Annotated in this window: 107 protein-coding genes and 3 pseudogenes (1 of these 110 only partly in view); 57 read left to right on the top strand and 53 right to left on the bottom strand. The window is 59.8% G+C overall.

Annotated features, from left to right (window positions below; translation table 11 throughout):
* Window positions 1-40: 40 nt before the first annotated feature.
* On the top strand, window positions 41-1,159 hold the full coding sequence (locus AC1MEW_RS16775) for a cytochrome P450 (RefSeq protein WP_480427124.1): 1,119 nt from the start codon (window positions 41-43) through the stop codon (window positions 1,157-1,159).
* Window positions 1,160-1,163: 4 nt separating this feature from the next.
* On the opposite strand, the gene dmeF is transcribed toward AC1MEW_RS16775, so the two are convergent.
* The 3 genes from dmeF to AC1MEW_RS16760 all read right to left on the bottom strand — a co-directional run bounded on the left by dmeF (window position 1,164) and on the right by AC1MEW_RS16760 (window position 2,822).
* Entirely contained in the window at window positions 1,164-2,093 is a 930-nt protein-coding gene (dmeF, locus tag AC1MEW_RS16770; RefSeq protein ID WP_322268844.1) for a CDF family Co(II)/Ni(II) efflux transporter DmeF, read from the bottom strand.
* 13 nt (window positions 2,094-2,106) lie between these two features.
* The gene (locus tag AC1MEW_RS16765; protein ID WP_201257098.1) at window positions 2,107-2,382 is read right to left on the bottom strand and encodes a metal/formaldehyde-sensitive transcriptional repressor; all 276 of its coding nucleotides are present in this window, start codon (window positions 2,380-2,382) and stop codon (window positions 2,107-2,109) included.
* A gap of 101 nt (window positions 2,383-2,483) precedes the next feature.
* The gene (locus AC1MEW_RS16760) at window positions 2,484-2,822 is read right to left on the bottom strand and encodes an FKBP-type peptidyl-prolyl cis-trans isomerase (protein WP_169368969.1); all 339 of its coding nucleotides are present in this window, start codon (window positions 2,820-2,822) and stop codon (window positions 2,484-2,486) included.
* A gap of 173 nt (window positions 2,823-2,995) precedes the next feature.
* Here AC1MEW_RS16760 and AC1MEW_RS16755 point away from each other — a divergent pair, with 173 nt between their 5' ends.
* Window positions 2,996-4,069, top strand: coding sequence for a diguanylate cyclase domain-containing protein (locus AC1MEW_RS16755; protein ID WP_480427122.1), 1,074 nt, complete (start codon window positions 2,996-2,998; stop codon window positions 4,067-4,069).
* A 34-nt stretch (window positions 4,070-4,103) separates the two neighbouring features.
* Here AC1MEW_RS16755 and AC1MEW_RS16750 read toward each other — a convergent pair whose 3' ends face one another.
* Window positions 4,104-4,409: an RcnB family protein gene (locus AC1MEW_RS16750; protein ID WP_201257100.1), complete on the bottom strand. Its 306-nt coding sequence runs from the start codon at window positions 4,407-4,409 to the stop codon at window positions 4,104-4,106.
* 148 nt (window positions 4,410-4,557) lie between these two features.
* Between AC1MEW_RS16750 and AC1MEW_RS16745 the strand changes: the two genes are divergently transcribed.
* The 3 genes from AC1MEW_RS16745 to AC1MEW_RS16735 all read left to right on the top strand — a co-directional run bounded on the left by AC1MEW_RS16745 (window position 4,558) and on the right by AC1MEW_RS16735 (window position 7,542).
* A complete protein-coding gene (locus AC1MEW_RS16745; protein ID WP_201257096.1) occupies window positions 4,558-5,163 on the top strand; it encodes a DJ-1/PfpI family protein in 606 nt (201 codons plus the stop codon).
* Window positions 5,164-5,451: 288 nt separating this feature from the next.
* Window positions 5,452-6,744, top strand: coding sequence for an MFS transporter (tcuC, locus tag AC1MEW_RS16740; protein WP_201204472.1), 1,293 nt, complete (start codon window positions 5,452-5,454; stop codon window positions 6,742-6,744).
* Window positions 6,745-6,771: 27 nt separating this feature from the next.
* Window positions 6,772-7,542: a substrate-binding domain-containing protein gene (locus tag AC1MEW_RS16735; RefSeq protein ID WP_322268849.1), complete on the top strand. Its 771-nt coding sequence runs from the start codon at window positions 6,772-6,774 to the stop codon at window positions 7,540-7,542.
* On the opposite strand, the gene AC1MEW_RS16730 is transcribed toward AC1MEW_RS16735, so the two are convergent.
* Window positions 7,532-8,446: a LysR family transcriptional regulator gene (locus AC1MEW_RS16730; RefSeq protein WP_201257095.1), complete on the bottom strand. Its 915-nt coding sequence runs from the start codon at window positions 8,444-8,446 to the stop codon at window positions 7,532-7,534. The genes AC1MEW_RS16735 and AC1MEW_RS16730 overlap by 11 nt on opposite strands.
* Window positions 8,447-8,738: 292 nt before the next feature.
* On the opposite strand from AC1MEW_RS16730, the gene AC1MEW_RS16725 reads away from it, so the two are divergent.
* Window positions 8,739-10,553, top strand: a complete 1,815-nt coding sequence (locus tag AC1MEW_RS16725; RefSeq protein WP_201257072.1) for a monovalent cation:proton antiporter-2 (CPA2) family protein — start codon at window positions 8,739-8,741, stop codon at window positions 10,551-10,553.
* 138 nt (window positions 10,554-10,691) lie between these two features.
* Here the strand turns inward: AC1MEW_RS16725 and hcnC are convergent, their stop codons facing one another.
* The 6 genes from hcnC to AC1MEW_RS16695 form a co-directional block, all read right to left on the bottom strand.
* Entirely contained in the window at window positions 10,692-11,951 is a 1,260-nt protein-coding gene (gene hcnC, locus AC1MEW_RS16720; protein ID WP_480427117.1) for a cyanide-forming glycine dehydrogenase subunit HcnC, read from the bottom strand.
* Window positions 11,944-13,353 carry a cyanide-forming glycine dehydrogenase subunit HcnB gene (gene hcnB, locus AC1MEW_RS16715; RefSeq protein ID WP_480427115.1) on the bottom strand — a complete coding sequence of 470 codons (1,410 nt, stop codon included), beginning with the start codon at window positions 13,351-13,353 and terminating at the stop codon, window positions 11,944-11,946. Before hcnB ends, hcnC begins: the two co-directional genes overlap by 8 nt.
* Window positions 13,350-13,664 (bottom strand): (2Fe-2S)-binding protein, encoded by a 315-nt coding sequence (locus AC1MEW_RS16710; RefSeq protein WP_480427113.1) that lies wholly within the window; start codon window positions 13,662-13,664, stop codon window positions 13,350-13,352. The genes hcnB and AC1MEW_RS16710 overlap by 4 nt, the downstream gene beginning before the upstream one ends.
* Before the next feature lie 244 nt (window positions 13,665-13,908).
* A complete protein-coding gene (locus tag AC1MEW_RS16705; protein ID WP_201257076.1) occupies window positions 13,909-14,448 on the bottom strand; it encodes a hypothetical protein in 540 nt (179 codons plus the stop codon).
* 298 nt (window positions 14,449-14,746) lie between these two features.
* Window positions 14,747-15,688: a hypothetical protein gene (locus AC1MEW_RS16700; protein WP_480427111.1), complete on the bottom strand. Its 942-nt coding sequence runs from the start codon at window positions 15,686-15,688 to the stop codon at window positions 14,747-14,749.
* Window positions 15,689-15,898: 210 nt separating this feature from the next.
* Window positions 15,899-16,234 (bottom strand): YdcA family protein, encoded by a 336-nt coding sequence (locus AC1MEW_RS16695; RefSeq protein WP_201257077.1) that lies wholly within the window; start codon window positions 16,232-16,234, stop codon window positions 15,899-15,901.
* Window positions 16,235-16,402: 168 nt separating this feature from the next.
* On the opposite strand from AC1MEW_RS16695, the gene AC1MEW_RS16690 reads away from it, so the two are divergent.
* Both AC1MEW_RS16690 and AC1MEW_RS16685 read left to right on the top strand, forming a co-directional pair.
* On the top strand, window positions 16,403-17,086 hold the full coding sequence (locus tag AC1MEW_RS16690; RefSeq protein ID WP_201204485.1) for a response regulator transcription factor: 684 nt from the start codon (window positions 16,403-16,405) through the stop codon (window positions 17,084-17,086).
* A complete protein-coding gene (locus AC1MEW_RS16685) occupies window positions 17,064-18,458 on the top strand; it encodes a sensor histidine kinase (RefSeq protein ID WP_201257078.1) in 1,395 nt (464 codons plus the stop codon). The genes AC1MEW_RS16690 and AC1MEW_RS16685 overlap by 23 nt, the downstream gene beginning before the upstream one ends.
* Window positions 18,459-18,586: 128 nt before the next feature.
* Here the strand turns inward: AC1MEW_RS16685 and AC1MEW_RS16680 are convergent, their stop codons facing one another.
* Window positions 18,587-18,997: an SRPBCC family protein gene (locus AC1MEW_RS16680; protein ID WP_322268858.1), complete on the bottom strand. Its 411-nt coding sequence runs from the start codon at window positions 18,995-18,997 to the stop codon at window positions 18,587-18,589.
* Between the two features lie 27 nt (window positions 18,998-19,024).
* Window positions 19,025-19,090: pseudogene (locus AC1MEW_RS16675) on the bottom strand (short-chain dehydrogenase/reductase SDR); the annotation flags it as partial.
* Here AC1MEW_RS16675 and AC1MEW_RS16670 point away from each other — a divergent pair.
* The 6 genes and pseudogenes from AC1MEW_RS16670 to AC1MEW_RS16645 form a co-directional block, all read left to right on the top strand.
* Window positions 19,091-19,201: pseudogene (locus tag AC1MEW_RS16670) on the top strand (LysR family transcriptional regulator); the annotation flags it as partial.
* A gap of 472 nt (window positions 19,202-19,673) precedes the next feature.
* A complete protein-coding gene (locus AC1MEW_RS16665; RefSeq protein WP_480427107.1) occupies window positions 19,674-19,970 on the top strand; it encodes a hypothetical protein in 297 nt (98 codons plus the stop codon).
* A gap of 272 nt (window positions 19,971-20,242) precedes the next feature.
* Window positions 20,243-22,963 carry a magnesium-translocating P-type ATPase gene (mgtA, locus tag AC1MEW_RS16660; RefSeq protein ID WP_480427105.1) on the top strand — a complete coding sequence of 907 codons (2,721 nt, stop codon included), beginning with the start codon at window positions 20,243-20,245 and terminating at the stop codon, window positions 22,961-22,963.
* Window positions 22,964-23,151: 188 nt separating this feature from the next.
* Window positions 23,152-24,801: a Na/Pi cotransporter family protein gene (locus tag AC1MEW_RS16655; RefSeq protein ID WP_480427103.1), complete on the top strand. Its 1,650-nt coding sequence runs from the start codon at window positions 23,152-23,154 to the stop codon at window positions 24,799-24,801.
* Window positions 24,789-25,142 (top strand): DUF2493 domain-containing protein, encoded by a 354-nt coding sequence (locus AC1MEW_RS16650; RefSeq protein ID WP_201255607.1) that lies wholly within the window; start codon window positions 24,789-24,791, stop codon window positions 25,140-25,142. The genes AC1MEW_RS16655 and AC1MEW_RS16650 overlap by 13 nt, the downstream gene beginning before the upstream one ends.
* Before the next feature lie 37 nt (window positions 25,143-25,179).
* The gene (locus tag AC1MEW_RS16645; RefSeq protein ID WP_322268861.1) at window positions 25,180-25,950 is read left to right on the top strand and encodes a hypothetical protein; all 771 of its coding nucleotides are present in this window, start codon (window positions 25,180-25,182) and stop codon (window positions 25,948-25,950) included.
* Between the two features lie 12 nt (window positions 25,951-25,962).
* Here the strand turns inward: AC1MEW_RS16645 and AC1MEW_RS16640 are convergent, their stop codons facing one another.
* Both AC1MEW_RS16640 and AC1MEW_RS16635 read right to left on the bottom strand, forming a co-directional pair.
* Window positions 25,963-26,877 carry a pyridoxal-phosphate dependent enzyme gene (locus AC1MEW_RS16640; protein ID WP_480427100.1) on the bottom strand — a complete coding sequence of 305 codons (915 nt, stop codon included), beginning with the start codon at window positions 26,875-26,877 and terminating at the stop codon, window positions 25,963-25,965.
* A gap of 110 nt (window positions 26,878-26,987) precedes the next feature.
* Entirely contained in the window at window positions 26,988-27,779 is a 792-nt protein-coding gene (locus AC1MEW_RS16635) for an SDR family NAD(P)-dependent oxidoreductase (RefSeq protein WP_201255604.1), read from the bottom strand.
* Between the two features lie 125 nt (window positions 27,780-27,904).
* Here AC1MEW_RS16635 and AC1MEW_RS16630 point away from each other — a divergent pair, with 125 nt between their 5' ends.
* Window positions 27,905-28,843 carry a GlxA family transcriptional regulator gene (locus tag AC1MEW_RS16630; RefSeq protein WP_201255603.1) on the top strand — a complete coding sequence of 313 codons (939 nt, stop codon included), beginning with the start codon at window positions 27,905-27,907 and terminating at the stop codon, window positions 28,841-28,843.
* 267 nt (window positions 28,844-29,110) lie between these two features.
* A complete protein-coding gene (locus AC1MEW_RS16625; RefSeq protein WP_201255602.1) occupies window positions 29,111-29,770 on the top strand; it encodes a methyltransferase family protein in 660 nt (219 codons plus the stop codon).
* 119 nt (window positions 29,771-29,889) lie between these two features.
* Here AC1MEW_RS16625 and AC1MEW_RS16620 read toward each other — a convergent pair whose 3' ends face one another.
* From AC1MEW_RS16620 to AC1MEW_RS16590, 7 genes are all read right to left on the bottom strand, one after another.
* Window positions 29,890-30,558: an HAD-IA family hydrolase gene (locus AC1MEW_RS16620; protein ID WP_480427096.1), complete on the bottom strand. Its 669-nt coding sequence runs from the start codon at window positions 30,556-30,558 to the stop codon at window positions 29,890-29,892.
* Window positions 30,559-30,621: 63 nt separating this feature from the next.
* Window positions 30,622-31,029: a response regulator gene (locus AC1MEW_RS16615; protein ID WP_201255601.1), complete on the bottom strand. Its 408-nt coding sequence runs from the start codon at window positions 31,027-31,029 to the stop codon at window positions 30,622-30,624.
* 113 nt (window positions 31,030-31,142) lie between these two features.
* The gene (locus AC1MEW_RS16610) at window positions 31,143-32,750 is read right to left on the bottom strand and encodes a GMC family oxidoreductase (RefSeq protein WP_201255600.1); all 1,608 of its coding nucleotides are present in this window, start codon (window positions 32,748-32,750) and stop codon (window positions 31,143-31,145) included.
* 68 nt (window positions 32,751-32,818) lie between these two features.
* Complete coding sequence (locus AC1MEW_RS16605; protein ID WP_201255599.1) at window positions 32,819-34,036, bottom strand: mandelate racemase/muconate lactonizing enzyme family protein; 1,218 nt, start codon at window positions 34,034-34,036, stop codon at window positions 32,819-32,821.
* 1 nt (window position 34,037) lies between these two features.
* A complete protein-coding gene (locus tag AC1MEW_RS16600) occupies window positions 34,038-35,357 on the bottom strand; it encodes an MFS transporter (protein ID WP_480427093.1) in 1,320 nt (439 codons plus the stop codon).
* 84 nt (window positions 35,358-35,441) lie between these two features.
* On the bottom strand, window positions 35,442-36,866 hold the full coding sequence (gene aldA, locus AC1MEW_RS16595; RefSeq protein WP_480427091.1) for an aldehyde dehydrogenase: 1,425 nt from the start codon (window positions 36,864-36,866) through the stop codon (window positions 35,442-35,444).
* A gap of 234 nt (window positions 36,867-37,100) precedes the next feature.
* On the bottom strand, window positions 37,101-38,033 hold the full coding sequence (locus tag AC1MEW_RS16590) for a LysR substrate-binding domain-containing protein (RefSeq protein ID WP_201255596.1): 933 nt from the start codon (window positions 38,031-38,033) through the stop codon (window positions 37,101-37,103).
* A 445-nt stretch (window positions 38,034-38,478) separates the two neighbouring features.
* Between AC1MEW_RS16590 and AC1MEW_RS16585 the strand changes: the two genes are divergently transcribed.
* Window positions 38,479-39,714 (top strand): MFS transporter, encoded by a 1,236-nt coding sequence (locus AC1MEW_RS16585; protein WP_480427089.1) that lies wholly within the window; start codon window positions 38,479-38,481, stop codon window positions 39,712-39,714.
* Here the strand turns inward: AC1MEW_RS16585 and AC1MEW_RS16580 are convergent.
* Window positions 39,652-40,566, bottom strand: coding sequence for a LysR substrate-binding domain-containing protein (locus AC1MEW_RS16580; protein WP_480427087.1), 915 nt, complete (start codon window positions 40,564-40,566; stop codon window positions 39,652-39,654). The two genes, AC1MEW_RS16585 and AC1MEW_RS16580, sit on opposite strands and share 63 nt — an antisense overlap.
* Window positions 40,567-40,682: 116 nt before the next feature.
* Here AC1MEW_RS16580 and AC1MEW_RS16575 point away from each other — a divergent pair, with 116 nt between their 5' ends.
* The 8 genes from AC1MEW_RS16575 to AC1MEW_RS16540 all read left to right on the top strand — a co-directional run bounded on the left by AC1MEW_RS16575 (window position 40,683) and on the right by AC1MEW_RS16540 (window position 50,829).
* Complete coding sequence (locus AC1MEW_RS16575; RefSeq protein ID WP_201255593.1) at window positions 40,683-41,564, top strand: HalD/BesD family halogenase; 882 nt, start codon at window positions 40,683-40,685, stop codon at window positions 41,562-41,564.
* A gap of 61 nt (window positions 41,565-41,625) precedes the next feature.
* Window positions 41,626-42,855 (top strand): M24 family metallopeptidase, encoded by a 1,230-nt coding sequence (locus AC1MEW_RS16570; protein WP_201255592.1) that lies wholly within the window; start codon window positions 41,626-41,628, stop codon window positions 42,853-42,855.
* A gap of 460 nt (window positions 42,856-43,315) precedes the next feature.
* Window positions 43,316-44,950: an ABC transporter substrate-binding protein gene (locus AC1MEW_RS16565; protein ID WP_322268868.1), complete on the top strand. Its 1,635-nt coding sequence runs from the start codon at window positions 43,316-43,318 to the stop codon at window positions 44,948-44,950.
* Between the two features lie 75 nt (window positions 44,951-45,025).
* A complete protein-coding gene (locus AC1MEW_RS16560) occupies window positions 45,026-45,979 on the top strand; it encodes an ABC transporter permease (protein ID WP_201255590.1) in 954 nt (317 codons plus the stop codon).
* Complete coding sequence (locus tag AC1MEW_RS16555; protein ID WP_201255589.1) at window positions 45,976-46,812, top strand: ABC transporter permease; 837 nt, start codon at window positions 45,976-45,978, stop codon at window positions 46,810-46,812. Before AC1MEW_RS16560 ends, AC1MEW_RS16555 begins: the two co-directional genes overlap by 4 nt.
* A 2-nt stretch (window positions 46,813-46,814) precedes the next feature.
* Window positions 46,815-48,473 (top strand): dipeptide ABC transporter ATP-binding protein, encoded by a 1,659-nt coding sequence (locus AC1MEW_RS16550; protein WP_480427083.1) that lies wholly within the window; start codon window positions 46,815-46,817, stop codon window positions 48,471-48,473.
* Window positions 48,474-48,559: 86 nt separating this feature from the next.
* Window positions 48,560-49,741 (top strand): hypothetical protein, encoded by a 1,182-nt coding sequence (locus AC1MEW_RS16545; RefSeq protein WP_416350749.1) that lies wholly within the window; start codon window positions 48,560-48,562, stop codon window positions 49,739-49,741.
* A gap of 212 nt (window positions 49,742-49,953) precedes the next feature.
* A complete protein-coding gene (locus tag AC1MEW_RS16540; RefSeq protein ID WP_201255586.1) occupies window positions 49,954-50,829 on the top strand; it encodes a LysR substrate-binding domain-containing protein in 876 nt (291 codons plus the stop codon).
* A 124-nt stretch (window positions 50,830-50,953) separates the two neighbouring features.
* On the opposite strand, the gene AC1MEW_RS16535 is transcribed toward AC1MEW_RS16540, so the two are convergent.
* From AC1MEW_RS16535 to AC1MEW_RS16505, 7 genes are all read right to left on the bottom strand, one after another.
* On the bottom strand, window positions 50,954-52,318 hold the full coding sequence (locus AC1MEW_RS16535) for an MFS transporter (RefSeq protein ID WP_480427081.1): 1,365 nt from the start codon (window positions 52,316-52,318) through the stop codon (window positions 50,954-50,956).
* Between the two features lie 241 nt (window positions 52,319-52,559).
* A complete protein-coding gene (locus tag AC1MEW_RS16530; RefSeq protein WP_480427079.1) occupies window positions 52,560-53,993 on the bottom strand; it encodes an NAD-dependent succinate-semialdehyde dehydrogenase in 1,434 nt (477 codons plus the stop codon).
* Entirely contained in the window at window positions 53,990-55,024 is a 1,035-nt protein-coding gene (locus AC1MEW_RS16525; RefSeq protein WP_201255583.1) for an aldo/keto reductase, read from the bottom strand. The genes AC1MEW_RS16530 and AC1MEW_RS16525 overlap by 4 nt, the downstream gene beginning before the upstream one ends.
* A 10-nt stretch (window positions 55,025-55,034) precedes the next feature.
* Entirely contained in the window at window positions 55,035-55,547 is a 513-nt protein-coding gene (fae, locus tag AC1MEW_RS16520) for a formaldehyde-activating enzyme (protein ID WP_054615233.1), read from the bottom strand.
* 375 nt (window positions 55,548-55,922) lie between these two features.
* Window positions 55,923-56,234: a pentapeptide MXKDX repeat protein gene (locus AC1MEW_RS16515; RefSeq protein WP_480427076.1), complete on the bottom strand. Its 312-nt coding sequence runs from the start codon at window positions 56,232-56,234 to the stop codon at window positions 55,923-55,925.
* A 75-nt stretch (window positions 56,235-56,309) separates the two neighbouring features.
* Window positions 56,310-57,089, bottom strand: coding sequence for a molybdopterin-dependent oxidoreductase (locus AC1MEW_RS16510; protein ID WP_201255581.1), 780 nt, complete (start codon window positions 57,087-57,089; stop codon window positions 56,310-56,312).
* Window positions 57,086-57,703, bottom strand: a complete 618-nt coding sequence (locus AC1MEW_RS16505; protein ID WP_201255580.1) for a cytochrome b/b6 domain-containing protein — start codon at window positions 57,701-57,703, stop codon at window positions 57,086-57,088. The genes AC1MEW_RS16510 and AC1MEW_RS16505 overlap by 4 nt, the downstream gene beginning before the upstream one ends.
* A gap of 158 nt (window positions 57,704-57,861) precedes the next feature.
* Between AC1MEW_RS16505 and AC1MEW_RS16500 the strand changes: the two genes are divergently transcribed.
* Complete coding sequence (locus AC1MEW_RS16500; protein WP_201255579.1) at window positions 57,862-58,803, top strand: class I SAM-dependent methyltransferase; 942 nt, start codon at window positions 57,862-57,864, stop codon at window positions 58,801-58,803.
* Between the two features lie 188 nt (window positions 58,804-58,991).
* Here the strand turns inward: AC1MEW_RS16500 and AC1MEW_RS16495 are convergent, their stop codons facing one another.
* Window positions 58,992-59,759 (bottom strand): helix-turn-helix transcriptional regulator, encoded by a 768-nt coding sequence (locus AC1MEW_RS16495; RefSeq protein ID WP_480427073.1) that lies wholly within the window; start codon window positions 59,757-59,759, stop codon window positions 58,992-58,994.
* A 111-nt stretch (window positions 59,760-59,870) separates the two neighbouring features.
* On the opposite strand from AC1MEW_RS16495, the gene AC1MEW_RS16490 reads away from it, so the two are divergent.
* Window positions 59,871-60,974, top strand: coding sequence for a polyamine ABC transporter substrate-binding protein (locus AC1MEW_RS16490; protein WP_201255577.1), 1,104 nt, complete (start codon window positions 59,871-59,873; stop codon window positions 60,972-60,974).
* A 44-nt stretch (window positions 60,975-61,018) separates the two neighbouring features.
* Window positions 61,019-62,134, top strand: a complete 1,116-nt coding sequence (locus AC1MEW_RS16485) for a DmpA family aminopeptidase (protein WP_480427071.1) — start codon at window positions 61,019-61,021, stop codon at window positions 62,132-62,134.
* 120 nt (window positions 62,135-62,254) lie between these two features.
* Here the strand turns inward: AC1MEW_RS16485 and AC1MEW_RS16480 are convergent, their stop codons facing one another.
* Window positions 62,255-62,866, bottom strand: a complete 612-nt coding sequence (locus AC1MEW_RS16480) for an NAD(P)H-dependent oxidoreductase (RefSeq protein ID WP_480427068.1) — start codon at window positions 62,864-62,866, stop codon at window positions 62,255-62,257.
* An 86-nt stretch (window positions 62,867-62,952) separates the two neighbouring features.
* Here AC1MEW_RS16480 and AC1MEW_RS16475 point away from each other — a divergent pair, with 86 nt between their 5' ends.
* A complete protein-coding gene (locus AC1MEW_RS16475) occupies window positions 62,953-63,579 on the top strand; it encodes a TetR/AcrR family transcriptional regulator (RefSeq protein ID WP_201255574.1) in 627 nt (208 codons plus the stop codon).
* 155 nt (window positions 63,580-63,734) lie between these two features.
* On the opposite strand, the gene AC1MEW_RS16470 is transcribed toward AC1MEW_RS16475, so the two are convergent.
* Entirely contained in the window at window positions 63,735-64,457 is a 723-nt protein-coding gene (locus AC1MEW_RS16470; RefSeq protein WP_480427065.1) for a GNAT family N-acetyltransferase, read from the bottom strand.
* A gap of 176 nt (window positions 64,458-64,633) precedes the next feature.
* On the opposite strand from AC1MEW_RS16470, the gene AC1MEW_RS16465 reads away from it, so the two are divergent.
* The 3 genes from AC1MEW_RS16465 (at window position 64,634) to AC1MEW_RS16455 (ending at window position 68,035) form a co-directional block, all read left to right on the top strand.
* Window positions 64,634-65,740, top strand: coding sequence for an alkene reductase (locus AC1MEW_RS16465; RefSeq protein ID WP_480427063.1), 1,107 nt, complete (start codon window positions 64,634-64,636; stop codon window positions 65,738-65,740).
* 192 nt (window positions 65,741-65,932) lie between these two features.
* Window positions 65,933-66,820: a LysR family transcriptional regulator gene (locus AC1MEW_RS16460; RefSeq protein ID WP_322270913.1), complete on the top strand. Its 888-nt coding sequence runs from the start codon at window positions 65,933-65,935 to the stop codon at window positions 66,818-66,820.
* Window positions 66,821-66,940: 120 nt separating this feature from the next.
* Complete coding sequence (locus AC1MEW_RS16455) at window positions 66,941-68,035, top strand: Gfo/Idh/MocA family protein (RefSeq protein ID WP_480427061.1); 1,095 nt, start codon at window positions 66,941-66,943, stop codon at window positions 68,033-68,035.
* 193 nt (window positions 68,036-68,228) lie between these two features.
* Here AC1MEW_RS16455 and AC1MEW_RS16450 read toward each other — a convergent pair whose 3' ends face one another.
* Together AC1MEW_RS16450 and AC1MEW_RS16445 are read right to left on the bottom strand one after the other, a co-directional pair.
* Window positions 68,229-69,500 (bottom strand): YbiU family protein, encoded by a 1,272-nt coding sequence (locus tag AC1MEW_RS16450; RefSeq protein ID WP_480427059.1) that lies wholly within the window; start codon window positions 69,498-69,500, stop codon window positions 68,229-68,231.
* A 154-nt stretch (window positions 69,501-69,654) separates the two neighbouring features.
* A complete protein-coding gene (locus tag AC1MEW_RS16445; RefSeq protein WP_480427057.1) occupies window positions 69,655-70,527 on the bottom strand; it encodes a helix-turn-helix domain-containing protein in 873 nt (290 codons plus the stop codon).
* 357 nt (window positions 70,528-70,884) lie between these two features.
* On the opposite strand from AC1MEW_RS16445, the gene AC1MEW_RS16440 reads away from it, so the two are divergent.
* A complete protein-coding gene (locus AC1MEW_RS16440; RefSeq protein ID WP_201255570.1) occupies window positions 70,885-71,622 on the top strand; it encodes a hypothetical protein in 738 nt (245 codons plus the stop codon).
* 45 nt (window positions 71,623-71,667) lie between these two features.
* Here AC1MEW_RS16440 and AC1MEW_RS16435 read toward each other — a convergent pair whose 3' ends face one another.
* The 4 genes from AC1MEW_RS16435 to AC1MEW_RS16420 form a co-directional block, all read right to left on the bottom strand.
* The gene (locus tag AC1MEW_RS16435; protein WP_201255569.1) at window positions 71,668-72,468 is read right to left on the bottom strand and encodes a hypothetical protein; all 801 of its coding nucleotides are present in this window, start codon (window positions 72,466-72,468) and stop codon (window positions 71,668-71,670) included.
* A gap of 326 nt (window positions 72,469-72,794) precedes the next feature.
* The gene (locus AC1MEW_RS16430; protein WP_322268877.1) at window positions 72,795-73,364 is read right to left on the bottom strand and encodes a YceI family protein; all 570 of its coding nucleotides are present in this window, start codon (window positions 73,362-73,364) and stop codon (window positions 72,795-72,797) included.
* A gap of 68 nt (window positions 73,365-73,432) precedes the next feature.
* Window positions 73,433-74,791, bottom strand: a complete 1,359-nt coding sequence (locus AC1MEW_RS16425; protein WP_201255567.1) for a sensor histidine kinase — start codon at window positions 74,789-74,791, stop codon at window positions 73,433-73,435.
* A complete protein-coding gene (locus AC1MEW_RS16420; RefSeq protein ID WP_480427052.1) occupies window positions 74,788-75,447 on the bottom strand; it encodes a response regulator transcription factor in 660 nt (219 codons plus the stop codon). The genes AC1MEW_RS16425 and AC1MEW_RS16420 overlap by 4 nt, the downstream gene beginning before the upstream one ends.
* Window positions 75,448-75,578: 131 nt before the next feature.
* Here AC1MEW_RS16420 and AC1MEW_RS16415 point away from each other — a divergent pair, with 131 nt between their 5' ends.
* The 5 genes from AC1MEW_RS16415 (at window position 75,579) to AC1MEW_RS16395 (ending at window position 80,347) form a co-directional block, all read left to right on the top strand.
* Window positions 75,579-75,902: a PepSY domain-containing protein gene (locus AC1MEW_RS16415; RefSeq protein ID WP_480427050.1), complete on the top strand. Its 324-nt coding sequence runs from the start codon at window positions 75,579-75,581 to the stop codon at window positions 75,900-75,902.
* Between the two features lie 74 nt (window positions 75,903-75,976).
* Window positions 75,977-76,447: a DUF2271 domain-containing protein gene (locus tag AC1MEW_RS16410; protein ID WP_201255564.1), complete on the top strand. Its 471-nt coding sequence runs from the start codon at window positions 75,977-75,979 to the stop codon at window positions 76,445-76,447.
* A gap of 25 nt (window positions 76,448-76,472) precedes the next feature.
* Complete coding sequence (locus AC1MEW_RS16405) at window positions 76,473-78,653, top strand: PepSY domain-containing protein (RefSeq protein ID WP_480427047.1); 2,181 nt, start codon at window positions 76,473-76,475, stop codon at window positions 78,651-78,653.
* Entirely contained in the window at window positions 78,643-79,614 is a 972-nt protein-coding gene (locus AC1MEW_RS16400) for an FAD:protein FMN transferase (protein WP_480427266.1), read from the top strand. The genes AC1MEW_RS16405 and AC1MEW_RS16400 overlap by 11 nt, the downstream gene beginning before the upstream one ends.
* 31 nt (window positions 79,615-79,645) lie before the next feature.
* Window positions 79,646-80,347: a VIT1/CCC1 transporter family protein gene (locus AC1MEW_RS16395; protein WP_322268880.1), complete on the top strand. Its 702-nt coding sequence runs from the start codon at window positions 79,646-79,648 to the stop codon at window positions 80,345-80,347.
* Between the two features lie 210 nt (window positions 80,348-80,557).
* Here the strand turns inward: AC1MEW_RS16395 and AC1MEW_RS16390 are convergent, their stop codons facing one another.
* The 3 genes from AC1MEW_RS16390 to AC1MEW_RS16380 form a co-directional block, all read right to left on the bottom strand.
* Window positions 80,558-81,205, bottom strand: a complete 648-nt coding sequence (locus AC1MEW_RS16390) for a c-type cytochrome (RefSeq protein WP_480427044.1) — start codon at window positions 81,203-81,205, stop codon at window positions 80,558-80,560.
* A gap of 25 nt (window positions 81,206-81,230) precedes the next feature.
* Window positions 81,231-82,628: a cytochrome C gene (locus AC1MEW_RS16385; protein ID WP_201255560.1), complete on the bottom strand. Its 1,398-nt coding sequence runs from the start codon at window positions 82,626-82,628 to the stop codon at window positions 81,231-81,233.
* A 291-nt stretch (window positions 82,629-82,919) separates the two neighbouring features.
* Entirely contained in the window at window positions 82,920-83,831 is a 912-nt protein-coding gene (locus tag AC1MEW_RS16380; RefSeq protein WP_201255559.1) for a universal stress protein, read from the bottom strand.
* A 322-nt stretch (window positions 83,832-84,153) separates the two neighbouring features.
* Between AC1MEW_RS16380 and AC1MEW_RS16375 the strand changes: the two genes are divergently transcribed.
* The 3 genes from AC1MEW_RS16375 to AC1MEW_RS16365 all read left to right on the top strand — a co-directional run bounded on the left by AC1MEW_RS16375 (window position 84,154) and on the right by AC1MEW_RS16365 (window position 86,129).
* Window positions 84,154-84,579, top strand: coding sequence for a potassium channel family protein (locus AC1MEW_RS16375; protein WP_201255558.1), 426 nt, complete (start codon window positions 84,154-84,156; stop codon window positions 84,577-84,579).
* A gap of 105 nt (window positions 84,580-84,684) precedes the next feature.
* Window positions 84,685-85,428, top strand: a complete 744-nt coding sequence (gene fnr, locus AC1MEW_RS16370) for a fumarate/nitrate reduction transcriptional regulator Fnr (protein ID WP_201255557.1) — start codon at window positions 84,685-84,687, stop codon at window positions 85,426-85,428.
* A 137-nt stretch (window positions 85,429-85,565) separates the two neighbouring features.
* Entirely contained in the window at window positions 85,566-86,129 is a 564-nt protein-coding gene (locus tag AC1MEW_RS16365; protein ID WP_480427041.1) for an N-acetyltransferase family protein, read from the top strand.
* 57 nt (window positions 86,130-86,186) lie between these two features.
* On the opposite strand, the gene AC1MEW_RS16360 is transcribed toward AC1MEW_RS16365, so the two are convergent.
* Complete coding sequence (locus tag AC1MEW_RS16360; RefSeq protein ID WP_480427039.1) at window positions 86,187-87,110, bottom strand: universal stress protein; 924 nt, start codon at window positions 87,108-87,110, stop codon at window positions 86,187-86,189.
* A gap of 209 nt (window positions 87,111-87,319) precedes the next feature.
* Here AC1MEW_RS16360 and AC1MEW_RS16355 point away from each other — a divergent pair, with 209 nt between their 5' ends.
* Window positions 87,320-88,222 (top strand): diguanylate cyclase domain-containing protein, encoded by a 903-nt coding sequence (locus AC1MEW_RS16355; protein WP_480427037.1) that lies wholly within the window; start codon window positions 87,320-87,322, stop codon window positions 88,220-88,222.
* A 258-nt stretch (window positions 88,223-88,480) separates the two neighbouring features.
* Window positions 88,481-89,407 carry a universal stress protein gene (locus AC1MEW_RS16350; RefSeq protein ID WP_201255553.1) on the top strand — a complete coding sequence of 309 codons (927 nt, stop codon included), beginning with the start codon at window positions 88,481-88,483 and terminating at the stop codon, window positions 89,405-89,407.
* Between the two features lie 93 nt (window positions 89,408-89,500).
* On the opposite strand, the gene AC1MEW_RS16345 is transcribed toward AC1MEW_RS16350, so the two are convergent.
* Complete coding sequence (locus AC1MEW_RS16345; protein WP_480427263.1) at window positions 89,501-89,905, bottom strand: acyl-CoA thioesterase; 405 nt, start codon at window positions 89,903-89,905, stop codon at window positions 89,501-89,503.
* A 43-nt stretch (window positions 89,906-89,948) separates the two neighbouring features.
* Here AC1MEW_RS16345 and AC1MEW_RS16340 point away from each other — a divergent pair, with 43 nt between their 5' ends.
* Window positions 89,949-90,596 (top strand): VOC family protein, encoded by a 648-nt coding sequence (locus AC1MEW_RS16340; protein ID WP_480427034.1) that lies wholly within the window; start codon window positions 89,949-89,951, stop codon window positions 90,594-90,596.
* Window positions 90,597-90,616: 20 nt separating this feature from the next.
* On the opposite strand, the gene AC1MEW_RS16335 is transcribed toward AC1MEW_RS16340, so the two are convergent.
* Window positions 90,617-91,975 (bottom strand): MATE family efflux transporter, encoded by a 1,359-nt coding sequence (locus tag AC1MEW_RS16335; RefSeq protein ID WP_480427032.1) that lies wholly within the window; start codon window positions 91,973-91,975, stop codon window positions 90,617-90,619.
* A gap of 236 nt (window positions 91,976-92,211) precedes the next feature.
* The gene (locus tag AC1MEW_RS16330; RefSeq protein ID WP_480427030.1) at window positions 92,212-92,841 is read right to left on the bottom strand and encodes a LysE family translocator; all 630 of its coding nucleotides are present in this window, start codon (window positions 92,839-92,841) and stop codon (window positions 92,212-92,214) included.
* Window positions 92,842-93,244: 403 nt separating this feature from the next.
* Between AC1MEW_RS16330 and AC1MEW_RS16325 the strand changes: the two genes are divergently transcribed.
* Both AC1MEW_RS16325 and AC1MEW_RS16320 read left to right on the top strand, forming a co-directional pair.
* A complete protein-coding gene (locus tag AC1MEW_RS16325; protein ID WP_480427027.1) occupies window positions 93,245-93,517 on the top strand; it encodes a hypothetical protein in 273 nt (90 codons plus the stop codon).
* 105 nt (window positions 93,518-93,622) lie between these two features.
* The gene (locus AC1MEW_RS16320) at window positions 93,623-94,024 is read left to right on the top strand and encodes a GFA family protein (protein WP_480427261.1); all 402 of its coding nucleotides are present in this window, start codon (window positions 93,623-93,625) and stop codon (window positions 94,022-94,024) included.
* Window positions 94,025-94,036: 12 nt separating this feature from the next.
* On the opposite strand, the gene AC1MEW_RS16315 is transcribed toward AC1MEW_RS16320, so the two are convergent.
* Both AC1MEW_RS16315 and AC1MEW_RS16310 read right to left on the bottom strand, forming a co-directional pair.
* A complete protein-coding gene (locus AC1MEW_RS16315; RefSeq protein ID WP_480427024.1) occupies window positions 94,037-95,095 on the bottom strand; it encodes an NAD(P)-dependent oxidoreductase in 1,059 nt (352 codons plus the stop codon).
* A 140-nt stretch (window positions 95,096-95,235) separates the two neighbouring features.
* Entirely contained in the window at window positions 95,236-95,742 is a 507-nt protein-coding gene (locus AC1MEW_RS16310) for a P-loop nucleotide/nucleoside kinase family protein (protein ID WP_480427259.1), read from the bottom strand.
* 165 nt (window positions 95,743-95,907) lie between these two features.
* Between AC1MEW_RS16310 and AC1MEW_RS16305 the strand changes: the two genes are divergently transcribed.
* Entirely contained in the window at window positions 95,908-96,387 is a 480-nt protein-coding gene (locus AC1MEW_RS16305; protein ID WP_322268892.1) for a phage infection protein, read from the top strand.
* Window positions 96,388-96,790: 403 nt separating this feature from the next.
* Here the strand turns inward: AC1MEW_RS16305 and punC are convergent, their stop codons facing one another.
* Window positions 96,791-97,984: a purine nucleoside transporter PunC gene (gene punC, locus AC1MEW_RS16300; protein WP_480427021.1), complete on the bottom strand. Its 1,194-nt coding sequence runs from the start codon at window positions 97,982-97,984 to the stop codon at window positions 96,791-96,793.
* Window positions 97,985-98,106: 122 nt separating this feature from the next.
* Between punC and punR the strand changes: the two genes are divergently transcribed.
* Both punR and AC1MEW_RS16290 read left to right on the top strand, forming a co-directional pair.
* Window positions 98,107-99,045 carry a DNA-binding transcriptional activator PunR gene (punR, locus tag AC1MEW_RS16295; RefSeq protein WP_480427019.1) on the top strand — a complete coding sequence of 313 codons (939 nt, stop codon included), beginning with the start codon at window positions 98,107-98,109 and terminating at the stop codon, window positions 99,043-99,045.
* Between the two features lie 72 nt (window positions 99,046-99,117).
* Window positions 99,118-99,348, top strand: a complete 231-nt coding sequence (locus tag AC1MEW_RS16290; protein ID WP_201256436.1) for a hypothetical protein — start codon at window positions 99,118-99,120, stop codon at window positions 99,346-99,348.
* A 51-nt stretch (window positions 99,349-99,399) separates the two neighbouring features.
* Here AC1MEW_RS16290 and AC1MEW_RS16285 read toward each other — a convergent pair.
* Window positions 99,400-99,638, bottom strand: a pseudogene (locus tag AC1MEW_RS16285) (3-methyl-2-oxobutanoate hydroxymethyltransferase); the annotation flags it as partial.
* A 179-nt stretch (window positions 99,639-99,817) separates the two neighbouring features.
* On the opposite strand from AC1MEW_RS16285, the gene AC1MEW_RS16280 reads away from it, so the two are divergent.
* Together AC1MEW_RS16280 and AC1MEW_RS16275 are read left to right on the top strand one after the other, a co-directional pair.
* A complete protein-coding gene (locus tag AC1MEW_RS16280) occupies window positions 99,818-101,194 on the top strand; it encodes a pyridoxal-phosphate dependent enzyme (protein WP_201256435.1) in 1,377 nt (458 codons plus the stop codon).
* Entirely contained in the window at window positions 101,191-102,369 is a 1,179-nt protein-coding gene (locus AC1MEW_RS16275) for a cystathionine gamma-synthase (RefSeq protein WP_480427016.1), read from the top strand. The genes AC1MEW_RS16280 and AC1MEW_RS16275 overlap by 4 nt, the downstream gene beginning before the upstream one ends.
* 45 nt (window positions 102,370-102,414) lie before the next feature.
* Here the strand turns inward: AC1MEW_RS16275 and AC1MEW_RS16270 are convergent, their stop codons facing one another.
* Complete coding sequence (locus AC1MEW_RS16270) at window positions 102,415-103,305, bottom strand: LysR substrate-binding domain-containing protein (protein WP_480427013.1); 891 nt, start codon at window positions 103,303-103,305, stop codon at window positions 102,415-102,417.
* Between the two features lie 213 nt (window positions 103,306-103,518).
* On the opposite strand from AC1MEW_RS16270, the gene AC1MEW_RS16265 reads away from it, so the two are divergent.
* The 5 genes from AC1MEW_RS16265 to AC1MEW_RS16245 are packed head-to-tail and all read left to right on the top strand — an operon-like array spanning window position 103,519 to window position 108,966.
* Entirely contained in the window at window positions 103,519-104,637 is a 1,119-nt protein-coding gene (locus AC1MEW_RS16265) for an ABC transporter ATP-binding protein (protein ID WP_201206685.1), read from the top strand.
* A 15-nt stretch (window positions 104,638-104,652) separates the two neighbouring features.
* Window positions 104,653-105,573 carry an ABC transporter permease gene (locus AC1MEW_RS16260; protein WP_201206687.1) on the top strand — a complete coding sequence of 307 codons (921 nt, stop codon included), beginning with the start codon at window positions 104,653-104,655 and terminating at the stop codon, window positions 105,571-105,573.
* On the top strand, window positions 105,573-106,379 hold the full coding sequence (locus tag AC1MEW_RS16255; protein WP_201206689.1) for an ABC transporter permease: 807 nt from the start codon (window positions 105,573-105,575) through the stop codon (window positions 106,377-106,379). Before AC1MEW_RS16260 ends, AC1MEW_RS16255 begins: the two co-directional genes overlap by 1 nt.
* Before the next feature lie 28 nt (window positions 106,380-106,407).
* Entirely contained in the window at window positions 106,408-107,454 is a 1,047-nt protein-coding gene (locus tag AC1MEW_RS16250; protein ID WP_201206691.1) for an ABC transporter substrate-binding protein, read from the top strand.
* A gap of 60 nt (window positions 107,455-107,514) precedes the next feature.
* On the top strand, window positions 107,515-108,966 hold the full coding sequence (locus AC1MEW_RS16245) for an amidase (RefSeq protein WP_322268895.1): 1,452 nt from the start codon (window positions 107,515-107,517) through the stop codon (window positions 108,964-108,966).
* Between the two features lie 165 nt (window positions 108,967-109,131).
* Here AC1MEW_RS16245 and AC1MEW_RS16240 read toward each other — a convergent pair whose 3' ends face one another.
* Window positions 109,132-109,848 carry a hypothetical protein gene (locus AC1MEW_RS16240; RefSeq protein ID WP_201256431.1) on the bottom strand — a complete coding sequence of 239 codons (717 nt, stop codon included), beginning with the start codon at window positions 109,846-109,848 and terminating at the stop codon, window positions 109,132-109,134.
* 203 nt (window positions 109,849-110,051) lie between these two features.
* On the opposite strand from AC1MEW_RS16240, the gene AC1MEW_RS16235 reads away from it, so the two are divergent.
* Window positions 110,052-110,528 carry a tyrosine-type recombinase/integrase gene (locus AC1MEW_RS16235; protein ID WP_322268912.1) on the top strand — a complete coding sequence of 159 codons (477 nt, stop codon included), beginning with the start codon at window positions 110,052-110,054 and terminating at the stop codon, window positions 110,526-110,528.
* A gap of 139 nt (window positions 110,529-110,667) precedes the next feature.
* On the opposite strand, the gene AC1MEW_RS16230 is transcribed toward AC1MEW_RS16235, so the two are convergent.
* A protein-coding gene (locus AC1MEW_RS16230; RefSeq protein WP_201256429.1) for an AraC family transcriptional regulator ligand-binding domain-containing protein crosses the window boundary here: on the bottom strand, window positions 110,668-111,603 show its 3' portion. It continues 27 nt past the right edge of the window; the window shows 936 of its 963 coding nt (coding positions 28-963); its start codon lies beyond the right edge, outside the window; its stop codon occupies window positions 110,668-110,670.

Genomic DNA, 111,603 nt, shown 5'->3' with positions numbered 1-111,603 from the left:
AGTAGCAACACTTTTCCCACCACGAACAAGGCTGCGACCCATGGACCCGATCATCGCTGCGACTCATGCCGACCCTTACCCGTATTACGCGCAACTGCGCGCCGAGGGTGGGCTGGTTTTTCATCAAGGACTGAAACTGTGGGTGGCCAGCAGTGCTGACGCCGTGGCGGCGGTGTTCGCGCATCCGGACTGCCAGGTGCGCCCGCTGAGTGAGCCGGTGCCCAAGACGATTGTTGAAGGATTGGCCGGCGAAGTATTCGGTCGGTTGATGCGGATGAATGAAGGTGAACCGCAGCGCTGCCCGAGGTCGGCGATTGAGCCGGGACTGGCGTTGATCGACCGGAATGAAGTGCAAGCTTTGGTCAATGCGCGGTTGATCACCCCGGACGCCGAGGGTCTGTCCAAAGCGATGTTCCGCGGTCCGGTGTGCGTGGTGGCGGCGTTGTTGGGGTTCTCCCCTGCTCAGGGTCGGATGATCAGTGAGTTGACGGCGGACTTCGTGGCCTGCCTATCGCCGCTGAGTAGCCAGGCTCAACTGGATGCTGCGCATGGGGCGACTGAACAGTTGCGGGGTTATTTCATTGAGTTGCTGGATGATCCGGGCGCGCAAAGCCCACTGTTGAGCGACATCAAGCAGCGGTTCGGTGCTTCGGATAACGAGAGGCTGATCGCCAATCTGATCGGGCTGTGCTCCCAGGCCTATGAAGCCACGGCTGGGCTGATCGGTAATGCGTTGGTGACGTTGATTCGCAATCCATCGTTGCAGCGTGATTCGGCATCCATTGACGTTCTGATTTCAGAAGTCCAACGCTTCGATCCATCGGTGCAGAACACCCGTCGTTTCGTCGCCGCACCTTGCGAAATAGCCGGCGTGAGCCTGAACCCCAGCGACGCGATCCTGGTGTTGCTGGCCTCAGCCAACCGCGATTCGCAGCTCAATGACAACCCTGACGTTTTTCTTCTCGACCGTCCGAATCGTCGCAGCTTTACCTTCGGTTCCGGCCGCCACCAATGCCCCGGGCAGAGGCTGGCATTGAGTATCGCCACCGCCACGCTGACGCAGATTCTGGCGATGAAACCTGCGCTGGAGCGTTTGACCTGGCACTACCGCCCATCCTTGAACGGTCGTATTCCGCTGTTCAGGGAGGTACAAACATGAACGCTTACGCGGCGGTGCGGTGTTCCACCGTCAGGTGAGACAACTCATGAACCGGCGCCAGACGCTCGCGAATCACCTCGGCACTGACGCTGGCCGCCGCGACCACGCTGACAATCGCCGCCCGCGCGTCAGGGCCGACCTGCCAGACGTGCAGGTCACTGATGGTCACGTCCCCCGACGACTCCAGCAACTCGCGAATTTCCTCGGCCACGTGTTCATCAGTGGTATCGAGCAGCACGGCGGCGCTGTCACGCATCAGGCCATAGGCCCAATTCGCGATCACGATGGCGCCGACGATGCCCATCGCCGGATCGAGCCAGACCCAGCCCAAATAACGGCCGGCGAGCAACGCGGCGATGGCCAGGATCGAGGTCAAGGCATCGGCCAGTACGTGGACGTAGGCTGAACGCAGATTGTTGTCGTGATGATGACCATGGTCGTGGCTGTGGCCGTGATCATGGCCATGATGACCATGATTACCCGCCAGCAGAAACGCGCTGGCGATGTTTACCGCCAGCCCCACCACGGCAATCACCGTCGCCTCGGTGAAGGCCACCGTGGTCGGCTGGAACAGACGCAGGATCGACTCGCCGGCAATACCGAGCGACACCAGCCCCAGCACCATCGCCGAGGCAAAACCGGCCAGGTCACCGACCTTGCCCGTGCCGAAACTGAATCGCGCATTACTGGCATGACGCCGGGCAAACGCGTAGGCCGCCGCTGCGATGCCCAGGGCCACGGCATGGGTCGCCATGTGGAAACCGTCTGCCAGCAGCGCCATGGAGCCGGTGATGTAACCGGCGGCGATTTCGCCAATCATCATCACGAAGGTCAACGCCACCACCCACAATGTGCGGCGGGCGTTTTCATCGTGGGATGCACCGAGGAACATGTGATCGTGGGCGAAGCTTGAAGCCTGAGGTGTCAGTGTCATGTGGGTTGCAACTCTATTTCGAATAACGGCGGATGGCTTGCAGCAAGTCTTCCACGCCTTGGGCGCGTTCTTCGTTGCTGAGATCGGGATGGGCCACGTGCTCACGGGCGTGGGCGTCGATGAACTGATCCAGCAAACCGTTGACCGCGCCACGGATCGCCGCGACCAGGTGTAAGGTCTTGGCGCAGTCGGCGTCAGACTCGAGCGCCTTCTCCACCGCCTGAACCTGCCCGGCAATGCGCCGAACTCGGTTGAGCAAATCGTCTTTGTGTTCGTGAATGTGCGACATACCTATACCCCCTACCCCTATCTGGCGAGCATAGTCACTGATATGGCCGGGGCTGGCAAGGTGTTACTGGAAGTTTCTACAGCTGGACGGCGTTAGCGTCTTCAATCATCCCGCGTCAGCACTTCCAGCAATTCAATCTCGAAAATCAAATTCGAATTCGGCGTTATCGCGCCCATCGTCCGTTCGCCATACGCCAGATGCGCCGGCACCAGCAGCTTGCGTTTGCCGCCGACCTGCATGCCCATGATCCCCTGGTCCCAACCCTTGATCACCCGCCCAGTCCCAATCACGCACTGAAAAGGTTTGCCACGGCTGTAGGAGGAATCGAATTCGGTGCCGTCTTCCAGCCATCCGCGATATTGAGTGGTGATCAGCGCGCCTTTGACCGCTGCTTTGCCGTCGCCCAACTCAAGGTCGATTACCTGAAGCTCATCATTCATTACATGCACTCGTCTGTTCACACCCTCGAAAGGGCTTCATGGGCAGCGTTTTCCCAGAATTGCAGGCAATTGGCAACCGTTCGGAGCGGTTTAGATCTATTTCCGGCAGTAAGCGTGAACTAATATATGCGCCATCCCCCCACGGTTAAACTCGCCATGACGGCCATCCCTGAATGAGTGTCCTCTGGATCAGCGCTGCCATTGGCTCAGTGATGCTTGCCGTGCTTGTTGCGCTGGTCTGTCGCCAGTATTCCCTGCAACAGCAACTGGTCGAATGCCGTGCGCTGATCGCCAGTCTTTCCACGGGACAAAACATCCATCTGGACGGTGACGCCGAGCGCTTTAAACGCAGCCAGTACTTCGCCCGCATCGGCACTTGGGACTGGGAAGTGGACACCGACAAGCTCTATTGGTCGGAGGCGATCTACGGCATGTTCGGGTTCAAGATCGGTGAAGTCACGCCCTCCTACGCCCTGTTCTGTTCCTGCGTGCACCCGGACGACCGGGCCAAGGTCCGCGCCGGAGAGCTGCGTTGCCTGGAAACCGGCGAGAACCATGACGAGGAATACCGCGTGGTCTGGCCCGACGGCACCATCCGCTGGTTGCGCGAGACCGGCAATGTGGTGAAGAACGATCACGACGCCACGATCAAGATGATGGGCGTGGTCCGCGACATCACCGAAGAAAAGGCGTCCGCCAGTTACCTGCAACACCTGGCCCATTACGACCCGCTGACCGGCCTGCCCAATCGCCTGGTGCTCGAAGAGCGCCTGTCCGAGGCACTGGAACAGGCACGCATCAGCGCCACACGGGTGGCGCTGGTGTTTGTCGACCTCAATGGTTTCAAGGCAATCAACGACCATTACGGCCACGCGGCTGGCGACCGGGTGCTGGTCACCACCGCCACGCGACTCAAGAGAATCCTGCGCTCAACCGACACCGTCGCGCGGATTGGCGGCGACGAATTCGTGGTGATCCTCCAAGGCCTGCCGCAAGGCATCAACCTGCAAGATGAAGCCCGCAGCATCTGCCAGAAAATCTTCGTCGAACTCTCACCGCCAGTGACGATTGGCAATGATCAACGACACATCGGCACCAGCCTTGGGGTCGCGGTGTTCCCGGATCATGCGCCGAGCATGGATCGGCTGATTCATATTGCGGATCTGGCGATGTATGAGGCGAAACGCAGTGGGAATAATCAGTATCGGTTGGGGACCAACAGCCCGATGCGCGTGCACAGCGAGTAGCTTCGCACGAGCGCCAAGACTCTAGTTCTGAGGCTTACCGCTCCACCGGCGTGACATCCACAATCGTCCCGCTGGTAATCAACACCATCATGTATTTGTCATTGATCTGCACCCACTGCGCATCAGACGTCGGCGCCTTCAGGCCTTTCGCCTTCCAGTTTTTCACGGCTTTTTCGCTGCGCTGATAAACCTCCGGCGCGCGATCGCCTTTCACCAGGCTGCGGGAGTTGTTGACGCCGGGCTGGACGGTTTTCTGCGGCTCGGCGGCTTGAACGATGGGATTGATAGCGGCGATACCGGCGACAAGGGCGAGGCTGGCGATAAGGGTTTTGCTGTTCATCGGTGAACCTCTTGGGATGTCGTGGTTACTGAGTTCCGACTGCGCGCGTGGCGAATCATTCCTTACTGTAGCGATGATTCTGCGGCCCACTGTACGGGAGACGTCGCGCCGGGTCGGCGTAGGCTGCGAAAAAACATCGGGATTCGCCATGCACATCGCCATTTTGACCTTCGACGGTTTCAACGAACTGGATTCGCTGATTGCCTATGGCATGCTCAGCCGCGTTTCGCTGCTGGGGGACCAGGACTGGCGGGTGAGCATTGCGTCGCCAACGCCACGAGTGACGTCGATGAACGGTTTGACCATCGATTCGCACATCGATCTGCAGCAAGCCTGCGCCGCCGATGCAGTGCTGTTCGGCAGTGGCATGAAGACCCGGGAAGTGGCCAGCGACCCGGTGATCATGGATCAACTGAAATTCGACCCGGCGCGGCAACTGCTGGGCTCGCAATGCTCCGGCACGTTCCTGCTGGCCAAGCTCGGGCTGCTCGGCGATACGCCGGCCTGCACCGACACCACCAGCAAACCCTGGGTGCAGGCGGCCGGGGCCAATATCGTGAATCAGGCGTTTTATGCCAATGGCAACATCGCCACGGCGGGCGGTTGTTTGTCGGCGCAATACTTGTCGGCGTGGGTGTTAGCCCGGCTCAAGGGTGTTGAAACGGCGCGGGAAGTCCTGCACTACTTTGCGCCGGTGGGTGAGAAGGAAAATTATGTGGCGCGGGGGATGGCGCATATCGAGGCGTATATCTGACTGATGGGTTGCCGGTTAGACCGTCATCGCGAGCAAGCTCACTCCCACAGTTGATCGCTGTTGTTCACAGATTTTGTGTTCGCGGCAAATCCCTTGTGGGAGCGGGCTTGCTCGCGAAGGCGTCGTGTCAGGCGACATCAATACCAAGCGCATTGATCCGCTTCACGCATCAATGCATGCCAACTATGCAATTAACATATCGATCCCCCTGTTCCACTATCCGCGCCAATAAGAACCGTGCGCTGCCCCCACGCGGCGCACGTCATAAAAGCGGTGGAGTACACGTCAATGACAGCATCAATCCCTTCCGGGCGTTCTCACGCCGGTTCGATTTTCCGGGTGACCTCCGGCAACTTCCTCGAACAGTTCGACTTCTTCCTTTTCGGCTTCTACGCCACCCAGATCGCCGCCGTGTTCTTCCCGGCCAGCAGTGAGTTTGCCTCGCTGATGATGACTTTCGCGGTGTTCGGCGCCGGGTTCCTGATGCGCCCGCTCGGCGCTGTGGTGCTGGGCGCTTACATCGATGATGTGGGCCGGCGCAAAGGCTTGATCGTCACGCTGTCGATCATGGCCAGCGGCACGATTCTGATTGTGCTGGTGCCCGGATACGAAACCATCGGACTGTTTGCACCGGCCCTCGTGTTGATTGGCCGCTTACTGCAAGGTTTCTCGGCCGGTGCGGAAATGGGTGGCGTCTCGGTGTACCTCTCGGAGATTGCCACGCCGGGCAACAAGGGCTTTTTCACCAGTTGGCAGTCGGCCAGCCAGCAAGTGGCGATCATTGTCGCGGCAGCGCTGGGCTATGGGCTGAACCAATGGATGGCGCCGACGATGATTGCCGATTGGGGCTGGCGGATTCCGTTTTTCGTTGGCTGCATGATCGTGCCGTTCATCTTTTTCCTGCGCCGCAACCTGGAAGAAACCGCCGAGTTCGCTGCGCGCAAACACCGCCCGAGCATGGGCGAAGTGTTCCGCACCCTGGCGCAGAACTGGGGCATCGTGCTCGGCGGGATGATGATGGTCGCCCTGACCACCACCGCGTTTTACCTGATCACCGTGTACGCGCCGACCTTCGGCAAAACCGTGCTGCACTTGAGCACCTCCGATGCGTTGCTGGTGACGTTACTGGTGGGTGTTTCGAACTTCTTCTGGCTGCCGATTGGCGGCGCCTTGTCCGACCGTATCGGCCGGCGCCCGGTGCTGATTGCCATGTCGCTGCTGACCCTGTCCACGGCCTATCCGGCGCTGACTTATCTGGTGAACGCACCGAGTTTCACCAACATGCTGCTGGTGTTGCTGTGGCTGTCGTTCATCTATGGCTTGTACAACGGCGCGATGGTCGCCGCCCTCACCGAAATCATGCCGGTGGAAGTGCGGGTCGCCGGGTTCTCGTTGGCGTATAGCCTGGCCACGGCGGTGTTCGGTGGTTTCACTCCGGCGATGTCGACGTTGCTGATCCAGTACACCGGCGACAAGGCTGCACCGGGTTACTGGATGAGTTTTGCCGCGCTCTGCGCGTTGTGCGCGACGCTGTTTCTCTATCGCCGCTCCACCGGTCGCCTGCAACCCGCCGTGTCGTGATTGACCTTTGACTGCGAGAAATAATCGATGAAAAAGCTTTTCAGCTATGCAGCGCTGGTCCTGATCGCCAGTTTGAGCACCGTCGCCCAAGCCGAAGAAATCCGTGTGATGACGTCCGGCGGCTTCACCGCTGCCTACAAAATCCTCGGCCCGGAATTCGCCGCATCCACCGGCAACACCCTGCACACCGACCTCGGCCCATCGATGGGTAAGGCGCCGGAAGCGATCCCCAATCGCCTGGCTCGCGGTGAAAAAGCAGATGTGGTGATCATGGTCGGCTACGCGCTGGACGACCTGATCAAACAAGGCAAAGTCGACCCGGCTTCACGGGTGGAACTGGCGGATTCGCGGATTGGCCTGGTGGTGCGCGAAGGCGCAGCGAAACCGGACATCAGTTCGGTCGAGGCTTTGAAAAAGACCCTGCTCGACGCCAAGTCGGTAGCCTATTCCGATAGCGCCAGCGGTGTGTACATCGAGGAGCAGTTGTTCAAGAAGTTGGGCATCGAAGAGCAACTCAAGCCGAAGTCGAAGATGATCCCGAAAATCCCGGTGGGCTCGGTGGTTGCAACCGGCGATTATCAACTGGGCTTCCAGCAGGTCAGCGAATTGCTGCCGGTGCCGGGGGTGAGTTTTGTGGCGAAGATTCCGGAGTCGGTGCAATCGGTGACCCGTTTCGCCGCCGGCATTCCGGTGGGCGCGCAACACCCGGCCGAGGCCAAGGCGTTGCTGGACTACCTGGCCTCCCCGGCCGTTCAACCGCAGGTGCAAGCCACCGGGCTGGACTCGGTCAGCCGCTGACCGCTGGCGGCTGGACTTTCATTGCCACCACCAGCCTTTCCAGTTCCAAGGCTGCCGGGGTCAACGTGCGACCCCGGCGCTTCAGTAGCCCGACACTGCGCATCACCAATGGATCGGTCAGCGGTACCCGGGTCAGAATCGGGTGATCTTCCGCTGGCATCGCCATCATCGGCACTGCCGCCACGCCCAGCCCAGCTTCCACCAGCCCGATCATCGTCGTGACGTGACGGGTTTCGCAGATGCTCGGCCGCTGCGGCACTACGCCGGCGAGCGCTTGATCGAGCAAAAAACGGTTGCCCGAAGTCTTGTCGAGCGAGATGTAGTCCTGCTGGTAAAACTCATCCCATGTCACGCTGCTGCGCCCGGCCAACGGGTGATCGCGCCGACAGGCCACCACGTAGCCCTCTTGCACCAGCGGTTCAAAATCGATCTCGGCTTCCAGCGTGCCCAAGAAGCTCAGGCCAAAATCCGCCTCGCCGTTGACCACGGCGCTCAGCACGTCGTGGGCGCTGGAATCGAGCACCTTGACCTTGATCCGGGGAAATTGCCGGTGGTAATGAGCGATCACCCGCGGCATAAAGTAGTACGCCGCCGACGGCACGCAGGCGACGGTGACATGCCCGAGCCGGGTTGAGGCGACTTCGCTGATGCCCAGCAGCGCCACGTCCAGATCGTCCAGCAATCGCTCGACGCTGGGGATGAAACCACGCCCGGCCTGGGTCAGGCTGACCTTGCGGGTGGTGCGCTCGAACAGCTTCACGCCGAGGGCGTCTTCAAGCTTTTCAATACGTCGGCTCAAGGCCGGTTGGGAGATGCGCACCGTATCGGCAGCCTTGCGAAAACTGCCCTGCTCAACCACGGCGCGGAAGGCTTGCAGATCGTTCAGGTCGAAGTTGATGGCCATGGTGCGCACTCGGGGGACGGGCAGATTGATCAGCTTATCCTATGAATGTAACTAATTGATGCAAAATGTAACCGTATAGCGGCGACTTCCAAGCCGCCATCGCGAGCAGGCTCACTCCCACAGGTTTCCCTGCCGACCACGAAATTTGTGTACTACCGAGATCCAATGTGGGAGCGAGCTTGCTCGCGAAGGCGGTACATCAGGCACCATCATCGCAACGGCATAGCTGACGCACGCTGCCCCAGCCTTTATCCTTGCTTCCCCCGCCGTACCGAGTCTATGGAGTTTCGCCATGCCCCATGAAGGCAACCTGTTGCAAGCCGCTGTCGTGTTTTTGTTCGCGGCGGTGCTCACCGTGCCGTTGGCCAAACGTCTGCAATTAGGCGCTGTGCTGGGTTATCTGTTTGCCGGGGTGATCATCGGGCCGTCGGTGCTGGGCTTGATCGGCAACCCGCAAAGCGTCAGCCATATCTCCGAACTTGGGGTGGTGTTGCTGCTGTTTATCATTGGCCTGGAGCTGTCGCCGCGACGTTTGTGGGTGATGCGTAAATCGGTGTTTGGCGTCGGTCTGGCGCAGGTGCTGCTGACCGGTTCGGTGATTGGTGTGCTGGCGTTGTTCGTGTTCGGCCAGTCGCTGAACAGCGCGATGGTGTTGGGCCTGGGTCTGGCGTTGTCGTCCACCGCGTTCGGCCTGCAAAGCCTGGCCGAGCGCAAGGAACTGACCAGCCCCCACGGGCGGCTGGCGTTTGCGATTCTGCTGTTCCAGGACATCGCCGCGATCCCGTTGATCGCCATGGTGCCGTTGCTGGCCGGCGGTGATCACACCACCAGTGCCGCTGAAGATCTGAATCACGGTTTGCGGGTGCTGGGCAGTATCGCGGTGGTGGTGATCGGCGGGCGTTACCTACTGCGGCCGGTGTTCCGGGTGGTGGCCAAGACAGGTCTGCCGGAAGTGTCCACCGCCACGGCGTTGCTGGTGGTGATCGGCACGGCGTGGTTGATGGACTTGGTCGGCGTCTCGATGGCGCTGGGCGCGTTCCTTGCCGGTTTGCTGCTGGCGGACTCCGAATACCGTCACGAACTGGAAGCGCAGATCGAACCGTTCAAAGGTTTGCTGCTGGGGTTGTTCTTCATCAGCGTCGGCATGGGCGCCAACCTGAGTCTGCTGTTGAGCGCGCCGATCACGGTGCTGGGGCTGACTTTGTTGCTGATCGCGATCAAGCTGCCGCTGCTGTTTGTCGTTGGTCGCCTCGCCGGTGGATTGGGCAGGGTCAGTGCGATTCGTCTCGGCATCGTGCTCGCGGCCGGTGGTGAATTTGCGTTTGTGGTGTTCAAGATCGGTCGCGACCAAGGCTTGTTCGAGCCGCGCCTGTACGACTTGCTGGTGCTGACAATCACCCTGTCCATGGCAGTGACGCCGCTGCTGTTGCTGCTCTGCGCGCGGCTGTATTCGCCCAAGGTGCAACCGGTGGTGGTGCCAGAGAAATTCCGCGAAATCGACACCGATGCGCCACGTGTGGTGATCGCCGGCATGGGCCGGATGGGCCAGATCGTTGCACGGATTTTGCGCGCGCAGAACATCAAGTTCGTGGCGCTGGATACATCGGTGGAAACCATCGAACTGTCCCGCAGTTTCGGCGGCGTGCCGGTGTTCTACGGCGACCCGATGCGCCCGGAAATTCTCAGCGCGGCCAAGGTTGAGCAGGCGGAATATTTCATCATCGCCACCGATGATCCGGACACCAACATCAAGACTGCGGAGGTGGTGCACCGTTTGTATCCGCACATCAAAATCATCGCCCGGGCGCGTAACCGTCAGCACGTTCACCGCTTGGTCGACCTGGGTGCCGAGGCGATTCGGGAAACCTACTATTCCAGCCTGGAAATGAGCCGGCGGACGCTGGTTGGCCTCGGGCTGACCCAGGCACAGGCCGATGCGCGGATCAAACGCTTCAAGCATCACGATGAACAGGTGCTCGAGGCGCAGCATGCGGTTTATGACGATGCGGCGAAGGTCTTGCAGACGGCGCAGGAAGCCCGGGCGGAATTGGCCAAGTTATTTGAATCGGATCAGTTGGAAGAGGAAGAGAAATCGGGCAAGGCTTGAGTCCTTGCGCGACCGTTGGACCGTCTTCGCGAGCAGGCTCGCTCCCACAGGGATCTTCGGTGGACACAGAATATGTGTACGACTGAGATCCCCTGTGGGAGCGAGCCTGCTCGCGAAGAACGATGACGCGGTATCAGATCAGGCCAACTCCAGCGCCTTCACCTCAACCGCAGCCTTCACCTCAAACCGGTCCGCCAGGAACGGCGTGATGTCCAGCGGCAACGGCTCGTCGTTCACCAGTTTATCCAGCAGCACCCCGGTAATCGCCGACGTCAGGATGCCAGTGCGGAAATGCCCACAAGCATTGAGATACCCTTGCACCCCTTTCATCGGCCCAAGAATCGGCAGTTCATCCGGTGACCCCGGTCGCAACCCGGCCCAGGTACGCTTGAGATTCACGTCCGCCAACTCCGGAATGCAGCGCACGGCGCCTTGCACCAATCCAGCAATCTCCGGGTAGGTGGTGGTGACGTCGAAGCCTTTGTCCTCGGTGGTGCTGCCGATCAGGATCTCGCCGTTGTCCTTCTGCGCCACGTAGCAATCGCTGGTGGTCAGGCAGCCACGCAGGATCTTCGGCATGCGCTCGGTCAGCAGGATCTGGCCCTTCACCGGGCTCACCGGAATGCGAATGCCGGTAGCCTGTTCACTCAAGTCTGCAGCCCAGGCGCCCGCCGCGTTGATCAGGGTGTTGCAATGAAACACCCCGGCCTCGGCGGTTTGCACGCCGGTGACTCGCGAGCCGTGGTGCAACACGCCGGTGACGTTGGTGTTGAAGTACATGTCCACGCCGTTCTGCCGCGCGCCTTCGGTATAGGCGTCGGCCAGGCGGAACGGGCTGACCTGATGGTCGCAGAGAAACTCCAGCGCCCCCCTCGCCTCATGGCTGACGGCGGGTTCGGCTTCGCGCAGTGCGGCTTGATCGAGCCAGCGCACCTGATCCGCCAGGTGCGGAATGCAGGCGACGATGTGCTCGGCGTAGAGCCGGTCTTCATCGTCGTAGATCACGAACTTCAGCCCGGTCTTCTCGAACTTGAAGTCCATGCCGTGGTTGTCCTGCAATTCTTTGTGCAGCTCCGGGTACATGGCGTTGGACTGCAAGGCGAAATCGAAGAACGACTGCGGCAGGATGTGCGGCGTGCTGGAGTCGACCACCACGGCTGAACCGTGGGCTTCACGCTTGCGGTTGGCTGACATCATCCGAAAGAAGATCACCCCGCAGCCCAGCCCGACTGATTCACCGATGGCCCACAAACCGCCGGCCGATGCCCGGGTCGCGTTGCCCGGCCGCTTGAAGTCGATCAACGCGACCTTAAGGTCTTTGCGCTTGGACAGTTGATAGGCGCAGGACGCCCCGATCACGCCGCCGCCGGCAATGACCACGTCATAGAACTTACTCATGGCTGGCGGCCTCCGTGGCGGCGTTGTGAAAGGCTGAAAACGGAATCGGGTCGATCGGAAAGCGCGGTCGCAGCCAGCCCACGTCCTGGCGCCCGGTGGCTTCGCGCAGCCTGTCGCTGCAATAGCCGACGCACATCCGCCCCTGACAGTCGCCCATGCTGACGCGGGTGCGCATTTTCAGGCTGGCCATGTCTTGCACGCCCTGGTCCAGTGCCCGGTCAATGTCGGCGCGGGTGGCGTGCTCGCAGCGGCAGATCACGGTGTCCGCGGCCGGCAATGCGGTCTGCCCGGCGCCGCGCCCGGTGTAGCGGTCAACCGCCGCACGGAAACGCACAATCGCCTTGAGCTTCGACAGGAAGCGGTCACGCCTGACCAGCGCCAGCTCCGTGTCCAGAACATCCCGTTGCAGCAACATCGATAGCGCCGCGATCCGCCCTGCCAGCATCGCCGCTTCACCGCCGCGAATCCCGCCCATGTCGCCAGCCAGGTGCACGTGCAGTTCATTGCTTTGCTGCCAGATATTGGCGTTGGCACGCAGGTAGCCGTCGTCGCTGAAGCCGTGGTTCAGGCCCATTTGCTGACTGAGCTGAGTACGAGGAATGAAGCCGTAACCGACCGCCAGGGTCTGGGCGGTGATCTGTTCGGCGCGGCTCAGGTCCGGCACCCAAGTGCGCGAATACGGCGCTACGGTGACAGATTGCAACTCGCCATCGCCCTGGGCCTCGACCACGCCCCAGCCGTAATGCATGGGGATGCCGTGCATTTTCATGAACGCCAACATGCTCAGGCCATCGAGAAACAGCTGTGGCTTGTTCAGCAGCGCCAGGCTTTCCCGGGCGATTTTGCCGAACGCGCACGCTTCATACACCCCGGCGACCGTCACCCCGGACGCGTGCAACTGACACGCCACCAATGGCAGCAACGGCCCGGTGCCGGTGATGACCACCGGCCCTTGAGGCTTGACCACGCCGCTCTTGATTTGCAGCTGCAACCCGCCGAGCAGGATCACACCGGGCAAGGTCCAGCCAGGAAACGGCACGCTGCGCTCGTGGCAACCGGCAGCCAGCAGCAATTGCGGGTAGGCGATTTCGTGCAGGTGCTCATCGGCGTCCAGTACCACCAATGCGCGAGTGCCCTCGGCACCGACCACGCGATGGTTCAAGCGCACGTCGATCAACCCCGACTGTTCCTCAAACTCGCCGTGCAATCGGCTGAGGATTTCGGAATAACGCGGCCCCAGATAGTCGAGCTGAACGCCATCGCGCAGCGGCCCGCGATAGACCACACCGCCGAGTCGCGAGGCTTCTTCCAGCAAGATGCTACGCACGCCATGCCGGGCCAGTTCAATGGCCGCGGCCATGCCCGCCGGGCCGCCGCCGACGATCACCGGATGCAGGCTCATAAAGCCTCCTGCTCGGCGATGCGATTGACCTGGGTTTCGACGGTCATGCCGTCACGCGCGACGGTCTGGCAGGCGCGGCGCTTGTGCCGGCCATTGATTTTCACCAGGCAGCATTGGCACACGCCCATGCCGCAATAGGCGCCGCTGATTTGATCGTGATCGTTGCGAGCCACCTGGCGCAGACCAAGGGATTGAATGACCGTGAGGATGGTTTCGCCGATGGCGGCGCTAACCGCTTGGCCGTTGATGTGCAAAGTCATATCCGCCCTTACCAGCGGCTGGATATCGAAGGTTCTGTCTAAGCGTTGCATTGCGATGTTCTTCCGTGAAAGGTTCAGGTGGGTTTGTCAGCTCCATGCTGCACTACACCTTGCTGGCCAACTGATACGCAAAAAACGAGGAGGTCTGCACTGATACTTCGTCAGCAGCAATAGCTGCGCACCGAAGCACTGTAGTTGATGCCGCAGCGAGGGCTTGATTCATTTACGTTAAGCGATATTTCAGTTCGAAATATTGATCTACGCCAGTGAAACCCGCCCCGCGCTGGCCCGGCCGTCAGTTGGAAAACACGTACTGCCCCTTGATTTTTTTCGGACCGATAAAAGCCAGGTCCGGGAACAGCAGCGTCTTGAGCCAGGCGACATAAAACACGATGCCCAGGGTGATGGCGGCCCCAATCAGCGTCGAAATCGGGTCCTCGGTAATGCCTTTGAACATCTGCGCAGACTGGCTAAGGGAAAGGATCACGTAGATGGTGAAGTACTGCGCCCGATTCTTGTAAAAGCCGTACGCGAACCACAACGGAATGAGTGCAGCGAACAAGGTGAAAAACACCGTCGCCTTCGGCCCGATCATCGAGCCCAGGAAGAACCCTGCGACGGCACCGAGCACCGCTTGTGCGATAGTCAATCCGAGCAGGATTTTAACCTTGCCCTCATGCTGTTCCCGTCGCGCCGGGTCCGGATGTGTACCAATCCAGTAAGCCAGCACCTTGTCCTTGATCGCACCGCCGGAGAACGCCTTGAACGTCTCGGTTTTGGAGCGTCCGGCATCGAGCATCGCCACGATTTGCCGTTTGATTTCCTTCTTGTCCAACCTGATTCTCCTTGATGTACACAAATTAAATGTGGGAGCGGGCTTGCTCGCGAAAGCGGTGTATCAGTCAACATCAATGCTGAATGTCATACCGCTTTCGCGAGCAAGCCCGCTCCCACAGTGATAAATCGCGTTACATATTGCCCTAGAAAGCAAAACGCCGCTTCTACCAGAGGCAGAAGCGGCAGAGGCACGTGCCTCAGAGGGATCAGTGCATGAACAGGGCAATCAGGATGATGATCGGGATTGGCACGCCGAGAAAGAACAGAAGTAGTGAGCGCATGATGATTCTCCTGGGTTAGCGAACAGGTGGCAGCGAGGTGGTGGTGACGTAGGCATCGGACTCCAGATACACCACGGCATCCCGACGACGACCGCCGAAGGTAGCGGCAAGGCTGGCGAAAAACGCACCGGCCAGCAGCGCGACGAACATCCACAACGCGGTCCAGGCAGCGACTTTGGCGGCGGTGTCGGCAGCCTGTTTAGCGGCGAGTTTTTCGTCATCCACGGCTTTGTGAGCCTTGGCGAAGACTTCGTCTACACGGCGTTCGGCGTCGGCCTGGGTCAGGTTGGTGCGCTGGGCGACCAGTTGCGCGAGGTAGGTCCGGTCTTCGGCAGCCAGTTGGCCGTCGTTGCCCAAGGTGCGCACGAAGATCCGGGTAACGGTGCCACTGGCAGCGTCATCACCGACGGCGGCCGGGCGATCATCGCGGAACAGGCTGTCGACAAAATAACCGTACGGGTCACTGTTGGTGTTGCTGGCAGCGGTGCCCGCTGCTTGCGTCATCGCACTGGCGGCGCCGCCGGCGAAACTCGCCCCGGCCTGCATACCACCGCTGACGATACTGCTGACCGAGCCGACCACCAGGGTCGCCGTCACCAGCGTCGCCACGCACCAGGCCAGGAAGCCATGGGCGGTGTCGCGGAAATAGACTTCATCGCCATGCATATTGGCCCACTTCACCCGTAGGCGACCGGCAATGTAACCGCCGAGCCCGGAGGCAACGATTTGTGTGAAGGCCAGCCAAACGATCGTTGAAATGCCCAGGCCCTTGGCGCTGACGCCCTCGTTGGCCCATGGTGAGACAGCCGAAAAGCCCAGGCCGAAGCCGAGCAACACCAGAATCAACGACAACGCCGCTGCCGCAGCAGCCCCGGCGAAGATCGCGCCCCAGGACACGCCCGAGAGCGTGCTTGATTCATCTGCGGCAGGATAAAAACCCTCAGAAGATCTATTCATTATTGTTCTGCTCCAGGCATGAAAGTCGGTGTTACAACTCGTCAAAAAATGAATTGCAGGCACCGTGCCAGTCGCCAACTTTAAATAAATCTTTAATTTTCAATAGATTAAAAAAAATCCGGATTTTTGGACCATGCATTTTGCAAGAGCTGGCAAATATCAGCGGGTTTTATGCATTGAGCTCAATGCGAGCATTTGAGGTTGAGCAGTCTACTTGCGCTTGTAGCTTTTATTACCGCTGGGCGTCAGGCAATACACACCGCCTCGGGGCCCCGTGCAAAAAGAACTGGTGCCGCACGCACAGCCATCGCTGCTTTGTAAAAACGACTCGGGCCGCGCCTGACGCGGGCTGCCATACAGGGCTGAGCAACTCTTTTTCGAGGCGCTGATGGAGCCGTCATTACACAAAAACAGATCGCCATCGCAGCGATCAATCCCGCCCTTCTTCCCTGAACATGGAGTATTGCCAGCCCAGGTGGCTGAGCTGGCAAAGGTTAGTAACAGCAGCAACATCGGCATCCAGCCACGGCGAATCAGCGTGCGCACAGTGAAACTCCTGTCAAAGTAATGGCCCGATGATATCAGCCTTCCAGGCAAATTAACGCTGCGCTTGCAAGGTTGTTGAAGCAACATGAAAGTTAATTTACTAAGCCGCGAGCATTTCTTGGCAAAATGCCCTCACTCTGTATTGAACCGATTAGCAGGCCCCGCCCTATGACTCGAATCTTGACCATCGAAGACGACGCCGTGACCGCCCGGGAAATTGTGGCGGAATTGAGCAACCACGGTCTGGAGGTGGACTGGGTCGACAATGGTCGTGAAGGCCTGGCACGAGCGGTCAGCGGTGACTACGACCTGATCACCCTCGACCGCATGCTGCCGGAGCTCGATGGCCTGGCAATTGTCACCACGCTGCGGACCATGGGCGTGGCTACGCCGATTCTGATGATCAGCGCCCTCTCCGACGTCGACGAACGCGTGCGAGGCCTGCGTGCCGGCGGCGACGATTACCTGACCAAACCCTTCGCCACCGATGAAATGGCGGCGCGAGTGGAAGTGTTGCTGCGCCGGCAAAACACGGTCAGCTCCCACGCGACTACGCTGCGGGTGTCGGATCTGGAACTGAACCTGATCAGCCACGAAGCCAGCCGCAACGGCGAATTGCTGACGCTGCTGCCTACCGAATACAAGCTGTTGGAGTTCCTGATGCGCAACACCGGGCAGATTCTGTCGCGAATGATGATTTTCGAAGAAGTCTGGGGTTACCACTTCGACCCCGGCACCAACCTGATCGACGTGCACATCGGCCGTTTGCGCAAGAAGATCGACCCGCCCGGCAATGTCCCACTGATCCGGACTGTGCGAGGCTCGGGGTATGTCATTGCTGAACCCCTCTAAAGGCTGGCGCTCTTCCAGCAGCCGTTTGCTGGCGCTCTACAGTTCACTGTTCGTGGCCTGGAGCGGGATCCTCATGGGGGTTATGTACTACGAAGTCTCCGGCTATCTGGACAACCTCGCCAAGCATTCGCTGATGCAGCGCCAACACCTGTTTTCGCGCTTCCAGGGCGAACAACTGGTGGACGCCCTCGCCGCCAGCATGACCTTCGACATCCGCGGCATCGATGCCTATGGCCTGTTCGACGCCGAGCATCGCTACCTCAGCGGCGCCTTGCGCGAGATACCGTCGGATCTGCCGCTGGACGCCCGGATCCACATGCTCGCGGACTGCGCCGAGTCCGACGACCCGACCTTGCCCGAAGACAGCTGCGACGCCGTGGCGACCCCGACGCTGGACGGTCGCTGGCTAGTGCTGGTGCGCGACAACGGTTCGTTGTTTGCCGTGACCCGGATCATCCTCCGCGCGCTGTTCTGGGGGGTGTCCCTGACGATCCTGCCCGGCATCGCCGGCTGGCATTTGTTACGCCGCCGGCCGCTGCGGCGCATCCGCGCGATCCAGGCCAGTGCCGAAGCCATCGTCGCCGGCGACTTGACCCGCCGTTTGCCACTGTCCAACCGGCGCGACGAACTGGACATGCTCGCCGCCATCGTCAATGCCATGCTCGAGCGCATCGAGCGCCTGATGAACGAGGTCAAAGGCGTATGTGACAACATCGCCCATGACCTGCGTACCCCGCTGACCCGCCTGCGAGCGCAGTTGTACCGGATTCAGCAACAGGCCGACCAGAGCTCGCCCCTGGCGCAGCAACTGGATTCGGTGATGGCCGAGGCCGACACCTTGATGGCACGGTTTCGCGGCTTGCTGCGAATTTCCGAACTGGAGGATCGTCAGCGACGTTCAGGCTTTGTGCAGCTTGATCCAGTGCCTCTACTACAAGAGCTGCATGACTTCTATCTGCCGCTGGCGGAAGAAGGTGAACTGGTTTTTCAGCTGCAATTGCCAGCGTCCCTGCCTTCACTCAATGGCGATCGGGCGCTGTTGTTCGAGGCCATTGCGAACCTGTTGAGCAACTCGATCAAATTCACACCGCCGGGTGGCGAAGTGATTTTGCGTGGGGTTAATCAGGGTGGGCATACACGAATCGAAGTGCTCGATTCCGGGCCGGGCATTCCTCCGTCTGAACGTGAGGCGGTGTTCCAGCGGTTCTATCGGGCTGAGGGCGGCAATCAGCAGAGTGGATTTGGCTTGGGGCTATCGATCGTTGCGGCGATTGTCAGCCTGCACGGTTTCACCCTCGACGTCGGCACCAGCGACAGCGGCGGCGCGCGTTTGGCGCTGGATTGCCGGCAGAGTCTGATCCCCCAGAACTGACTGTAACAATGAAGCCCCCCTGTGGGAGCGGGCTTGCTCGCGAATGCGGTGGGTCATTCAACACTGATGTTGACTGACATTACGCCTTCGCGAGCAAGCCCGCTCCCACAGGGTTTTGTGCTGGTGGCTCAGGCCGGGTAGTTAGCCCGCAACGCTTCGAGGCCGCCCTGGTAGATACCGTTGAACAGCGCTTCAACTTCTTCGTCGGTCACGCCTTTGGCGGTGAAACGCCCGGACCAGGTCACCCGAACGCCCTGCCCCTGGGCTTCGACGCGCAGAGTCGCCAGGTAATCGGTGGCAGGGAACGGTGCCTGCTCAATCGAATAGCTGTAGGTTTTACCGGCGTTATCGAACGCTTGCAGACGCTCAACCACCACCGCCCCATCCGCCGTTTGCAGACTGCGCACCCGCCCGCCTTCACTCAGCTCGCTTTTGGTAATGAACGGCAGCCAGTCCGGCAGCGAGTTGAAGCCGCCAATCAATTGCCAAACCTCATCGGGCGAAGCCGGAATATCGATAAACGCTGATGCAGTTGCCATGTGAAATGCTCTCTCTATAAATGAGGTTCAGATTGCCATGCTGTCGACGACGACGCCATCAACCCGCAACGCCGCGCCGGTAGTGGCGGAAGACGGGAGGTGCCGTGGATTTCCTTTACCACGCCGCTGTGGGCAGCGTGGCACCGGATCAATTTGCGACCGTTGGTGGAGACGTTCCGGAAAGTCCTGACGGAGCCGGATTAAAAGTGTGGGAGCGGGCTTGCTCGCGAAGAGGGAGAATCAGTCGACATAGATATGACTGATACACCGCTTACGCGAGCAAACCCGCTCCCACAGGTTGTATGTACACCCGATATATATAGGCCGGGAGTTCATTAATCGTCATCTAACTGTCATTTACCTGAACCACTTCCAACTTCAACAATCGAATCCGAAGTTTTTCCATTCAATACAACATTAACCGGGTATTGGCGGTTGACTTCACCCACCTCCCTGAGTAAATTGCCCGGGCCGGTTTCACAGGCCTTTTTTCAACTCACAAAAGAATCCAATGGACACAGTATCTAGTCGCTGTCGGGTGACTGCGAATTCGCAGGCTCTGGCACACAACCCAGAACATGACGGGACTCGACTTTGCGGTCGGGTGAGCTGCGCTAGAGCTTGATGCTCCACCGTAACTTGCCTCGCCGGCGTCAGTCCGGTCCAGAGGTATGTTATGAACTTCAAATCCACTGTAATGCCCGGCGTACGCGCCTTTGCCTCGACCATGCGGGTCAAGCTCTGCCGTGAGCGTCTGGTCACGGCCCAGGCCCGCGCGCCGTTTTCCAGCCATTCCTCCCCTGCCAAGGCACACCCGCGTGCCAACTGGCGCGTCTGCCCGATGACGGGTCAGCTTCAGCAACGCTGGAGCATGGACGATAGCCAGGACCCACAGAGTCGGGGCATCGCTCGCCTGTCCCAACAGGCGAGCCTGATGCTCGGCCTGTACCTTGGGGCGTGCACTTTCAATTGATCTGAAGGCACTTAAAATCCCTTCAATTAACGTTTTCCTTATATAGGAATTCGGCAACTTCTTATTGCCTGTTAAATAGCGAGTCAGTTATGGACGAAGCCAGTAGACGGTTCGCTGCCCGTCACTTTTCAGCCGACGGCCAGCGAACGTTAAACATAAAAACGCAACTATCAGAATCGATCGCTTATTTGCGGCTCGACATACGTGCGCTCGTCTTTAATTAGCTGAGGTGCCTGTGTGTCGTGCCGCAAGCCTGCGGCAGGAGCACAGCAATGACCCTTGTAAAAACCGCAAAGAAAACCACCCAGGGCGCCAGCAGCGACAACGCCAAGCTGTCGATGCGCGCCGCCCGGGAAGCGCAAAACGGCCTGGCCGTGACGCTGACCAACCTCAACGCCACCACCGACGGTTTGACCGAACTCGAAGCCCAGGGCCGCCTCGCCCGTGGCGGCTACAACGAAGTGGCCCACGACAAGCCGCCTCACGCCCTCCTCCAACTGCTCAAAGCCCTCAACAACCCCTTCATCTATGTGCTGCTGACGTTGGCCGGTATCAGTTTTTTTACCGACTACTGGCTGCCGATCAGCAACGGTGAAGCGGATGAAGCCGACCTGACCAAAGTCATCATTATCATGACCATGGTCAGCCTCAGCAGCCTGCTGCGCTTCTGGCAGGAATACCGCTCGGCCAAGTCCGCCGAAGCACTCAAGGCCATGGTCCGCACCACCGCCACCGTGCTGCGGCGCGAGCACAAGGACGGCAAATCGTTGCTGCGTGAAGTGCCAATGCGTGAACTGGTGACCGGTGACATCGTTCAGCTGTCGGCCGGCGACATGATCCCGGCCGACATCCGCCTGATCGAATCCCGTGACCTGTTTATCAGCCAGGCGGTGCTGACCGGCGAAGCCTTGCCGGTCGAGAAGTACGACACCCTGGGCAACGTGGCGCAGAAGTCGGCCACCAGCACCGCGGCCGATCAGTCGAACCTGCTCGATCTGCCGAACATCTGCTTCATGGGCACCAACGTGGTCAGCGGCACCGCCAAGGCAGTGGTAGTGGCCACCGGTTCGCGGACTTACTTCGGCTCCCTGGCCAAAGCCATCGTCGGTTCGCGGGTGCAAACCGCGTTCGACCGTGGGGTGAACAGCGTTAGCTGGTTGCTGATCCGCTTCATGCTGGTGATGGTGCCGATCGTGTTCCTGCTCAACGGCTTCTCCAAAGGCGATTGGGGCGATGCGTTCCTGTTCGCTCTGGCCGTCGCAGTCGGTCTGACCCCGGAAATGCTGCCGATGATCGTCAGCGCCAACCTGGCCAAAGGTGCGATGGCCATGGCCAAGCGCAAAGTGGTGGTCAAACGCCTCAACGCGATCCAGAACTTCGGTTCGATGGACGTGCTGTGCACCGACAAGACCGGCACCCTGACCCAGGACAAGATCATTCTCGAGCACCACGTCGACAGCCACGGCCGGCGCGACGACTCGATCCTCGAACTGGCGTGGCTCAACAGCCATCACCAAAGCGGCCTGAAAAACCTGATGGATCAGGCAGTCGTGCAGTTCGCCGATCGCAATCCGAAGTTCCGGGTACCGTTCGCCTACAGCAAGGTCGATGAATTGCCGTTCGACTTCGTCCGCCGACGCCTGTCGATCATCGTCAAGGACAGCCGCGACGATCACCTGATGGTGTGCAAAGGCGCGGTCGAGGAAATGCTCAGCATTGCCAGCCACATCAATGAAAACGGCCAGGTGATCGCGCTGGATGCACAGCGCCGCAAAGACTTGCTGGCCCTGGCCAACGAGTACAACGAGGACGGCTTCCGCGTACTGGTAGTCGCCACCCGCGAGATCCCGAAAGCCCAGAGCAAAAACCAGTACAACACCGCCGATGAGCGCGACCTGGTGATACGCGGCTTCCTGACCTTCCTCGATCCGCCGAAGGAAACCACCGGCCCGGCCATTGCTGCACTGCGCGACATGGGCGTCACCGTCAAGGTGCTGACCGGCGACAACGCCGTGGTCACCTGCAAGATCTGCCGCGAAGTCGGACTCGATCCGGGCACGCCGCTGCTCGGCCAGGACATCGAGCACATGGACGACACCACCCTCAAGCTGCGGGTCGAAGAACGTACGGTGTTTGCCAAGCTGACGCCGCTGCAAAAATCCCGGGTGCTCAAGGCCCTGCAATCGAACGGTCACACCGTGGGTTTCCTCGGCGACGGCATCAACGACGCCCCGGCGCTGCGCGATGCCGACGTCGGGATCTCGGTGGACAGCGGCACTGACATCGCCAAGGAATCGGCGGACATCATCCTCCTGGAAAAGAGCCTGATGGTGCTCGAAGAAGGCGTGCTCAAGGGCCGCGAAACCTTCGGCAATATCATGAAGTACCTGAACATGACCGCCAGTTCCAACTTCGGCAACGTGTTCTCGGTGCTGGTGGCCAGTGCGTTCATTCCGTTTATGCCGATGCTGGCGATCCACCTGCTGCTGCAAAACCTCATGTATGACATCTCTCAGCTGGCTTTGCCGTGGGACAAGATGGACAAGGAATACCTGCGCAAACCCCGCAAGTGGGACGCGAAGAACATCGGCCGTTTCATGCTGTGGATCGGGCCGACCTCGTCGATCTTCGACATCACCACGTTTGCCCTGATGTGGTACGTGTTCGCCGCCAACAGCGTGGAAATGCAGAGCCTGTTCCAGTCCGGCTGGTTCATCGAAGGGTTGCTGTCGCAAACGTTGGTGGTGCACATGCTGCGCACCCAGAAGATTCCGTTCTTCCAGAGCACCGCGGCATTGCCAGTGATCCTGGCGACCGGCGTGGTGATCGGCCTGGGCATCTACATCCCGTTCTCGCCGCTGGGGACGATGGTCGGCCTGGTGCCGTTGCCATGGGAATACTTCCCTTGGCTGGTGGGTACTTTGCTCAGCTACTGCGTGGTCGCGCAGACCATGAAAACCATCTACATCCGCCGCTTCAAGCAGTGGTTTTGAAGATATGAGGGGTCAAGCCCAAATGGATTGAACACCACCATCCATGTGGGAGCGGGCTTGCTCGCGAATGCGGTATGACATTCAGCAACGATATTGACTGACCCACCGCTTTCGCGAGCTAGCCCGCTCCCACAGGGTTGTGTGTTCGGGACTTCGATCAATGCAACACGAAATAAAGGAGAGTTCTCATGTCGGGAACGACTCTACTGATCAACCTCGCGGGCGCCATTGCACTGTTGCTGTGGGGCACGCACATGATTTCTTCGGCGCTGTTGCGCGGCTTCGGCACGCCATTGCGCCACTGGATGGGCCAGCACCTCAATAACCGCTGGCTGGCCTTGCTCGCGGGCATCGGCATCACCGGCGTTTTGCAAAGCAGCACCGCCGTCAGCCTGATGGCCACCTCGTTCACCGCCGCCGGCACGCTGGGCCTGGCCCCGGCGCTGGCGGTGATGCTTGGCGCCAACATTGGTTCGACCCTGGTGGTGCAACTGCTCAGCGCTGACATTTCGATCCTCACGCCCATCGTTTTGCTCACCGGCCTGATTGTCTTCCGGCTGCGCGATGACTCGCGTTTCGAGAGCGTCGGCTGTGCGCTGATCGGCCTGGGGCTGATGCTGATGGCTCTGCACATGCTCGGTTCGACGCTGGCAGATGTTGAAAGCACGCCGGTGTTCCAACTGATCATGCAAAGCCTGGACGGCGACTTGCTAATCGCGCTGCTGGTGGCGCTGATTCTCACCTGGCTCTGCCATTCCAGCGTCGCCGTGGTGCTACTGATTGTGTCCCTGGCGGCGACCGGCATGCTTTCGGCGACCACCATAGTCGCCCTGGTGCTCGGGGTGAACATTGGCGGTGCGTTGCCGTCGGTGATCAACGCCAGCTCTAACGTCGGCCGACGTTTGCCGCTGGGTAATCTGCTGGTGCGAGCGCTGGGTGCGGCGGTGGTGTTGCCGTTGGCCGGATGGCTGGCGTTGCTGGACCTTAATCCCCCAGCGTTGGTGGTTTACCTGCACACCGGCTTCAACCTGCTGCTGGCGCTGGCGTTCATCGGTTTTACCAAACCGCTGGCCAAACTGCTGACCCGGCTGCTGCCGGAGCCGGTGCGGGATGTCGATCCGGGCATGCCGCACTACCTCGATGAGGCCGGACTGGAAGTGGCCAACATCGGCCTGTCCAACGCCGCCCGGGAAGCGCTGCGCATCGCCGACATGCTCTCGGTCATGCTCGAACGCACGCTGCAGTTGTTCCATAGCTCAGCGCCGGTGTGTGCCGATCAGGTGCGCAACATCGATCAATCCCTGGACCTGCTCAGCGCGGCGATTCGCGCCTATCTGGCGGACATCGGCCAGGAAGGGATCAGCGACGGCGACGCCGATCGCTCCCAGGAAATCCTCACGTTCGTGATCAACCTCGAACATGCGGCGGACATTCTTTCCAGCAGCCTCACGCAGTTGGCGATGCGCCGCTTGCGTCGCGGCGAGCACTTCTCGGTGTTCGAACTGAGGAACATTGCACCCTTGCACGAGGCGCTGCTGGAAAGCCTGAGCCTGGCGATCACCGTGTTCCTGCGCGAAGACATTGTCACCGCGCACCAACTGATCCAGCGCAAGGAGACCGTCAGAAGGCTCGAAGCCACCGCCAGCCGCGAGCACTTCCGCAAATTGCAGGAGGACAAAAACACTTGGGCCGAATCCGGCGACATTTTCCAACGAGTGTTGCGCGATTACCGCCGGGTGCATCACCACATCGCAGCCCTCGCCTACCCGTTGCTGGAGCGGGCCGGTGAGCCGCTGAACGATGACGGCACCAAGGAAACCTCGCCATGCGCGTCCTGATTTGTGCGGGCCGCCATTACACCGACAGCCGCCAGTGCCGCCGCGTGCTCGACGCCTTCCAGCGTTTGCACTCGGTGCAGGTGCTGATCCATGGCGGCAATCAATACCTGGGCGCTGACATCGAGGAATGGGCCCGGGAGCACGGCGCCGACATCGTGCGTTACCCGCCCAACTGGCAACGCCACGGCAAATTGGCCGAACGCCTGCGCAACCACTTCATGTTGCGCGACAGCCGCCCCGACGTGGTGATCGCCCTGCCCGGCGGCGAAGACACCGAAGAACTGGTCGCCCAAGCCCGGGCGGCCGGTTTGCAAACCTTAACGGTAGAGGATCGCGGCTAAGTCGCGCCTGCCAACACAACGTTTTGAGGTCACTCCTATGCAAAAGCCAACGCGTTTGTTCACCTCTTTAACCCGCAACCTGCCGCCCGCCCAGGGCCGGAGGCTACGACGCAATCTGCTGTTCGTCAGCTTCACACTGGGTGTGATTGCGCTGTTAAGCACCATCTCCAACGCTCGCGCCGCTGGCGGTTCGTATACCGTGGATGACGCCGGAATCAACGCCCCCGGCGAATGCAACATCGACGCCTGGTATCAGAACGGCCGGCACAGTTCATCCAGTAATAGCGTGGTGTCTCAGGACTGCACGTTCAAAGGCCTGCCCACTGTGCAACTCGGTGCCGCCGTGCAGTACAGCCGCGAGGATGGCACCGGGGAAACGCAACTGAGCCCGCAATTCAAGGCGCAATTGTTTTCCTGGAGCGAACTCGGACTTGAACTGGCGCTGGCCGGCTCGGCGCACGTTGCCGTCAACCGCGCGCATGCCTTTGACGGCGGCGACCTGAACCTGCCGCTGACCTACCAACCGCTGGAAACCCTGCGCCTGAATTTCAACGCCGGTTGGACGCACGCCTATGACGACGGCGAACAAAACCATCGCTGGACCTGGGGCACGGGCGTGGAATACGACCTCGCCCGCTCCCTGACCCTGATCGCCGAACGCTACGGCCAACGAGGCGGCGAACAGGCGTGGCAGGCCGGGCCACGGTTGCACATTGGCCAGCGGATCGATGTTGATCTGGTGCTGGGGCGAAGCCTGATCGGCGAGCGAGACCAGTGGCTGACCACGGGGGCGACGCTGCGGTTTTGAAGGCGCTTTGGTTCAATGGTGCCGCGCCCACCCTGCCACCAATTGCGCCGTAATACTGACCCCGCCACAGACAATGATCACCACGTCATGCGCCTCGGAAATCGCCGGGTGATCGAGGTACGCCACCGCCAGTGACACCCCGCAGGCCGGTTCGACCAACTGGCGCAGGTCACTGGCATAGCGGACCACACCCATGATCGCTTCGTCATCGCTGAGCACCACGCATTCGTGGGGAAAGTCGCGGATGTGCTCCACCGGCCAGGCCGCGACTTGGGTCGCACCGAGCGAGGTGGCAACCGTGTTGATCCGCGCCAGCCGGACCGGATGGCCAGCCTCGACCGCTGCGGCAAACGACGCTGCGCCCTGGGTTTCGCAGGCAACGATTCGGCAATCCATGCGGTTGTGGCGGATCAATCCGGTGAGAATCCCGGCCAGCAAACCACCGCCGCCCACCGACGTCACTACGACGTCGACCTCGGGGCAATCGTCGAGTATTTCATCGATCATCGTGCTGTGGCCTTCCCACAGCACCGGGTGATCGAAGGCCGGTACGTATTCGGTGCGCACGCCCCGGGCGAGTTCCTTGGCACGTTGATTGGCGTCGTCCCAGACTTTGCCGTGGACGATCACCTCGGCACCGGTTTTGCTGATCCGCATGCGGGTGCTTTCGGGGGTGGTGTTGGGGACGACGATGCAGGCTTTCAGGCCCAAGCGGGCGGCGGCGACGGCGGTAGCAAAACCGGCGTTGCCGCCGGATGGGCAGACTACTTTGCGCTTGCCCTGGGCGGCAGCCTGGCTGCACAAAAGCCCCATGCCGCGCAGTTTGAACGAGCCGCTGGGTTGCAGGTTTTCCAGTTTGAGCCAGATTCGCCGGATTGGCGTGGACAGGCCCGGATGCAGAATCAGCGGGGTTCGGATGTGCAGCATTGCGGGGTTCCTTGTGGCGCCCCGGTTCAGTCGAAATGCGTCAACAAGCCGGGGCAACGGATGAACGTTGCTTATCCAAGCTTAGTCCACCCTGCCCCGCACCTGTCGTTTCAACGATAACGCGGTGCCGCCGTGGAGTGGCCGAACAGCCCGGACAGCGTTTGCCGCTGGGCCTCGTAGGCGTCCCATTTTTCGCCTTCGTGCAAGCTTGGAATGGTCACCACTTCACCCTTCGCCAGCCCGGCGAGCGCGGCATCAACCATGTCCTGCGCCGACATCACGATTTCCTGCGGCAGGTTTTCCACCGGGTTGCCGGCCTCGCTCCAGAAATCGGTGGCGGTGGCGCCGGGCAGTACGACCTGGATGCGGATGCCCTTGTCGGCCAGTTCATGGTGCATGGATTGGCTGAGGCCGAGCACAAAGGCCTTGGTCCCGCCGTACACGCCGTTGAGGATTTCCGGGCCGATGGCGACGATTGAGGCGATGTTGATCACGGTCCCTGCGCCTCGGGCGACAAAACCCGGCACCGCGGCGTAGGCCAGACGCATCAGCGCAGTGACGTTGAGGGTGATCATGTCTTCCATGTCGTCCACCGGGCTGCCAAGCAGCGGCATGACCCCGCCAACCCCGGCGTTGTTGACCAGCAAGGTGATGCTGGCATCGGTGCGCAGGATGGTTTCGACCCGCAACAGGTCGGCCTTGTCTTTCAGGTCGGCGGCGACCACTTCCACGGCGCGGCCGGTTTCGTTGCTCAGGTGGTTGGCCAGGGTGTTCAATTTGCTTTGGCTACGGGCGACCAGAATCAGGTCATAGCCTTGCCGGGCGAGTCGATCGGCGTAGACCGCGCCGATGCCGGAAGAGGCGCCAGTGATCAGGGCGGTACCTTTGGATGAGAGTGCCATTTCAGATGTCCTTCACAGTGAGGCGAGAAGTTCGCCGGGTGTGAACCGTTATAAATGGGCTGACGCTCGTCTCAAATGACGTTTAAAGTACGTTTTTAGGACATGAGCTTTTTGAGGGCGTAGCGATGACTTCCGTGGCGTTTGTGGTATTCGAGGGGTTCCAGTCGATGGCGCTGGCAGCGATGCCGGTGTTCGAGTATGCCAACTTCAGTGCCGGCGAAGCGCTGTATGAAGTCAGCGTGTTGTCAGAGGATGGCCGCACGTTGCGCGCTTCTGGCGGATTGAGCGTCGGCACCGAGGCGTTCGATGCGCGGGTGTTCGACACGGTGGTCGTGGTCGGTGGCGACTCCATCATCGAACAGGCGCCCGAGGCGGTGCTGACGTACTTGCGCGGCAGCGTGAACACCGCACGACGCACCGCTTCGATCTGTTCCGGGGCGTTTGTATTGGCCCAGGCCGGGTTGCTTGACGGTCGGCGCGCCACCACCCATTGGGCGTATGCCCGGGAATTGCAGGCGCGGTTTCCGTCGATCAAGGTTGAGGAAGACCGGATATTCGTGGTCGACGGTTCGATCTGGACCTCGGCGGGCATGACCGCCGGCATCGACCTGGCGCTGGCGATGGTCGAAAAGGACCACGGCGCCGAACTGGCCCGGGCCGTGGCGCAGAAACTGGTGATGTACCACCGTCGCGCGGGCGGTCAGTCGCAGCATTCGGCGCTGCTGGAACTGGAGCCAAAATCCGACCGCATCCAGACCGTGCTTGGCTACGCCCGGGAACACCTGACGTCGACGTTGTCAGTGGAGCAATTGGCGGACGTGGCGCGGCTTAGCCCACGGCAGTTCAGTCGGGCGTTTCGTGCGGAAACCGGGCAGTCGCCGGCCAAGGCAATCGAGAATCTACGCCTGGAAGCGGCGCGGCAGATGCTGGAACGGGGGCGGCTGACGTTGGATCAGATTGCTGAAGAGACTGGGTTCAGCGATCGGCGGCGGATGCGCGAAGCCTTCCTTCGCGCATTCGGCCAACCGCCGCAGGTTATCCGGCGTAATGCCCGATCGGCCTGACAACACGACTCAATTTCAAACCTGACACCGCCCCTGTGGCGAGGGAGCTTGCTCCCGCTGGACTGCGCAGCAGTCCCCTTCTTTTCAGGATAGAGCGGGGGCCGCTTCGCAGCCCAGCGGGAGCAAGCTCCCTCGCCACAAAAGCCCATTCTCCACAAAAGCTCCTTCATTAGTTTTTGGCGACTTCAAGGTTGCTACAGAAGCAAGATCAAAGGATCGCTGCCTTCGGCAGCTCCTACACTGAGGGTATGACCTGTGGAGGTAGCCATGAAAATCTCGCCCACTCTGGCGTTTTTCGCCGTTGTTTCTACTCTCGCCTACATTGGCCTCGCGGTGTGGGGGTTGGGCGGGTTTGCGGCGTACTTTTCTCATGGGTCGCTGGTGGTGATTGCGTTGGCGACACTGGTGATGGCCATTGCGTCGCTGTTTACCGAGGTCAATTTGAGTTCGGGCGAACGGGAGGATCGGGCCAATCGCTGGGTAATCTGGGCGTTCGGGGTCATCGGCGTGGTGAGCGGGTTTGTGCCGGCCTACACCGACCGCATCGACTTCTGGACCTTTGGTGGCGAGGGCGTGCGCTGGCTCGGTGCGCTGCTGTTCATCCTTGGCGGCGCGCTGCGGCTGTGGCCGGTGTTTGTGCTGGGCAAGCGTTTCAGCGGATTGGTGGCGATTCAGCCGGGACACACCCTGGTGACCGACGGCATCTACCGAAATTTGCGCAACCCCAGTTATCTGGGGCTGATGGTCATTGCCATTGGTTGGGCACTGGCGTTTCGCTCGGGGGTTGGCCTGTTGCTGGCGGCGTTGACACTGATCCCGCTGATCGCACGGATTAACGCCGAAGAGGCGCTGCTGCGAGCGCAGTTTGGTTGGGAATATGAGGTTTATTGCGGCAGGAGTTGGCGGCTGATTCCCGGAGTTTACTGACCAGCATTAATCACTGTGGGAGCGGGCTTGCTCGCGAAAGCGGTGGGTCAGCCAATATTGATATCGACTGACATTACGCCTTCGCGAGCAAGCCCGCTCCCACAGGGGATTGGGGTGGATCAGGAAGAATGCAGTTGGATCCGGCCATCGGCGTTCGTACGGACCTCGACTGAGGTGTAGTCAGCCAATGTTGCATGCGGGGTCTCGATCGGGTGGTCGTGGGTCGACGTGATGATGACCAGGTCAGAACCGGCAGCTTCGGCCGCTTGTATCCCGACCGTGGCATCTTCAAAAATCAGGCATTCAGTCACCTCAACACCCACCCGCTGAGCCGCCAGTCGATAGCCAGCCGGATCAGGCTTTCCGGCCTTCACGTCTTCAGCCGTGACCATCACACCCGGCTCAGGAATCCCCGCCGCCGCCATCCGCCGCAACGCCAACGCCCTCGGCGCCGAGGTGACAATCGCCCAGCGGTCAGCCGGCAGCGACTTCAGAAAATCCGCCGCACCCGCTACCTCGACAACCCCTTCCACATCCTCGATTTCCGCCTCGGTAATCCAGGCGGCTTCAGCCTCTGCATCCAGCCCCGGCAGGGCCTGACGATTAACGGTATCGATAGCGCGAGCGCCGTGGATGGTCGGCAGGAAGGTCTGGACATCAAGACCATGGCGCACGGCCCAGGTTGTCCAGATCCGCTCGGCGGCGGCGATGGAGTTGAGAACGGTGCCGTCCATGTCGAACAGAAAGGCGCGGTATGGCGTATCGAAAACGGATGTTTTAGCAGGCAAAAGACAGCTTCCTATCGCAAGGGCCGGGCGGGCAATGTAACACCACTGGTCGCCCACGAGCGCCTACAGGTGACGGTGTGACTTTAAGGCCCCTTCCACACAATCGAGCAACTGCCCCAGCGCCCAGGGCTTCTTGATGAACGCCACCTCATGCCGTACTCCGGCGCTTTGCGGGGTTTCGAAGCCGGACATAATCATGATCGGCTTGTCCGGCCAGCGATCACCGAACTCATTGGCCAGGTCCGCGCCGTTGCGCTTGCCGGGCATGGTGATGTCCGTCAGCAACAATTTGACCTCGCCCGCGTGCTGTTCCAGGAACTGCGCTGCCGCATCCGCGCTGGTGTGCGGCTGCACGACGAAGCCTTCTTCCTGAAGAATTTCACACAGAAACTCCAGAATCAGCGGGTCATCCTCCACCACCAGAATCAAGCTGCCGGGAAGCGACTCGCCCGCCTTTGATATTGGATTCATGACCTGACCACTCCCTGATTGCACCCATAATTTCGCAGTTTAAATCCGCCACCTATCAGGTATGAGCAGCGGGGTTGGCGGAAATTCATTTTTGATACAGTCAGGTGAAGAAATCAGGCGTCCTGCAGGATCAGATCGGCGCCCTTCTCCGCCACCATCAGCACTGCGGCGTGGGTATTACCGCTCGTCACATTGGGGAAAATCGATGCATCGACGATGCGCAAACCACCGATCCCATGCACTTTAAGCCGCTTGTCGACCACCGATTTCTGTTCATCCGCACCCATCGCGCACGAGCCACACAGGTGATAGATCGAACCGCTGTTCTCGCGAAAATACTGCAACATCTGCTCGTCGCTTTCGACCACTGGCCCCGGCAAAACCTCTGCAACGGTGATGCCCTTGAGTGCCGGCGCCTGCATGATTTTGCGCATCAGCCGACTGCCCTGGATCACCTCGTCGATGTCCTTTTGCGTGCTCAGGTAATTGGGGTCGATCAGCGCTGCGTCCCGAGGGTTCTTCGACTTGATCTCGATATGCCCGCGGCTGGTGGGCCGGCACGGGTTGAAGCACAGCAGGAAGCCTGAATACGGTTCGGGCTTGAGGCTGGCCTTGTTGTTTTTCGGGATCTGGTACGACAGCGGGTTGAAGTACAACTGCAGGTTCGGATTGGCTTGGGCTTCATTGCCACGGAAGAAACCACCGGCCTGATTGACGCTCATCGCCAGCGCGCCCTTGCGGGTCAGCAGGTATTTAAGGCCGAGTTTGAACTGACCGAACAACGAGCTGAGCTGATCATTCAACGTCGGGATGTTGGCCTTGTAGTAATAGCTGGCGCACAGGTGATCCTGGAGGTTCTGCCCCACCGCCGGCAGGTGTTTGACCAGCGGGATCTGATGTTTGGCCAGCAGCGCCTGATCGGCGACACCGGACAATTGCAGAATCTTCGGCGTATCGACGGCACCGGCGCAGAGGATCACTTCTTTGCGTGCAGTAAAGGTGCGGACCACGCCGTGCTGAGTCACGGAAATACCGGTCGCACGCTCGTTATCGAACAACACCCGATCCACCAGGGCGTAATGCTCGACCGTCAGGTTCGGGCGGCTGAGTGCAGGGTGCAAATGCGCAAAACTACTGGAACTGCGCTGGCCGTCCTTGGTGTTGACGTCGTAGATGCCCGAGCCTTCGAATTTCGGCCCGTTGAAGTCATCACTGTGCGGATAGCCGAGTTCGTCGCAGCCCTTGAGGAACACATCGCAGATCGGATGGGTCTGGCCCTTCATCGGGGTGATGCTGATCGGGCCGCTGCCACCGTGGTATTCGCTGTCGCCCAGCGGATGATTTTCCAGTTTGCGGAAGTACGGCAGCACGTCCTTGAAGCCCCAGCCGTCGTTGCCGTTGGCCGCCCAGTCGTCGAAGTCATGGGCCTGGCCACGGACGTAGACCATCGCGTTGATCGAGCCCGAACCGCCCTGCACCTTGCCGCGCGGGGCATAGATTTCCCGGTTGTTCAGCTGCTTTTGCGGTTGGCTGTAGTACATCCAGTTGAAGGTCGGGTTGTAATACATTTTGGCGAAGCCGACCGGGATCTTGAACCACAGGGAACTGTCCTTGCCGCCCGCCTCCAGCAGCAACACCGTGTATTTCCCCGAGGCCGAAAGCCGATTGGCGAGGATGCAGCCCGCGGCGCCTGCGCCAGCGATGATGTAGTCGTATGTCATGTAAGTCGTTGTCCAAATAAACCGTCAGGCGCAAGCCCGCTCCCACAAGGGGAACTGCGCCATTTTCGTCAGCCTCTGGCCGGCGATGTGTCTTTGACGTCTGCCGGGGTCGGCGCCATTTGCAGGTGCAAACGCTCGCCGGTGTACGGCGAATGCTTGCGCACCACGTCCATGTTCAGTTCCACCCCAAGCCCCGGCTCGGTGGACGGGATGATGTAGCCGTCCTCCCATTGCAGCGGCTTGGTCAGCACTTCGGCATGGAAACCGCCCCAGGTCATGATGCTTTCCTGGATCAGGAAGTTCGGCGTGCAGGTCGCCAACTGGAAACTCGCCGCCGCGCCAATCGGCCCGTTGTAAAGGTGCGGGGCGATTTGTGCGTAGTAGGCTTCGGCCATGCTCGCGATTTTCTTGGCTTCCAGCAGTCCGCCGCAGCGCGCCACGTTCATTTGCAGAATCGACGCACCGCCGGCCTGCAACAGCTTGAAGAATTCGTACTTGGTGGTCAGCCGTTCGCCAGTGGCAATCGGGATTGTGGTTTTGGCCGCGACTTGCGCCATCGCCTCTTCCTGACCTGGTGGCACCGGTTCTTCGAACCACAGCGGGTCGTATTTCTCCAGGCGCTTGGCCAGGCGAATCGCTGACGACGGGACCATTTGCCCGTGAGTGCCGAACAGCAGGTCGCACTTGTCGCCCACCGCTTCGCGGATCTTGCGGCAGAAGGTTTCGCAGCGTTCCAGCACTTCCAGCGAAATCTGGTGCCCGGAGTAGGCGGTGTATGGCCCGGCCGGGTCGAACTTCACGGCGGTGAAGCCTCTATTCATGTTCTCGACGGCGCACTCGGCGGCCAGGTCCGGGTCGTCGTAGTCGTACTCGCCCTTGCTGTTGACCGGGTACAGGTAGGTATAGGAACGCAGGCGTTCGTTGACCTTGCCGCCCAACAGTTCGTAAACCGGTTTGTTCGCCGCTTTGCCGATGATGTCCCAGCAGGCCATCTCCAGGCCGCTGACCACGCCCATCATCGTTAGGTCCGGGCGCTGGGTGAAACCGCTGGAATAGGCCTGACGGAAAAAGCGTTCGATGTGGTGCGGGTCGTGGTTGAGCAGGTAGCGCTCGAACACGTCTTCGATGATCGGCAGCATGGCTTTAGGGCCGAAAGTCGCGGCGTAGATCTCGCCGACGCCTTCAATGCCGCAATCGGTCTTGAGCTTGACGAACAGCCAGTACATGCCGCCGATGTGCGGTGGCGGGACGGCAACAATGTGAGTTTCAAGGGCGACGATTTTCATCTCAAGCACCTGTCTTGATCAAAGATTGACGGTTGATACGAGCGCGCAAGGTCAGGGCCGCGAGGGTCCCGAGCAGGCCGACGAAAGCGATGTAGCCGAAATACAGCTTGTAACCAACGGCACCGGGGAAGTGTTCGGTGAGGTAACCGTTGATCAACGGAATAAAGGCGTCCGGCAGGTAACCGACCACCGAGACAATGCCGATGGCCAGGCCGGTGATGCGCAGCGGAATGTTGCAGGTGTCGAGGATCGCCCAGTACAAGCCGCGAATCGCGTAAGTCATCAAACCGATGAAGATCACTGTGCCGATCAGCAGGCCCATGCTGTTGAGCGCCGGGAACACGATCAGGCCGACCATCGCCAATGTCGCGAAGAACAGCGCCACGATCAGCACCGAGATGTTCGAGAATTTGTCACCGAGCCAGCCGCCGCCAATGCCACCAATCGGGCGCATCCACAATTTGATGGTGGTGATGGTGCCGGCCATGACCGCGGTCATACCGCCGCCCTGCAAGTAATCGGAGAAGCTGTAGGTGGCCCAGAAGATGTGATAACCGCAGAACACGATGGCCGTGACCAGCCACAGGTCAGGGATTTTCACCAGGGTGGTCAGGTCGCTGAGCAGGTTGTACTTGCCCTTCTCCACCGGCGCCGTGTCTTCCATCGACTTCGGGTCCTTGATCAGCACCAGCACACAGCCGATGGCGATACAGGTGAAGGCATACAGGTAAACCACATGCTTGAAGCCTTCGGCGGCGGACTCGCCACGGGTTTCGGTGGCGAAGGCGAACAGCCCCAAAGCAACGGTCGCCAGCAAGGCTTCCACCAGGCCGCGACCGCCGTCGAGGATGCCGAAGAACCGGCCCTGTTCAGTGTGATGGGCAATCATCTTCACCCGCTTGAGCACCGAGGCCCAGAACGTCAGGCCGGTGGTCAGGCCCCAGCAACCGAAGATGATCATCAAACCGGTCATCGACGGTGCCGTGGAGTACCAAAGCCCCAGGGCTCCGGTGGCCACCAGCGAAAAGAAAATCAGGAACCGTGGCGCAATCCGGTCCGCCAACCAGCCGCTCGGCAAGTAGCTGAGCAGGAAAATCGTCCCGAGCATCGAGTACAGATACCCCAGCTCGCTGTGGTTGATCTGGAACACTTCGAGCATGGTGGTCTGGTAGACCTGACGCAGGTACAGGATCGGGTAGATCGCCCCGGCGGCCAGTACCAAGAGCATCAACTGGAAATAGCGACTTCCCTTGTCACTGTGGCTTTTTGCACCCGCGTTCGAACCCTGAACAGCGGCAACAGTGGTTGCAGGCTTGGACATCTGTGAGACCTCGGGCAGCCCGGTGGTCCGGGCGCCCCAAATAATTGTTTTTATAGGTGTGGCGTGAGGCGTGTTACGGGTGGATCAGTACTTCATGACGACGAGTCGGGTCTGGGTGAATTCGAGCATGCCGTGCTTGCCGTCATCGCCGCCAAGGCCCGAACGTTTCCAACCGGCGTGGAAGCCCTGGTACGGGTCGGCCGGGGTGCGATTGACGTACAACTCGCCAGCCTCGATGGCGTTGGCGACTTTCATGGTGGTGCGGTAGTTCTCGGTGTACAGCACCGACGACAGGCCGAACTGGTGATCGTTGGCCATGGCCAGCGCTTCGTCGATGTCGCGGTACTTGAGCACCGGCAGCACCGGGCCGAAGATTTCTTCCTGGATGATTTCCATGTCCTGGCGGCAGTTACTCAGCAGCGTCGGCGGGTAGAAATGACCGTTGCCCTGCGGGATAAAACCGCCTGTTTCCAGTACAGCACCGTCGGCGACGGCGCGCTCGACCATGGCGTGAATGTTCTGCTGCGAACTGGCGTTGACCAACGGGCCCATCAGGCTGGCGTCGGCGGCGCGGTCGCCGAACTTCACGGCGCTGATTTTCGATTTCAGCAAGGCGAGGAACTGCTCGTAGACGCTTTCCTGCACATAGACCCGTTCGACCGCCGTGCACAACTGGCCGCAGTGGGTGGTCTTGGAAGCGACGATGGCGCTGGCAGCGGCTTCCAGATCGGCATCGGCTTCGATGATCGCCGGGGTTTTGCCGCCCAGTTCCAGCGATGGCTTGGCGATGTTGGCCTTGCAGTAATCGAGCACGATGCGCCCGGCATTGACGCTGCCGGTCAGAGTGATAAAACCGACGGCTTTGTGGGTGCAAACCGCCGCAGCAGTGGCGTGATCCATGGTCAGGATGTTCACGACGCCGGCCGGCAAACCGGATTGCTGCACAGCCTTGGCGATTTCAAACGCCGAGGTCGGGGTGTTGTTGCTCGGGCGCACCACCACGGTGTTGCCGGCAATCAGCGCCGGGGCGATTTTGCGCAGCAGCGTATAGACCGGGTAGTTGAACGGAATCAGGCACGCGACCACGCCAATCGGCTCGCGGTGCAGGAAGAGGTTTTCGTTCGGGGTGTCGCTGGGAATGATCTCGCCTTCGATCCGGCGCGCCCATTCGGCGTGGTAACGGGTGATCTGCGCGGCGTAACGGGCTTCGTTGCTGGCGTCACTGACGCTCTTGCCGGACTCGGCGGCCAGGGCTTCACCGATGTTTTCGGCGCAGGCTTCAAGGGCGTCGGCGAATGAGCGCAAGTGCTCGGCGCGTTCGATGCTGGTGAGCTTGCCCCAAAGCTTCTGGGCCGCGGCGGCAGCGTCGACGGCAGCGGTGGCTTCAGCGGTGGTGGCCGCCGAGACCTGACCGACCAAGGCTTCGGTCGCCGGGTTGTAGACCGCAATCAGCGCATCGCTGGCAGGCTCAATGAAGTGACCGTTTACAAAGTTTCGCTCGAGTCGCATGTGAATCGCCCATCGTTGTTTTTATCCAGTTCCCGCAGTCTTGGCATCCTGAACGGGTTGAACAAACGATTTATTGAGCGGTGGAACATTCGAAAAATGCAGGTTACGCATTGAACGAATCAAATCCCCTGTGGGAGCGAGCTTGCTCGCGATGACGGAGTTTCAGACAGCATCAATGTTGACTGACACGGCCTCATCGCGAGCAAGCTCGCTCCCACAGGGATTTGCAGTGTTTCAGCTGGCGGCGGTGGAGGGTTCGAGCTGGCGTTGCGCCAACCAGATTTCTTCCTGCAACCACTGGCTGAACACCTGCAATTGCGGCATCAAGGTCTGCTCCGGCCGGGTCACCAGCCAGTAGGATTGATGCCCTTCCACGTGCACGTTCAGCACTTGGGTCAACTGCCCGCTGGCCAGTTCCGGGGCGACCATGTGCCAGTCGGCAATGGTGATGCCCAACCCATCGGTGGCGGCGCGGATCGCCAGGTCCAGCAGGTCGAATTCATACCCGCCCTGGGTGTCGACGCCGCTGATTTTCGCCGCGTCGAGCCAGTGTTTCCAGGTCAGGTAGCGCTGGTCTTCTCGGGCCAGCACATGCAGCAACGTCAGGCGATTGAGGTCGATGCCGCCCTCGCTCCATTCCCGCGCGTACAACGACGGCGCGCACACCGCGATGTGCCGTTCCTGGATCAGCAGCGAGCTGTCCAGGCCGTCCCATTCGCCATCGCCAAAGCGGATCGCGCAGTCCAGGGTGCTGGTTTCCGCCAGGCTGTCTTGCAAACGAGTGGTGATGCTCAATTCCAGCTCCGGGTGCTTCTCGCGCAGGCGTCCCAGGCGTGGCATCAGCCAGCGATTGGTGAAGGTCGGCGGCGCGTTGATGTGCAGCCGATTGGCGTGGGATTTCTGCTGAATGCTGCGTACCGTCAACTCGATCTTATCGAAGGATTGGTGCAGCGCTCGCAGTAAAACCCGGCCGGCGCTGGTGAGTTCGAGGTGATGATGCCGGCGCTCCAGCAGGTTCTCGCCCAGCTGTTCTTCAAGCTGGCGCACCTGGCGGCTGACCGCACTCTGGGTGACATTGAGCAACTCCGCCGCCCGGGTAAAGCTGCCGGTGCTGCCGGCCACTTCGAAGGCTTTGAGCGCATTGAGCGCAGGCATTTTGCGTTTCATGACGGTAACTCGCGCAGGGGCTGACGAGTGCCAAGCATCCCACGGCTTGTGGGAAATTTCCTGAGTAACATGCATTTTTGTGTTGTGTAGGACGATTTCCTTGGCCTGGCATCATTTTGCTTTGGGTGGGAGCGGGCTTGCTCGCGAAAGCGGTGTGTCAGGTGATATTGATTTGACTGACACACCGCTTTCGCGAGCAAGCCCGCTCCCACATTTGATCCTCGTTGCATCAACGGGAGTCGTTTTTGATCTGGAAGTTGTCGCTCACGCATAAATAGCATGAGTATTTCGCAGTTCACTCATGACTATTAAGCACTGGCTGTTTTCTTTATATAAACGCTAGTCTGATTTCAATTAAACCCTTTAATAAGCCAACGCACTTACATAGGGCGAACCCTGCAACTTCGCCCCATCCTGTTGCAATTAACCTGATCGAGCCCAACACATGCCAACCACTGCAAGTTCAACCACAAGAAGTATTGGCGTATTGGCTCTTATCTTCACGGCGTGTAACGCCACCACCCACGGTTTCAGTATTTTCCTGTATTCGGCGTTATTACCCGAGATCCGCCAGGTGTTCGAACTGAGCTACAGCCAGGCTGCATTCATTGCGGCGCTGCTGCAACTGTTCTATATGGGCGCGTCGATTGTCAGCGGCATTGCGGCGGCGTGGATCAGCCCACGCAACATGGTGCGCCTGACAATGGCCTTGAGCCCGGCGCTGTTGGCGCTGGCGGTCGCTACGCCGTGGGTGCTGCCGTTTGCGCTGTGTCTGGCGCTGGTCTCGGCCTGTGCGGTGTCGAACTGGAACGCCATCGCCGCGCTGGCCAGCGAAGTGATCCCGGCCTCCCACCGCAGCCGCGTGCTGGGGCTGGCATCTTCGGGGGCGGCGTTTGCGATCTGTCTTAATGGTGTGTTGATCGCTTTGTTGCACGGTATCTCGTTGATGCACTTCTGGCTGATTTGCGCCGGTCTGACGTTGATCGTCACCCTGTTGACCTTCTGGGTATTGGCTCCTTTGAAGACAGACCCGCGCATCAAGCCCAGCAGTGCGCCGTCGTTGCGCCGGGTGCTCAGGCAATGGCTGCATCTGTGCCTTGAGCACCCGGTCGCGCTGCATATTCTGCTGCTCAGCGCCTTTATCGGCGGGATCAGCGGACCGTTCCTGAACTTCCTCTCGGCGTTTGCCAGCGAACGCTTGGGCGCCAACGCGCAGATCACCGGGTCGCTGTGGACGCTGATCGGGATCGGCGGGGTTGTCGGTGGTTTGCTGCTGGGGTCATTGGCGGATCGCTGGGGCGCGCTGCGAGTCATGGCGTTGAGTATCAGCGCGTTCGGCGTGGCGATGCTCGCCCTGCTCTGGCAACCGAGCCTGGGCTTGACCTGGCTGGCGGCCGGGCTGTTCGCGTTGTTCTATTTCCCGGTCTGGGGCTTGATGGCCGCCTACCTCAGCGCCCGGTTGAGCCCGGTGCAAAGCCTGCAAGTGGTGAGCCTGAGCATGGTCGGTTACGGCCTGGGCAGCGCCACCGCCAATTGGCTGTGCGGCTGGCTGCTGCAAACCACCGGGCAGTTCGCCCTGGTGCATGGCTGGATCGCCTGCTGGGTGGCGGCCAGCCTGTTATTGCTGGGGTTGATGGCCCGCCGTCAATGTCGCGAGGCCGCGCTCGGCCAACCACTCTGAACGGCCCAACTGGCGCGTGAGAATATCCACCAAAGCCTCTACCGCCAGCGCCTGACACTGAGTCGAACGCCAGAACATCAACCGCGCCGGCTCAATCGGTGGAAAGCCCTGAGCCTCGTCGAGCACCTGCCAACCCGGCGGCACCAGGCGCCGCGCGGTCACGCCCACCGACTGGCCCTGCTCAATGGCAATCCCGATGCCGCGCGGGCTCTGGCTGGTGTAAACCACATGCCACGGCCGCCCGGCCTCGGCCAGCGCTCGCACGGCATTGGCGCGAAATGCGCAGCCCTCGGCATACACCGCCAATGGCACCGACTCGTCCTCACCTGCGCGCCAACCTTCAGCCGCCACCCACACCAGCGGCTCGTCGCACAGGTATTCACCTGGCTGAAGATTCGCGTGCTGCACACCCAGCACCAGATCCAGTTCACCGCGCTGTAAACGGCTGACCAACGCCGTGGACATCTCGCAACAAATGTCCGGCCGCACTTGCGGAAACTGCGCTTGAAAATCCCGCAACACCCCGGCCAGGCAGAATTGGGCGTAGTCCTCGGGCATGCCAACGTGAATGCACACCTGCTCGTCAGGCAGGTGCACGGCGCTGATCGCATCGGCGTGCAGTTTGAGGATCTGCCGGGCGTAGATCAGAAAAGTCTCGCCACCGGGCGTGAGGCTGACTGAGCGACTGGTGCGCTGCACCAACGGCGTGCCGACGATCTCTTCCAGGCGTTGCAAACTCTGGCTAATGGTCGATTGGGTTTTATGCAGGCGCTCGGCCGCCGCGGAAAATCCGTGGCACTCGATAATCGCGACAAAGACTTTAAGCAAGGTCCCATCCAGTTCGCCTGACATAACTATCGCCCCTGCCGATGGATTCGATCACAACTTGTAATTTCCACTTCGCACCTCTTTAAGCAACTATCGATTCAACGCCAAACACTGTTAATTGATAGTTCCAGGAGACTTGCATGAGCCTTCAACTTGCCGACGCCGAAGTGGGCGATATCAGCGACATTATTAATACCGAGCTGTACCCCATACATGATTCGGGCCATGTCCGATTGCAGGCGCTGATCGAACACGCTCGCGCCGAACTGGCCGAAGACGGTTGCTGCCTGCTGAAGAATTTCCTGCGGCCCGAGGCGCTGGAACAGGCCCGCGCCGAAGGTCAGGCGCTGTCGGGCAAGACCTTTTACTCGGTGCGCAAGGTCAACGCCTACTTCACCGAAGACGACCCCGCCCTGCCCCAGGATGACCCGCGCCGCACATTCATGGAGCGCACCAGCGGTTTCGTCACCCGCGACATGATCGCCCCGGACGCGATCATTCATCGCCTGTACGTCTCGCCGATGATGAAGCGCTTTATCGGCGCCTGCCTGAACGAACCGGAGATTTTCGAATACGCCGACCCGTTCGCCGGGCTGGTGATCAACGTCATGCCCCAAGGCACCGAGCAGCCTTGGCACTTCGATACCAACGAATTCATCGTCAGCATGATGACCCAGAAGCCCGAGGCCGGCGGTCTGTTCGAGTACGCGCCAATGATCCGCACCCGCACCCAGGAAAACCTCGGCGCCGTCGGCAAAGTCGTGCGCGGTGACGACCGCAGCCGGGTGCAGGAACTGGAACTCAACCCCGGCGACTTGCAGATCTTCAAGGGCCGCTTCTCGGTGCACCGGGTGACCCGCGTCGAGGGCGCCACCGAACGCAACACCGCAATCTTCGCCTACTCCGAAAAGCCCGGAATCATCGGCCGTGCCCAGCGCACCAAACAGCTTTACGGACGCCTGTCCGAAGCCCACCTGCAAGCCGAACGCAACATGGTCCGCAGCGACCAGTTGCTCGACTGATTCGCCCCCAAAAAAACTCTTAGAAAAAAACCAACCGTATTTGCCCTGCGAGGAACACCCCATGAGTCTGTCCGGCCCTAACCGCAACCCCGCCGACTGCGAACCGACGTACGACGAGATCCAGCAGATCCAGCTCGACCGTTTGCAACGGGTACGCAACGAACTGAAAAAACGTGACTACGCCGCTTGCGTGCTGTTCGACCCGACCCACATGCGCTACGCCACCGGCTCACGCAATATGCAGGTGTACTCGGCGCGCAACCCGGCGCGATACGCCTTCATCCCGGCGGAAGGCCCGGTGGTGATCTTCGAATTCGGTGGCTGCCTGCACCTCGCGGAAAAACTCAACACCGTCGATGAAGTGCGTCCGGCCAAAGCCATCTCTTATTACTTCTGCGACAGCTTCCTGAACAACGTCACCGCCGAATGGGCCGCCGAAATCGATGAACTGGTGCGCAAGTGCGGCGGCGGCAACAAACGGATCGCCATCGAAAGCGCGACCTCGGCCGCCGCGTTCGAACTACAGAAACTCGGCTACCAGATCTTCGACGCTCAGGAACCGCTGGAGCGAGCGCGCTGCATCAAGGTGCCAAACGAGCTGAAGATGATCCGCGCCAGCCTGCGTGCCACCGAGGCCGGCGTGCGCTTGATGGAAAGCAAACTGGTGCCGGGCATCAGCGAAAACGAGCTGTGGTCGCACCTGCATCAACACGTCATCGCCACCGACGGCGACTACGTGGAAACCCGCCTGTTGTCCTCGGGGCCGCGCACCAATCCATGGTTCCAGGAATGCAGCACCCGGCCCATCGAGGCCGGTGACCTGGTGGCGCTGGACACCGACGTGGTCGGGCGTTTCGGCTACTACGCCGACTTCTCGCGGACCTTCCTCTGCGGCGAGCAAGCCGCGACCGCCAAGCAACAGGAACTGTACAAACTGGCCTACGAGCAAGTGCAGACCAACATGGAAATGCTCAAGGCCGGCCGCAGCTTCAAGGAATACGCCGAGCTGGCGTGGAAGATCCCGGACAACTACAAGGCCAACCGCTATTTCGCTTTGGCCCATGGCGTTGGCATGACCGGTGAATACCCGTACGTGGTGCACCGCGAGGACATTGATGCGCTGGGTTATGACGGCGTGTTCGAAGCCGGCATGACCATCTGCGTGGAAAGCTACATCGGCCACGATGCTGGCGGCGAAGGGGTCAAGCTCGAAGAGCAGATCTACATTCACGAAAACGGCATCGAATTGCTCTCCGACTATCCGTTCGATCCGCGCCTGATGCCGCGTTGAGTTGCCCCGGACGGCGCCGTCACCTCCTTCGACACCGTCCGTTTTTCCCCTTGTTCCCACCCGGAACAAGGGGCGTTTGCGGCCACCGCGCAGTGTTTCGTACCCGCGCTTTCATCTGTCCGGCCTGTCTAGCTCAAGCGGCAGCCTTCCTTACGGTCAGTAACATGCATTTATCGAACGTTTCAGCGTTGAATTTATCGTTTGTCGATCTTTGCCCAGATGACAAAACTGCGAGCATCTCAAATAAAAACAACATGAGAGCAGCCCTATGTCCTATCCCGCCTCCGTCCTCCTGATTTCGTTGCGCCTTGTTCTGCTGCCGGCTTCACGCCTGTTACGCCTGCGCCTTCACGGCGCCTGCCACTGACAGTTTCGGTTCATCGAAAACCGACCGCGTCTGCCGCTCGCCCCATCTGCGGCCAGTCGAAAAACGCACTTTTGCACGTTATCGGAGAGGCATATGAAAGACTTAATGACACTGGACGGCGCCCTGCCGCATCCAGCGGTAAACGACCTGTGTACCCAAGTCAAAAGTGGCGAGATCAATCGTCGCCAGTTCCTGCGCACCGCAGCGCTGCTGGGCATCACCGCCGCCAGCGCCAGCACCTTCCTCGGTTCCGCGCTGCTCGGTAACCCGGCCCGCGCCGCCGATGCGGTCGCGCCACGCCAGGGCGGCAGCCTGCGGTTTGCCTGCGCCATCCAGGAAATCCAGGACCCGATGCTGATTACCTGGATCGAAGCCTCGAACCTGCTGCGCAACTCCCTGGAGTTCCTGACCTGGGTCGACGCCGACAACGTCACTCACCCGTACCTGGCCGAGAGCTGGAGCCCGTCGGACGACCTCAAGACCTGGACCTTCAACCTGCGCCAGGACGTGAAGTGGAGCAACGGCGACACCTTCAACGTCGAGGACGTGCAGCACAACATCGAGCGCTGGATTGCCGCCGACTCCAAGTCGGTCAACCGCACCGCGTTCCAGGACATCACCGCCTTCGAAAAAGTCAGCGACTTCCAGTTCCGCCTGGTGCTCAAGCGGCCGATGCTGGCGATCCCGGAAATGCTCAACGCCTTTACCTGCGCCATCGTCCACCGCAGCTTCAAGGCCGGTGACGACTGGGCGAAAAACCCGCTGGGCACCGGGCCGTTCAAGCTTGTCTCCTTTGCCGTGAACAAGCAGGCGACCTTCGCCAAGCGCGCCGATTACTGGCGCAAACCGGCCAACCTCGACGAGTTGCGCTACGTCGACATGGGCACCGACATTTCCACCCACCTCGCCGCGTTGCAGGCTGGGCAAGTGGACGTGTTGTACCGGGTGACAGTGGCCGAACTCGACTTGGCCAAACGCTTGCCAGGCGCGCAGTTGCTGACCTGCAAATCGGCGCAAACCATCGTCATGCGCATGGCCTGCGACCAGAAGCCGTTCGACGACGTGCGGATTCGCAAAGCCGTGGTGCTCTGCGCCGACAACGCGCAGATGCTCAAAATCGCCTATCGCGGCATGGGCACCTTGGGCGAAGACCACCACGTCGCCCCGTCCCACCCGGAATACTTTCCGTTGCCAAAACGTGCTCGTGATGTCGCTGGCGCGAAAAAACTTCTAGCCGAAGCCGGTCATCCGAACGGCATCGACATCGACCTGATCGTCGGCAACACCCAGGGCCGCTACGAACAGGATTGCGCGCAGATCCTGCAACAGAACTGCGCCGAGGCCGGCATCCGCATCAACCTCAAGGTTATCCCGGCCACCCAGTACTGGCCGATCTGGGACAAAGCCGCATTCAGCCTCACCTACTGGGCGCACCGCCCGTTGGGCGTGATGTCGCTGGAACTGGCCTACCGCAGCGGCGCGGCCTGGAACGAAAGCCACTACAGCGACCCGGCGTTCGACGCCGCGCTGGATAAAGCCATGGGCATCATCGACCCGAAACAACGGGCCGTGGCCATGCAAAGCGTCGAGCAGATCCTGCAAGACGCCTGCGTCATGGTGCAGCCGTTCTGGGGCGACAAGTTCACCGCCGCGAGCAAGAAGGTCCAGGGCTTTCAGGTTCACCCGTCGGACTTCTACCCAATGGATGAAGTCTGGTTGAGCGCCTGATTAAAGCGCCGCTAACGAGCTCGCCCACTGCGGTGCGGCGGGCCGACATCCCTTGATTAGCCGGAGCGTGCGAGCATGGCTGAATTTCTATTGCGCAAGTTATTGGCGCTGGCGGCAACCCTGCTGTCGGTATCGGTAATCGTGTTCCTGGCCCTGGAACTGAACATCGAGGACGTCGCAATCAACGTTCTCGGCCCCTACTCCGCCGCCGACCAACGCGCCGCATGGCTGGTGGAACACGGTTACAACCAACCCTTTGTCTGGCGCTACCTGGTGTGGCTGAAGGATTTTCTCCAAGGCGACTGGGGCACTTCGGTGCACTTTCGTGAACCGGTGATCGACCTGCTGCTGCCGAACCTCGGGCAAACGTTGATCCTTGCGGGGCTGGCCTTGCTGGTGATGGTGCCGGTAGCCCTGACGCTGGGCATTCTGGCCGGGATTCGTCAGGGTTCGGCGGTGGATCGGCTGGTGTCGTTTCTGTCGATCGTCACCACCTCGATTCCGGACTTCGCCAGTGCGGTGTTTGTCTCGGCGATCTTCGTCTTCTGGCTCAACTGGCTGCCGGGCGTGAGCAGCATGAGCGACGGCTTCAACCCGGTGGAACTGGCGCTGCCGCTGATGGTGCTGTGCCTGTTCGGCATCGGTTATCTGGCGCGGATCACCCGGGCCTCGATGGTCGAAGTGATGCAGGCGCCGTACATCCGCACCGCGCGCCTCAAAGGCGCGTCGACTTCACGGATCGTGCTGCGTCATGCCCTGCGCAACGTGCTGATCGCACCGATCACCGTGATCATGTTGTACATCCCGTGGCTGCTGTCGAACGTGATCGTGGTCGAGGTGTTCTTCGCCTACAAAGGCTTCGGTTCACTGCTCTACACCGCGTCGCTGAACCATGACGTCTACCTGATCGAAGCCTGCGCGATGATCAGCGGCATCGTGGTCGGCGCGACCAAAATCTTCTCGGACCTGGCCTACACCTGGCTCAACCCGCGCATCACCTTGCGCAGTCTTGGCGGAGGCGGCCAATGAACTTCCTCAAAGCGTTCAAACATCCCTTGGCATTGCTCGGTCTGCTGCTGGTCGGCGGCTGGGTACTGATGGCGCTGTTCGCGCCGTGGCTGGCGCCCCACGATCCACTGGAAAGCTTCACCCCGCTGCTGACGCCAATGACCCCGGATGGCGACGGCCTGCGCTTCCTGCTGGGCACCGACATGATCGGCCGGGACATTCTGTCGCGACTGATCTGGGGCACGCGCACCGTGTTGTTCTGGTCGATCCTCGCAACCTTGACCGCGTTCGCCGTCGGCATCGCCATGGGCCTGTGCGCCGGTTACTTCAATGGCTGGGTCGATGGGGTGTTGTCCTACGTTGCCGACACCGTGTTGTCGTTCCCGGTGCTGGTGTTGTACATCGTGATCATCATCGCCCTCGGTGCCTCGGCGCTGAATATCCTGATTGCGGTGACCTTCACTAGTGCCCCGGCAATCTTCCGGATCATGCGCGCACTGACCATCGACATCCGCTCCCGGGACTACGTGCTCAGCGCAATCACCCAGGGCGAAGGCTCGCTGCGAATCATGCTGGTGGAAATCCTGCCCAACTGCGGCGGCCCGCTGATCGTCGATTTCTGTCTGCGCATCGGCTACACCGCAATCATGATCGGCGCCCTCGGTTTCCTCGGCCTCGGCCTGCCACCGCCGACTCCGGACTGGGGCGGCATGATCAATGAAGGCCGCAGCATGGCCATCGCCTTCCCGCACCTGGTGATCTTCCCGTGCATTGCCATCTCCACCCTGATGCTGGGCCTGAGCCTGTTGGCGGACGGTCTGGACGAACACGCCCAGAAAGGCACAAGGAGTTGAGCATGAGCCAACTGCAGAACTTGCAACAGGTGCTACGCGTGGAGAACCTCTCCATCGAACTGCCCGCCGGCGCCGACCGTAGCCACGCCGTAAAGGGCATCAGCCTCGACGTACGCAAAGGTGAAATTCTTTGCGTGATCGGCGAATCCGGCTCCGGCAAGTCGGTGCTTTCGGCGGCGATCATGGGCGACTACGCCAAGGGCCTGCGCCACAGTGAAGGGGTGATCGACTTTCTCGGCGACGACATCTGCCGCATGGACGAACACTCCCTGCGCCGGTTGCGTGGCAACCGCATCGCGATGATCTTCCAGGAGCCGATGGCGGCGCTGAACCCGGCGATTCGAATTGGTCAGCAGGTCGAAGAAATCTTCGACATTCATGCACCACAGATGCCCGCCGCCGAACGTCGCGAACGCATGCTCGCCCTGCTCGACTCCACCCAATTGCCCGACCCGCCACGGATCGCCAACAGCTTTCCCCATCAACTCTCCGGCGGCCAATGCCAGCGGGTGGTGATTGCCATGGCGTTGGCGATGAACCCGGACTTGCTGATCGCCGACGAACCGACCACCGCGCTGGACGTGACCACTCAGGCCCAGGTGCTGAAACTGGTGCGCGACCTGCGGGGGCGTGGCCAGCACGGCATTTTGTTCATCACCCACGACTTCGGCGTGGTAGCGGAAATCGCCGACCGCATCGCCGTGATGGAGGGCGGTGTGCTGGTGGAAATCGGTGAACGCGACCAAGTGCTCAACGCGCCGAAACACCCGTACACCCGCAAGTTGATCGCCGCCGTGCCGGCGCTGCATCCCGAGTTACACGCACCGTGCGCCGACGGTGAGTTGGCGCTGCGCATCGAGCACCTGACCAAAACCTACAACGTCGGCGGCCGCTTGGTTCCGGCGCTCAAGGATGTGTCGCTGCAACTGCCACGGGGCAAGACCTTGGCGATTGTTGGTGAGTCCGGCTCGGGCAAGAGCACGTTGGTCAAAGCGGCGATTCGGTTGGTGGAAAGCGACAGCGGCCACGTCTGGGTCGGTGATACGGATTTCCTCGCGTTGCGCGGTTCGGCCCTGGCGGCCAATCGGCGGCGGATCCAGATGATTTTCCAGGACCCGTACGGCTCGCTTAATCCGCGGCATCGGGTCGGCGACATCATCGCTCGAGCCGCGCAATTGCGCGGGTTGTCGGCCAAGGATGCGTGGACCGAGGCCGGCGATTTGCTGGAACAGGTCGGGCTCAAGCCTGACGCCCTCAAACGCAAGCCACGGCAGTTCTCCGGCGGCCAGCGCCAGCGCATCGGCATCGCCCGGGCCCTGGCGATGCGCCCGGAAGTGCTGATCGCCGATGAAAGCGTTTCGGCGCTGGATGTCTCAGTGCAGAAGCAGGTGCTGGAGTTGCTCGCCGAGCTGCAACAGCGCCTCAACCTGAGCATCTTGTTCATCACCCACGACCTGCGCGTGGCGGCGCAGATCAGCGACTACATCGCGGTGATGCGCCAGGGCGAAGTGGTGGAATACGGCACGGCAGAACAGGTGCTCTTGCGACCGCAAAACACCTACACCCAGACCTTGCTGGCGGCGGCCCCCGGCGCGTCGGCGATCCCGGTGGTGCCTGTCGCGGAACCGACGCTGAGGCTGATCCGCCCTCAAGCCAACTGAGTCAATAACCCTTTCCCCATGCCGCAGCGTTCGCTGCGGCCCGGGCTGCTGTTGCCAACGATAACTAAAAAATCAGGAGTATCACTGTGCGCACAACCACCCCTTTTGCTATCCGTTCCATCGCTCTAATCCCCGTGCTCGGCGCCTTAGCGGCCCCGGCCATGGCGATTCAAGTCACCGACAACCTCGACCTCGGCGGCGCCGTCCGGGCGCGTTGGGACTATGACCCGGATCGCGACATCCAGAAGTTCAACTTCGACACCGCGTTCCTCACCGCCAAGTACAACTCCGATACCTGGATCGGCGCGGCCAAATACCGTTTCTATGGGCGAGCCTACCCTTACCAGTACACAAACAATGTCGGTGACGTGCAGTTCGCCGAATCGGCGTGGGTCGGCTACAAGTTCAACCCCGACCAGCAGATCCAGGTCGGCCTGAATCAGGTGCCGTTCGGTTTGCAGCCGTACTTCGGCAGCACCTTCTACGAAACCCTGGGCAACGTGGTCGGCCTGGAAGACGTGGAGCAAATCGGCGCCAAGTACATCCAGCAAAGCGGCGACTGGAACATCCAGGCCGGCTACTACTTGCGCCCGGCGTGGCAAGGCAAAGGCACCAGCAATGGTGATACGTACTCCAGCGTCGTGTCCAAAGCCGACAGTTACGTCACCGATGGCAGCAACAACCAGGAACGCAACACCGTGGTGCTGCGCGTGGCCAAGGCGCTGGACCTGGGGCCGTGGAAATCCGAAGTCGGGCTCTCCGGCCTGACCTCGACCCTGGAGAACCAGGACACCGACAACAACGGCCGGCGCAACGCCGTGGCCGTGCACTACATCGGCAAGAACGGCCCGTGGGGCGTGCAACTGCAAGCCGCGCGGCAGCAGATGTCGCCGCGCAACCCCGGCACCGATGAACTGGTGACCCTCGGCGGTTACGACGGCACGTTCAACGTCGCCAGTCGCGGCAACCTGTACGTGGCAGATGTGAGCTACGACGTTGGCGGCAAGTACCTGTTCGACCAGATCAGCGGCGTGAAGCTGTACGCCAACTACAGCGCCTTCGACAAATCCAATGACGACTTCAAGACCTCGCAACGGATGATCTTCGGCACCTCGTTTTCCGTCAGCAAATTGTGGATCGCGACGGAATGGTTGTATGGCAAGAATGACCCGTACATTGGTGGGAGCAGCTACACCCAAAGTCTGGGGGCTGGGGGTAGCAACCAGTGGGAGAATCAGCTGTACATGAACATTGGGTATTACTTCTGATCCGGGTTATTTGGCGTTCTTAAGGACGCTATCGCGAGCAAGCTCGCTCCCACAGGTTTAGCGCATAACGTGTGGGAGTGAGCTTGCTCGCGATGGCGTCAGCCGAAACACCACTTGCTTCAGCCCATCCACACATAGTCAGATAGGCCACCACCCAAAGAAAACAATAAACCTGCCCTACACAACAGAGGCCGGTATGGAGTCACCCTTTCATGCGTCAACTGCCCTCGCTCAACATGCTGCGCGTCTTTGAAGAAGTCGCGCGGCATCGCAGTTTCAGCCAGGCGGCTTTGGGCCTGAACGTCACCCAAGGCGCGGTCAGCCGTCAGATCAAACAGCTCGAAGACTATCTCGGTGTGGCGCTGTTTATTCGCACGCCGCAAGGCCTTTCGCTGACCGAAACCGGCCTCGCCCTCTCGCCGCAACTGAGCGACGCCTTCGACCACGTCGAACGCGCCCTGCAAGCGGTGCGCGTGCCCAACCTGCGCCAGCGTCTGCGCATCGTCGCGCCACCGACCTGGGCGACGCGCTGGTTGTCGGCGCACTTGCGTGCGTTCTGCCAACGCTACCCGGACATCAGCCTCAGCGTGACCAACCAGACCGGCCACGACAACCTCGCGGAAATCGACTGCCACATTCGTTTCGGCCTCGAAGCCGCCAACCATTGCAGCAGCCAGTTGCTGGTGATGGAGCGGCACATGGCGGTGGCCAGCCCGGAGCTGTTCGTCAACGGCCAGCCGCCGGATCTGCGGCAGTTTCCACTGCTGCACATCCTGCACGATGGCAAGCGTTTGAAGGTGTGGGAGAACTGGTTGGCGGCGATGGGCCGCGAGGATGTTGATGCCGGGCAAGGACTGGAATTCAGCACGCTGGATCAGGTGATCCACACGGCGTTGGCCGGCGGCGGGCTGGCGGTGATTGATCGGCAGATGATCGAAAAGGAACTGGCGAATGGCAGCCTGCTGCCGATCACTGCGGTGGAAGTGGTCGGGCCTTATGGGTATTGGCTGGATGTGGCGAATGACAAGCAAGGGTTGTCGAAGGTGCGGTTGTTTACGCAGTGGTTGGGGTTGGTCAGTAATCCCTAGAGCAAAGACATTCCAGTGTGGGAGCGGGCTTGCTCGCGAAAGCGGTGTATCAGTTGGCATTGATGGTGCCTGACACACCGCTTTCGCGAGCAAGCCCGCTCCCACAGGGGTTTTGTGGTGGTTTTTAGATTGGGGCTGTGCCCTTTGCGGACACCGGCGCCCCGCTCTCCACCGGGCTCTGCGCCTTGCACGCCTGGCTCAACGTCAGGGATTTGGTCTCCGGCGCCCAGGCCCAGGAAATCATCGCGCCCAACGCCAAAATCGCCGCCAATATGCCCATGGTCGGGCTCAAGCCAATCCCCGCCACACTCACCGGTAACAGGAAGGTGCTGACCGCCGAACCCAACCGACTCACCGCTGTAGCAAGGCCAATCCCGCTGGCCCGCACTTCGGTCGGGAAGCTTTCGGCCGGGAATACCCCCACCAGGTTGCTCACCGCCGACAACACCAGCGTGAACACGCCGAACACCAGCACCATCAGGAATGCCGCGCTGCCCGGCAACGCCGCCAACAGGAACAACGCCACCGCCAGGATGATGAACGAGTTGATCAAGAATCCTCGGCGCGAGAATTTCACCGTGCACCAGATACCGATCAATGCACCCAGAATCAGCAGCATGTTCAACATCAACTCGGTCCCAAAGCCCTCGGCCAAGCCCATCTTCTGCAGAATCGACGGCAGGAAGGTGTAGATCGCAAAGTACGGCATCACGATGCAAACGAAGAACAGGCAGTTGAACGCGGTGCGCTTGCGGTATTCACGGCTGAACAGCACCGCGTAGCCGGAACGGGTTTCGGTGGAGCGTGTTTCGTCGAGTTCGACGTTATCGCCCAGGTGCTTTTTGACGATGGCCCGAGCTTCGGCGATCCGTCCCTGATTCACCAACCAACGTGGCGACTCCGGCGTGCCGATCCGCGCGATCAAAATCAATGCCGCCGGGATCGCCGACGAAGCCAGCATCCAGCGCCAGGCGTCGTCACCCAGGTTGAGCATCGCCGTGCCGACGAAGGTCGCGGCGACGTAGCCAAAGGTCCAGATCACACTGAACGAACCGAGCAACACGCCCCGGTGTTTTTTTGGCGAAAACTCGGCGAGCATCGCGTGGCCGACGCTGAAGTCGCCGCCCAGGCCGATGCCGATCAGCACTCGGCAGAAGAACAACTGCATCGCGGTTTCGGCGTAGAACTGCATCACCGAAGCAATCGTGATCAGCACAAAACTGACCAGGAAGATTTTCTGCCGGCCGACCTTGTCGGAGATCCAGCCGAAGAACAGGCTCCCGAGGAACAAGCCGAGTAGCGCCGAGGCACCGATCAGGCCCTGCCAGAAGGCATCGAGGTGCATTTGCGGGCTGAGCAAGGTGAAGGCAATACCGATCAGGCCGAGGATGTAGCCGTCGGTGAAGTGCGCGCCGAAGGTGAGGCCGGCGATTTTGATATGGAAGCGCCCGATGGGCAGGTCATCGATCTTTATCGATTGAGCGGACATGTTCGTCTCCAGTTGTTGTTATTGACGGAGAAATGAAACCGATAGCTCTACCCCTCCCTGTAGGAGCGAGGCTTGTGTGGCGAGGGGGTTTACCCCCGTTGGGTCGCGAGGCGGCCCCAAAACCTGCAATCGCCGTATATCAGGTACATCGCGTGCAATGTTTTACGACTGCTACGCAGCCGAACGGGGGCAAGCCCCCTCACCACACAAGCGTTGCCCCCACAGGGTGTGGTGTGACGGCTTAGAGACCGCCCATCAACAGGTATTTGATTTCCAGGTAGTCTTCCAGACCGTATTTGGAGCCCTCGCGACCGAGGCCCGATTCCTTGATGCCGCCGAACGGCGCAACTTCCGTGGAGATGATCCCTTCGTTGATCCCGACCATGCCGGCTTCCAGGCCTTCGGCCATGCGCCAGACGCGGCCGATGTCGCGACTGTAGAAGTACGCCGACAGTCCGTACGGCGTGTCATTCGCCCGTTGCAGCACTTCGGCCTCGTCCTTGAAGCGGAAGCACGCGGCCACCGGGCCGAAGGTTTCGTCCTGGGCGATCAGCATCTCGCTGCTGGCCTCGGTGAGGATGGTCGGCTCATAAAACGTGCCACCCAACGCATGCCGACGACCGCCGCACAACAGTTTGGCGCCCTTCTCCAAGGCGTCGCCGACGTGCAACTCAACTTTGGCCAGCGCCGCTGCGTTGATCAGCGGACCTTGCTCGGTTTCACCGTCCAGTGCACTACCAACGCGCATCGCCGCGACTGCTTCGGCGAGTTTGCCGGTAAAGGCTTCGTAGACGCCGTCCTGAATAAAGAAGCGGTTTACGCAGACGCAGGTCTGCCCGGTGTTACGGAATTTCGAGGCCATCGCACCTTTGACGGCGGCATCCAGATCGGCGTCGTCGAAGACAATGAACGGCGCGTTGCCGCCCAACTCCAGCGAGACCTTTTTCAGCGTGTCCGCCGCTTGGCGCATCAGCAATTTGCCGGTGCGAGTGGAGCCGGTGAATGACAGTTTGCGCACGATGCCGGAAGCTTGCAGCGCCCCGCCAATCGCCACCGCGTCACCCGAGACGACGTTGAACACGCCGGCCGGAATGCCCGCCTGCTCGGCCAACACCGCCAACGCGAAGGCTGACAGCGGCGTCTCTTCCGACGGCTTGAGGATCATCGTGCAACCTGCCGCCAGCGCCGGGCCGACCTTGCGGGTGACCATCGCCAACGGGAAGTTCCACGGGGTGATCGCCGCGACTACACCGATGGCTTCCTTGACCACGATGATCCGCGCGTCGGCCTTGTGGCTCGGAATCACGTCACCGTAAGCACGTTTGGCTTCTTCGGCGAACCACTCCAGAAAACTCGCAGCGTAGACCACTTCGCCCATGGCTTCGGCCAACGGTTTGCCCTGCTCGCGGCTGAGCAAAGTCGCCAGGTCCTTCTGGTGGCTCAGCATCAGCTCGCTCCAGCGCTTGAGGCGCTGGCTACGTTCCTTGGCGGTCAGCTTGCGCCAGGCCGGCAAGGCGCGGTTGGCGGCGGCGATGGCGAGGTTGGTTTCTTCGGCGCCGGCCTTTTGCACCTCGGCGATCAGCTCGCCGTTGGCCGGGTTCAACACCGGATAGGTCGCACCACCGCTGGACCATTGGCCGTCGATGAAATTGCCGTTACGGATCAGCGCGCTCATGCCACAGCCTCGGTCAGATTGAAGCGTTCCAGACCCGGACGGGCCGAGCGCAGGATGCGTTTGCCGGCGGTGTAATCGTTGATTACGTCGCACGGTGTGTAGTTGCGTTCCAGCTCATGCAGTTCTTCGGCATCGAACCTGGTTTCCAGCGCCGCCAGGGCACTGTCGAACTGCGCGGTGGTGTCGGCGCCGACCAGCATGCAATCGACGCCCGGATGGTTGGCGACCCAGGCCTGGGCGATCTGCGCGTTCGACACACCACGGGCACGGGCCACGCGCTGAACCGAATGAGCGATTTCAAACGAGGCTTCGTCGCTGTACATCTGCTGCGTGAAGAAATCGGTCTGGTTGCGCGTCGACTGCACGTCGCCGGTCAACAAACCGCGAGCCAATGGACTGAACACCGAGACGCCGAGGCCTTGATCGCGGCAGAACGGGATCATCTCGCGCTCTTCTTCGCGGTACGCGCAGTTCAGTTGCAGCTGCATGTTGATCGGCTTGACCCAGCCATTGCGCTCGCAGGCCATGAGGATCTTCGCCAGTTGCCCGGTTAGCATGGTCGACACGCCGATGTAACGGGCCTTGCCGGAACGCACGATGTCGTTCATCGCGCTCATGGTTTCTTCAACCGGGGTGTTCACGTCGAAGTAATGCAGCATGAACACATCGACATAATCCATGTTCAGACGCTTCAGCGAGGCGTCGATGCTGTCCATGATGTGCTTGCGCGAATGGCCGCTGGCGTTGATGCCGTTGCGGGTGCCGTAGCCGACCTTGGTGGTGATCACCAGGTCTTCGCGACGGGCCAGGCGCTTGACGATGCGCCCAACCACTTCCTCGCCGACGCCGGCGGAATAGAAGTCCGCCAGGTCAATGAAATTCACCCCGTTGTCCAGGGCGTGAGCCACGATCGGCTCGCTTTGCTTTTCATCGAAAATCCATGGTTTCCAGTCCGGGGTGCCCATGTTCATGGTGCCCAGGCACAGGCGGGAGACTTGCAGGCCGGAGTTGCCCAAACGAATGTATTGCATGGCGCAGACCTCAGGCTTTTGGCGTGTAGAAAGGGTTGCTGATGTGATCGACCACGTCCGCCAGTTGCGCGGTTTCCGGCTTGCCGGTCAGGGCGGCGCGAATCGCGGTGCGGCAAGCGTTGTAGTTGTTCAGGTACACCGCATCGAGGTCATCGCAGGCCGGGTTGACCCAGTTGGCGGTGACGATGGCCCATTCGTCTTCGGCTTCCGGCGGCAAGGTGCCGTCCAGCAGTGCTTCCAAAACAGCCTTGGCGATCCCGGCCTGGGAAGCGCCCCACGTGGCGTTGCCGTGCAGGTCGCTGCTGATCGCGGCTTTGTTGACGTAAAGGGTCATCGGCTTGACCGGGATGTTCGGCTGGGCGATCACCATGAACGGGCAATGTCCCTGGCTTGGCGACGCCAGGCTGTTGGCAAACGCCTGCCCCGCCGGACCGTTGCGCGGCCCGATCAGAATGTTGATGTGCGCGGCGTTCACGCCAGGGCCTTCGAAACCTTCACCGATGTACAGGTCGAGTTCTTTCATGAGTCGTTACTCTTTTTGGATTTTTTGGGTGATCAGAAGCGCACGCGGATCGTGAAGATCGCGGGGCAAATGTCGGGGTTCGAAGAGCGCAGCACGGGGCTGGCGAGGACGCGGCAGTGAGGCTTAGTCATGATTGCAAACGCTCTTTTTTGTTGTTGATGAGCTGGTTTGCGATTTTTTAACACTGGGGGTTGGCGGGGCTGTAACCATTAAAAGTCATGGGGGTATGAGTTCAGGTCATACCCTTTGCAACCGGTGAAAAAACTGTGGGAGCGGGCTTGCTCGCGAAGGCGTTGTGTCAGGCAACATTTTTGTCGACTGAACTGACGCCTTCGCGAGCAAGCCCGCTCCCACAGGGGTTTGCGGTGTGTTGGATTACTGCGACATGGCGTCTTTTTTCATTGCGTCTTTGGACATTGCGTCTTTGCTCATGTTGTCCTTGGACATCGCGTCTTTCTTCATGGCGTCTTTGCTCATGGCGTCCTTGGACATGCTGTCTTTTTTCATGGTGTCCTTGGCCATGGAGTCCTTTTTCATCGTGTCTTTCTTCATGGTGTCTTTGGACATGGCGTCTTTGGACATCGAGTCTTTGCTCATGCTGTCGTTGCTCGTGGTGTCGGCGGCGTACACGCTGGCGACGCCCATGGCCAGGCACATGGACAGAACGGCGGTGGCTAACTTCTTCATGGTGTAGTTCCTTTTAGAGCTCAGGTTGCGAATGAACGCAGCGCGTGCTGCGCGGTGTCGTTTTTTCAGCGTTCGTCAGCTGCCACCGAACCAGTTGTAGCCCTGGTCTTCCCAGTAGCCACCGGGGTAGGTGTTGGTGACGAAAATCGCCTGGATGTGTTTGGGGTTCTTGTAGCCGAGCTTGGTCGGCATCCGCAGCTTCATCGGGAAGCCGTATTCGCGTGGCAACACGGCGCCGTCGTAGGTCAGCGTCAGCAGGGTTTGCGCATGCAGCGCGGTGGCCATGTCGATGCTGGTGTAGTAGTCGTCCGCGCATTTGAAGCCCACGTACTTGGCGTCGGTGTCAGCGCCAACACGCTTGAGGAAGTCGCTGAAGCGCACGCCCCCCCAGCGGCCAATCGCGCTCCAGCCTTCGACGCAGATGTGCCTTGTGATCTGATCGGTCTGGGCCATGGCACGCAGCTCCTCAAGCTTCCAGCTGCGCTTGTCGGCGACCATGCCGGTGACTTCCAGCCGATAGCTTTCTTCCTCGACCGTCGGCGCCTCGTCGATGCCGTAGAAGGCATTGAAGGGAAACGGCCGGGTGATCATCGACTCGGCATAGGTCGGCGCCATGGCGTTGGGGTTGAACAGCCAGCCCTGCACCCGGTCGTTGAAGCGGGACATCGAGGACAGCGCGGTTTCGACGCTGTCGTTGTCGGTGATGTTGCAGCCCGACAACATCGCCACACCGCCAAGGGTCAGGCTGCGCATCAGGAACGAGCGCCGTGAGCGATCTTCGATTTGCGGGGCCAGGATTTTCCGGGCGTCGGTCAGGATGGACGATTCATCGAGCCCCTGGATGCGCTTTTTCATACGGACTCCTTCCGGCCAACGATCATGTACCACAACGTTTTTGGCACCAGCAGCACCATCACCAGATGCACCACGATGAAGGCCACCAGCAGCGACATGGCGATGAAGTGCACCTGCCGCGCCCCTTCGTAACCGCCCAGCAATCCACGCAACAGCGGGAACTGCACCGACTTCCAGAGCACCAGCCCGGAGACCACCATCATGGTGATGTCGAGCATGACGAACAGGTAGGCAAACCGCTGGACCTGGTTGTAATGGCTCAGGTCGGCGTGCCCCAGCCGCCCTCTCAGCGCATCCCCGAGGTCATGCAGCACGCCTTTTGGGGAGACCGGGAGAAACTTTCTAAATAGACGACCACTGGCGATGTTGATGATCAGGTAGATGAGGCCGTTGACGGCGAGGAACCACATCGCCGCGAAGTGCCATTGCAGGGCGCCGCCGAGCCAGCCGCCGAGGGTGAGCGATGCCGGGAAGCTGAAATCGTAGAGCGGCGAGGCGTTATAGATGCGCCAACCGCTGGCGATCATGACCACGACCGCCAGGGCGTTGAGCCAATGGGTCAGTCGCAGCCAGCGTGGATGGCTGGCCTTGGGTGAAGCAGTTAGCTGCGACATGTCCGGCTCCTTGTTTGTTGTTCGATGGGGCCAAGTATGGGAGCCGACTGTTCGCCAAATCCTCACGTAAAGTTAAATTAATCGTGATAACTATCCAGACGTTCCTTCGGCGCAATTGTGGTTAAAATGCCGCCCACTCAAATTGCCGACCCTGCCCGATGAACCCAGATGCCCTCGCCACCCTGCACACTCACTTGCTGACCGCCCTGGCCAGCGCCCCGGCAGAAACCCGCCGCCTGTTCCACGGGCGTGGGCGTTGCTGGCCGGGTCTGGAGCAATTGACCGTCGATTGGTTGCAAGGCGTGGTACTGGTGTCGCTGTTCAAAGAGCCGGAACCGCTGCAACTGGAAGACTTGAAGCGGTTGCTGCTGGAGATCACCCAATCCGCCGAGTGGCAGCAATCCGGTGCGCACACGCTGTTGCTGCAACACCGCTACCTGCTGCAAAGCACCACCGAATGGCTGCTCGGCGACGCGCTCGAGGAAATGACCATCACCGAGGGCGGCCTGCATTACCGGGTGGACCTGGGCCGCAAGCAGAATGCCGGGCTGTTCCTCGACATGCGCTACGGCCGTGATTGGGTGCGGGCCAATGCCGAGGGCAAGCGGGTACTGAACCTGTTCGCCTACACCTGCGGGTTTTCGGTCACGGCCATCGAAGGTGGCGCGGCGCACGTGGTCAATCTGGACATGTCCAGCTCGGCCCTGAGCCGTGGCCGCGACAATCACCGGCTTAACGGCCACGACTTGAGCAAGGTGACGTTCCTTGGCCACGACCTGTTCAAGTCCTGGGGCAAAGTGATCGGCAAAGGGCCGTACGATCTGGTGATCATCGACCCGCCGTCGTTTCAGAAAGGCAGCTTTCTGCTGACCAAGGACTATCAGCGAGTATTGCGCCGCCTGCCGGAACTGCTCACGTCCGAGGGCACGGTGCTGGCCTGCATGAACGATCCAGCGTTCGGCCCGGACTTCCTGATCGACGGCGTCACCCGCGAGGCGCCGAGCCTGCGTTTCGAACAACGACTGGAAAACCCGCCGGAGTTTCCCGATGCCGATGTTGAGTGCGGGTTGAAGGCGTTGGTGTTTCGGCAGGGGGATTGAGGCGCGGCTATCGCGAGCAGGCTCGCTCCCACTTTGGTTCGTTGCCGTACACAAATCCTGTGTTCAATGAAGATCAACTGTGGGAGCGGGCTTGCTCGCGAAGAGGCCATCACATTCAACATTGATGCTGGCTGACACTCCGCCTTCGCGAGCAAGCCCGCTCCCACAGGGGATAAGCGGAGAGTCTGTTATTTCGGCTGCAACACCAGCGCAAATAACTCGCCATGACCGCTGACGCTGAGCTTGTGGTAAAGGTTGCGCCGATGCACTTTCACCGTTTCCGGGGAGATGTTCAGTTGCTGGGCGATGGCTTTGCTGGAGAAGCCTTGAAGAATCAGCCGGGCGGTCTCGACTTCCCGCGCGGTCAAACGCGCGCCGAAGCGATCCAGCAAGGTCGCCAGATCCCCGGCCATCGCCGTCGGCCCCTCCGGCGGCACGAGTTGCAGGTGTCGGCTCATCGCCGCCAGCACCCAGTCGCGGACACACAGCAGGCGCCCCTGTTCCTCGAGGGTGAAACGCGTCGAGCGGCCCAGCGATAAACCGAGTACAGCACCGTCCACATTGATCATGAACTGCAGCTCATCACCACCCACCACTGAGCAGAAGTAGCTCAGGTAATACTCGCTCTGTTGAAACTGGTCCGGGGCCACGGAATCGAGGCTGTGCAAACCGTCAGTTATTCCGGCACAAGCTGCCTGATAGAAGGGATCGAGCAGGTACATGCCGGCGCTGTAATCGGCCAACTCTTCCTCCTCGTGCGCGCTGGCGCGGGAGTCGAAATCGATCAGCAACTGCGGCACCCGACCCGCCCGCATCACCGCGACCAAGGCGTTATCCAGGGGCACCAGCAACCGCAAGGTATCCACCAGCGCCCGCCAGAAACCGTCGTGGCCCAGCGCGCCAAACACCCGGGCCAGCCCTTGGTGCACCGGCAACTCCTTCAGCAACGCCTCCACGCTCTACCCCTTTTGTGTAACCCATGATGGGAATGGGTGACGACCACCCCGATCGATACGCTGCGTACTCTTATCTACCACCGGCCTGACGCAGGCCAGGAGTGCCGCATCATGAGTCGTCACCGCACGTATTTCAATCTGGGACTGGGTGCCTGTCTGTCGACCTGGATGGCGCTCGCAGCGGCGGATCAGCCCACCGTGCACATCTACAACTGGTTCGACTACATCGGCCCGACCACGCTGAAAGATTTCCAGCGCGACACCGGGATCAAACCCGTCTATGACACCTTCGACAGTGGCGAAGTACTGGAAGCCAAGCTGATGACTGGCCATAGCGGTTATGACGTGGTGGTGGCCAGTAACTTCATTCTGCCGGCCCTCATCAAGGCCGGAGCCTTGCAGAAACTGGACCGTAGCCAACTGACCAATCTGCAACACATTGACCCGGTGTTGCTGGAAAAGCTGCGCGCGAACGACCCGGACAACCAATACGCCGTTCCTTACCTGTGGGGCACCGACGGCATTGGCTATAACGTTGACAAGGTCCGCGCAGCCCTCGGAGATCAAGCGCCGGTGAACTCCTGGGATCTGTTGTTCAAAGAAGAAAACCTGGCCAAGCTCAGCCAGTGTGGCGTGGGGATTTTGGACGCTCCCGCCGAGATCATCCCGATCGCCCTGCACTATCTCGGCCTGCCGCCCAACAGTAGTAACCCCGCGGACTACAAAAAAGCGGAAGCACTGCTGCTCAAGTTGCGCCCGTACATCACCTATTTCAATTCGTCGAAGATCCAGACCGACCTGGCCAACGGCGATATCTGCGTCGCCTTGACGTGGTCCGGCACCGTGTTCGGTGCCAAGCAAGCCGCCAATGAAGCCGCGAAGGGGGTGAACATTGAATACAGCATTCCGGTCGAAGGTGCGCCGCTGTGGTCCGATAACCTGGTCATGGTCAACGACGCCAGCAATCCAAAACAGGGGCTGGCCTTTATCAACTACCTGCTGCTCCCCGAAGTGATCGCGCCCGCCACCAACCTGGCGCTCACCGCCAATGCCAACAAAGACGCGACCGTGTTGCTCTCGGACCAGGTGCACGAGTTCAGCAACATCTACCCCTCAGCCGAGGTGATCGCCAAGGCATTCACCCTGCAACCCCAGCCCCATGAGATAGAACGTGTCCGCACGCGCTCCTGGAGCAACATTAAGAACGGCAACTGAGCCGGCATCCACCCCTCCTGTTTAACGTGCCTGAGAGTTCCCGCATGAAACCACGTGCCCGCGACTTGAATATCCAGTTCGGCCAACTGCAACCCGGCCCGCTCAACGCGATCACCGATGTGCCCGGTGTACGGGTCGGCCACAGCGATGTGCGAGGCCGCACCGCCAAGGGTCGCGACATCCTGACCGGCGTCACCGTGATCGAGCCCCGTGCCGGGTCCACCAGCCAACAGCCGTGTTTTGCCGGCGTCCATGTGCTCAACGGCAATGGCGACGCCACGGGCCTTGAGTGGATTCGCGAGGCTGGCCTGTTGACCAGCCCGATCGCCTTCACTAACACCCACAGCCTCGGCGTGGTCCGCGATGCGCTGATTGTGCTGGACCGTGAGCAGCAACCGGACGACGGGCGACTCTACTGGAACATGCCGGTCGTGCTGGAGACTTTCGACGGCCTGCTCAACGACATCAACGGCTTTCATGTGAAGCCCGAACACGTCGCCGAGGCCCTGCGCACGGCGGTCGGTGGTCCGGTCACCGAGGGTAATGTCGGCGGCGGCAGCGGCATGATCTGTCACGAATTCAAGGGTGGCATCGGCACCGCGTCGCGGCGGTTGAGCAGTGCCCAGGGCGGCTGGACGGTCGGCGCGATCGTCCAGGCCAACCATGGCATCCGCAACGAGTTACGGGTCGATGGTTACCCCGTCGGGCGTTATATGGAAAAGGCCGATTCACCGTTCCTCAAAGCCTCGCTGCCGCATCCGGGCATGGGCTCGATTGTGGTTTGCCTGGCAACCGACGCGCCGTTGCTGCCACACCAGTGCACTCGCCTGGCCCAGCGCGCCAGCCTCGGTCTGGCTCGCACCGGTGGCGGCAACGAAGACCACAGCGGCGACATCTTCATCGCCTTTGCGACCGGCAACGATGTGCCGCCCGCCGCGTATGAAAGCAAAAAAGCACCGACCTGCGACAACCTGCGCATGGTCAACAACGACCACATCAGCGAACTGTTCCTGGCCGCCACCGAAGCCGTAGAAGAAGCAATCATCAATGCGTTGCTGGCGGGTGAAACGGCTGAAGGCAATGGGCATGCGGTTCCGGGGCTGGATGCCGCGACACTGCTTAAAGCCTTGCGTCAGGCCGGTTGGCCAGGAACCGAATAATCTCCAACCATCCCATGTGGGAGCGAGTCTGCTCGCGAAGAGGCCATAACATCCAACATAGATGCTGGCAGACATATCGCCTTCGCGAGCAGGCTCGCTCCCATAAGGGTCGGTGGGTGCTCACACCGCCTCGGTCACTTCACATGATTTGAAGAGGTTGCGACCCAAGTCCCGCGCGGTCTTCAAGTGAATCTGCGGCGCCTGAATTTCCGAGTCCAGTAACAATTCGGACGTCACCACCCGCGCACCGCAGTATCCGAAAATCCCATGGTCGATCTGCGTTTTCATCGCCTCGTCGTAACCATGCCGGGCGTACGTTCCGGCATCAGCGCCGCCAACACCAACCAAGTGAACCCGCAGGTGGCCAAGCTTTTTCACCAGTTTGGCATCTGAACTGAAATCGAACGCCCAACCATTGGCGAACACCCGATCAATCCAGCCCTTGAGCAACGCCGGCATTGACCACCAGTAAACCGGATAGACCAGCACCAACGCATCGGCGCGGTCAATCCGTGCCTGCTCAGCCGCGACGTCGGCAGGGAACCCGGCTTTTCGGTGATGAACCGCCAGATCCGCCGCGCGGAACCTGGGATCGAAGCCTTGAGCCGAAATATCGGCGATTTCATAGGTGTTGTCGGCATCGCTCTGCAAAGCTCCCTGCGCAATCTGTGCCGCCAGACTATGGGTGAGCGACCTAGGATCGTGATGAGCCACAACGATAAGTGCGTGCATGCTGAAAACTCCTGATTGAGAGCACAGGGCGGACCTTATATACTCTTGGTAAGTTACGATCAGTAAGTTACTTTTGGTACATAGCCATGTCAACCACCGAAACAAACGAGCAGGATTCCACGCCTCAACCCCGTCGTCGCTTGTCACGAGAGGACCGCCAGCGCCAGTTGCTGGACGTCGCCTGGCAAATGGTTCGGGAGGAAGGGACGGATGCGTTGACCCTCGGCCGCCTCGCCGAATTGGCGGGCGTGACCAAACCGGTGGTCTACGATCACTTCACCACCCGCTCGGGTTTACTGGCGGCGCTGTATCAGGATTTCGACACCCGACAGACCGCGCTCATGGACGCGGCGCTGCTGACGTGCGAGCCGACGCTGACCAGCACGGCCAACGTTATCGCTTCGTCGTATGTGGCGTGCGTGCTGCTGCAGGGCAACGAAATCCCCGGCGTGATTGCAGCGCTGGCCAGTACACCGGAACTGGAGAAGATCAAGCGTGAGTACGAAGCGATCTTCCTGAACAAGTGCCACAACGCCCTGCTCCCTTTCGCTGGAACGGGTGCTATCAAACCCGCGAGTTTGCGGGCGATGCTTGGTGCCGCCGAGGCTTTGTCGAATGCCGCTGCGAATGGAGAGCTCAGCGCAGAGCAGGCACAGGACGAACTGTTCGAAACGATAAAAGGGATGGTTGAAAGATCCTCCCGCAGTAGCTGAGAGTTGATCTGCACACTATCTGAAAACCACCATCAACCCCTTTTGGGAGCGAGCCTGCTCGCGAAAGCATCAGTTCAGTCGACAAAAGTGTTGCCTGACACGACGCCTTCGCGAGCAAGCCCGCTCCCACAGGGAATGTGTGTTGGGTTGAAGGGTTAGACCAACCGCAATCTGGGCGCCATCGCCGGAACGGCATCATCACCCAACCGCCCCCGCACAAATTCATTGGCCTTGCGTGTCAGTTGATCCAGATGCCGATCCCGCTGTTTCTCGGCATCGGTCATCGGCCGCTTACCGTGCTTTTGCAGCAGGTACGTATGAATCTGCCGCACTTCCAGCGAGCTGTAGATCGGTGCCGTGTCCAGCACCGCCATCAAGCCGTCGGTGCCGTGATCACGGGTGTTCATCAGCACCTGAGTCGCGCGGACACCCACCACTTGAAAGCCCAGCGCTTCAAAGTACGGCACCTTGCCGACGCTGCAAGTCAGCTCGGCGTGAGGGTAGCGACCGACCATCTCGCGCAGCATCGCCCGGGCTACTCCCTGGCGCCGATGGCCGGAATCCACGGCCATATAAGCCACACCGCACGCCTCGGGATCGTCCTTGACCGGCAGGTACAACACGAAGCCGATGACCTTCTCCGGGTCGTCGACATCCGTGGCCACGATCAACTCAACCGCCATCCCCTTGAGCCCGTTCAACGCTTCCAGATAGAGGTGAACCTCATAGCCGATCGCATACTGGTACACGTTGTACAACAGGTTGCTCGGCGGCAAGGCCACCGCGCTGATCTCGGTCAGGTTGTCGACGACCAGTTGCAGGATCTGGCTGTTGATGTGCTCGGGGCATGGGGTTTTGAAATGGCTGATCTGGGGCATCGAATATCTGACTCCGGGGATTCGTTCGCAGCGGGCCGGGGCATTGTAACGTGCCAAGGAATTAACACCGCACGGTGATTACGGAGCAATCGGTCCAAAGAGAGCGGATCGCCAGCCCGTTTTTCCCGCACGGCGATCGGCCTAAGGTGGCCTCAAGTCACTTACTGGAGGTCACCATGAATCACCCAACCCTGCTTTCCACGATCAATATCGGCCCACACGCCCTGTCCCACCGCGTGGTCATGGCGCCGCTGACGCGCATGCGTTCCGAGCCCGGCGATGTGCCCAGTGCGTTGATGGCCGAGTACTACTCGCAGCGGGCCACCGACGGCGGCTTGATCATTTCCGAAGCCACCGTCGTGTCCACCACCGGCAACGGCTACCTCGGTTCGCCGGGCTTGTACAACGACGCGCAAATCCCTGGCTGGAAAGCCATCACCGAGGCAGTGCACGCCAAGGGCGGACGGATCTTTTTGCAGCTGTTCCATGCCGGCCGACAGTCCCACAGCGACATGCAACCCAACGGTGCTCAGCCAGTCGGGCCCTCGGCGGTCGAGTACGACGGGGTCGCCTACACCGCCAATGGTTGGGTGCCGAGCACGCCGCACCGTGCCCTCAGCGAAACGGAAGTCGAAGCACTGGTCGAAGATTTTCGCAGCGCCGCGCAACGGGGTTTGGCTGCCGGGTTTGACGGTGTGGAAATCCATGGCGCCAACGGTTACCTGATCGACCAGTTCTTGCAGGACGGCAGCAACCGTCGCACCGACGCCTATGGCGGCAGCATCGCCAAGCGTTCGCGGTTTCTGCTGGACATCACCCGCGCCGTGATTTCGGTCTGGGGCAGTGAACGCGTAGCGGTGCGCCTGGGGCCGAGCGGTACATTCGGCGATATGAAGGACAGCGATCCTGAAGCGCTGTTCGTCTACGTCGCCGAGCAACTGGCGCCGTTGAAACTGGCCTATTTGCACTTGATCGAACCGCGTGTGCTGGGCAATTCGATTGATGAGAGCAAGGACCAGAACCCGGTGGCGGCGCAGTTGATTCGTCGTCACTACGACGGTTTGATCATGGCTGCCGGGGGCTTTACGGCTGAGTCTGCCGAGAAGATTTTGCAGGCGGGTGATGCGGACTTGGTGGCATTTGGTCGCGACTTTATTGCCAACCCGGATTTGCCGGAACGTATTCGGCATGATCGGCCGTTGAATGCTTATGACCGGGATACGTTTTATGGTGGTAGCGAGGTTGGGTTTACGGATTATCCGTTTTATCAACAAAGTGCCTGAGCTTTGCGTTGAATGTTAAGCCGCCATCGCGAGCAAGCTCGCTCCCACAGGGGATCTTCGTCATAAGGAGATCAAATGTGGGAGCGAGCTTGCTCGCGATGGCGGCCCCCTGGCTTCCGATACTCCCCTTTGCAAATCCCCCGCCCGCCTCTACTCTGCTTCAACCCTCCTGCATCGAGCACACCTCCCATGATGGACAGCCTCAGCGGTATCACGGCCTTCATTCAGGTGGCCGAAACCCGCAGCTTCACCGAAGCCGGGCGCTTGCTGGAAATCTCCTCCTCGGCGGTCGGCAAAAGTGTGGCGCGCATGGAAGAACGCCTGGGCGTCCGGCTGTTCCATCGCAGCACCCGCAGCGTCACGCTGACCACCGAAGGTGAGCTGTTCCTGGATCGTTGCAAGCGCATCCTCAGTGAAGTGGAAGCCGCGCAAATGGAGCTGCTGGAGTTGTCCGCCACGCCTCGGGGCAAAGTGCGCATCAGCGTGCCGTTGCAGAACGTGCTGATCATGCCGGTGCTGGCCGGGTTCATCCGCGCCTACCCGGACATCGAGCTGGACGTGGACATGTCCGACCGCATGGTCGATGTGATTGAGGAAGGTTTCGACGCGGTGATCCGCACTGGCGCGCCGCAAGACTCGCGGCTGATGGCGCGCAAACTCGGTGGTTATCAGCTGCAACTGGTGGCGTCGCCGGAGTACCTGGCGCGCCACGGTAACCCGACGCACCCGGACGAGCTGATCAACCACGTCTGTCTGCTGCACAAGTTTCCGGCGACGGGGATGATCGAACGCTGGCCGCTGAGGATTGGCGAGACGCACATCGAGCCGAATCTGGCGAAGTCCATGACCTGCACCACGATGGATCCGCTGACGTACCTGGCGATTGACGGGGTGGGGATTGCCTGCCTGCCGGATTTTTCAATTCGCCAGCCATTGGCTGACGGCAGACTGAAGGTTGTGCTCGAGGATTACACCGACCACACCGGCAACCTGTGGATGCTCTGGCCCGCGTCAAAGCAGACTGCACCGAGGCTGCGGGTGTTGATCGATTTCTTCAAGGACAACATTCTCAAGGTCTGAAACCGGCGTCGGATTAACGCCGTTTCTGTCCAGAGTGTTCGGCCCTTTAGCCCGTTTTTCCTCAAGCCTGCGCTCCCTAGACTTTGCCTCGTCTGCCATCCACCTTACGAGGCTAAACCTATGACCACTTCACATTCCCCCATTCGCGTCGGCATCGTCGGCGTTGGCACCTGGGCCCGCCACGGCCACTTGCGCGTGCTCGCTCTACTGCCGCAATACCACGTGCAAGCGATTTACAGCGAACACCGTGAACGCGCCGAAGCGGCGGCCAGCGAGTACGGCATTCCTCAGGTCGCCGACTCGCTCGACACCTTGATCCATAACCCCGAGGTCGATCTGGTGGTGGTGCTCAACACCGCGCCGCAACACGAACACACCGTGCGTGCCGCCATCGCCGCCGGCAAAGACGTCTACTGCGAATGGCCACTGACCACCACGACCGCCGCCTCCGAACAATTGGTGCACCTGGCGAAGGATGCCGGCGTGCGCCACATCGTCGGCCTGCAACGCCGCCATGCGCCGCACAACCGCTACCTGCAAGACCTGCTGCAGCAAGGTTATGTCGGCCAGTTGCGCTCGGTGCGCCTGCACGTCAGCACCCATTACTTACAGGCGCTGCGGTCCAACTCTCTGCGCTGGACCGCTCCCGAGGAAAACTTCTCCAGCGTCATCGCCATCTACGCCGGGCACTTCCTCGACATGCTGTTCACCGCCACCGGTTGGCCGTTGAGTGTGTCGGGGTTGATGGTCAGTCAGTTCCCGAAAGTCACCATCGTCGAAACCGGCGAAGTGCTGGACAGCACCGCACCGGATCAACTGGTGCTCAGTGGTTTGCTGGAAAACGACGCGGTGGTTTCGATCCATATCGAGGGCGGCAAGCGCAATGGTTCGGGCGTGCAGATCGACATCACTGGCGATCAGGGCGACCTGAAAATCACCAACCGCTCAGCCTTCGGCGACGTGGGTGATGACTATGTGATCGAAGGTGCGCACGGCGATGACCTGCCGCTGCAAATCCTGCCATTGCCGGACAGTTATCAGCGTTTGCCTGAATCTGAATTGCCGTCGGCGGTGCTGGAACTGGCGGAGCTGTATCACGTGTTTGCGCAGGATCTGGCGGACGGGACGCATGCGGCGGCGACGTTTGAGGATGCGCTGCGGCTGCATCGGTTGTTGGAGGTGGCCAAGACCGGCAATCAGTTGGCGCTTCTGTAGGAGCAAGGCTTGTCCGCGATGGTGTCCCTGAAATCGCCATCGCCGGCAAGCCTTAATGCCATCCAGTTAAGACTAAGAACCTGTGGGAGCGTGGCTTGCCCGCGAAGAACGATGACGCGTAGTTCCTGAAAAACCGCGGCGTTTTCTTCGCGAGCAAGCCCGCTCCCACAGGATTTTCGTCGTTCCAACGCCTTCACTTCGCGACATTAAGACCCAAGCGCCCGATTTCGTTCAATTCATCGACGCTGAATCTGCCCTTCCAGTGTTTTTCATAATCCTCCCTCGGGAAGTCACTCGGGGAGGCTCCCACGGCGAAGGCGTCAAAAACATCTTTGGCATATCGCCGATTCTTGGGACACATCGGCGCCGCCGGCACGTACATCACGTTGCCCCAGCCCTGCTGGTTTAGCACTGGCGCGACGCTGTGAATCACGTCGCAATGCCACCAAACAGAATCGCCAGCCTCAACGTCAGGGATCGGGCTCAAGCCCTCGACCAGCAGCGGATGCCACTGCTTCGAAACCGGCAGCACTTTGCCCGGCATGACACCGCACAATTCATCCTCCGGGACATCGTTGAGCAGCGGTCGCAGCAGTAAATAAGCCATGGCTTTGGGAATCGGCAGCGTGTGCAGCACACCCTGATTGGCCTTCATATCGCACAGCGCGGTCCAGCCCTGGAAGGTCCGGAAGGCCGAACACTTCACCGTGTTCTGGTAGGCGTACTCGTCGACTTCAGTGCGATAAGCCGCGTCCCAAGGGTCATAGGCCTTGAAGTCATTGCGGTAAATGTTGTCGAAGACCTTCAAGTAAGCCGGATGCAACCATCGCTCCAGCGCCCCGGAATCGGTATGCGGGCCAAGCCCTTTAGAGGTTGTGCCCGGCGGACGGCGGCGTACCCGGTCGGGGTACAGCGCATTCACATCGGGATCGAACCATTGCTGGCCCCGGGAATGAGTTTTCCAGAGTCGATTGAGGAACGATTGCGCTGTGGCCATGCGTTCGTGTTGGCGCACCTGCATTTGCGAGCGGGACCAATAGACTGGAAAGATCTCGGGGCGTGAGGCGTCAAGGTTGCCGAAGAACTGGTCCACCGGGCCGCGGTAGGTGGCATCGAAGGCATTGTCATCAAGGTATTGGAGCAAGCCTTTGTCCCATTCGGCGACTTGTTCTGTGGGAAAGTGCCCTTTTATCACCAGGCAGCCACGGCGGCGAATCATCGCCAACTGCCCTTCTGTCACTTTGCCTGCGGCAATGGTCGAGTAGTCCAGTATCGGCCAGGCGCTGCCGGTCCGGGCTTGCTGTTCCTTGATCGAGATAATTTCTGCTTCGATGAACGCGCTCACTTCGGTAAACAGGGCATCCACATCGCCTATTTGCGCACGCAAGGCACGCTTCATGCGCACGATGTTGTCTTGGTAGTGTTCTGGAAGGACAGCGCTTTGGAAGGTGTGATAGTTGCTCATGGTGGCGGCCTGCTGAGGGTTGTTAAAAGCCACCTGCACTAAAACATTTGCGCCCTTTTCGGCTCAGTCGGATTTACCGCGTTGACCGATACGATTGTGGCGTACAGCCCACGATGGATCGGGTGTACGCAAACCCGTGTCTGCCGTAATCGCGTTACCGAAAATGATGCCCGTGGCGCTTTCGGAAATTGCTGGGGGCGATGCCCTTCTGTGCCTTGAATTGTCGGTTGAACAGCGCCAGCGACGCATAACCTACCGTTTCGGCAATCAGCGCAACGGGGTTATTGCCTTGCAGCAACAGCGCACACGCCCGGCCAATACGTAACCGGGCGATGTAGTCCAGCGCCGTGCAATGGGTATGACGGCGGAACATGCGATGAAACGCCGAAACGCTGATGCAGGCGATGTCCGCCAATTCGGGGATGGCCAGGGGCTCGACGTAGTGAGCGTGGATATGCTCGAGCACCCGTTGCAGGCGCACGTCTTCGCCCGGCACGACGGCGGCGTCGGTCGGTTTATCGGGGAGAATTCTCTGGGCATCGGTGTCACGGGTCAGTCGGGTCAGCACTTGCAGCAGCGACACCAATCGCTCCGGCCCTTGCTGATCCACCATCGCCTCGATGATGGGGCGAAGTTCTTTTGAGGCCGGCTCACTGAAGTGCAACGCACACTGCGCGGCGGCCAGTAGCGCCTGCAATGAACCCAACTCCGGAAACAGCGCTACGAGTGATTGAGCCCAGGCTTGGGAAAACCAGATGACCAGCGCAACGTGGGGCTGCTCCGGGTCAATGAGTTCAGCGGAACACCAACTGTGCGGCACATTCGGCCCCAGCAGCACCAGGTCGCCGTCATCGTAAAGCCGCACGTCGCTGCTCACATAGCGATGGCCACGGCTGTTGAGGGTCAGGGTCAATTCATATTCAGGGTGGTGGTGCCATTCGAACGGAATGTCATCGGCCAGCCGACGGTTGAGCATCGACCACGAGGCATCGGTTGGCGTGGGGATTTTCTCGAAACTCGGCTTCATGACAATGCGTTCCTGCTCGACGGACAAACTCAAACGCCAGAATCGTATCACCCGGTTTACAGCAAAACCCGCAGTGCTTTGATACAACCTCGTTACTCAGCCTGTTACTTGGCTGACCGTCAGCGCATCAACGCCCCTTGCGAATGTAACGCCAAGATACTTCGCCACTCTGCCCGTCGAGCCTAATGTGAAGCCGTCAATGTGCTTACAGGGTTGTGACACATCATCGGCAACGCCCGCCTCCGGCCAGCGGAGGCATGGAAGACCTGTCACGGGTGCTGCCTGATCGTTTGTCTGCTTCGACGCCCGCTGCCCATTGATTGCCTAAACACAACCAAGACAGAACAGAGGGACACCATGAGTAAGTCAAGCGCAGCAAGCATCAAACAAGCACTGCACGACGACCTTCAAAAGGCTGTCAAGTCGCTCCTCGCCGCACCGACGGCCCTGAAAACGACCGACTACAGCAAGGTGCTGACGTCTTCCCTGGCGGCTACCCAAAAGTCGGTCAAGATCCAGATCGCCTCGGCGGACCTGACACAACTCAAGCAGTCCAACTATAAGCTGTGCTTCGCCAAGAAGGTGGGTAACGAAGACTACAATGTGGTCTGGCAGTCCTACTCCAACTACCTGAGCAACAACACGTTCAGCTGGACGCCTCAGTACCAGTTGTTCGGCTCCAATGTATTCCAGGCCAACGTGCAGGTTGATGTTTCGACCAATCTCGTCAACATCGGCCTGGGGCAACAGGCAACACTCGACACGTCTGGCTTGCTGGGCCCAGCGTCAAGCGGCGGCCCTGAGATCTCCATCACGCTGTTGAACAACTATGGTCCGATTCACCCAGGGGTCAGCCAACTGTCCACTGGCATTGATGGCAGACAGGTCTCCACGCCGATCTACGTAGCCTCGCAACAGGTGGTCACCGGCTCGACTGTACTGACGCCCGTAGAGACGATCCTCGTGTGGTTCGAACAGAACGTGCAAACCAGCACGATGTTCAGTACCTCGCGCTCGCAATCAATCGAAATCAACCTGACTGACAGTAACGATGCGGTCCGCCTCTACTCGGGTGGTAGCTGGACAACGCCTTAACTGCCACACAAAGAGGGACAGCTTTGCGGTTGTCCCTCTTGCTCATCAATCGTCACAGCCCTGGGCGAAATAGCCCGTCAGCGACCGACAGATAGACTCTGCCAGATCCTCCTGAGTTGCGATGCCGTATGGTTGCTTGCGATCAAACTGCCCGGACCAGCGAATCCGTCCCTGGGCCACGTCGATCAGGCGTACCGACGCCCGCACACGCGCCGGCTCGACCCGCACGCTACCCTCCAGCAAATAACTGCCCCGCCCCGCACGTGCCGGAACCGCTGCCTTGAGGCTGCTTCGAGGCATATTCATCAATACATGGTTGGCATGGGTCTGGGTTTGTTCGAACGACTGGAACAGCCTGCAGCTCAATTCTTCGCACAAGCCCTGGGTAAAGTCGCTGCCGTCGTGGGTGATGCAGGTGAACGGCTGAAGCTGCAGAACCGGATGGTGGGCGCCGGCCACCTTGGGCGAACGTCGCTCGTAGACCAGCCGATAAGAACCGGCCGGCACGCTCAGGCGCACCGGGTCGTGCTGGCCAAGCGTGGTGTAATAACTGACGAGCTTGCGCCGCAATCGGCCGACCTGCACCCGCACCACTGGGTCGTCACCGGTGCAGTAGACCGCCGGATCACGGCGAAACACCGCGATGCCAATGGCGTGCTCAGTGAGGGGAATGTTCGAGAACTGAAGGTCGTGTTCGACCAAAAAGCCCAACAGGCTGCCCATCCGCCGGGATTTGGCGAACAATGGACTGGCCAGAAGCTGCGCCAGCACTCGCTCCACTTCTTCTCGAACGAAAGGTTCGGGAACCGCGTGCGCACTTAAACCGGCAATACGTTTGATCACCATCAGCCTGCCTCCTTGCAGAGCATCGCGTTCAACTCGGGCGTTTCACCGGCGTAGCTTAGCAGCTGACGGCGATACGGTACCGGCACCTTGATATATAGCTGCCAGGATACAAAAGGACGGTTTGCGGGGAATGCCCTCCCGTCAGCGGGACACAGGGGATGACGGTTGAACTCAAATACTGCGTCTGCCAGAGAGCCAATGTGGGAGTGAGCCTGCTCGCGAAAGCGGTCTGACAGACAGCCCGGTGCCTGAATGTGCCTGAGTCATCGCGAGCAAGCTCGCTCCCACAGGGATTGAGGTGGATCTCACATACTGCTTTCGTCAGATTACCGCTGCGGTGCGACCATCCGAAACCGGATGTTGATGTCTTTGGAGACAACCCCGTCCGCCCACTCGCCCTCGCCGACCTTGAAGTCGTCACGGTTGAGCGCGAACTCGCCGACGAACACACCGATGCCACTCTCCGGTTTCAACTGGACTTGAACCTCGACCTTGCGGGTAATGGTTTTGAGCGTGAGGTCGCCGATGAACAGATAACGGTCGCCGCCGAGGGCTTTGACGCTGGTCGATTTGAAGGTGCCCAGCGGGTAGTGCTCCGTGTCGAACCAGGCCGTTTTTTTCAGTTCGGTGTTGGCGTCGCTGCTGCCGGCGTCGATGCTCGCAAGCTGGATGTTGAGCACGGCGTGGGCGGTTGCGGGATTTTGCGTATCAAAATCGAGGGTGCCTTCGAACTGGCCGAACGTCCCGTAGACCCGCGAGCCAAACTGGCTGAAGGTGAAACTGATCTGGCTGGCGGCGGCGTTGACCTGGTTGTATTCGACGGCTTGGGCACAGGGCAAGCTGCCGAGTGCGACGACCGCCAACAGCGCGATGAAATGAGGAAATCGAACACGCATGGAGTGCTCCGCTCGGATGGCCTTGAGGAACGCCCGTGCATAAGTCATAGCATTCCTGCCGAGAAAGTCTAGCCATCGACCCTGTCGGTCTCTCCATTGAGTGCGAGTTGAAACTGGACGCATACCTCAAACCCCTGCTCCCGGCCCATCGCTGGTGAGGCCAGGGTCATGCTGGCGCCGACGCCCTGGACAATGGTTTTGGCAATGGCCAACCCCAAGCCTGAACCGCTCGTTTCACTATTGCCCCGCACAAAGCGCTCGGTCAGGCGCCGCAATACTGGCTCTGGCACCGCCGGACCGCCGTTGAGCACTCGCAGCAATGCCTGATCGCTGAGGCTGACCTCGACCGGTTGATCGGCTGCGCCGTACTTCAGCGCATTCTCGATCAGATTACGCAACAGGATGCCGAAAGCGTCCGGATCAATAGCCGAGTAAACACTGGCCCCGCCGGGCAACTGCAACGCGATGCGCTGCCCGCTGCTGTGGTTCCACTCATCAACCCCATGGGCCAGCAACGGAATGAGGTCTTGGGGCGCTTCGGACAACAGCCCGCCGCCCTCGGCCTTGGCCAATTGCATGAGTTTTTCCGAGAGCCGCGCCAACTCCCGTAACGAGTTTTCGATCTTCGCCGCACGCACGCGCAACGGGCCTTCCGGCGCTTCGTGGCGCAGGCGCTGGATCTGCGCCAATGTCGCAGCCAAAGGCGTACGCAGTTCATGGGCGCTGTTGGCAGTGAAGCTGCGTTCGGCCTCCAAAGCCTTACGCAAACGCTCCAGCAAATGGTTGACCGCATCGGCCAACGGGTCGATTTCCGCCGGCAGCCGTGCCACTTTGATCGGCGACAGATCACCCACGCCACGCGCTTCCACGGCACGACGATAGGCCAACACGCTGCGCAGGCTGATGCGTACAAACAGCCAGGTGCCCAACAGGCTGATGGGAATCAGCGCCAACAATGGCAACAACAAGGCAAACAAGGCTTCCCGCGCGGCTTCACGGCGATGATCCAGAGGTTCGGCGATTTCGATGAATAGCGTCCCACGCAGCGCACTCGCGCCATACAGACGGTATTTTTCAGTGGTGGAAAACCCTTCACCCGGTTGTTTATTGAAGATCTTCGGGTTGGCGTCGTGGGACTGCATCAGAATCTTGCCCTGTGCATCGCGCACAAGGTACGTCAGGTATTCCTGACGCACCTTCAGGGTGGCGATGTGTTGTGCTTCTCGGGGTTCTTCACGATTGCTGATTTCCAGCACGGCCAGGGGCAGGATGCGTTGCGCGGTTTCTTCCAGGGCGCTGTCGAACGCCTCGTTCAACTCATGTTGCACCACCAGCCAGGCACCGACGGTTGCCCCCAGCCAGAGCAAGGTCATACCCAGCGTCAAACCGAGGCCGAGACGTTTTTGCAGGCTTGACGACGACTTCATACGGACATCAACCGGTAACCCATGCCGCGCACGGTTTCAATCAGGTCGCGCCCGAGTTTTTTACGCAGGCGACTGATATAGACCTCGATGGTGTTGCTCTCGATTTCGGCGCCAAAGGCATACAAGCGTTCTTCGAGCTGCGACTTCGACAACAACGCGCTGGGGCGCTGGACAAAGGCTTCGAACAGCGCCCATTCCCGAGCCGTCAGATCCACGGTCGCGCCGCCGCGCTGCACCGTGCGGGCGCTCATATCGACCTGCAAATCACCGAGCTTGATCTGTGGATTGGGATTACCGCTGTAACGTCGGGCCACGGCGGCTACACGGGCCGAAAGCTCGAACAGGTCGAACGGTTTGATCAGGTAGTCGTCGGCCCCGGCATTGAGGCCGGCGATACGATCGGATATCTGGTCCTGGGCGGTCAGGATAATCACCGGGGTCACGTCCCCGGCTGAGCGCTGCTGACGCAAAAAGTCCAGGCCGCGACCGTCCGGCAGCATCAGGTCCAGCAGGATCAGGTCGTAAGGCGTGGTACGCACGCTGTTGCGCGCATGATCCAGGCGCTGCACCCAGTCGACGGCGTGGCCGTCATCGGCGATCTGCTCGCGCACCGCCTCCCCCAGCCCAGGTGCATCCTCGACCAATAAAACCCGCATCTGGCACCTCCTGTGATGGTTGTCGTGCAGCACCTTAACCGCCTTACCTGACGTGAATCTGAAGATTCAGCTGGTTGTCAGGAATGCACCTTAGGGTATGCCTCAGATGCCGATCCGGCAGGAGACAGATCATGAAATCAGCATTTATTGCCAGTTCTGCCCTGTTGAGTGTGCTGCTCAGCGGCTACGCCTTGGCCGATGACGACTGCAAAGACCCGGTCAACGACTGGCAACCGCGTGAAACCTTGCGTCAGCAAGTAGAACAGCAATACGGCTGGAGCGTGCAGCGCATCAAGGTCGATAACGGTTGCTACAAGCTCAAGGGCGCTGACCGCAAGGGCAACGCCATCGAAGCTCGTTACGCACCGACGTCCCTGCGCCTGCGCACGTTGCAAGTCGATTTCGGCGACGACGGTGATGCCAGCGACTACCTCGCCAGCCCGGACTCAGAATGATTTTTCCAGGCTTTCAGGTTGCTGTCAGCCAGCAGGTCCAGGCTCTCGCCACAACGTTCAAACAGGACATCCTCATGAAAAAAATCATCGCTGCAACCTGCCTCGCCGGTGCCGTTGCCCTGCCGGGGCTGGCCCAGGCCCGTGAAGTGACCCTGACCACCCAGCTCAAGGACTACGGCGGTAACGATGCGTACCTGGCGATTTACGTCACCGACGCCAATGGCCAATACCAGAAGACCCTTTGGGTGGCTGGCAAGAAGGCCAAGTACTACCGGCACTTGACCGACTGGGCCCGTGGCAGCGGCATGAATCCGAGCGAGTTTGACGGGGTCAGCGGCGCCAGTGTCGGCAGCGGACGCACGCTCAAAGTCAGCGTTGAACTGGCAGACACCTTGATCGACGCCGGGTATCAGATCCATATCGACAGCGCCGTGGAAAACAAGCGTGAAGCCCGCGCCGATGTCAGCGTGCCACTGACCTCCAAGGGTTCGGGCAAACCGGCGACCGGCAGCACTTACGTCGACTCGTTCACTTACGACCTGTAGCACCCGCGATTTCTGGAGGCTGAACATGCTTCGCCAGTTCCATTCACTGCCCGGCCTGATCGCCGCCCTGTTGGTCATGATATTGGCCATCAGTGGCGCGGTATTGTCCGTTGACCCAGCGCTGGAACGCCTGCACAGCACGTCCACCGCTGCCGGGCAGCTCAACGTCGGCCAGTTGGCCGGACGTGTCGCCAGTCACTTTCCGGGCGTGGAGCAAATCCAGCGCACAGCGTCCGGGACGGTCATCGTCTACTACAACCAGAACGGTCAGTCCGGTACCGAAAAGGTCGACCCGGCGACCGGCCAGGGCCTCGCGCCCTACGAGCCGTCCGCCTTCACACGCTGGATGAAAGACCTGCACCGCTCGCTGTTCATGGGCACTCCGGGCCACGGGGTGTCGGGCGCTGGCGCGCTGTTCATGTTGATACTGTCGGTGTCCGGCGCATTGCTGCTGGCCCGGCGCCTGGGCGGCTGGCGCAATCTGCTGCGGCCACTGCGCGGCACGTTCAGCCAGCGCTGGCACGCCGAAGTCGGGCGCCTGGCCGTGCTTGGGCTGCTGCTGTCAGCCTTGAGCGGGCTCTACATGTCCGCCACCACCTTCGGCTTGATCGCCGATGGCAGTCAGAGTGAACCGGCCTTCCCCACCCACATCAGCGCTGGCCCGGCGTTGCCGGTGGCGAACCTGCAAGCCTTGCAGGCCACCGACCTGAATGACCTGCGCGAACTGGTCTACCCAAGCCCCGGCAACCCGCAAGACGTGTTCGCCCTGCGCACGGCTCAGGGCGACGGCTACGTGGACCCGGCCAGCGGCACCTTGTTGTCCTGGCAAGCTCACGACTCGATGCACAACGTTTACGAACTGATTTACCAGTTGCACACCGGTGAAGGCCTCTGGTGGCTGGGCCTGCCGCTTGGCCTTTGCGCCCTCTGCGTGCCGTTGATGAGCGTGACCGGCATCCTGCTCTGGTGGCGCCGCCGCAAGGCCGGCCCGACCATCCGCCACAACAGTCCCGCCCACTCCGCCGACAGCGTGATTCTGGTGGGCAGTGAAAACAACAGCACCTGGGGTTTTGCCAAAACCTTGCATGATGCCTTGCACCAGGCTGGGCACCGGGTGCACAGCGCGGCGATGAATGAATGGAAAGGCAATTACCGCCATGCCCAGCGGCTGTTCATCCTTACCGCGACCCACGGTGATGGTGATGCCCCGGCTTCGGCCTCGCAGTTCCTGACACGGCTGAACCAGGTCGGCGTCAAACCCGGCCTGCCCTTCGCGGTACTGGGTTTGGGAGATCGACAGTTTCAGCAGTTCTGTCAGTACGCCCATCAAGTGCAGGACGCGATGGTGCAGGCCGGTGGCTCGCCATTGCTGGGGCTGGAAACCGTCAACCGCCAGTCCTCCCAGGAATTTTCGCGCTGGGGCCACGCGTTGGCCGAAGCACTGGGGCATGACTTGACCCTGGTCCACACACCGGAGCAACCGTGCACCCATCAATTGGAGTTGACCGAATGCATCGTCTACGGCGAAGAAGTGAATGCTCCGACCCACGTCCTGCGCTTCAAGGCACCGGGCGAGCTGCCGAGCTTTCAGGCCGGTGACCTGGTCGGGATTTTTCCTCCGGATAACCCGGTCCCGCGTTTTTACTCGCTGGCCAGCCGCTCAGAAGACGGCGTGCTGGAAATCTGCGTACGCAAACACGAAGGCGGCCTGTGTTCGGAGTACCTGCATGGCCTAGAGATCGGCGCGTCGATTGAAGCGTTCATCCAGCCCAACCCGCAATTCCGTCCAGCGTCGGGTGCGCACCCGGTGATCCTGATCGGCGCTGGCACCGGCATTGGTCCCCTGGCCGGTTTTATCCGCAACAACAAGGCCCGACACCCGATGCACTTGTATTGGGGCGGACGCAACCCGGCCTCGGACTTTCTCTACGAACCGGAGCTCAACCGTTATCTGGCAGACCGACGCCTAACTGAATTGCGCGCCGCTTTTTCCCAGGTTCAAGACCGCAGTTACGTGCAAGACCGGCTGATCAGCGATGCCCTGGCTTTGCGCCGGTTGATTGAAAAAGGCGCTCAGGTGTTGGTGTGTGGCAGTCGCGAAATGGCAAAAGGCGTGATGCTGGCCCTGGATGAAGTGTTGGCACCGCTCAACCTGAGTGTGCTGACCCTCAAGGCACAAGGACGCTACCGTGAAGATGTCTACTGAGGTGCAACGCTACAGCCTGAACGGCGAGACCATGGGCACGCGCTACACCGCCCTGTTCTATGCGGCGGCCGGAATCGATACCGACGAGATCGGCCAGGCCCTGGCACGCGCCGTGGGCCGGGTGGACCAGCAAATGTCCACCTGGAGACCCGATTCCGACCTCAACCGCCTCAACGCCGCCCCCGAGCAGGAATGGCTGTCGGTACCCAAGGAGCTGACCACGGTGCTGTCTGCCGCGCTGCGGGTCAGTCAGCAATCCGCCGGCGCCTTCGACATCGCTGTCGGTGATCTGGTGGACGCCTGGGGCTTCGGTCCCGGCGAACAATCCATCACAGAGCAAACCCTCGGGACGGCGCCGCCGCGAGCGCGACTGTCCGCCAGCGCCGCCCTGGTGGTTGACCCGCAACGCAATCAAGTGCGTAAACGTGCGCCGCTGAACCTCGATTTGAATGGCATCGCCAAGGGTTTCGGTGTCGATGAACTGGCCCGTTGCCTGGAAGGTTTTGGTATCACTCGTTATCTGGTCGGCATCGACGGCGAGATGCGCGCCAGAGGCGTCAAGGCTGGTGCTCAACCCTGGGTCGTGGCCATTGAAAAACCCCACCGTGGCGTACGTGAAGTGATGGGGGTAATGGAGCTTGGCGACGCCGCCATCGCCACATCCGGGGACTACCGACATTGGGTGGATGTAAGTGGGCAGTCCTACGCCCACACCATGAACCCTGTAACGGGTGCGCCGCTGTGCAACCCGCTCGCGGCTGTCACCGTGGTGGCGGCTTCGTGCATGCTCGCCGACGCCTGGGCCACGGCGCTGATGGTGCTGGGTGAAATCGAAGGCCCACGCTTGGCGCAGGAACGCGGGATGGACGCGTTGTTCGTGCTGCGCGACGGTGAACAGTTCAAGGAAATATCCATTGTCGGCGGCCAGTTGCAGGCGCAAATTGAAACCCGTCCGATATGAACCGCCCCATGACAGTGAGTCCCGCTAAACAATGAAATTCATGCACAGGCACACCGAGTCTCATCGCAGCGATCGTATCGGCTGGCTGCGCGCCGCCGTCCTGGGGGCCAACGACGGGATCGTCTCCACTGCCAGCCTGTTGATCGGCGTCGCCGCGGCCAACGCCACTCACTCAACGTTGCTGGTGACCGGTATGGCCGGGCTGGTGGCGGGCGCCATGTCCATGGCGGCGGGTGAATACGTCTCCGTGCACTCTCAGGCGGATACCGAACGGGCAGACCTGTCCCGGGAACGGGCCGAACTGGCCAGCAACCCGAAAGCGGAACACATTGAGCTGGCCAATATTTACATGCATCGCGGCGTATCAGCCGAACTGGCGCATCAGGTGGCCGACCAATTGATGGCCCATGACGCCCTGGGTTCTCACGCCCGGGACGAACTGGGCATCAGCGCAGTACTCACGGCCAAACCGCTGCAGGCCGCCCTCGCCTCGGCCGCCAGTTTCGTGGTCGGCGCCGCCTTGCCGCTGGCGGTGATTTTCATCGCCCCGGCGCACAGCGTTGTGCCGTGGATTTGCGCTATGTCATTGGTCTTTCTCGCCAGCCTGGGGGCCGTCGCGGCCAGGGCCGGGGGGGCCAACATCTTGACCGGCGCCTGGCGCGTGACGCTGTGGGGCGTGCTGGCCATGGGCATCACGGCGCTGGTGGGATCGCTGTTCGGGGCGGTGGTTTAGATCGCGGCCATGCTCCAAAAACACAAAGGGCGAAGGTCTTTTCCGCAAAGACACCGCAATCAGCAGCAACGGTGTGATGACGAAACCGATGACCGTGGCGCGAACGACTTTGGCCCGCTCCGCCGCACGGGTAACGCGAGGGGCTCAATTACGTGCACTTTCAGGTCACACAACGTCTCCTCAGACGCGTCACAGGTGCCGCAACAGCCATTATTTTTTTTCCCCCAGTGTCGCAATGTAATGAGCAACAGATTCAGCGTCGGCATCAGACAGTGAATGAGTGACCTGCTTCATGATCGCGCCACGGGGGCGCTGCTCGGTCTCCTGGAAAACCTTGATCTGGCGAATCATGTAGTAGGCATGTTGACCCGCCAGGCGCGGAAACTGCCCATTGCCCTGGCCCTCCGCACCGTGGCAGGAACTGCACGGAACGACGCCCGATTCCGGCAACCCCGTGCGAAAAATCAGTTCACCGCGCGCATCAGGCGTATCGGCGTCAGCCTTCATGGGGCTCTGGCTTGAAAAATAATCTGCCAATTCGGCGATCTGGGTCTCGGTCAAATGGGTGAAGCCCCACATGTACTGAGTCCCGGCCTTGTCGCTGCGCTGATGGCCCTTGAAGTCAGTCAGTTGCAACTTCAGGTAGTCTTTTTGCTGACCGGCCAACTTGGGAAACATCGGTGAGATGGACTCCCCTGTCAGCCCATGGCACATGGAACAAACTTTATCCGCCATGGCGATACCCGCCATGGGCGATGTTTCTTCGTTCGTACTCGTACAGCCCATGAACGCGGTTACGCAGAGGGCAAGAATAAGATGTGACGGTTTGAAAGTACTCTTCATGTCCATTGCGTCCATGGTCTACGCCCCTGCGTTCAACTGATCAAAACGCGTACCACATATAAAGATAAGTGGTGTCGTTGTCGCTGGCATTACGGCCGTTGCCGTCATAGTTGTTGGATGCGCCCAGATAGCGGGTGAAATAGTTGTATTGCAGTCCGACCCTCAGGTTCTGCATCGGCAACCAGAAAACTTCGGGCGTCCACATCTGCGTATCGGGTGAAAAGTTGGCACTGTCCGCATACGCCGTTGCATCCGAGCTGCCATTGACATTGCTATAGGCCAGGCTCGCACCATACTTGGCAAGGTACACATAACTGCCTTTCACTTTGAATGATCGCAGGGACGCGGGGCCGTCGTAGAGTGTCTGGGTGTGGTCTCTGATCTCTTCTTTCACATAGCGTATCTGTGCAGTGAACGCATGTGGATCAAGAAGGTACTGGTACTGGGCATCAAAGCCTGTGTCCCGGTACTCGGTGCTGCCCTGGCCGTAGACCGGATTGTTGGAGTCATCCATGGGAAGGATTTTGGCATTCATTGCAAAGGCCCCCACCATCACGTTTTGGGCGCCCCACTCATAGGTATAAGCCAGCCGTGCGTAAGGGCTTGAGCCATCCATGTAAGTCAACGGATGGTAGGTGTCGCCCTTCTTGTTGCCCAGACTTAGAAACGACCACGTGTCTTTGGCTGTCTGGTAGGAGGTCAGCTCCAAATAGAGCGATTTGTTCAAATAAACATAGGCACCGATCCCCGCCACCTGTTGTGCCAATCCGCCTTCAATCAGTGTCGAGGCAGGGGCGCCGCCAAATGCGCCCAACGTTGAACTGACATAGGGGTAGCCCCAGGCAGGCGTGCTGTTCCAGACATCCTGAACCGTGGGGTTGTTGTTCAACGTGACACCCCAGATGACATCACGTGAGGTATCAACCTTGCGGTCGGCATAACGCAGATCAAAGTTGTCCGAACCCAGATGGCTTACCCAGTTTCCCGAGGCATCCTGGTGGTCATAAGAACTGTAAGTGAATTGGGCAAAGCCACCGATGACATCAGTGATCTTCCCGCCCAAAAACACGCTTGAGTAATCAATGAGCATTTGCTTGTCTTTGGGTGAAATCGAGCCGCCCGCACCGTCGCTGTTGTTACGCGTGCCGGTGTAGTCGCCGACGATCATGGCGGCCAGGGGATTGGTTTGTACGCCGTTCGTATACCCCGTCAACTTGAAAAGGCGCCCATAAGGGGTCAGTTCAGGAAACTGCCCACCCGCATGACAGGCAACACAGCTTTGCCCTGTTTGACGTGCGAAGGAAGGCAACGCCTGGGCCGACTGACAGAACACCAGAAACAACAACCCCAGCAGTATCCCCGTTCGCCCAAACGGCCAAAAATGAAATGACCCAGCCACCGCCTTCGCCCCACACTCTTCGTTGTCCTTTACGTACATTTCAATTCCCCTGAAAAGAGGCCGGCCAGTGGCACCCCCTGGCTGGAGCCTAGCTAGCGGTAGGCCATTTACAATGCGCAATTCAAAATAGGAGTTGGTCTGGCGGGGAACCTGATCCACATCAGAAAACAGATAGACAAGCGAACAAGGGGATAGGCGGTCGCGGGGGGCTGCCGCTCGACTTCAATACTGAGCGGCTTACCCAGGCGAATCAGCGAGCCAACCCGAGGTAGAGCCTGGCGAAAAACAAACAGCATCCCTCCGCAGCTTCGTATTATCTTTTCAGTCGAGTCAGGGCAATGGCTTGACGATCATCAAACCGCACGGCGCGCGGTTCAACACGCTCTCGGCGGTGGTGCCGATGAACCGGTCGATCCCATGTTGAGCGTGCGCGCCCAGCACCACCATGTCGAAGGCATGCTGTTGGGCGAAATGTCCGATCACCTTGTGGGGAATCCCGGTCAGTAAGTGTCGGCGCTTTTTCTCGATGCCATAGCGTTCGGCAAGCACATCAAAAGCCTCTTCCTGGGCATCGTTGACCGCGTCTCTCAAACTCGCATTCAGGCTCAGTGTCGGCACACTCATCGCCGCTTCGCCCACTACCGACCAGTTGCTAACGTTCAGCACGTGTAAGGCCGAGCCACATAAGGTCGCCAACGTCGAAGCCAGGTTGAGAATCCGGTCATTGAGCCCTTGGGTCAGTTCCTCCAGATGGGACAGATCGATGGCGGCGAGAATCTTCAACGGCTTTGGATTTTTGGTATCGGTGACCAGATGCAAGGTAGACGGACAGTCGCGCAGCAGCAGCCAGTCCAGCGGACGGTGGAAAGCACGGTCGAGGGCCGGTACATGGTGGGAGTCCTTGATTACCAGGTCGGGTCGCCAGTCATTCACATACGCCAGCACGTGCGCCGGGCTTGATTTGGCCCAGACCACCTCCGTAGTCACCTGCAACCCCGCGCACCGTTGAAATCGGGCTTGCTGCTCCAGCCAGTGCCAATGCACCTGCAAATAGCCCTCCCGTGCCTGGGCCATGGCGTCGTGGTCAAACAGGCCGGCCACCGCCAGCGCCTGGACATAATCGAAGGCCACAATGTGCAGCAACGCACCGGTTGCTTTGGCCAGGGCCAGCGCTCGATCAAACGCCGGAGTACGGGTCATTTCGGTGGGAGCAATCAATAGGATACGTTTGAGTTTGACCATCACATACCTCGTCCTGGGACCGCTTTACCTGCCCGGATGCAAGCCCGGCGTCCTGTCCGAGTTCCAGTATCTGGCGATATCCATTGAGGGCTCTGATCTTTGTCAACAAATGAGGGCTTTCGATCGCCGCACGAACGGCCGCAGGTTCACAGCGGCATTGTTGATATAACTCAATGCTTTTGCGTCGCTCAGGCGTAGATAAATACTGACTGGCTTGAGCCGTTCATCCGGGGAACCTGCGATCTCCCCGGAGGTTAAATGGGCTGCCTGTTCGCCCCCTTGGCGCGGACTGGCACTCGCCCCCTTTCACTGGAGGTTGGCCATGCTGGCAGTCACGCTGATCAATACGCTGGTGGTCATCATCGTCGTCGTGATCCATTACGAATGCCTGTCGCGCCTGAACGACTGGCTGCCCCGGCTCAGGCTTTGGAGTCGCTTCAGGATAGTCGTCGGCGTCTTCGGTGCCCTGCTGGCCCACGCGACAGAAGTCTGGTGCTTTGCGCTGGTCTATTACCTGATGGCGCGCTCCGGCGAATGGGGAACCCTGATTGGCAGCTTCGATGGCTCATTCATGGACTGCGTGTACTTTTCCTTCACCACGTACACAACCATCGGTTTCGGCGATATTTCACCCGTGGGCAAACTCAAATACCTGACCGGTTTGCAGGCCCTGACCGGTCTGGTACTGATCAGTTGGACGGCCTCCTTTCTGTTTCTTGAAATGCAGAAATACTGGAAGCACAAATAACCCCCTTTCCCCGTTCGTCTATTACTCCGGCAAATGCCCGAATGAAATGCGCAGGCAATGGCCTGCCACCTATGCTTGGTACACTTCCAACGGGCGTCATTTCTCATGCCGGAAACCCGACCACTTCAAATTCACTACCTCAAGGCCGCGTGTTCCACCTGCAGTGTTTTGGAGTTGTGCCTTCCAATTGGCCTTACCGGCCCGGAGGTCGAGCGTCTGGACACGCTGATCGTGCAACGTTTCAAGGTGAAAAAAGGCACAGCCTTGTACCGCGCCGGCGATCCGTTGCGCTCGCTGTACGCGGTGCGTATCGGCTCATTCAAGACCTGCGTGCTCTCGGTCGATGGTCGCGAGCAGGTCACCGGGTTCCAGATGCCCGGCGAAATACTCGGACTGGACGCTATCAGTACCGATCTGCATGCCTGCAATGCCTTTGCCCTGGAGGATAGCGAAGTTTGCCCGATCCACTTTGCGCATCTGGAGAAACTCGCTCAGGAGTTGCCATCACTGCAGCACAACCTGAACAAAATACTGAGCCGGGAAATCGTCCGCGATCACGACATGCTGATGATGCTGGGCAACATGAACTCCGATGAGCGCCTGGCAGCCTTTTTGTTGAACCTGTCGCAGCGTTTGAATATGCGCGGTTACTCATCCAAGGACTTCGTGCTGAAAATGCGCCGCGAGGAAATCGGCTCCTACCTGGGGCTGCGCCTGGAAACCATCTGCCGGGGCATTGCACATCTGCGGGACCGGGGGCTGGTCGAGATCGCGGGCCGTAACGTCAACATCCAGGACATGGAAGGCCTCAAGCAACTGGTCGTGGGCTGTCATCGCCCCCTGCGCTAACACCCCATGCCCAGACAATCGTCATGCGCGCCGTCTGATCCAGATCAGGTTGAAGCGCCGCCAACGGCGTAGAAAGAAATGAGCCGAGTGGTTCATCACCACGCGCCAACCTTTCAAACCGGATGGAGGATCACCCCATGCTCACCGTCAAAGACCACAATGATCGGGCCGCCGCAGCCTATGCCGCCGTCACGGGTAAATACTGGATCGAAGCGCTCAAGGACGGCCGCCATGTGTTGATTCGGCCCCTGGAGGAAAAAGACCGCGACCGTGAATACGCCTTCATCAAGCGCCTGTCTCCCGAGTCCCGGCACATGCGTTTTCTCGCGCAGGTCAACGAACCCGGCACCGCCATGCTCAACCAATTGATGGACACCGATAACAAACAGCGCACGGCTTACATCGCGCTGGTCCATGAAAACGGTCAGTTGATCGAGATTGGCATCGCCCGCTATGCCGCCTCCGGTGAACATGTATGTGAAAGCGCCGTGACCGTCGCCGATGAATGGACGCATCTGGGGCTGGGGACCGCGCTGATGGAGCATCTGATCAAATCTGCTCGCCACAACGGTTTCAGCCAGATGTATTCGGTGGACGCCTCCAGCAATACCCGAATGCGCGACCTGGCCAAAGCCTTGGGTTTTGAAACGCACAACGATCCCGATGACAGCTGTCAGGTCATCCATCGGCTTGACCTGTAAAGAGTAACCCCGCGACGTACCGGCCAACGGTTCGTCGCGGGGGGCTGCACCTTCTATTCAGGATTGCAGTGTCTGGCCCGGTTTGATCGCCAGCACACTGCACGGCGCCCGATGCAAGAGCTGCTCGGCCGTGGTCCCCAGCAGTTTGTTCAACCCGCTGTGTTGTACGGTCCCCATGACAATCACGTCAATCCGGTGCTCAGTCGCAAAATCACAGATACCCAACAGCGGCGTGCCCTCGATAAAGTGGCGACGATCCGGCGGTACGCCATGCCGTTCGGCCAGCGCGGCAAACGTCTCGCGTTGCACAACACCTAACGCTTCATAAATCCCGGTGGCCAGCGGCAATGCGCCAATGCCCATGTCCTGGGCATACACCGCCGTCCAGTCATACACATGCACCAGTTCGAGCGTGGCAACACATTCTTCGGCCAGTTTCACTGCAGCGTCGACAATCTGATCGTTGAAGACCGTGTCCTGCTCTTCGCTGCGCAGCACATCGACAATCGCCAACACATGGCGCGGCCGAGGGTTAACGGCATTCGTCACCAAATGCACCGGCACCGGACAATCGCGCAGCAACTGCCAGTCCAGCGGCGTAAAAAACACCCGTTTCAACGCGAATTCTTCCTGAGCGTCCTTGATGATCAGCGCCAGCGACATCTCGTTGACGAAATGCAGGATCTCTTCATAAGGATGCTGCACCCACACCACCTCGCTGGTGACCTCAACCCCGTGTCGGCTTATCAACCCGGCTTGCGCCGCGAGCCATTGCCGGTGGGTTTGCAAATAGCCTTCCCGGGCCAGGTTGATTTGTTCGGGGGCGAACAGACCGGCCACCACCAGAGCCTGCAAATAATCGAATGCCACGATGTGCAACGGCAATTGCATCGTGAGCGCCAATGCCGCGGCTCGGTCGAACGCCGGAGTGCGGGTCATGGCTGGGGGAGCGATTAACAGTAAACGCTGAGTCTGCGACATGGGTACCTCGGCACGCGGCCATCTCAAAGCAGTGAATAGGCCTCCAGATTGAGCGTTCCGGCCTGAGGCGACTTGATCTTTATCAGGTACGGCGTCCCTTTTTGATCTTCTTGGCGCACGCTAAAGTTGATTTTGATCAACAAATCTCCTGCGCCTTCCCCTAGCCTGAATCAAAGTGTCCCGTGTCACTGGCAGTATCGGAGGGTGCAATGATCGAAAATGACCAGCAAGTATTGGTAAGGGCATTGGACGCTGCGACTAATCCGGTATTGATCACAGAGCGGACGGGTTGCATCGTCTGGATCAATAAAGCGTTCTGCCTCTTGAGCGGCTATTCCAAGCCGGAACTGGTCGGCAAAACCCCGCACCTGCTTTCTTCAGGAAGACAAAGTACAACCTTCTATCGAGATCTGTGGATGACGATCCTGGCGGGCCTGACCTGGCAGGGAGAAATGGTCGAGCGGCGCAAGGATGGAGGGAGCTGCACCATCAATCAGGTCATCACCCCGGTGCTCGACCATCATGGCGTGGTGACGCATTTCATCGCCATCCTGCACAACTTCAGGATCATGGATGAAGAGCGAGCCGCCATGCAGCAGCTGGCGTTCCATGACGCCCTGACCGGGTTGCCTAACCGCAGTCTGTTCTTGAGCCTGCTCAAACAGGCGATCAACAACGCCACCAAACACCAGCAATCATTGGCATTGATGTTTATCGACCTGGACCATTTCAAATCCGTCAACGACACGCTGGGGCACGCCTGTGGCGACAAACTGCTGATCGCCGTGGCCGAACGCCTGGGCCAGTCCGTGCGCCGGTCTGACGTGGTCTCGCGCTTGAGCGGAGACGAGTTCGCGATTCTGATTACCTGTATGGATCAACCCGACCAGGTGGAGGCCTTGGGCAACAAACTGGTCGCCGCGATCAATCAACCCTTTGTGATTGACGCTCACCGCATAGACGCGCACATCAGCGTCGGTATCAGCCTGCTTCCCGCCAATGGCGCCAGTGTGGAAGACCTGCTCGGGCAGGCCGACAGCGCGATGTATCAGGCTAAAAGAACCGGTGGCAACGCCTGCTGTTTCAGCCTGATTACCGGCCCCTCCGCCTGAGCATAGGCTGACGGTGTAGGGCCTCAATACAGCGAGGTGCCGGCCCACATCGCCAACCTCAGCAATAGCGCAAATCGGCGCAGAAAATCAGCGGCACCCAGCCGACCACACGTCTGGCGCCCCCTGCCGTCACGCGCCTGTTTGATACAGATCAAGCCTGAAACGCCATTCCGCGCCAGCATCGCTATCAGATGTCGCCAACAGCCTTTCGCGGCCATGTCGGGCCAGCGTCTGTGTGATGACCCAAGGGAGATTTCCATGTCTGAGCAACCCCGTTTCATGCTGGTCGCCTCGCCCCTGATGCAAAACAGCCCCGCGTTCGACCGGGCCGCCGCACTGGCCAAGGCCGAAGGCGCCGCGTTGCACATTGTGGCTTTCGATTACCTGGAAGGCTTGGCGACCGCCAGCATGGTCAACGAACAGGCGCTGGAACAGATGCGCCTGGGGTATGTCGAGCGCCATCGCCAGTGGCTGGAAGAACAAGCCCGGCCGTTGCGCAAAATCGGCGTGACCGTCACCACCGAAGTGGTCTGGGTCGAAAGGCCTTTGCAGGAAATCCTGGTTCACCTCAAAGAGCAGCCAATGGCCTTGCTGATCAAGGCACTGGAGCACGAATCGCTGCTATCGCGACTGATGTTCACCCCACTGGATATTCACCTGCTGCGCGAATGCCCGGTGCCCCTGCATTTTGTCAGTCATGTGCAACACGCCTTGCCGCGAAGGATCGTCGCGGCGGTCGATCCCTTCCATCGTGATGGCCAATACAAAGGCTTCAACGACCGGATCCTGCGCGAGGCGGTGAAATTGGCAACAGCGTGCAACGCCCAGGTCGACGTGCTCTACGCCTACGATCTGTCCTCGATCAGCTCCGATGAGTTCGGCTTCAACAATGCCTCGGCGTTCTTTTCCTCAGGCAACGCCACGTCCCTGTTCGAAGCCCAGGGCGAGGCCTTCAACGAACTGGCAGAGCGCAACGGCATCCCGCCGGAGCAGCGCCACATGGTCATGGGTAACCCGGCCAAGGTCCTGGCCAGTTATGCCGATGCCTATAGCGTCGACGTGATCGTCATGGGCCGGGTCGGCCATCACGGCGTGAGTCGATTGGTGGGCAGCACCGTGGAACACCTGCTGTACAAAATGCCTTGCAGCGTTTGGGTGGTGTCGCCGGAAGTACTTGCAAATTGATCAACGGTTGCTAGATATAAAAAGGGGCCGACGTGTAAACGCCGGCCCCTTTCTACATCGCCAGTCGCGACCCCGAACGACACCAATCGCCACTTAAGAAAGCAGCACTCTCAGTCGCTCCGGTATGGCAACGACCTCTTTGGTGTCAGGCGAGATGCAGACATGCGTGACATTGGCGGTAAACGCTAACGTCTCGTCATGGACATAACCCTCGACCAAAAAAGTGAAGGAGTGAACGCCTAACTTTGCCACACTGACCTTGATGCTCAGCTCATCATCCCAGGTCAAAGGCCTGAGCATCTCCACCGACATGGCGCGCACCGGCGGCAGTACATCAAAACTCATCAGCGTCCTAAGGCCGGGCGCCCCCAACCAGCGGTCCAGCGCGGCATAAATGGCTTCAACGGCAAAATATGAAAATCGCGGCGTATACACCACGCCTGCGGGGTCGCAGTCGCCGAATAAAATGGTTCTACTGACAAACACTGCACCAGGCATCGAACGGTTCTTCCCTGTTGTTTTAAATTGAAGGCGCCAACCCATGAAAAGCACCCTCGATCACCTCGCCATCGTCGCCCCCGACCTCGACACCGGCTGCGCCTTCGTGACCAGCGTGCTGGGCGTCGAGCTTCAACCCGGGGGCGCACATCCTCGCATGGGCACCCACAACCGGCTACTGCGCCTGGGCCCGGAGACTTACCTGGAAGTGATTGCCATCGACCCGTCCGCCAAACACCCGGGCCGGCCGCGTTGGTTCGGCATGGACCACTTGGTGGTTGATACGCCGCCACGTTTGGCGACGTGGGTGGCACGCACTGACGACATCCACGGCATGAGCGAGGCCTGCCGCGCCATCGTCGGTGAGGCCGAGCCCATGACCCGAGGCACGTTGTCCTGGCAGATCACCATTCCCACCGACGGAAGCCTGCCGCTGAACGGATCAGCGCCGACGCTGATTCAATGGGAGCAAACACCCCATCCTGCGAGCACTATGGTTGATCAAGGGTGTTCGCTGGTGGCGCTGGATGTGTTTGATCCTGATCCGGAGAAAGTCCAGGCGTTGCTGACGGCGATCAACTTTTCCGGGGCGGTTCGTCTTCATGCTTTGGGAGCAGGTTCAAAGCCCTATCTGTTGGCGCATATTCAAACTCCCAATGGTTTGAAAACTCTGCCGATTGCACATGGTTAAGATCAAAAGATCGCAGCCCCTTACACCAACCGCTCAATCTTCTGATGCTGCCAAACGAACTTGTAGTAAATCGTCTGCAACGCCAGCATCCCCAAATACGCCACCGGAAACGCCATCCACACACCCTGCAACCCAAACCGCGCATCCAGCAGATACGCCACCGGCAACTGCACACCCACCACGCACACAATCGAAATCAGCATCGGCACCAACACCGTACCGCTGGCGCGCATGATCCCGCCGATAATCGCCTGGAAGCCAAACACCAACAGACTCCACAACATGATGTGCAACAAATGCTCAGCCATCGCCCGAGTGGAGTCCTCCGTCAGGAACAACCCCAACAACCAGTGCGACAACAAATACCCCAGCAACACCAACCCACCGGTCAAACACACGTTAATCAAAATCCCCGTGCGCAAAATCGGCGTAATCCGCTCCAACCGCCCCGCCCCAATCGCCTGCGCCCCAAGAATCGACGCAGTAATCGCAATCGACAACGCCGGAAACTGCACATAATTCACAATCTGCGTCACCGCCCCATACGCCGCCGTCGCCTGCGAACCGTGCTGATTCACCAACGCCAGAATCACCAACTCCGACGCCGACAACACCACCATCTGCAACCCCGTCGGCAACCCGATACGCAACACCTTGCCCAGAATCGCCGAGTCCAACCGCATCGCCGCAAACATCTCCCGATCCGGCGCCAACGGATGCCCCTTACGAATCAACCGCCACGCCAACCACCCCATCGCCGACAAGTTGCCCGCCAACCCCGCGAACGCTGCGCTCTGGATTCCCATCGGCGCAAAGCCCAACCAGCCCTTTATTAACGCGGGCGTCAGCGCCAGACCGATACACGTCGACACCACCAACGCGATCAATGGCGAAACGGTATCGCTCACCCCGCGCAGGAGCTGGGTGAACAGCACGTAGACCAGCAGCGACGGCATGATCCACATCATCACGTGGGCGTAGGACACCGCGTCGTCCAGTACGTCGGCCGGAGTGCCCAGGCCTTGTAAGGCAGGCCTTGCGAACACACTGCCCACCACCGCTGCGACCAGACCGATCATTGCGCCTAACAGCAAGGTTGTGGCGGCAATGGCTTTCACCATGTGCGGCTCGCGAGCGCCCCAGGCTTGGCCAATGAGCACCCCCGCGCCCGCGCCGAGGCCGATGACCAGGGCGATGAAGAAGAAGACGATTGGGAACATACCCGAGACAGCCGCCAAGGCCTGGGTGCCGAGCATTTGGCCGATGTAGATGCTGTTGATCGTGCCCGACATGGATTGGAGGAAGTTGGAGAGGACCATGGGGGCCAGGAAAAGGAGGTAGGTTTTCCATAGGGGGTTGGGTTGAGTGGGGGTTTGCATTGAGGCTCCGTCTCGGGTTGGGCTGGCGCTTGGGGAATTCTACGCTAGGGAGGTCGGGACAATGCGTTCAGATTTTCGAAGATTTGGTTAGCTTTAGGAATGTCTGGTTTCGGCCATAAGCAGTCATTCGTGAGTGGTCGTTTTCGACCCATAGTGGACATCTCGTCTAGGTCACGGTATTCGACGGTGCGGATAGGCAAGGAAAATATTTTGCCAAATCGGTGTGACTCGGCCCTTTAAAGCGGCCGGTTGAGCAGCAGTAAACGTGCCGCCAGAGCTGTCATTACCGCAGCGAAGCCATAAGCACCAAGGCGTTTAGATATCATGCCTTTGCTGAGGCGCCCATGCAGCCGTCCGGCGCAAAATCCGAGCAGGGAATGGAAGATCAATGCGATCAGCGCAAGCAACAAACCTAAGAACATCAATTGCGAGGTGACGCTGCTGGCACCTACGCTGACGAACTGCGGCAGGAATACCATGAAGAACAACAGCGCCTTAGGGTTTAACAGACTGTTGAGCGTGGCTCGGGCAAGGATCTTCCGAAACGAAGCCTGTGTAGCTTGAGTATCAGTGTCCGCAGGAGGAGTCTTCAATGCCTGCCAGGCCAGCCACATCAGATAACAAGCCCCAGCCCACCGTAGCAAGTCAAACGCCGGCGCCCAACTCATCACCAGCGCACCGAGACCTGCGCTAACCATGACGGTCATCAGCACATCGGCCAGGGTTACTCCTAGTGCTGCGGCGAGGCCGGCGCGCCAGCCGTGGGCAACTGCATGGCTGCTGACGATAGCCATGTTAGGGCCAGGCACGATCAGCAACATCAAGGCGGCGGCAATAAATAGGTAGAGGTTAGTGGCGTCCGGCATAGAGCAATACTTCCTTGGATGAGGAGTAATGCTAACCGGTAGTAGTTAGGCAGAAGCAGATACAGTGGGGATGGATTTGGCCGCAACAGTCTGGCGTAGAGAGGAAAAATAATCCGTTCGACAGCATGGTGAAACAAGTTCGAGCGGCTGCTATTGGCCGATAGGTGCCTTTCGCAAAAGGCAGCTTTGGGTCGAAAGCGAACTTACGACCCTGCATATTTTGGTCTAAATACCCTTCAGCACCTTACCTCTTTTCAATATCAGTCCTACAGCAACCTCGGAAACTGCCCCTATCTTCCGCGAGAAGAAAAAACCTATAGTCACCCCGTCCCCCAAAAAGCGACCAGGTTTGGCGACCTGCTGATCGGATCAGTCCCTTTAATCTGATTCGGAGTTTCACCCTATGGAAAGATACATGCCCCTAACCGGAATCGACCTGATCCCGCCCTCCCTAGTCATCGACACCCAAGCTCCACTCGACGTCCTGCAAGCCATGGCCGACTACCGCATCCGTTCCGTCACGCAGGTGCTGGAGAACATCGCCTACCGCGCCGAGCTCGGTTGCGACACGGTGGTGCTGGCGGACTTTTCCAAGCTGTTGGTCATTCCGTTGCGCGACGGTTGTGATTTGATGGATGTGATCGGCCGGCGCTTGCGGGCGCAGGTTAAGGGGTAAATGAAAACGGGCGCCTTGAGGGCGCCCGTTTTTTTGTGTCCGTGATCGTCGTAGCATTGCGGGTCTTGCCTCTCCCCTGCCTTTTTATTTGAGTAACCGATGAACATGGATGAATTTCATCAAGGAAGTTGCCTCTGCGGCGCCGTGACGTATGAGGTTTCGGTTCAACTGAAAGCCGTGTCGCACTGCCATTGCGTCAAATGCCGAAAGGCCCATGGCGCCGCGTTCGCGACGTATGCCAGCGCTCCCCGCTCAGCCGTTTCCATCGCGAGCCGCGTAGATGCGCTCAGGCGCTATCAATCGTCGGCCGGCGTCACCCGGCAGTTCTGCTCGAATTGCGGCACTTCGTTGTTCTGGTCTGATTCCAATGGCCCGTTTCCGGATTGGATTTCGATTGCTATCGGTACGCTCGATACGCCGTTCCACGCGGTAAATCAGAGGCACACCTGTGTATCGTCGAAAGCGTCTTGGTTTGAAATTGAAGATCGTTGGCCGCAAGAGGGTTGAGATATCGAGGGATTAGTCCTGCACGATATCGCCACTGCCGAAGGCCTGGATCTTGTCGACGATTTGCCTCGATGCCTGACTAATCGCAGCACGTGTGTTGCCGGCGATATGGGGCGTCAGTATTGCGTTGGCAATACCCACCAAGGGCGAGTTGAACTGATCTTTTTCCCGGGCGAACGTATCGATGGCAACGGCTTTGAGGTGTCCCGGAAACCGGGTCATGTAACTCGCCAGTTGATCCTCGTCGATGATGCCGCCTCGGGCGGTGTTGATCAGGATCGAGCCGGGCCGCATTCGGGCAAAAGCGGCGCTGCCGAATAGGCCCCGGGTCTGCGGAGTTAACGGGGTGTGAATGGACACCACGTCAGCCTCGTCCAATAGTTGCTCCAGGGTTGCCCGCCGGTCCAGGCCAAGGTCGCGAGCACGTTGCTCGGTGAAACGCTCGGACCCGGTGGCAATCACTTTCATGCCCAGTGCCTGGGCCTTGCGCGCCACGGTTTGGGCAATACAACCGGTGCCTACCAATCCCAGGGTCAGCTCGGCAATTTGCGCAGTGGGTGGCAGGCTGCCTTTTGACCAATGGCCGCTGTGGGTTTCGGTGTTGTATTGATTGAGGTCTCGGGACAAAAACAGTGTTTGGGCCAGGACATATTCGGCGACAGCCACAGCGTTGGAACCGGGGGTATTGAGCACCGCAACACCCCATCGCTTGGCCGCTTGCAGATCGATGTGGTTGACCCCTACTCCCGCCTGCGCGATTGCGCGTAAAGGATTGGCCAGGGTGCGCGACGCGGCGGCCTGTATCAGTTCGTCATCGAGTGGGATGTTCAATCGGGTCTTCAATACGCTGTAGCCGCCGTTTTGCTGGATGGCGGCAATCAATGCCGGTTTATCGTGGCAGTTGATGTGGGCATAGCGCAGACGATCACCGTAGTGGCCGATGATGCTGTCCGGGTCGGCGAAGTAGTGAAGGTTCAGGGTAATTGCCAGATCGTACTCAAGGAATCGGTCGATTTCCTCAAAGAGCAACGGTGGGCCAGGCGCATCCAGTATCAAGGTGCAAAACGTCATCAGTGCTGTCCTCTGCTTGAAGTGCTGACACAGCCGAGCGGTATCACGGGGAGTGACTTCCAGGGAGGAACACCTTCTGTCAGTGACTTCGCGTTCAGGCGTTGCCGATTACACCTTGCTTTGTTTGCGTTTGGCTAACGCTATACCTCGGATAACAATTGCCGGGTGATCGTTGCCACGGCCTCCGCCGGCGATGTAATGGCGGTGTCTATCTCAAATGGCGCGTCATCCCACGCTTCATAATCATGATCCAATACCGACTGCCAAGTGGGCGGAGTCAGCCCTGGAATATCGATCTTCCTGGTCTCTACCCGTCGTCGATGCTCATGTTTATCAGAGCAAACCACTTGGATATTCACTAATGGAACACCCGCACGCGTGGCTATTTCACTCCACGCCTTTCGGCTTTCGTCTACCGGGTTAACACCGTCAACAACGACCGCGTTACCCAAGCGAAGATTGCTCAGGGCAAGCTCGTTAGCAACCCTATAACCGCTGCACCCCACGTCTCGTGCCAGAACTCCAGCCTCTCGGATCGCCTGCTCAATCGTATCGATCCGCAGATACAGGGCACCGATTCTGGTCACAAGATCTCTCGCGATCGTCGTTTTTCCGGTACCCGGAAGGCCGCTGAAGACAATAAGCATTGCATATCCTTTGGCTGGCAAGTTGAGCAAGCTTAGGCGGTTGGCGCACTTTGCGCAGCCATCGCCAACGTCGATAGTCACCATCACGTCAATGAAGTTCTCATAAAAAATCCTCGGCGTAACATCCGCTCCATACCCAACTAACAACACCCGGAGCACACGATCATGAAACGCCAAACCCTTCTCAGCATCGCTTTCTCGGTTTTTGCAGTTAACGCTTTTGCCGCAACCTCTACTCAGCCAGTTGTCGCTGAAGGTGGTTCGGATCGCCTGATTGAAAGCCGTGTGGCTGAGGGTGGTTCGGATCGATTGATTCAGAATCGTGTTGCTGAAGGTGGCTCGGATCGTCTGATCGAAAAACGCGTTGCTGAAGGTGGTTCCGACCGTTTGATCCAGAATCGTGTTGCTGAAGGTGGCTCGGATCGTCTGATCGAAAAACGTGTGGCTGAAGGTGGTTCTGATCGTTTGATCCAGAATCGCGTTGCTGAAGGTGGCTCGGATCGTCTGATCGAAAAACGCGTCGCTGAAGGTGGTTCGGATCGTCTGATCCAGAGTCGCGTTGCCGAAGGCGGTTCGGATCGTCTTCTGGAAAAACGCGTTGCTGAAGGTGGTTCCGATCGCCTGATCCAAAACCGCACCGCATGAATGAATGTCTCTAAAGCAGTCCTCAAACAAGAGCCCGGCCTGACAAGCCGGGCTTTTTCTTGCCTTAAATAAAATCAGTCCACTTTTTGCCAGTCAGTTAAGCGTGACACTGAACCTGTGGCGAGGGAGCTTGCTCCCGCTGGGCTGCGCAGCGGCCCCACTCTCTCTATCCAAAATGAAGGGGACTGCTGCGCAGTCCAACGGGAGCAAGCTCCCGCGCCACAGGTTATTCATCGCCCGCTCTATCGCTTAACTAACCGGCATTAGCCTTATCAGCCGGGTTTTTTTATGCCTGTGGTAACTCGGTAGTCATTTGGTGTTTGGTTGGGCGTCGAAGATCAAAAGATCGTCCGAACGCGGCCCGAGCCTTCGGCAGCTCCGGGGGGATGCGACATAAGTTGATTTAGCTTTTAACCGGTCCAAACCGCTCTACCTCGACCTGCTTACTCCGCTGAATCCAATACCCCAACACCGCCAACGGCACCGTTCCCACCATCACCATTACCGCAATCTCTAGTGGTCGCTCAACCCACGACGACACCAGCAAACTGGCGCCAAAACACATCCCCAGTTGCAGCGCGTTTTGCAAAGCCGCCGCTTTGCCGGAGTTTTCCGGAAATGGCATCAGTGCGTTCGTGACGATGATCGGGAAACTGGCGCCGTTGACCAGGCCCAGCAGGCAGAAAGGGATCAGCAGTGTGGTCAGGGTCGGCGTGGTCAGTGTTGCCACCAGGTACAACCCGACCATGCTGATGCAATAGGCGAGGATCAGCCACGGCAGCATGGTTTTGCCGCTGATCCGTTGCAGCAGGCTGCGGCAACTGAAGCCGCCGATCAGGAATCCCACGGTTGGAAGTGCGTAGCTCAGGCCGATGTCGCTGGGGCTGTAGCCCATGCCGCCGAGGATGAAGGGGGAAGCGGTGAGCCAGGCGAAGAAGCTGGCCGAGCAGGCGGCGTAGATCAAGACGTTGCCGCTGAATGGCGTGGATTTGAGGAGTTGTCCGAAACTGATGCGAGGGCGTTCGCCGTTGGCTGTCAGGCGTTTCGGTGTGGCTTTGAGCAGCGAGGTGGGCACCAGCAAAGCGACGCTGATGCCGACCAGCACGGCAAAAATTGCCTGCCAGCCCCAGTGGTTGAGCAGCAGCGCGCCCAGCAGTGGCGCGAGTGCGGGTGACAGGGACATCAGCGGGATGATCGCGGCGAACAGGCGATTGGCTTGCTGCGCCGGGTAGCGGTCGATCACCAGCGCTTGCCAACTGACTGCCGCCGAACACACGCCGATGGCCTGGATAAAGCGCAACGTCCAGAGTTGCGCGGCGGTTTCGACCCAGAACATCCCCAGGCAGCCCAGCGCAAACAGGCTCAGGCCCATCAACAACACCGGTTTGCGGCCGATGCGATCCGACAGCGGCCCCCACAACAATTGCCCGACGGCAAACCCGGCGAGGAAGATGCTCAAACTCGCCCCGACCGCGCCGGCCGACAATTGCAGCTCGCCGCCGAGGGCGCCGAACGCCGGTAAATACATGTCCATGCCCAGATAGCCGAGCACGCTCAGCCCAACCAGGTAACCCGAGAAACCAAAAGAATTTTTCATCAACGCCCTAACTGAATCTTCAATCAAATAATTTGTTAGCAGCGTGCCATTATGGGAGCTGAGTATTTCGTGTGAAGCGTTAATAATTGGACGCTCTTATCAATATTTTTGAAGGCAACTGAATGTGGTCTGAATATTCCCTGGATGTGGTCGACGCCGTGGCCCGGCACGGCAGTTTCAGTGCGGCGGCTCAGGAACTGCATCGCGTACCTTCGGCGGTCAGCTACACCGTGCGCCAACTGGAACAATGGCTGGCGGTGCCGCTGTTTGTGCGGCGGCATCGCGATGTCGAGCTGACTGCGGCCGGCAAGCTCTTTATCGAGCAGGCTCGCGGGGTGATGAAAACCATGCTCGACACCCGGCGTCTGTGCCAGCAAGTGGCCAACGGTTGGAGCGGTCAGTTGAAAGTGGCGGTCGATGCGATCGTCAAACAAGAGCGTTGCCGGCAACTGGTGTTGGATTTTTATAAGCAGTTTCCCGACGTGGAGTTGCTGCTCGGGTACGAGGTGTTTAACGGCGTGTGGGACGCCCTCGCCGATGAGCGCACCGACATCGTGATCGGCGCCACCAGTGCCGTGCCGGTGGCCAGCCATTACAGCTTCCGCGACATGGGCCTGTTGGACTGGTTGTGCGTGGCCAGCGCCCGGCATCCATTGGCGGCGTTGAACGGTGCGCTGGATGACGATCAATTGCGCCCCTACCCTGCGCTGTGTATGAACGACACTTCGCGCCACCTGCCCAAACGCGACACCTGGTCGCTGAACAATCAGCGTCGGCTGGTGGTGCCGAACTGGGCCTCGGCCCTGGATTGCTTGCGCGAAGGTTTGTGTGTGGGCATGGCACCGGCGCACCTGGTGCGGCCGCTCATCGAACAAGGCGAACTGGTGGCCCTGAACCTGCAACGGCCCTTCGCCGCCAGTCCGTCCTGCGTGGCGTGGAACCAGAGCAAGCTGTCGCCGGCCATGGCCTGGTTGCTTGATTACCTGGGGGATGCGCAGACGATGAACCAGGAATGGCTGAATGGAGCGCTGGTTTTACCGAGTGACAGTGACCTCCAGTAAGACCGCCGGAAAATATCTCGAACTCGCGCCGCACCGCTGCATCCAACGATTAGGTCAATGGAGGTAAGTGCGATGAACAACGATGATGTTAACGACGTCGATTCAACGTCAAACGGCCAGGCTACCGATGCGTCTGGTAAACCGGTCAATGTGGTGGAGCGGGATCTTGAGGATCTGGATAGCGACACCAAAATTGTAGATGAAGTGTTTACGCCCTCTTCAATCAGAACCAAAGAGCAGGAAATTGAAGAGATGAAGAAGAAAACGGACGCAATAGAACGCAAGGTCGCGGACGGGAACTAGCTAAATGCTTTAGCCGGAGGGGCCAAAAGGGTTGCCCCTCCATCAGCCGCCTCAAACCGAATACCCATGCTCCCCCGCCGGAAATTCCCCACCCTTCACCGCCGCCACATACGCCTCCAGCGCCGACTGAATACTCCCCTGCCCCAACATAAAATTACGCACAAACTTGGGCGTGCGCCCGGTCCGGCGCCGATGCCAATGATCGGAATGCGCACGGCTTGACTGATCTGTTCGGCCAGCGGGCTAGGCAGGCATTCCAGCAGTAGCATCGCAGCGCCGGCCTTCATCAGGCGACCGGCATTCTGCATAGCGTGCTCGGGGCTGGTGTAACTCATGAAGGGCATGTCGACAAAGTTGCGGCTAACGCCATCCAGGCCTATGGTCGTAGCGAGATCTTGTAGGCGAATGTCGTGCGCAAACTCGCCGTCAGTCGCTGTCCACCCAGTGTAAATTCACAGGAGGTGACAACATGCCAAACAACTCCCGCCCGGCCGTGCTCGAACTGATCGGCAATACGCCGCTGGTGCGTGTCAGCCGCTTTGATACCGGGCCATGCACGCTGTTTCTCAAGCTTGAATCACAGAACCCCGGCGGTTCGATCAAGGACCGGATCGGTCTGGCGATGATCGACGCCGCCGAGCGCGATGGGCGCTTGCGACCCGGCGGTACTATCGTCGAGGCCACCGCCGGCAACACCGGTCTGGGCCTGGCGCTGGTAGGCCGCGCCAAGGGTTATCGGGTGGTGTTGGTGGTACCGGACAAGATGTCCACCGAGAAGGTTTTGCACCTGAAGGCCATGGGCGCCGAAGTGCACATCACCCGCTCGGATGTCGGCAAGGGTCATCCCGAGTATTACCAGGATGTCGCGGCGCGGCTGGCACAGGAAATTCCCGACGCGTTCTTTGCCGACCAGTTCAATAATCCGGCCAACCCGCTGGCCCATGAGTGCAGCACCGCGCCGGAGATCTGGGCGCAGACTCAGCATGATTTGGATGCCATCGTCGTCGGTGTCGGCTCGGCCGGCACGCTGACCGGGCTGACCCGTTTCTTTAAACGCGTGCAACCGAACCTGGAAATGGTGCTGGCCGATCCGGTGGGCTCGGTGATGGCTGAATACAGCCGCAGCGGCACCCTCGGCAAGCCTGGTTCCTGGGCGGTGGAAGGCATTGGCGAAGACTTTATTCCGTCGATTACCGACCTCTCCAGTGTGCGCCACGCCTACTCGATCAGCGATGAAGAAAGCTTCGATCACGCGCGCCAACTGCTGCGCGCCGAAGGCATTCTCGGCGGTTCCTCGACCGGCACTTTGCTGGCGGCGGCGCTGCGTTACTGCCGCGAGCAAACCGAGCCGAAGCGGGTCGTCAGTTTCGTCTGCGACACCGGTACCCGTTACCTGTCGAAGGTCTACAACGACCAGTGGATGAACGATCAGGGCCTGCTGAAATACAAACGCTACGGCGACCTGCGCGACCTGATCGCCCGACGTTTCGAGGATGGCCGGGTGATCAGCGTTGGCCCGGACGACACGCTGCTCACGGCCTTCCAGCGCATGCGTCTGGCGGATGTCTCGCAACTGCCGGTGCTGGTGGACGGCAAGCGCCTGGTCGGTGTGATCGATGAATCCGACATTCTGCTCGGCATGCAGGAAGACGCTTCGCACTTTCGCCTGACCGTGGCCAGCGCCATGACCGACAAGCTGCAAACCCTGCTTCCCGGCGCGAGTCTGGCTGAACTGCAAGCCGAGCTCGACCGGGGCCTGATCGCAATCATTGCCGACGCCTCGGGCTTCCACGGCCTGATTACCCGCGTCGACCTGCTCAATCACTTACGGAGATCCCTTGCATGAGTCAGCATGATGAAACCGGTGCGCCCCGCGCCTTCGCCACCCGCGTGATCCATGCCGGGCAGGTGCCGGACCCAACCACCGGGGCGTTGATGCCGCCGATTTACGCCAACTCCACCTACTTGCAGCAGAGCCCCGGTGTGCACAAGGGCTTCGACTATGGGCGTTCGCACAACCCGACGCGGTTTGCCCTGGAGCGTTGCGTCGCCGACCTTGAGGGCGGCAGCCAGGCGTTCGCCTTCGCTTCCGGGCTGGCAGCGATTTCCACGGTGCTGGAACTGCTCGACGCCGGCTCGCACATCGTCTCCGGCAACGACTTGTACGGCGGCACGTTTCGCCTGTTCGACAAGGTGCGCCAACGCAGCGCCGGGCATCGTTTCAGCTTCGTCGACCTGACCGACCTCGCAGCCTTCGAAGCCTCGCTGCAGGACGACACGCGGATGGTCTGGGTCGAAACGCCGAGCAATCCGTTGCTGAGCCTGACTGACTTGGCCGCCATCGCCCGCGTCTGTCGCGCCCGCGGCATCATCTGCGTGGCCGACAACACCTTCGCCAGCCCATGGATCCAGCGTCCGCTGGAGCTGGGCTTCGACATCGTCGTGCACTCGACCACCAAATACTTGAACGGCCACTCCGACGTGATCGGCGGCATCGCCATCGTCGGGCAGAACCCGGAACTGGCCGAGCGGCTGGGCTTCCTGCAAAACTCGGTCGGCGCCATCGCCGGGCCGTTCGACGCGTTCCTAACCCTGCGTGGCGTGAAAACCCTCGCCCTGCGCATGGAGCGTCACTGCAGCAACGCGCTGGAACTGGCGCAATGGCTGGAACGCCAACCGCAAGTGTCACGGGTCTACTATCCGGGCTTGCCGTCCCACCCGCAGCACGAACTGGCGCGCCGGCAAATGCGCGGCTTTGGCGGGATGATTTCCGTTGATTTGAAAACCGACCTGGCCGGCGCTACGCGCTTCCTTGAGAACGTTAAAATCTTTGCTTTGGCGGAGAGTCTGGGCGGAGTGGAAAGTCTGATCGAGCATCCGGCGATCATGACTCATGCCAGCATTCCAACAGAAACCCGTGCGCAGTTGGGGATTGGCGATGGGTTGGTGCGCTTGTCGGTGGGGGTTGAGGATGTCGAGGATCTGCGCGCTGATTTGGCCCAGGCTTTGGCGCTGATTTGAGTTAAGGCACTGGATGGGGCCGTGAGCAACGAAGTTTAACGATGCTCAGTCTCCAAACTCTTTTTCCAGCTCCGTCTGCAACCATTGGATAAACCACGCCACGTCCGCTGACAGTTCAGCGGACGGCGTGAGCACCCGATAGCTTTCGAGCTTTACCTGCGCGTCTACCGCCAGCACCAGCCGACCGGCATCAAGTTCTTCTCGCACCAGCACTTCGTTGGCCAGTGCAATACCCTGCCCGCTCTCGGCCACCGACAGCGCATGATCGTTGTTGACGTAAAGCATGTCCGAATTAAGGTGGAAATCCAGACCGTGGGCGGTGAACCACAGGTTCCACCATTCGCCATCATCGACGTGGATCAGGTTGTGTTTCACCAGATCGGCAGGACATTCGATGGGATCGATACTGGCCAGATAAGCCGGGGTGCAGATCGGAAAGACTCGCGGACAGATAAGGGTCGCACGGGAATGGGCGTACTCCCCGTCCATGCCGTAGACAATCCCAAGGTCGGTGTTCTTGCCATCCACCTCGGTGAAGGTGGAGTTGGGCTCGATGGCGAACTTCAAACCCGGCCGCAAGTGACGCATCGCTTCAATGCGCGGCATCAGCCAGCGCTTGGCGAACCCCGGCACCACCATTATGCGCAGCCACCGCTCGGCAGCCTTGGGCCGCGCCTCTTTGCCGGCTTCGATGATGAGCTGCAACGCCGCTGAAATCTTGCGATGGTACTTCTCCCCCGCCGACGTCAGGGTGACCCCGCGAGACGTACGTTCGAACAGTTGGATTCCCAGCCACTCCTCCAGCAACTTCACATGCCGACCGATGGCGGGCTGGGTCACGTGCAAGGCTTTCGAGGCCTCGACGTAGCTGCCCAACCGGGCGGCGGCATCAAAGGCACGCACCGCGTTGAGTGGCGGCAAACGGTCATCCGGCATAGCTGTCGACGCCCCTGGCTATTAAATTATTTAACAGCAGCTATGTTAAAACTGAAGTTTCGCTCCCGCAACCGCTCACTGATAATCGACCCAACAGCACAATAAAAAAACACCGAACGCATTTCGATCCTGCCCACAAAAACAATATCCATGGCCCGTCGGTATTGCTGTCCACAGCACATCCGCAGGCGATGGGGGAATCGGAGGTAACGCATGAATGCCCTGCATTCGCTGCAAACGCTGGCGGTATCTATCCGCTCAGTGCGTAAAGTCTACGGCGATCCACAGTCTGGTCCGGTGGCGCTGAAAAGCATCGACCTGGACATTCACGACAACGAATTCTTCACCCTCCTCGGCCCGTCCGGCTGCGGCAAAACCACTCTTTTACGGATGATCGCCGGGTTCGAATTCCCGACCGAGGGCGAGATTTTGCTCTACGGCGAAAACATCGCCGACCGCCCGCCATTCGAACGGCCGGTCAACACCGTGTTCCAGCATTACGCGCTGTTCCCGCACATGACCATCGCTGAGAACCTGGCCTTCGGCCTCGAATCACACCCGATGGGCAAAGTCCTGAAAAAGCACCAAATCACCGACCGAGTGCGCGAGATGCTCGCCCTGGTGCAGATGGAACGCTTCGCCGCGCGCAAACCGGCACAACTGTCTGGCGGCCAGCAACAGCGTGTCGCCCTGGCTCGCGCGCTGGCGCCGCATCCAAAAGTGCTGTTACTAGACGAGCCGCTATCGGCATTGGACCTGAAGTTGCGCCAGGCCATGCGCGAGGAACTGAAAACCATCCAGGCCAAGACCGGCATCACCTTCATCTTCGTCACTCACGACCAGGAAGAAGCCCTGACAATGTCCGACCGCATCGCGGTGTTGTCGGAAGGTGAAGTGCAACAAGTCGGCCGCCCGGAAGACATCTACGAACGTCCACGTAATCGCTTTGTGGCGGACTTCATCGGCGAAACGAATTTCATTGAAAGCACCGTCACGCGTGTCGAAGCAGACCTGGCCTGGTTCGCCGGGCCTGCCGGTCACCCGCTGCCCGCGCAACCTTGCAGCGACGTTCGGGTCGGCGCCACGGTGACGTTGTCGGTGCGTCCCGAACGCCTGCATCTGGTACCTGTCGGCACCGAAGGCGCGCTGCCGTGCCGGGTCGATGCGCAAATCTACCTCGGCACCGACCTGCAATATCAAGTCAGCCTGAGCGACGGTTCGCGCCTCACCGTGCGCACACCCAACAGCGTCGACCATAACCTGCGCTTCGCCGTGGGCAGTCAGGCCGGTCTGTTGTTCGACCGCGGTAGCGCCAGCGTCCTGCACGATTGAGCACGAGGATTTGCCATGCACGCTTTACCAATCGCCCATACCCTGGAGCGCCGCCGGGCTTTCCAGAGCTTCCTCGGCGTCAGCCCCGCGCTGGTCGCCATCAGCCTGTTCCTGATCGTGCCCATCCTGATCGTCATCGGCTATTCGCTGATGGAGGCCAACCCCTACGGCGGGGTGAACAAGGTCTTCAGCAGTGAAGCCTACACATCGCTGCTATTCGAACGGCAACTGGATGACAGTCTGGCCTTCACTGACGCCTACCTGATGATTGCTTTGCGCTCTATCGGCATCGCCGGATTAACCACCCTGATCACGCTGCTGATCGGCTTTCCGGTGGCGGTGTGGCTGGCCATGCAACCGGCGCATCGGCGCGGTTTGCTGATCTTTCTGATCACCGTGCCGTTCTGGGCCAACCTGCTGATCCGCACGTACGCCTGGATTCTGCTACTGCGTAATACCGGGGTGATCAACAACAGCCTGATGGGCCTCGGCATCATCGACCAGCCGTTGCAGATGCTCTACACCGACGGCGCGGTGCTGTTGGGCCTGGTTTATACCTACGCGCCCTTCGTCGTGCTGCCGATCTACGCCACGCTGGAAAAAATGGACACGCGCCTGCTGGAGGCCGCCCAGGACCTCTACGCCGGGCGCCTGCGCACCTTGCGCAAAGTGGTGCTGCCGATCGCCAAACCGGGGATTCTTGCCGGCGCCATCCTGACGTTCGTGCCCTGCCTGGGCGCGATGATTGCGCCGGAGCTGTTGGGCGGAGGGACTCGAATGATGCTCGGCAACCTCATCTTCAGGCAGTTCAGTGATGCGCGTAACTGGCCATTCGGTGCGGCCCTTTCGCTGGTGTTGATGGCGGCGGTGATGCTGGTGCTGACCGTGTATGCCTTGCGCGCCGAGCGCCAGCGCATCGCCAAGGGAGGTGCGTAATGCTGCGTTTATTTAAACGAAACGGGTTGAGTGTGCAGGACTTCCCGGGCTTCGGCGGATTCAGTTTTTTGTTTTACCTGTACCTCTATGCGCCAATCGTGGTGCTGGTGGTGTTCTCTTTCAACGCCAATCAGTCCGCGACCGTGTGGACCGGGTTCAGCCTCGACTGGTATCGCGCAGCGTTCGCTAATCAGGCACTGCGCCAGGCGGCCGGCAACAGCCTTTTGATTGCCGTTTGCGCAAGCGTTGTGGCCACGGCCATCGCGACCCTCGCCGCCCTCGGTACGTCGCGAGGCGCCAAGTTCAAAGGCCTTCAACTGTCGATGGGCGCAATCATGCTGCCTCTGGTGCTGCCGGAGATCGTGGTCGGTGTCGCCACGCTCGCGCTGTTCTCCACCATTGGCCTGTCACTGGGCTACGGCAACTTGATCATCGCCCATACGGTGTTCTGTATCCCTTTTGCCTACCTGCCGATTCGCGCCCGACTCAATGACATGGACCTGTCACTGGAGCAAGCCTCGGCTGACCTTTATGCCGGCCCTTGGCGGACCTTTCGCAAGGTCACTTTGCCGCTGCTGATGCCCGGGATTATCTCCGGGCTGATGCTGGCCTTCATCGTTTCGCTGGATAACTTCGTGATCTCGATGATGGTCTCCCAAGCGGGCACCACCACCTTGCCGATTTTTATCTTCGGCCTGTTACGCATGGGTGTGACACCCGACGTCAACGCCGTTTCGACCCTGATCCTGGGCGTCTCGGTGCTGTTCGTCAGCCTCTCCTATCTGTTGAGCAAAAAGAACGCCTGAACCTTTCTACGTACTGTGGGGAAAAAGCATGAGCAAGTTGATTATAAGCATCGGCACCTCGTTGTTACTGACCTTACCGCTGACGATTGTCGGCAGCGTTCAGGCCGCGGAAAAACTCAACGTGGTGAGCTGGAGCGGTTACTTTTCGCCCGAGATCCTCGCCAAGTTCCAGAAGCAAACCGGGATCGAAGTCACCGTAGATTCCTACGACTCCAACGAAACGCTGCTGGCGAAGCTCAAGCAAGGCGGCGCGGGTTACGACGTGGCGATTCCGTCGCACCAGTTCGTTCCGATCCTGATCAAGGAGCATTTGCTGGAACGCTTCGACCCGGTCAATGAGCCCTACTACGCGAACATCGTCGACAACCTGAAAAAGCCCACTTGGGACCCGGAAGGCGCCTATTCCGTACCTTTCATCTGGGGCACCACCAGCGTGGTACTCGACGCCGGACGCTACAAGGGTCCAACCGACAGCTACAAGGTGCTTTACGAGCCGCCGGCCGAATTGCAGGGACGAATCAACATGTTCGATTCGGTCAGCGAAGTCATCGACATGGCCAGCCTTTACCTGAATATCCCGCTCTGCAGCGAAGACCCCAAGCAGATACAGCAAGTGCTCACCCTGCTCAAGGCGCAGAAGCCCTTCGTCAAAACCTACAGCTCCAAGGCCGGTTCGATCCGCGAAAACCTCGCCTCCGGTGAAGTCGACATGTCGATGTTCTGGGGTGGCTCGTCGATGCGCGCCCGGGAAATGAAACCCAGCCTGAAATACCTGTACCCGAAAGAAGGCGTGCTGGCCTGGGTCGATAACATGGTCATACCAATGGGCAGCAAGAATCCGGCGAACGCCAAGGCGTTTATCGCGTTTCTGAGCCAGCCTGAAAACTCCGCGATGACTCAGAACTTTCTCAAGCACCAGAGCCCGGTCAAGGGCGTTGAACCGTTTCTCGACGCAGGCCTCAAGGACGCACCGGAGTTGCACATTCCGCAAGGTACGCAGGTCGTGTTCAGCAAAACCTGCGGTGAAGGTGCGATCCGCCTGGCCGACCGTTTGTGGACCAACCTGATGCGTTGATTTTTACCGCCCCGTCGCGGTGACGGGGTGTTTCTCCAGCCGTCTGAAAGGCAGCGTGCAATGACTTCTAACACCATCAGCGAACTGGTCCTGCTACAGGCCAATGAACTCGCCGAACGCATCCGCCTGCGCCAGGTTTCCTGCCGGGAAGTGATGCAGGCTTATCTTGGCCATATCGACCGTTTCAATCCTCGTGTCAATGCGTTGATCAGCCTGCAAGCACCGGAAGACCTGCTGGCCCAGGCCGACGTCCGCGATGCCGAGCTGGCCCGTGGCGAGTACCTTGGCTGGATGCACGGTTTGCCCCACGCCATCAAGGACTTGTCCCTGACCCGCGGCATTCGCACCACCCTGGGTTCACCGCTGTTCAAAGATTTTGTCCCGGAACGCGACGGCATCATGGTGGAACGGATCAAGGCCGCTGGCGCGATCATTATCGGCAAGACCAACACACCGGAATTCGGTCTTGGCTCGCAAAGCTATAACCCGTTGTTCGGCGTTACCGCTTGTGCCTTTGACCCGAGCAAGACGGCGGGCGGTAGTAGCGGCGGCGCGGCGGCAGCACTGGCCATGCATTTGGTGCCGGTGGCCGATGGCAGCGACATGATGGGGTCGCTGCGTAATCCGGCAGCCTTCAACAATATCTTCGGGTTCCGCCCATCCCAGGGCCGTGTGCCGTTCGACGACAGTGCCGATCTGTTTTTCGACCAGCTCGGTTACGAAGGTCCGATGGGCCGTAGCGTGCGCGATGCGGCCTTACTCTTGTCTGTGCAGGCGGGCGCGGATGCCCGCGCGCCGCTGTCCATCGCCGAATCCGGCGGTGCCTTCGCGGCACCCTTGGAGCGCGACTTCAAAGGCACTCGTATTGGCTGGCTAGGAGACTTCAACGGCTACCTGCCGATGGAACACGGCATTCTTTCGCTGTGCGAAAAGGCCTTTGCCGATTTCGAAAGCCTGGGTTGCCACATCGAATCGGTCCAACCCGAATTCGCCCCGCAACAACTGTGGAGCAGTTGGCGAACCTTGCGCCACTGGACGGTTGCGGGTTCTCTGGGAGCAATCTATACCGACCCGCAAAAGCGCAAGCAGTTGAAACCGGAAGCCTGCTGGGAAGTCGAAAACGGCCTGAAGCTGACGGCCAGCGAAGTCTTTTCCGCTTCGGTCGCGCGCAGTAACTGGTACCGCGCCATTTCCAGACTGTTCGAACGCTTCGACTACCTGCTGCTGCCGAGCGCTCAGGTCTTCCCGTTCGACAAAAACATCCCGTGGCCGACCTCCATTGAAGGTGTCGCCATGGACACCTATCACCGCTGGATGGAAGTGGTGATCCCGGGCTCGCTCTCTGGCTGCCCGGTGGCCAATGTTCAAGTGGGGTTCAATGAGAACGGGCTTCCGATGGGCATGCAGATCATCGGCCGGCACCAGGCTGACTTTGCCGTACTGCAACTGGCTCACGCTTATGAAGTGGCAAGCCGTTGGTTTAGTCGGCATCCTTCGCCGTTGTTGGGTTAGGTTTGGGGTTGTTAGTGGCTGGTCTTTGTGACTGGCTGCTTTCGGCTGTTGATTCAACCGGTCGATGGACCTACATAGACCGCAAGCAATAGGCGCTGCTTCGACATCAAAGGTGCTCAACAGCTTCAATCTCCCCCAGGCATTGCTACTCAGGCCCAAGCGGTCCTAAATTGATTCAATACTCGCCTGGTCAAGTTTGCTGCAATAAATTGCAGATTCCATCAGCAACGTCAGAGCAATATCGGGGGCCAACACCTGTTTCACATCTTGGATGGGGCGATTCGAAGCTTGTGCTGCAATGGCCGACCACAATGCGACAGGTACGGCTCCAAATTCGCGGCTGGCGCCAGGAATTTTTCCTGAAAAACAGGTGAGTGCTAAGGGCCACACTAATTTGAGTAGATCTCTTGCCGCAAGGTGAGCTTGATGCTGAGCAGGAACTGAAGATCTGCCTTCAGTCGCTTCTCCAATCGTTGACACGACGTGTTTAAACATCGCCTCAAGATTGGGTATTTGCTGAGGCGGCAGGCCAGCACTGAGTGCGCCACCGGACGCCAACGACCATAGGCAGCGATTCCCATCGGCTTCCGTTTTGGGTACGAGCATATTGTTCAGTGCATCGCCCAACCAGTACTGTTCGCCCGACTTCATGCCCATGCGATGAATGTTGTGCCCGACAACCGGCGGCGTTTCGGCGAACAGCGTGCGCTGCGCAGCGTAGCCCGCAATTGCACCGACCGCCGCAATATAGGTTTCAGCATGGACACGGCCATTGACCAGCAGTCGCGGCTGGAGGTTCATCACAAGATGACCCATTGCAAAATTGCACTCCACTTCATACGGGGTATTTTTCCAGGGAAGTACGTTCGGCGCGGTTTTCATTTGGTCTTCCTCGATATTGCCTGGATACGATTTTTTAGCGGCCCACGGTTCGAAAAATTCTATCGCATCCGCAGGATAGTCGGATAACTGGTGGCGTCGAGCGTCCGTTGTGGACAAAACGGAAAGACCGCTTCGGGTCGGATAGCACCCCCACGTACTGTAACTGATCCACCCTTGTCCTCCCCCAACCTGGAGGACAAGTCATGAACACAATTGCCACATACAACTATCAACCTTGGAACAAGGGAAAGCTTGTCGGGCAGAAAGCCCCGCTCCGAGTGAGAGATATCTGGGCCATCGTGATGCAGCAGAAAACTCAGCAGCCTGTGCAATTTGAAATCACAGAGCAAACCCGAACGGTTCTGGAGGCTTGGATGCATCTGGCACGCCTCCGCAGTGAGGATTTCTTGATTCGGACCCGGTTGCACGGTTCAGATCATCTCTCCACCAGGCAATACGCTCGAATAGTCAAAGCGTGGGTCACAGCCATTGGCCTTGACCCAACCATGTACGGTACCCACACGCTACGGAGAACCAAGGCATCGCTGATCTATCGCAGGACGAAAAACCTGAGAGCTGTTCAACTCCTGCTTGGTCATACGAAGCTTGAAAGCACCGTCAGGCACCTCGGAATTGAGGTCGATGACGCCCTGGAAATGGCGGAACAGACGGAAGTCTGACCAGCCACTGCGACGGTCGATGCTAGACCGTCGCTGTCCGGCCAAGGAGGTCAGAACTGTGCAAAAGGATTGCTCTAACGACGCCTGAATGGCTCTCAGATCTATACCTACGCTGAATCGCCTTTAGATAACGATACCTTTACACTTTTACGCGCCATCTATTACGGGCGTGGAGATAGGCAGTCAAATCGCTATAGCCTAACTGGTCAGCAATATCTGCTCGAGATTCTCCCTGCAATTCCAGATGCAGTTCCAGTTCTGCGCGGACCTGATCAAGCAAATGCCGGAATGTCGTGCCTTGCTCTTCCAGGCGTCTACGTAAAGTGCGCGGTGTCTGGTGAAGAGTCTTTGCCAGATTTTCCAGATTCGGGGGCTCACCTCGCGATAATGCCCGTCGCGCCCCTGCCGCCACCTTGGCGGCCCAGCCGCTGAAATTTCGATACACCGCAATCCGCCGGTCTAGTTCCTGAGTCAGCAGCTCCAGCATACCGTTATGTCGAGTAAGCATCGGAAGACCCAGGCTACGAGAATCAAAGTAAAAGCAGCTAGTCGGGCAGTCAAACTCAATCCGCTCTCCAAACGAATGCGCGTATTGCTTGTAATACGACGGACGCGAATGGGTAAATTTTGCCAGCACTGGACAAACTTCCTGGCCAGTTCCGCGCTGCAGTTGGGTTATAAACATGACGCCGTAGTGCTCGGTGACATAGCGCCTCAGCTCACCCGGTGCGTCGACGCCCAGCTCTACCCCAAAGCCGTTTTCGTCATTCACCAACCTGACACTGTCCGCATCCGATGCCAGCGGTGCGTAACGGGCCCAGTACTGCAGTGCAGAGGCAACGTCTGGACTGTACAGGCACAGATAAACTAGTACGTGCCAGTCCTGAGGTGTGAACAGTGTGAACAGTTTCAGGCCAATGGCGGGGTCAATACGCGCCGCCTCACGCCATAGCTGATCCAACTCCACCAGACTGTAATCTGCACTTTTATGCTGGGCTTGGCTGTCGAGAAAACGCTCCAACACCTGACCGAGCTTGCCGCGATGAAAACGCTGGTTCGAGCGATTGGCCGGTTC

The sequence above is a fragment of the Pseudomonas sp. ASL4 genome, assembly GCF_056680395.1.
Note: the sequence above shows the minus strand (reverse complement) of the source record. Positions and strands in the feature narration are given on the sequence as shown.

What these genes read in the sequence shown, in the direction of transcription:
- AC1MEW_RS16775 (WP_480427124.1), top strand. Translation starts at nt 41, where the DNA reads ATGGACCCGATCATCGCTGCGACTCATGCCGACCCTTACCCGTATTAC.
- dmeF (WP_322268844.1), bottom strand. Translation starts at nt 2,093, where the DNA reads ATGACACTGACACCTCAGGCTTCAAGCTTCGCCCACGATCACATGTTC.
- AC1MEW_RS16765 (WP_201257098.1), bottom strand. Translation starts at nt 2,382, where the DNA reads ATGTCGCACATTCACGAACACAAAGACGATTTGCTCAACCGAGTTCGG.
- AC1MEW_RS16760 (WP_169368969.1), bottom strand. Translation starts at nt 2,822, where the DNA reads ATGAATGATGAGCTTCAGGTAATCGACCTTGAGTTGGGCGACGGCAAA.
- AC1MEW_RS16755 (WP_480427122.1), top strand. Translation starts at nt 2,996, where the DNA reads ATGAGTGTCCTCTGGATCAGCGCTGCCATTGGCTCAGTGATGCTTGCC.
- AC1MEW_RS16750 (WP_201257100.1), bottom strand. Translation starts at nt 4,409, where the DNA reads ATGAACAGCAAAACCCTTATCGCCAGCCTCGCCCTTGTCGCCGGTATC.
- AC1MEW_RS16745 (WP_201257096.1), top strand. Translation starts at nt 4,558, where the DNA reads ATGCACATCGCCATTTTGACCTTCGACGGTTTCAACGAACTGGATTCG.
- tcuC (WP_201204472.1), top strand. Translation starts at nt 5,452, where the DNA reads ATGACAGCATCAATCCCTTCCGGGCGTTCTCACGCCGGTTCGATTTTC.
- AC1MEW_RS16735 (WP_322268849.1), top strand. Translation starts at nt 6,772, where the DNA reads ATGAAAAAGCTTTTCAGCTATGCAGCGCTGGTCCTGATCGCCAGTTTG.
- AC1MEW_RS16730 (WP_201257095.1), bottom strand. Translation starts at nt 8,446, where the DNA reads ATGGCCATCAACTTCGACCTGAACGATCTGCAAGCCTTCCGCGCCGTG.
- AC1MEW_RS16725 (WP_201257072.1), top strand. Translation starts at nt 8,739, where the DNA reads ATGCCCCATGAAGGCAACCTGTTGCAAGCCGCTGTCGTGTTTTTGTTC.
- hcnC (WP_480427117.1), bottom strand. Translation starts at nt 11,951, where the DNA reads ATGAGTAAGTTCTATGACGTGGTCATTGCCGGCGGCGGCGTGATCGGG.
- hcnB (WP_480427115.1), bottom strand. Translation starts at nt 13,353, where the DNA reads ATGAGCCTGCATCCGGTGATCGTCGGCGGCGGCCCGGCGGGCATGGCC.
- AC1MEW_RS16710 (WP_480427113.1), bottom strand. Translation starts at nt 13,664, where the DNA reads ATGCAACGCTTAGACAGAACCTTCGATATCCAGCCGCTGGTAAGGGCG.
- AC1MEW_RS16700 (WP_480427111.1), bottom strand. Translation starts at nt 15,688, where the DNA reads ATGAATAGATCTTCTGAGGGTTTTTATCCTGCCGCAGATGAATCAAGC.
- AC1MEW_RS16690 (WP_201204485.1), top strand. Translation starts at nt 16,403, where the DNA reads ATGACTCGAATCTTGACCATCGAAGACGACGCCGTGACCGCCCGGGAA.
- AC1MEW_RS16685 (WP_201257078.1), top strand. Translation starts at nt 17,064, where the DNA reads ATGTCATTGCTGAACCCCTCTAAAGGCTGGCGCTCTTCCAGCAGCCGT.
- AC1MEW_RS16680 (WP_322268858.1), bottom strand. Translation starts at nt 18,997, where the DNA reads ATGGCAACTGCATCAGCGTTTATCGATATTCCGGCTTCGCCCGATGAG.
- AC1MEW_RS16665 (WP_480427107.1), top strand. Translation starts at nt 19,674, where the DNA reads ATGAACTTCAAATCCACTGTAATGCCCGGCGTACGCGCCTTTGCCTCG.
- mgtA (WP_480427105.1), top strand. Translation starts at nt 20,243, where the DNA reads ATGACCCTTGTAAAAACCGCAAAGAAAACCACCCAGGGCGCCAGCAGC.
- AC1MEW_RS16655 (WP_480427103.1), top strand. Translation starts at nt 23,152, where the DNA reads ATGTCGGGAACGACTCTACTGATCAACCTCGCGGGCGCCATTGCACTG.
- AC1MEW_RS16650 (WP_201255607.1), top strand. Translation starts at nt 24,789, where the DNA reads ATGCGCGTCCTGATTTGTGCGGGCCGCCATTACACCGACAGCCGCCAG.
- AC1MEW_RS16645 (WP_322268861.1), top strand. Translation starts at nt 25,180, where the DNA reads ATGCAAAAGCCAACGCGTTTGTTCACCTCTTTAACCCGCAACCTGCCG.
- AC1MEW_RS16640 (WP_480427100.1), bottom strand. Translation starts at nt 26,877, where the DNA reads ATGCTGCACATCCGAACCCCGCTGATTCTGCATCCGGGCCTGTCCACG.
- AC1MEW_RS16635 (WP_201255604.1), bottom strand. Translation starts at nt 27,779, where the DNA reads ATGGCACTCTCATCCAAAGGTACCGCCCTGATCACTGGCGCCTCTTCC.
- AC1MEW_RS16630 (WP_201255603.1), top strand. Translation starts at nt 27,905, where the DNA reads ATGACTTCCGTGGCGTTTGTGGTATTCGAGGGGTTCCAGTCGATGGCG.
- AC1MEW_RS16625 (WP_201255602.1), top strand. Translation starts at nt 29,111, where the DNA reads ATGAAAATCTCGCCCACTCTGGCGTTTTTCGCCGTTGTTTCTACTCTC.
- AC1MEW_RS16615 (WP_201255601.1), bottom strand. Translation starts at nt 31,029, where the DNA reads ATGAATCCAATATCAAAGGCGGGCGAGTCGCTTCCCGGCAGCTTGATT.
- AC1MEW_RS16610 (WP_201255600.1), bottom strand. Translation starts at nt 32,750, where the DNA reads ATGACATACGACTACATCATCGCTGGCGCAGGCGCCGCGGGCTGCATC.
- AC1MEW_RS16605 (WP_201255599.1), bottom strand. Translation starts at nt 34,036, where the DNA reads ATGAAAATCGTCGCCCTTGAAACTCACATTGTTGCCGTCCCGCCACCG.
- AC1MEW_RS16600 (WP_480427093.1), bottom strand. Translation starts at nt 35,357, where the DNA reads ATGTCCAAGCCTGCAACCACTGTTGCCGCTGTTCAGGGTTCGAACGCG.
- aldA (WP_480427091.1), bottom strand. Translation starts at nt 36,866, where the DNA reads ATGCGACTCGAGCGAAACTTTGTAAACGGTCACTTCATTGAGCCTGCC.
- AC1MEW_RS16590 (WP_201255596.1), bottom strand. Translation starts at nt 38,033, where the DNA reads ATGAAACGCAAAATGCCTGCGCTCAATGCGCTCAAAGCCTTCGAAGTG.
- AC1MEW_RS16585 (WP_480427089.1), top strand. Translation starts at nt 38,479, where the DNA reads ATGCCAACCACTGCAAGTTCAACCACAAGAAGTATTGGCGTATTGGCT.
- AC1MEW_RS16580 (WP_480427087.1), bottom strand. Translation starts at nt 40,566, where the DNA reads ATGTCAGGCGAACTGGATGGGACCTTGCTTAAAGTCTTTGTCGCGATT.
- AC1MEW_RS16575 (WP_201255593.1), top strand. Translation starts at nt 40,683, where the DNA reads ATGAGCCTTCAACTTGCCGACGCCGAAGTGGGCGATATCAGCGACATT.
- AC1MEW_RS16570 (WP_201255592.1), top strand. Translation starts at nt 41,626, where the DNA reads ATGAGTCTGTCCGGCCCTAACCGCAACCCCGCCGACTGCGAACCGACG.
- AC1MEW_RS16565 (WP_322268868.1), top strand. Translation starts at nt 43,316, where the DNA reads ATGAAAGACTTAATGACACTGGACGGCGCCCTGCCGCATCCAGCGGTA.
- AC1MEW_RS16560 (WP_201255590.1), top strand. Translation starts at nt 45,026, where the DNA reads ATGGCTGAATTTCTATTGCGCAAGTTATTGGCGCTGGCGGCAACCCTG.
- AC1MEW_RS16555 (WP_201255589.1), top strand. Translation starts at nt 45,976, where the DNA reads ATGAACTTCCTCAAAGCGTTCAAACATCCCTTGGCATTGCTCGGTCTG.
- AC1MEW_RS16550 (WP_480427083.1), top strand. Translation starts at nt 46,815, where the DNA reads ATGAGCCAACTGCAGAACTTGCAACAGGTGCTACGCGTGGAGAACCTC.
- AC1MEW_RS16540 (WP_201255586.1), top strand. Translation starts at nt 49,954, where the DNA reads ATGCGTCAACTGCCCTCGCTCAACATGCTGCGCGTCTTTGAAGAAGTC.
- AC1MEW_RS16535 (WP_480427081.1), bottom strand. Translation starts at nt 52,318, where the DNA reads ATGTCCGCTCAATCGATAAAGATCGATGACCTGCCCATCGGGCGCTTC.
- AC1MEW_RS16530 (WP_480427079.1), bottom strand. Translation starts at nt 53,993, where the DNA reads ATGAGCGCGCTGATCCGTAACGGCAATTTCATCGACGGCCAATGGTCC.
- AC1MEW_RS16525 (WP_201255583.1), bottom strand. Translation starts at nt 55,024, where the DNA reads ATGCAATACATTCGTTTGGGCAACTCCGGCCTGCAAGTCTCCCGCCTG.
- fae (WP_054615233.1), bottom strand. Translation starts at nt 55,547, where the DNA reads ATGAAAGAACTCGACCTGTACATCGGTGAAGGTTTCGAAGGCCCTGGC.
- AC1MEW_RS16515 (WP_480427076.1), bottom strand. Translation starts at nt 56,234, where the DNA reads ATGAAGAAGTTAGCCACCGCCGTTCTGTCCATGTGCCTGGCCATGGGC.
- AC1MEW_RS16510 (WP_201255581.1), bottom strand. Translation starts at nt 57,089, where the DNA reads ATGAAAAAGCGCATCCAGGGGCTCGATGAATCGTCCATCCTGACCGAC.
- AC1MEW_RS16505 (WP_201255580.1), bottom strand. Translation starts at nt 57,703, where the DNA reads ATGTCGCAGCTAACTGCTTCACCCAAGGCCAGCCATCCACGCTGGCTG.
- AC1MEW_RS16500 (WP_201255579.1), top strand. Translation starts at nt 57,862, where the DNA reads ATGAACCCAGATGCCCTCGCCACCCTGCACACTCACTTGCTGACCGCC.
- AC1MEW_RS16490 (WP_201255577.1), top strand. Translation starts at nt 59,871, where the DNA reads ATGAGTCGTCACCGCACGTATTTCAATCTGGGACTGGGTGCCTGTCTG.
- AC1MEW_RS16485 (WP_480427071.1), top strand. Translation starts at nt 61,019, where the DNA reads ATGAAACCACGTGCCCGCGACTTGAATATCCAGTTCGGCCAACTGCAA.
- AC1MEW_RS16480 (WP_480427068.1), bottom strand. Translation starts at nt 62,866, where the DNA reads ATGCACGCACTTATCGTTGTGGCTCATCACGATCCTAGGTCGCTCACC.
- AC1MEW_RS16475 (WP_201255574.1), top strand. Translation starts at nt 62,953, where the DNA reads ATGTCAACCACCGAAACAAACGAGCAGGATTCCACGCCTCAACCCCGT.
- AC1MEW_RS16470 (WP_480427065.1), bottom strand. Translation starts at nt 64,457, where the DNA reads ATGCCCCAGATCAGCCATTTCAAAACCCCATGCCCCGAGCACATCAAC.
- AC1MEW_RS16465 (WP_480427063.1), top strand. Translation starts at nt 64,634, where the DNA reads ATGAATCACCCAACCCTGCTTTCCACGATCAATATCGGCCCACACGCC.
- AC1MEW_RS16460 (WP_322270913.1), top strand. Translation starts at nt 65,933, where the DNA reads ATGGACAGCCTCAGCGGTATCACGGCCTTCATTCAGGTGGCCGAAACC.
- AC1MEW_RS16455 (WP_480427061.1), top strand. Translation starts at nt 66,941, where the DNA reads ATGACCACTTCACATTCCCCCATTCGCGTCGGCATCGTCGGCGTTGGC.
- AC1MEW_RS16450 (WP_480427059.1), bottom strand. Translation starts at nt 69,500, where the DNA reads ATGAGCAACTATCACACCTTCCAAAGCGCTGTCCTTCCAGAACACTAC.
- AC1MEW_RS16445 (WP_480427057.1), bottom strand. Translation starts at nt 70,527, where the DNA reads ATGAAGCCGAGTTTCGAGAAAATCCCCACGCCAACCGATGCCTCGTGG.
- AC1MEW_RS16440 (WP_201255570.1), top strand. Translation starts at nt 70,885, where the DNA reads ATGAGTAAGTCAAGCGCAGCAAGCATCAAACAAGCACTGCACGACGAC.
- AC1MEW_RS16435 (WP_201255569.1), bottom strand. Translation starts at nt 72,468, where the DNA reads ATGGTGATCAAACGTATTGCCGGTTTAAGTGCGCACGCGGTTCCCGAA.
- AC1MEW_RS16430 (WP_322268877.1), bottom strand. Translation starts at nt 73,364, where the DNA reads ATGCGTGTTCGATTTCCTCATTTCATCGCGCTGTTGGCGGTCGTCGCA.
- AC1MEW_RS16425 (WP_201255567.1), bottom strand. Translation starts at nt 74,791, where the DNA reads ATGAAGTCGTCGTCAAGCCTGCAAAAACGTCTCGGCCTCGGTTTGACG.
- AC1MEW_RS16420 (WP_480427052.1), bottom strand. Translation starts at nt 75,447, where the DNA reads ATGCGGGTTTTATTGGTCGAGGATGCACCTGGGCTGGGGGAGGCGGTG.
- AC1MEW_RS16415 (WP_480427050.1), top strand. Translation starts at nt 75,579, where the DNA reads ATGAAATCAGCATTTATTGCCAGTTCTGCCCTGTTGAGTGTGCTGCTC.
- AC1MEW_RS16410 (WP_201255564.1), top strand. Translation starts at nt 75,977, where the DNA reads ATGAAAAAAATCATCGCTGCAACCTGCCTCGCCGGTGCCGTTGCCCTG.
- AC1MEW_RS16405 (WP_480427047.1), top strand. Translation starts at nt 76,473, where the DNA reads ATGCTTCGCCAGTTCCATTCACTGCCCGGCCTGATCGCCGCCCTGTTG.
- AC1MEW_RS16400 (WP_480427266.1), top strand. Translation starts at nt 78,643, where the DNA reads ATGTCTACTGAGGTGCAACGCTACAGCCTGAACGGCGAGACCATGGGC.
- AC1MEW_RS16395 (WP_322268880.1), top strand. Translation starts at nt 79,646, where the DNA reads ATGAAATTCATGCACAGGCACACCGAGTCTCATCGCAGCGATCGTATC.
- AC1MEW_RS16390 (WP_480427044.1), bottom strand. Translation starts at nt 81,205, where the DNA reads ATGGACGCAATGGACATGAAGAGTACTTTCAAACCGTCACATCTTATT.
- AC1MEW_RS16385 (WP_201255560.1), bottom strand. Translation starts at nt 82,628, where the DNA reads ATGTACGTAAAGGACAACGAAGAGTGTGGGGCGAAGGCGGTGGCTGGG.
- AC1MEW_RS16380 (WP_201255559.1), bottom strand. Translation starts at nt 83,831, where the DNA reads ATGGTCAAACTCAAACGTATCCTATTGATTGCTCCCACCGAAATGACC.
- AC1MEW_RS16375 (WP_201255558.1), top strand. Translation starts at nt 84,154, where the DNA reads ATGCTGGCAGTCACGCTGATCAATACGCTGGTGGTCATCATCGTCGTC.
- fnr (WP_201255557.1), top strand. Translation starts at nt 84,685, where the DNA reads ATGCCGGAAACCCGACCACTTCAAATTCACTACCTCAAGGCCGCGTGT.
- AC1MEW_RS16365 (WP_480427041.1), top strand. Translation starts at nt 85,566, where the DNA reads ATGCTCACCGTCAAAGACCACAATGATCGGGCCGCCGCAGCCTATGCC.
- AC1MEW_RS16360 (WP_480427039.1), bottom strand. Translation starts at nt 87,110, where the DNA reads ATGTCGCAGACTCAGCGTTTACTGTTAATCGCTCCCCCAGCCATGACC.
- AC1MEW_RS16355 (WP_480427037.1), top strand. Translation starts at nt 87,320, where the DNA reads ATGATCGAAAATGACCAGCAAGTATTGGTAAGGGCATTGGACGCTGCG.
- AC1MEW_RS16350 (WP_201255553.1), top strand. Translation starts at nt 88,481, where the DNA reads ATGTCTGAGCAACCCCGTTTCATGCTGGTCGCCTCGCCCCTGATGCAA.
- AC1MEW_RS16345 (WP_480427263.1), bottom strand. Translation starts at nt 89,905, where the DNA reads ATGCCTGGTGCAGTGTTTGTCAGTAGAACCATTTTATTCGGCGACTGC.
- AC1MEW_RS16340 (WP_480427034.1), top strand. Translation starts at nt 89,949, where the DNA reads ATGAAAAGCACCCTCGATCACCTCGCCATCGTCGCCCCCGACCTCGAC.
- AC1MEW_RS16335 (WP_480427032.1), bottom strand. Translation starts at nt 91,975, where the DNA reads ATGCAAACCCCCACTCAACCCAACCCCCTATGGAAAACCTACCTCCTT.
- AC1MEW_RS16330 (WP_480427030.1), bottom strand. Translation starts at nt 92,841, where the DNA reads ATGCCGGACGCCACTAACCTCTACCTATTTATTGCCGCCGCCTTGATG.
- AC1MEW_RS16325 (WP_480427027.1), top strand. Translation starts at nt 93,245, where the DNA reads ATGGAAAGATACATGCCCCTAACCGGAATCGACCTGATCCCGCCCTCC.
- AC1MEW_RS16320 (WP_480427261.1), top strand. Translation starts at nt 93,623, where the DNA reads ATGGATGAATTTCATCAAGGAAGTTGCCTCTGCGGCGCCGTGACGTAT.
- AC1MEW_RS16315 (WP_480427024.1), bottom strand. Translation starts at nt 95,095, where the DNA reads ATGACGTTTTGCACCTTGATACTGGATGCGCCTGGCCCACCGTTGCTC.
- AC1MEW_RS16310 (WP_480427259.1), bottom strand. Translation starts at nt 95,742, where the DNA reads ATGCTTATTGTCTTCAGCGGCCTTCCGGGTACCGGAAAAACGACGATC.
- AC1MEW_RS16305 (WP_322268892.1), top strand. Translation starts at nt 95,908, where the DNA reads ATGAAACGCCAAACCCTTCTCAGCATCGCTTTCTCGGTTTTTGCAGTT.
- punC (WP_480427021.1), bottom strand. Translation starts at nt 97,984, where the DNA reads ATGAAAAATTCTTTTGGTTTCTCGGGTTACCTGGTTGGGCTGAGCGTG.
- punR (WP_480427019.1), top strand. Translation starts at nt 98,107, where the DNA reads ATGTGGTCTGAATATTCCCTGGATGTGGTCGACGCCGTGGCCCGGCAC.
- AC1MEW_RS16290 (WP_201256436.1), top strand. Translation starts at nt 99,118, where the DNA reads ATGAACAACGATGATGTTAACGACGTCGATTCAACGTCAAACGGCCAG.
- AC1MEW_RS16280 (WP_201256435.1), top strand. Translation starts at nt 99,818, where the DNA reads ATGCCAAACAACTCCCGCCCGGCCGTGCTCGAACTGATCGGCAATACG.
- AC1MEW_RS16275 (WP_480427016.1), top strand. Translation starts at nt 101,191, where the DNA reads ATGAGTCAGCATGATGAAACCGGTGCGCCCCGCGCCTTCGCCACCCGC.
- AC1MEW_RS16270 (WP_480427013.1), bottom strand. Translation starts at nt 103,305, where the DNA reads ATGCCGGATGACCGTTTGCCGCCACTCAACGCGGTGCGTGCCTTTGAT.
- AC1MEW_RS16265 (WP_201206685.1), top strand. Translation starts at nt 103,519, where the DNA reads ATGAATGCCCTGCATTCGCTGCAAACGCTGGCGGTATCTATCCGCTCA.
- AC1MEW_RS16260 (WP_201206687.1), top strand. Translation starts at nt 104,653, where the DNA reads ATGCACGCTTTACCAATCGCCCATACCCTGGAGCGCCGCCGGGCTTTC.
- AC1MEW_RS16255 (WP_201206689.1), top strand. Translation starts at nt 105,573, where the DNA reads ATGCTGCGTTTATTTAAACGAAACGGGTTGAGTGTGCAGGACTTCCCG.
- AC1MEW_RS16250 (WP_201206691.1), top strand. Translation starts at nt 106,408, where the DNA reads ATGAGCAAGTTGATTATAAGCATCGGCACCTCGTTGTTACTGACCTTA.
- AC1MEW_RS16245 (WP_322268895.1), top strand. Translation starts at nt 107,515, where the DNA reads ATGACTTCTAACACCATCAGCGAACTGGTCCTGCTACAGGCCAATGAA.
- AC1MEW_RS16240 (WP_201256431.1), bottom strand. Translation starts at nt 109,848, where the DNA reads ATGAAAACCGCGCCGAACGTACTTCCCTGGAAAAATACCCCGTATGAA.
- AC1MEW_RS16235 (WP_322268912.1), top strand. Translation starts at nt 110,052, where the DNA reads ATGAACACAATTGCCACATACAACTATCAACCTTGGAACAAGGGAAAG.